Annotated in this window: 116 protein-coding genes and 1 tRNA gene (2 of these 117 running past the window's edge); 68 read left to right on the forward strand and 49 right to left on the reverse strand. The window is 68.5% G+C overall.

The features are described from left to right. On the forward strand, positions 1-1,168 hold the end of the coding sequence (locus AB0H76_RS26740; protein WP_357329288.1) for a BTAD domain-containing putative transcriptional regulator. Its footprint begins 1,979 nt before the window's first position; only the last 1,168 of its 3,147 coding nucleotides appear in the window; its start codon lies off the left edge, out of view; the stop codon is at positions 1,166-1,168. 59 nt (positions 1,169-1,227) lie between these two features. Here the strand turns inward: AB0H76_RS26740 and AB0H76_RS26745 are convergent, their stop codons facing one another. Together AB0H76_RS26745 and AB0H76_RS26750 are read right to left on the reverse strand one after the other, a co-directional pair. Further along, complete coding sequence (locus tag AB0H76_RS26745; protein WP_357329290.1) at positions 1,228-1,608, reverse strand: hypothetical protein; 381 nt, start codon at positions 1,606-1,608, stop codon at positions 1,228-1,230. 133 nt (positions 1,609-1,741) lie between these two features. After that, positions 1,742-1,951, reverse strand: a complete 210-nt coding sequence (locus AB0H76_RS26750) for a hypothetical protein (protein ID WP_357329292.1) — start codon at positions 1,949-1,951, stop codon at positions 1,742-1,744. 208 nt (positions 1,952-2,159) lie between these two features. On the opposite strand from AB0H76_RS26750, the gene AB0H76_RS26755 reads away from it, so the two are divergent. Both AB0H76_RS26755 and infA read left to right on the forward strand, forming a co-directional pair. Further along, the gene (locus AB0H76_RS26755) at positions 2,160-2,879 is read left to right on the forward strand and encodes a GNAT family N-acetyltransferase (RefSeq protein ID WP_357329294.1); all 720 of its coding nucleotides are present in this window, start codon (positions 2,160-2,162) and stop codon (positions 2,877-2,879) included. Continuing rightward, positions 2,876-3,094, forward strand: coding sequence for a translation initiation factor IF-1 (gene infA / locus AB0H76_RS26760; RefSeq protein WP_357329296.1), 219 nt, complete (start codon positions 2,876-2,878; stop codon positions 3,092-3,094). The genes AB0H76_RS26755 and infA overlap by 4 nt, the downstream gene beginning before the upstream one ends. A gap of 42 nt (positions 3,095-3,136) precedes the next feature. On the opposite strand, the gene AB0H76_RS26765 is transcribed toward infA, so the two are convergent. The 5 genes from AB0H76_RS26765 to kstR all read right to left on the reverse strand — a co-directional run bounded on the left by AB0H76_RS26765 (position 3,137) and on the right by kstR (position 9,584). Beyond that, complete coding sequence (locus tag AB0H76_RS26765; RefSeq protein WP_357329297.1) at positions 3,137-4,006, reverse strand: metal ABC transporter permease; 870 nt, start codon at positions 4,004-4,006, stop codon at positions 3,137-3,139. Beyond that, the gene (locus tag AB0H76_RS26770; protein WP_357329299.1) at positions 4,003-4,881 is read right to left on the reverse strand and encodes an ATP-binding cassette domain-containing protein; all 879 of its coding nucleotides are present in this window, start codon (positions 4,879-4,881) and stop codon (positions 4,003-4,005) included. Before AB0H76_RS26770 ends, AB0H76_RS26765 begins: the two co-directional genes overlap by 4 nt. Positions 4,882-4,887: 6 nt before the next feature. Beyond that, positions 4,888-5,772, reverse strand: coding sequence for a zinc ABC transporter substrate-binding protein (locus tag AB0H76_RS26775; protein WP_357329301.1), 885 nt, complete (start codon positions 5,770-5,772; stop codon positions 4,888-4,890). Positions 5,773-5,970: 198 nt separating this feature from the next. After that, positions 5,971-8,541 (reverse strand): trehalose-phosphatase, encoded by a 2,571-nt coding sequence (gene otsB / locus AB0H76_RS26780; protein ID WP_357329303.1) that lies wholly within the window; start codon positions 8,539-8,541, stop codon positions 5,971-5,973. A 392-nt stretch (positions 8,542-8,933) separates the two neighbouring features. Then, the gene (gene kstR, locus AB0H76_RS26785; protein WP_357329305.1) at positions 8,934-9,584 is read right to left on the reverse strand and encodes a cholesterol catabolism transcriptional regulator KstR; all 651 of its coding nucleotides are present in this window, start codon (positions 9,582-9,584) and stop codon (positions 8,934-8,936) included. A 141-nt stretch (positions 9,585-9,725) separates the two neighbouring features. Between kstR and AB0H76_RS26790 the strand changes: the two genes are divergently transcribed. Genes AB0H76_RS26790 through AB0H76_RS26815 form a run of 6 tightly spaced genes read left to right on the forward strand, consistent with a single transcriptional unit; the run spans position 9,726 to position 16,674 of the window. Then, on the forward strand, positions 9,726-11,897 hold the full coding sequence (locus AB0H76_RS26790) for an acyl-CoA dehydrogenase (RefSeq protein ID WP_357329307.1): 2,172 nt from the start codon (positions 9,726-9,728) through the stop codon (positions 11,895-11,897). Positions 11,898-11,913: 16 nt separating this feature from the next. Continuing rightward, the gene (locus AB0H76_RS26795; protein ID WP_357329309.1) at positions 11,914-12,978 is read left to right on the forward strand and encodes an acyl-CoA dehydrogenase family protein; all 1,065 of its coding nucleotides are present in this window, start codon (positions 11,914-11,916) and stop codon (positions 12,976-12,978) included. After that, a complete protein-coding gene (locus AB0H76_RS26800; RefSeq protein ID WP_357329311.1) occupies positions 12,963-14,132 on the forward strand; it encodes an acyl-CoA dehydrogenase family protein in 1,170 nt (389 codons plus the stop codon). Before AB0H76_RS26795 ends, AB0H76_RS26800 begins: the two co-directional genes overlap by 16 nt. Positions 14,133-14,162: 30 nt before the next feature. Next, positions 14,163-15,095 (forward strand): OB-fold domain-containing protein, encoded by a 933-nt coding sequence (locus AB0H76_RS26805; RefSeq protein WP_357329924.1) that lies wholly within the window; start codon positions 14,163-14,165, stop codon positions 15,093-15,095. Continuing rightward, positions 15,092-15,502 (forward strand): MaoC family dehydratase, encoded by a 411-nt coding sequence (locus tag AB0H76_RS26810; RefSeq protein WP_357329313.1) that lies wholly within the window; start codon positions 15,092-15,094, stop codon positions 15,500-15,502. The genes AB0H76_RS26805 and AB0H76_RS26810 overlap by 4 nt, the downstream gene beginning before the upstream one ends. Further along, complete coding sequence (locus AB0H76_RS26815) at positions 15,499-16,674, forward strand: lipid-transfer protein (protein WP_357329315.1); 1,176 nt, start codon at positions 15,499-15,501, stop codon at positions 16,672-16,674. The genes AB0H76_RS26810 and AB0H76_RS26815 overlap by 4 nt, the downstream gene beginning before the upstream one ends. A 100-nt stretch (positions 16,675-16,774) precedes the next feature. Here AB0H76_RS26815 and AB0H76_RS26820 read toward each other — a convergent pair whose 3' ends face one another. Beyond that, the gene (locus AB0H76_RS26820; protein ID WP_357329316.1) at positions 16,775-17,836 is read right to left on the reverse strand and encodes an agmatine deiminase family protein; all 1,062 of its coding nucleotides are present in this window, start codon (positions 17,834-17,836) and stop codon (positions 16,775-16,777) included. 160 nt (positions 17,837-17,996) lie between these two features. Here AB0H76_RS26820 and AB0H76_RS26825 point away from each other — a divergent pair, with 160 nt between their 5' ends. The 7 genes from AB0H76_RS26825 (at position 17,997) to AB0H76_RS26855 (ending at position 23,746) form a co-directional block, all read left to right on the forward strand. Next, positions 17,997-18,434 carry an NUDIX domain-containing protein gene (locus AB0H76_RS26825; protein ID WP_357329318.1) on the forward strand — a complete coding sequence of 146 codons (438 nt, stop codon included), beginning with the start codon at positions 17,997-17,999 and terminating at the stop codon, positions 18,432-18,434. Between the two features lie 74 nt (positions 18,435-18,508). Next, positions 18,509-19,456: a cell division protein ZapE gene (gene zapE, locus AB0H76_RS26830; protein WP_357329320.1), complete on the forward strand. Its 948-nt coding sequence runs from the start codon at positions 18,509-18,511 to the stop codon at positions 19,454-19,456. A 155-nt stretch (positions 19,457-19,611) separates the two neighbouring features. After that, positions 19,612-20,544 carry a DUF4129 domain-containing protein gene (locus AB0H76_RS26835; RefSeq protein ID WP_357329322.1) on the forward strand — a complete coding sequence of 311 codons (933 nt, stop codon included), beginning with the start codon at positions 19,612-19,614 and terminating at the stop codon, positions 20,542-20,544. After that, positions 20,541-21,035, forward strand: coding sequence for a hypothetical protein (locus AB0H76_RS26840; protein ID WP_357329324.1), 495 nt, complete (start codon positions 20,541-20,543; stop codon positions 21,033-21,035). The genes AB0H76_RS26835 and AB0H76_RS26840 overlap by 4 nt, the downstream gene beginning before the upstream one ends. A 13-nt stretch (positions 21,036-21,048) precedes the next feature. Then, positions 21,049-22,032, forward strand: coding sequence for a MoxR family ATPase (locus AB0H76_RS26845; protein WP_357329326.1), 984 nt, complete (start codon positions 21,049-21,051; stop codon positions 22,030-22,032). Then, positions 22,029-23,303, forward strand: a complete 1,275-nt coding sequence (locus tag AB0H76_RS26850) for a DUF58 domain-containing protein (RefSeq protein WP_357329328.1) — start codon at positions 22,029-22,031, stop codon at positions 23,301-23,303. Before AB0H76_RS26845 ends, AB0H76_RS26850 begins: the two co-directional genes overlap by 4 nt. Further along, on the forward strand, positions 23,300-23,746 hold the full coding sequence (locus AB0H76_RS26855; protein WP_357329330.1) for a hypothetical protein: 447 nt from the start codon (positions 23,300-23,302) through the stop codon (positions 23,744-23,746). Before AB0H76_RS26850 ends, AB0H76_RS26855 begins: the two co-directional genes overlap by 4 nt. On the opposite strand, the gene AB0H76_RS26860 is transcribed toward AB0H76_RS26855, so the two are convergent. After that, a complete protein-coding gene (locus AB0H76_RS26860) occupies positions 23,743-24,411 on the reverse strand; it encodes a TetR/AcrR family transcriptional regulator (protein WP_357329332.1) in 669 nt (222 codons plus the stop codon). The two genes, AB0H76_RS26855 and AB0H76_RS26860, sit on opposite strands and share 4 nt — an antisense overlap. Positions 24,412-24,552: 141 nt before the next feature. Between AB0H76_RS26860 and AB0H76_RS26865 the strand changes: the two genes are divergently transcribed. Genes AB0H76_RS26865 through AB0H76_RS26875 form a run of 3 tightly spaced genes read left to right on the forward strand, consistent with a single transcriptional unit; the run spans position 24,553 to position 28,272 of the window. Beyond that, a complete protein-coding gene (locus AB0H76_RS26865) occupies positions 24,553-26,619 on the forward strand; it encodes a CocE/NonD family hydrolase (protein WP_357329334.1) in 2,067 nt (688 codons plus the stop codon). A gap of 47 nt (positions 26,620-26,666) precedes the next feature. Then, the gene (locus AB0H76_RS26870) at positions 26,667-27,455 is read left to right on the forward strand and encodes a hypothetical protein (protein ID WP_357329335.1); all 789 of its coding nucleotides are present in this window, start codon (positions 26,667-26,669) and stop codon (positions 27,453-27,455) included. A gap of 40 nt (positions 27,456-27,495) precedes the next feature. Next, positions 27,496-28,272, forward strand: coding sequence for a hypothetical protein (locus AB0H76_RS26875; RefSeq protein ID WP_357329337.1), 777 nt, complete (start codon positions 27,496-27,498; stop codon positions 28,270-28,272). A 42-nt stretch (positions 28,273-28,314) separates the two neighbouring features. On the opposite strand, the gene AB0H76_RS26880 is transcribed toward AB0H76_RS26875, so the two are convergent. Together AB0H76_RS26880 and kstD are read right to left on the reverse strand one after the other, a co-directional pair. Beyond that, complete coding sequence (locus AB0H76_RS26880) at positions 28,315-29,175, reverse strand: MaoC/PaaZ C-terminal domain-containing protein (RefSeq protein ID WP_357329339.1); 861 nt, start codon at positions 29,173-29,175, stop codon at positions 28,315-28,317. A 30-nt stretch (positions 29,176-29,205) separates the two neighbouring features. Further along, positions 29,206-30,888, reverse strand: coding sequence for a 3-oxosteroid 1-dehydrogenase (kstD, locus tag AB0H76_RS26885; protein WP_357329341.1), 1,683 nt, complete (start codon positions 30,886-30,888; stop codon positions 29,206-29,208). A gap of 104 nt (positions 30,889-30,992) precedes the next feature. Here kstD and AB0H76_RS26890 point away from each other — a divergent pair, with 104 nt between their 5' ends. The 7 genes from AB0H76_RS26890 to AB0H76_RS26920 all read left to right on the forward strand — a co-directional run bounded on the left by AB0H76_RS26890 (position 30,993) and on the right by AB0H76_RS26920 (position 37,468). Further along, positions 30,993-32,597, forward strand: a complete 1,605-nt coding sequence (locus AB0H76_RS26890) for an FAD-binding protein (protein WP_357329343.1) — start codon at positions 30,993-30,995, stop codon at positions 32,595-32,597. Between the two features lies 1 nt (position 32,598). Beyond that, positions 32,599-33,384, forward strand: coding sequence for a 2-keto-4-pentenoate hydratase (locus AB0H76_RS26895; RefSeq protein WP_357329344.1), 786 nt, complete (start codon positions 32,599-32,601; stop codon positions 33,382-33,384). A gap of 23 nt (positions 33,385-33,407) precedes the next feature. Next, positions 33,408-34,316, forward strand: a complete 909-nt coding sequence (locus AB0H76_RS26900) for an acetaldehyde dehydrogenase (acetylating) (RefSeq protein WP_357329346.1) — start codon at positions 33,408-33,410, stop codon at positions 34,314-34,316. A gap of 12 nt (positions 34,317-34,328) precedes the next feature. After that, positions 34,329-35,411 (forward strand): 4-hydroxy-2-oxovalerate aldolase, encoded by a 1,083-nt coding sequence (gene dmpG / locus AB0H76_RS26905; RefSeq protein WP_357329348.1) that lies wholly within the window; start codon positions 34,329-34,331, stop codon positions 35,409-35,411. 108 nt (positions 35,412-35,519) lie between these two features. Then, positions 35,520-36,011, forward strand: coding sequence for a hypothetical protein (locus AB0H76_RS26910; protein WP_357329350.1), 492 nt, complete (start codon positions 35,520-35,522; stop codon positions 36,009-36,011). A 73-nt stretch (positions 36,012-36,084) separates the two neighbouring features. Further along, positions 36,085-36,681, forward strand: coding sequence for a Uma2 family endonuclease (locus AB0H76_RS26915; protein ID WP_357329352.1), 597 nt, complete (start codon positions 36,085-36,087; stop codon positions 36,679-36,681). Positions 36,682-36,730: 49 nt separating this feature from the next. Then, a complete protein-coding gene (locus AB0H76_RS26920; protein WP_357329354.1) occupies positions 36,731-37,468 on the forward strand; it encodes a Sir2 family NAD-dependent protein deacetylase in 738 nt (245 codons plus the stop codon). 1 nt (position 37,469) lies between these two features. Here AB0H76_RS26920 and AB0H76_RS26925 read toward each other — a convergent pair whose 3' ends face one another. Then, on the reverse strand, positions 37,470-37,844 hold the full coding sequence (locus AB0H76_RS26925) for a hypothetical protein (RefSeq protein ID WP_357329356.1): 375 nt from the start codon (positions 37,842-37,844) through the stop codon (positions 37,470-37,472). Positions 37,845-37,961: 117 nt separating this feature from the next. Between AB0H76_RS26925 and AB0H76_RS26930 the strand changes: the two genes are divergently transcribed. Continuing rightward, positions 37,962-38,192 carry an acyl carrier protein gene (locus AB0H76_RS26930; RefSeq protein WP_357329357.1) on the forward strand — a complete coding sequence of 77 codons (231 nt, stop codon included), beginning with the start codon at positions 37,962-37,964 and terminating at the stop codon, positions 38,190-38,192. Positions 38,193-38,244: 52 nt separating this feature from the next. Here AB0H76_RS26930 and hsaB read toward each other — a convergent pair whose 3' ends face one another. From hsaB to hsaA, 4 genes are read right to left on the reverse strand one after another with little or no spacing between them, the layout of a single operon-like run. Continuing rightward, entirely contained in the window at positions 38,245-38,829 is a 585-nt protein-coding gene (gene hsaB / locus AB0H76_RS26935) for a 3-hydroxy-9,10-secoandrosta-1,3,5(10)-triene-9,17-dione monooxygenase reductase subunit (RefSeq protein WP_357329359.1), read from the reverse strand. Continuing rightward, entirely contained in the window at positions 38,826-39,734 is a 909-nt protein-coding gene (gene hsaC / locus AB0H76_RS26940; RefSeq protein WP_357329361.1) for an iron-dependent extradiol dioxygenase HsaC, read from the reverse strand. The genes hsaB and hsaC overlap by 4 nt, the downstream gene beginning before the upstream one ends. Before the next feature lies 1 nt (position 39,735). Beyond that, entirely contained in the window at positions 39,736-40,617 is an 882-nt protein-coding gene (hsaD, locus tag AB0H76_RS26945) for a 4,5:9,10-diseco-3-hydroxy-5,9,17-trioxoandrosta-1(10),2-diene-4-oate hydrolase (RefSeq protein WP_357329363.1), read from the reverse strand. Positions 40,618-40,628: 11 nt separating this feature from the next. Then, a complete protein-coding gene (hsaA, locus tag AB0H76_RS26950) occupies positions 40,629-41,798 on the reverse strand; it encodes a 3-hydroxy-9,10-secoandrosta-1,3,5(10)-triene-9,17-dione monooxygenase oxygenase subunit (RefSeq protein WP_357329365.1) in 1,170 nt (389 codons plus the stop codon). A gap of 198 nt (positions 41,799-41,996) precedes the next feature. On the opposite strand from hsaA, the gene AB0H76_RS26955 reads away from it, so the two are divergent. From AB0H76_RS26955 to AB0H76_RS26965, 3 genes are all read left to right on the forward strand, one after another. Continuing rightward, positions 41,997-43,202 carry a Rieske 2Fe-2S domain-containing protein gene (locus AB0H76_RS26955; protein WP_357329367.1) on the forward strand — a complete coding sequence of 402 codons (1,206 nt, stop codon included), beginning with the start codon at positions 41,997-41,999 and terminating at the stop codon, positions 43,200-43,202. Beyond that, entirely contained in the window at positions 43,202-43,531 is a 330-nt protein-coding gene (locus AB0H76_RS26960; protein ID WP_357329369.1) for a hypothetical protein, read from the forward strand. Before AB0H76_RS26955 ends, AB0H76_RS26960 begins: the two co-directional genes overlap by 1 nt. 133 nt (positions 43,532-43,664) lie before the next feature. Beyond that, a complete protein-coding gene (locus AB0H76_RS26965) occupies positions 43,665-44,816 on the forward strand; it encodes a hypothetical protein (RefSeq protein WP_357329371.1) in 1,152 nt (383 codons plus the stop codon). A 12-nt stretch (positions 44,817-44,828) separates the two neighbouring features. Here the strand turns inward: AB0H76_RS26965 and AB0H76_RS26970 are convergent, their stop codons facing one another. Beyond that, positions 44,829-45,347: a hypothetical protein gene (locus tag AB0H76_RS26970; protein WP_357329373.1), complete on the reverse strand. Its 519-nt coding sequence runs from the start codon at positions 45,345-45,347 to the stop codon at positions 44,829-44,831. Positions 45,348-45,749: 402 nt separating this feature from the next. Between AB0H76_RS26970 and AB0H76_RS26975 the strand changes: the two genes are divergently transcribed. Continuing rightward, positions 45,750-47,039, forward strand: a complete 1,290-nt coding sequence (locus AB0H76_RS26975; RefSeq protein ID WP_357329375.1) for a hypothetical protein — start codon at positions 45,750-45,752, stop codon at positions 47,037-47,039. A 98-nt stretch (positions 47,040-47,137) separates the two neighbouring features. After that, a complete protein-coding gene (locus AB0H76_RS26980; protein ID WP_357329377.1) occupies positions 47,138-47,383 on the forward strand; it encodes a hypothetical protein in 246 nt (81 codons plus the stop codon). Here the strand turns inward: AB0H76_RS26980 and AB0H76_RS26985 are convergent. The 6 genes from AB0H76_RS26985 to AB0H76_RS27010 form a co-directional block, all read right to left on the reverse strand. Then, positions 47,376-48,125, reverse strand: coding sequence for a DUF427 domain-containing protein (locus tag AB0H76_RS26985; RefSeq protein WP_357329379.1), 750 nt, complete (start codon positions 48,123-48,125; stop codon positions 47,376-47,378). The genes AB0H76_RS26980 and AB0H76_RS26985 overlap by 8 nt on opposite strands. 82 nt (positions 48,126-48,207) lie before the next feature. After that, positions 48,208-49,260: an acyl-CoA dehydrogenase family protein gene (locus AB0H76_RS26990; RefSeq protein WP_357329381.1), complete on the reverse strand. Its 1,053-nt coding sequence runs from the start codon at positions 49,258-49,260 to the stop codon at positions 48,208-48,210. Further along, positions 49,257-50,288 carry an acyl-CoA dehydrogenase family protein gene (locus AB0H76_RS26995; protein WP_357329383.1) on the reverse strand — a complete coding sequence of 344 codons (1,032 nt, stop codon included), beginning with the start codon at positions 50,286-50,288 and terminating at the stop codon, positions 49,257-49,259. The genes AB0H76_RS26990 and AB0H76_RS26995 overlap by 4 nt, the downstream gene beginning before the upstream one ends. Beyond that, positions 50,285-51,427: an acyl-CoA dehydrogenase family protein gene (locus tag AB0H76_RS27000; RefSeq protein WP_357329385.1), complete on the reverse strand. Its 1,143-nt coding sequence runs from the start codon at positions 51,425-51,427 to the stop codon at positions 50,285-50,287. The genes AB0H76_RS26995 and AB0H76_RS27000 overlap by 4 nt, the downstream gene beginning before the upstream one ends. Beyond that, the gene (locus AB0H76_RS27005; RefSeq protein WP_357329387.1) at positions 51,428-52,303 is read right to left on the reverse strand and encodes an enoyl-CoA hydratase; all 876 of its coding nucleotides are present in this window, start codon (positions 52,301-52,303) and stop codon (positions 51,428-51,430) included. Then, positions 52,300-53,856: a FadD3 family acyl-CoA ligase gene (locus AB0H76_RS27010; RefSeq protein WP_357329389.1), complete on the reverse strand. Its 1,557-nt coding sequence runs from the start codon at positions 53,854-53,856 to the stop codon at positions 52,300-52,302. The genes AB0H76_RS27005 and AB0H76_RS27010 overlap by 4 nt, the downstream gene beginning before the upstream one ends. Positions 53,857-53,967: 111 nt before the next feature. Here AB0H76_RS27010 and AB0H76_RS27015 point away from each other — a divergent pair, with 111 nt between their 5' ends. The 5 genes from AB0H76_RS27015 (at position 53,968) to AB0H76_RS27035 (ending at position 58,809) form a co-directional block, all read left to right on the forward strand. Further along, positions 53,968-55,158, forward strand: coding sequence for an acyl-CoA dehydrogenase family protein (locus AB0H76_RS27015; RefSeq protein ID WP_357329391.1), 1,191 nt, complete (start codon positions 53,968-53,970; stop codon positions 55,156-55,158). Next, positions 55,158-55,952, forward strand: a complete 795-nt coding sequence (locus tag AB0H76_RS27020; protein ID WP_357329392.1) for an SDR family oxidoreductase — start codon at positions 55,158-55,160, stop codon at positions 55,950-55,952. Before AB0H76_RS27015 ends, AB0H76_RS27020 begins: the two co-directional genes overlap by 1 nt. A gap of 251 nt (positions 55,953-56,203) precedes the next feature. After that, a complete protein-coding gene (locus AB0H76_RS27025) occupies positions 56,204-56,935 on the forward strand; it encodes a hypothetical protein (protein ID WP_357329394.1) in 732 nt (243 codons plus the stop codon). Between the two features lie 51 nt (positions 56,936-56,986). Next, on the forward strand, positions 56,987-57,613 hold the full coding sequence (locus AB0H76_RS27030; RefSeq protein ID WP_357329396.1) for a TetR/AcrR family transcriptional regulator: 627 nt from the start codon (positions 56,987-56,989) through the stop codon (positions 57,611-57,613). Positions 57,614-57,627: 14 nt separating this feature from the next. After that, on the forward strand, positions 57,628-58,809 hold the full coding sequence (locus AB0H76_RS27035) for an acetyl-CoA C-acetyltransferase (RefSeq protein WP_357329397.1): 1,182 nt from the start codon (positions 57,628-57,630) through the stop codon (positions 58,807-58,809). A 24-nt stretch (positions 58,810-58,833) separates the two neighbouring features. Here the strand turns inward: AB0H76_RS27035 and AB0H76_RS27040 are convergent, their stop codons facing one another. Next, positions 58,834-59,808 carry a helix-turn-helix transcriptional regulator gene (locus tag AB0H76_RS27040; RefSeq protein WP_357329399.1) on the reverse strand — a complete coding sequence of 325 codons (975 nt, stop codon included), beginning with the start codon at positions 59,806-59,808 and terminating at the stop codon, positions 58,834-58,836. 102 nt (positions 59,809-59,910) lie between these two features. Here AB0H76_RS27040 and AB0H76_RS27045 point away from each other — a divergent pair, with 102 nt between their 5' ends. Then, positions 59,911-60,666, forward strand: coding sequence for an SDR family oxidoreductase (locus AB0H76_RS27045; protein WP_357329401.1), 756 nt, complete (start codon positions 59,911-59,913; stop codon positions 60,664-60,666). 21 nt (positions 60,667-60,687) lie between these two features. Here AB0H76_RS27045 and AB0H76_RS27050 read toward each other — a convergent pair whose 3' ends face one another. From AB0H76_RS27050 to AB0H76_RS27075, 6 genes are all read right to left on the reverse strand, one after another. After that, on the reverse strand, positions 60,688-60,954 hold the full coding sequence (locus AB0H76_RS27050) for a Txe/YoeB family addiction module toxin (RefSeq protein WP_357329403.1): 267 nt from the start codon (positions 60,952-60,954) through the stop codon (positions 60,688-60,690). After that, positions 60,951-61,232, reverse strand: coding sequence for a type II toxin-antitoxin system prevent-host-death family antitoxin (locus AB0H76_RS27055; RefSeq protein ID WP_357329405.1), 282 nt, complete (start codon positions 61,230-61,232; stop codon positions 60,951-60,953). The genes AB0H76_RS27050 and AB0H76_RS27055 overlap by 4 nt, the downstream gene beginning before the upstream one ends. Positions 61,233-61,368: 136 nt before the next feature. Continuing rightward, positions 61,369-62,460, reverse strand: coding sequence for a nitronate monooxygenase (locus AB0H76_RS27060; protein WP_357329406.1), 1,092 nt, complete (start codon positions 62,458-62,460; stop codon positions 61,369-61,371). Further along, entirely contained in the window at positions 62,457-63,215 is a 759-nt protein-coding gene (locus tag AB0H76_RS27065; RefSeq protein WP_357329408.1) for a CoA-transferase, read from the reverse strand. The genes AB0H76_RS27060 and AB0H76_RS27065 overlap by 4 nt, the downstream gene beginning before the upstream one ends. Beyond that, positions 63,212-64,072, reverse strand: coding sequence for a CoA-transferase (locus AB0H76_RS27070; RefSeq protein WP_357329410.1), 861 nt, complete (start codon positions 64,070-64,072; stop codon positions 63,212-63,214). Before AB0H76_RS27070 ends, AB0H76_RS27065 begins: the two co-directional genes overlap by 4 nt. Before the next feature lie 71 nt (positions 64,073-64,143). Then, positions 64,144-64,908, reverse strand: a complete 765-nt coding sequence (locus AB0H76_RS27075) for an enoyl-CoA hydratase family protein (RefSeq protein WP_357329412.1) — start codon at positions 64,906-64,908, stop codon at positions 64,144-64,146. 71 nt (positions 64,909-64,979) lie between these two features. Between AB0H76_RS27075 and AB0H76_RS27080 the strand changes: the two genes are divergently transcribed. From AB0H76_RS27080 to AB0H76_RS27100, 5 genes are all read left to right on the forward strand, one after another. Then, positions 64,980-65,759, forward strand: a complete 780-nt coding sequence (locus AB0H76_RS27080; RefSeq protein WP_357329414.1) for an SDR family oxidoreductase — start codon at positions 64,980-64,982, stop codon at positions 65,757-65,759. 31 nt (positions 65,760-65,790) lie between these two features. After that, positions 65,791-66,702, forward strand: coding sequence for an SDR family oxidoreductase (locus tag AB0H76_RS27085; protein WP_357329416.1), 912 nt, complete (start codon positions 65,791-65,793; stop codon positions 66,700-66,702). Positions 66,703-66,893: 191 nt separating this feature from the next. Then, on the forward strand, positions 66,894-68,033 hold the full coding sequence (locus tag AB0H76_RS27090; protein ID WP_357329418.1) for a hypothetical protein: 1,140 nt from the start codon (positions 66,894-66,896) through the stop codon (positions 68,031-68,033). An 11-nt stretch (positions 68,034-68,044) separates the two neighbouring features. After that, on the forward strand, positions 68,045-68,569 hold the full coding sequence (locus AB0H76_RS27095; protein WP_357329420.1) for an ImmA/IrrE family metallo-endopeptidase: 525 nt from the start codon (positions 68,045-68,047) through the stop codon (positions 68,567-68,569). Next, on the forward strand, positions 68,566-69,594 hold the full coding sequence (locus AB0H76_RS27100; RefSeq protein WP_357329422.1) for a hypothetical protein: 1,029 nt from the start codon (positions 68,566-68,568) through the stop codon (positions 69,592-69,594). Before AB0H76_RS27095 ends, AB0H76_RS27100 begins: the two co-directional genes overlap by 4 nt. 285 nt (positions 69,595-69,879) lie before the next feature. On the opposite strand, the gene AB0H76_RS27105 is transcribed toward AB0H76_RS27100, so the two are convergent. Then, positions 69,880-70,296 (reverse strand): helix-turn-helix domain-containing protein, encoded by a 417-nt coding sequence (locus AB0H76_RS27105; RefSeq protein WP_011207048.1) that lies wholly within the window; start codon positions 70,294-70,296, stop codon positions 69,880-69,882. A gap of 383 nt (positions 70,297-70,679) precedes the next feature. Next, on the reverse strand, positions 70,680-71,843 hold the full coding sequence (locus tag AB0H76_RS27110) for a steroid 3-ketoacyl-CoA thiolase (protein ID WP_357329424.1): 1,164 nt from the start codon (positions 71,841-71,843) through the stop codon (positions 70,680-70,682). Positions 71,844-71,972: 129 nt separating this feature from the next. Here AB0H76_RS27110 and AB0H76_RS27115 point away from each other — a divergent pair, with 129 nt between their 5' ends. Next, entirely contained in the window at positions 71,973-73,241 is a 1,269-nt protein-coding gene (locus tag AB0H76_RS27115; RefSeq protein WP_357329426.1) for a cytochrome P450, read from the forward strand. A gap of 64 nt (positions 73,242-73,305) precedes the next feature. Here AB0H76_RS27115 and AB0H76_RS27120 read toward each other — a convergent pair whose 3' ends face one another. Genes AB0H76_RS27120 through AB0H76_RS27135 form a run of 4 tightly spaced genes read right to left on the reverse strand, consistent with a single transcriptional unit; the run spans position 73,306 to position 76,849 of the window. Next, positions 73,306-73,719 (reverse strand): nuclear transport factor 2 family protein, encoded by a 414-nt coding sequence (locus tag AB0H76_RS27120; protein ID WP_357329427.1) that lies wholly within the window; start codon positions 73,717-73,719, stop codon positions 73,306-73,308. After that, positions 73,716-74,882 carry a thiolase domain-containing protein gene (locus tag AB0H76_RS27125; RefSeq protein WP_357329429.1) on the reverse strand — a complete coding sequence of 389 codons (1,167 nt, stop codon included), beginning with the start codon at positions 74,880-74,882 and terminating at the stop codon, positions 73,716-73,718. The genes AB0H76_RS27120 and AB0H76_RS27125 overlap by 4 nt, the downstream gene beginning before the upstream one ends. Then, the gene (locus tag AB0H76_RS27130; protein WP_357329431.1) at positions 74,879-75,913 is read right to left on the reverse strand and encodes a thiolase domain-containing protein; all 1,035 of its coding nucleotides are present in this window, start codon (positions 75,911-75,913) and stop codon (positions 74,879-74,881) included. The genes AB0H76_RS27125 and AB0H76_RS27130 overlap by 4 nt, the downstream gene beginning before the upstream one ends. Positions 75,914-75,925: 12 nt before the next feature. Further along, positions 75,926-76,849, reverse strand: a complete 924-nt coding sequence (locus tag AB0H76_RS27135) for an OB-fold domain-containing protein (RefSeq protein ID WP_357329432.1) — start codon at positions 76,847-76,849, stop codon at positions 75,926-75,928. Between the two features lie 186 nt (positions 76,850-77,035). On the opposite strand from AB0H76_RS27135, the gene AB0H76_RS27140 reads away from it, so the two are divergent. Continuing rightward, complete coding sequence (locus tag AB0H76_RS27140) at positions 77,036-78,070, forward strand: LLM class F420-dependent oxidoreductase (RefSeq protein WP_357329434.1); 1,035 nt, start codon at positions 77,036-77,038, stop codon at positions 78,068-78,070. 47 nt (positions 78,071-78,117) lie between these two features. Further along, a complete protein-coding gene (fadD8, locus tag AB0H76_RS27145; RefSeq protein ID WP_357329926.1) occupies positions 78,118-79,725 on the forward strand; it encodes a fatty-acid--CoA ligase FadD8 in 1,608 nt (535 codons plus the stop codon). A gap of 87 nt (positions 79,726-79,812) precedes the next feature. On the opposite strand, the gene AB0H76_RS27150 is transcribed toward fadD8, so the two are convergent. Then, positions 79,813-80,895, reverse strand: coding sequence for a sigma-70 family RNA polymerase sigma factor (locus tag AB0H76_RS27150; RefSeq protein ID WP_357329436.1), 1,083 nt, complete (start codon positions 80,893-80,895; stop codon positions 79,813-79,815). Between the two features lie 113 nt (positions 80,896-81,008). Between AB0H76_RS27150 and AB0H76_RS27155 the strand changes: the two genes are divergently transcribed. Continuing rightward, positions 81,009-81,428 carry a VOC family protein gene (locus AB0H76_RS27155; RefSeq protein WP_357329438.1) on the forward strand — a complete coding sequence of 140 codons (420 nt, stop codon included), beginning with the start codon at positions 81,009-81,011 and terminating at the stop codon, positions 81,426-81,428. Positions 81,429-81,509: 81 nt separating this feature from the next. Here the strand turns inward: AB0H76_RS27155 and AB0H76_RS27160 are convergent, their stop codons facing one another. After that, positions 81,510-82,286 carry a crotonase/enoyl-CoA hydratase family protein gene (locus AB0H76_RS27160; protein WP_357329440.1) on the reverse strand — a complete coding sequence of 259 codons (777 nt, stop codon included), beginning with the start codon at positions 82,284-82,286 and terminating at the stop codon, positions 81,510-81,512. 61 nt (positions 82,287-82,347) lie between these two features. Between AB0H76_RS27160 and AB0H76_RS27165 the strand changes: the two genes are divergently transcribed. Both AB0H76_RS27165 and AB0H76_RS27170 read left to right on the forward strand, forming a co-directional pair. After that, a complete protein-coding gene (locus AB0H76_RS27165) occupies positions 82,348-83,997 on the forward strand; it encodes an acyl-CoA synthetase (RefSeq protein ID WP_357329442.1) in 1,650 nt (549 codons plus the stop codon). Positions 83,998-84,079: 82 nt separating this feature from the next. Continuing rightward, a complete protein-coding gene (locus tag AB0H76_RS27170; protein ID WP_357329444.1) occupies positions 84,080-84,916 on the forward strand; it encodes an acyl-CoA thioesterase domain-containing protein in 837 nt (278 codons plus the stop codon). Positions 84,917-84,969: 53 nt separating this feature from the next. Here AB0H76_RS27170 and AB0H76_RS27175 read toward each other — a convergent pair whose 3' ends face one another. Next, positions 84,970-86,151 (reverse strand): FAD-dependent monooxygenase, encoded by a 1,182-nt coding sequence (locus AB0H76_RS27175; RefSeq protein ID WP_357329445.1) that lies wholly within the window; start codon positions 86,149-86,151, stop codon positions 84,970-84,972. A gap of 101 nt (positions 86,152-86,252) precedes the next feature. On the opposite strand from AB0H76_RS27175, the gene AB0H76_RS27180 reads away from it, so the two are divergent. After that, on the forward strand, positions 86,253-86,837 hold the full coding sequence (locus tag AB0H76_RS27180; protein WP_357329447.1) for a TetR family transcriptional regulator: 585 nt from the start codon (positions 86,253-86,255) through the stop codon (positions 86,835-86,837). Positions 86,838-86,843: 6 nt separating this feature from the next. Here AB0H76_RS27180 and AB0H76_RS27185 read toward each other — a convergent pair whose 3' ends face one another. Beyond that, entirely contained in the window at positions 86,844-87,311 is a 468-nt protein-coding gene (locus tag AB0H76_RS27185; protein ID WP_357329449.1) for a MarR family winged helix-turn-helix transcriptional regulator, read from the reverse strand. Positions 87,312-87,340: 29 nt separating this feature from the next. On the opposite strand from AB0H76_RS27185, the gene AB0H76_RS27190 reads away from it, so the two are divergent. Continuing rightward, positions 87,341-87,883: a cupin domain-containing protein gene (locus AB0H76_RS27190; RefSeq protein ID WP_357329451.1), complete on the forward strand. Its 543-nt coding sequence runs from the start codon at positions 87,341-87,343 to the stop codon at positions 87,881-87,883. 51 nt (positions 87,884-87,934) lie between these two features. On the opposite strand, the gene AB0H76_RS27195 is transcribed toward AB0H76_RS27190, so the two are convergent. Then, entirely contained in the window at positions 87,935-89,038 is a 1,104-nt protein-coding gene (locus tag AB0H76_RS27195; protein ID WP_357329452.1) for an acyl-CoA dehydrogenase family protein, read from the reverse strand. 16 nt (positions 89,039-89,054) lie between these two features. Continuing rightward, positions 89,055-90,248, reverse strand: coding sequence for an acyl-CoA dehydrogenase family protein (locus tag AB0H76_RS27200; protein WP_357329454.1), 1,194 nt, complete (start codon positions 90,246-90,248; stop codon positions 89,055-89,057). A gap of 154 nt (positions 90,249-90,402) precedes the next feature. Between AB0H76_RS27200 and AB0H76_RS27205 the strand changes: the two genes are divergently transcribed. From AB0H76_RS27205 to AB0H76_RS27260, 12 genes are all read left to right on the forward strand, one after another. Further along, positions 90,403-90,591: a ferredoxin gene (locus AB0H76_RS27205; protein ID WP_357329456.1), complete on the forward strand. Its 189-nt coding sequence runs from the start codon at positions 90,403-90,405 to the stop codon at positions 90,589-90,591. Positions 90,592-90,635: 44 nt separating this feature from the next. Further along, complete coding sequence (locus AB0H76_RS27210; RefSeq protein ID WP_357329457.1) at positions 90,636-91,541, forward strand: 3-oxoacyl-ACP reductase; 906 nt, start codon at positions 90,636-90,638, stop codon at positions 91,539-91,541. Between the two features lie 354 nt (positions 91,542-91,895). Beyond that, positions 91,896-92,660: an ABC transporter permease gene (locus AB0H76_RS27215; protein WP_357329459.1), complete on the forward strand. Its 765-nt coding sequence runs from the start codon at positions 91,896-91,898 to the stop codon at positions 92,658-92,660. Positions 92,661-92,664: 4 nt separating this feature from the next. After that, positions 92,665-93,516: an ABC transporter permease gene (locus tag AB0H76_RS27220; protein WP_357329461.1), complete on the forward strand. Its 852-nt coding sequence runs from the start codon at positions 92,665-92,667 to the stop codon at positions 93,514-93,516. Positions 93,517-93,530: 14 nt separating this feature from the next. Next, complete coding sequence (locus tag AB0H76_RS27225) at positions 93,531-94,703, forward strand: MCE family protein (RefSeq protein ID WP_357329463.1); 1,173 nt, start codon at positions 93,531-93,533, stop codon at positions 94,701-94,703. After that, positions 94,700-95,728, forward strand: a complete 1,029-nt coding sequence (locus AB0H76_RS27230) for an MCE family protein (protein ID WP_357329465.1) — start codon at positions 94,700-94,702, stop codon at positions 95,726-95,728. Before AB0H76_RS27225 ends, AB0H76_RS27230 begins: the two co-directional genes overlap by 4 nt. Continuing rightward, the gene (locus tag AB0H76_RS27235; RefSeq protein WP_357329467.1) at positions 95,721-96,794 is read left to right on the forward strand and encodes an MCE family protein; all 1,074 of its coding nucleotides are present in this window, start codon (positions 95,721-95,723) and stop codon (positions 96,792-96,794) included. Before AB0H76_RS27230 ends, AB0H76_RS27235 begins: the two co-directional genes overlap by 8 nt. Next, positions 96,791-98,053: an MCE family protein gene (locus AB0H76_RS27240; protein WP_357329469.1), complete on the forward strand. Its 1,263-nt coding sequence runs from the start codon at positions 96,791-96,793 to the stop codon at positions 98,051-98,053. Before AB0H76_RS27235 ends, AB0H76_RS27240 begins: the two co-directional genes overlap by 4 nt. Next, positions 98,050-99,279 (forward strand): MCE family protein, encoded by a 1,230-nt coding sequence (locus tag AB0H76_RS27245; RefSeq protein ID WP_357329470.1) that lies wholly within the window; start codon positions 98,050-98,052, stop codon positions 99,277-99,279. Before AB0H76_RS27240 ends, AB0H76_RS27245 begins: the two co-directional genes overlap by 4 nt. After that, positions 99,276-100,703, forward strand: a complete 1,428-nt coding sequence (locus AB0H76_RS27250; protein ID WP_357329472.1) for an MlaD family protein — start codon at positions 99,276-99,278, stop codon at positions 100,701-100,703. The genes AB0H76_RS27245 and AB0H76_RS27250 overlap by 4 nt, the downstream gene beginning before the upstream one ends. Then, complete coding sequence (locus AB0H76_RS27255) at positions 100,700-101,494, forward strand: hypothetical protein (protein WP_357329474.1); 795 nt, start codon at positions 100,700-100,702, stop codon at positions 101,492-101,494. Before AB0H76_RS27250 ends, AB0H76_RS27255 begins: the two co-directional genes overlap by 4 nt. After that, positions 101,491-101,982 (forward strand): h domain protein, encoded by a 492-nt coding sequence (locus AB0H76_RS27260; protein ID WP_357329476.1) that lies wholly within the window; start codon positions 101,491-101,493, stop codon positions 101,980-101,982. Before AB0H76_RS27255 ends, AB0H76_RS27260 begins: the two co-directional genes overlap by 4 nt. On the opposite strand, the gene AB0H76_RS27265 is transcribed toward AB0H76_RS27260, so the two are convergent. From AB0H76_RS27265 to AB0H76_RS27280, 4 genes are all read right to left on the reverse strand, one after another. Next, positions 101,979-103,505 carry a HAMP domain-containing sensor histidine kinase gene (locus AB0H76_RS27265; protein WP_357329478.1) on the reverse strand — a complete coding sequence of 509 codons (1,527 nt, stop codon included), beginning with the start codon at positions 103,503-103,505 and terminating at the stop codon, positions 101,979-101,981. The genes AB0H76_RS27260 and AB0H76_RS27265 overlap by 4 nt on opposite strands. Next, entirely contained in the window at positions 103,502-104,245 is a 744-nt protein-coding gene (locus AB0H76_RS27270; RefSeq protein ID WP_357329928.1) for a response regulator transcription factor, read from the reverse strand. The genes AB0H76_RS27265 and AB0H76_RS27270 overlap by 4 nt, the downstream gene beginning before the upstream one ends. Positions 104,246-104,336: 91 nt before the next feature. Beyond that, positions 104,337-105,887, reverse strand: coding sequence for a trehalose-6-phosphate synthase (locus tag AB0H76_RS27275; RefSeq protein WP_357329480.1), 1,551 nt, complete (start codon positions 105,885-105,887; stop codon positions 104,337-104,339). 111 nt (positions 105,888-105,998) lie between these two features. Continuing rightward, positions 105,999-106,169 carry a hypothetical protein gene (locus AB0H76_RS27280; protein ID WP_357329482.1) on the reverse strand — a complete coding sequence of 57 codons (171 nt, stop codon included), beginning with the start codon at positions 106,167-106,169 and terminating at the stop codon, positions 105,999-106,001. A gap of 121 nt (positions 106,170-106,290) precedes the next feature. Here AB0H76_RS27280 and AB0H76_RS27285 point away from each other — a divergent pair, with 121 nt between their 5' ends. The 3 genes from AB0H76_RS27285 to AB0H76_RS27295 all read left to right on the forward strand — a co-directional run bounded on the left by AB0H76_RS27285 (position 106,291) and on the right by AB0H76_RS27295 (position 107,705). Beyond that, a complete protein-coding gene (locus AB0H76_RS27285) occupies positions 106,291-107,124 on the forward strand; it encodes an alpha/beta hydrolase (RefSeq protein ID WP_357329484.1) in 834 nt (277 codons plus the stop codon). Positions 107,125-107,275: 151 nt separating this feature from the next. Continuing rightward, a complete protein-coding gene (locus AB0H76_RS27290) occupies positions 107,276-107,518 on the forward strand; it encodes an MbtH family protein (protein WP_011207082.1) in 243 nt (80 codons plus the stop codon). Between the two features lie 115 nt (positions 107,519-107,633). Next, positions 107,634-107,705, forward strand: a tRNA-Thr gene (locus tag AB0H76_RS27295). Between the two features lie 54 nt (positions 107,706-107,759). Here the strand turns inward: AB0H76_RS27295 and AB0H76_RS27300 are convergent. After that, entirely contained in the window at positions 107,760-108,185 is a 426-nt protein-coding gene (locus AB0H76_RS27300) for an HIT family protein (protein WP_357329486.1), read from the reverse strand. Positions 108,186-108,205: 20 nt separating this feature from the next. Then, on the reverse strand, positions 108,206-108,583 hold the full coding sequence (locus tag AB0H76_RS27305) for a PH domain-containing protein (RefSeq protein WP_357329488.1): 378 nt from the start codon (positions 108,581-108,583) through the stop codon (positions 108,206-108,208). Positions 108,584-108,694: 111 nt separating this feature from the next. Here AB0H76_RS27305 and purD point away from each other — a divergent pair, with 111 nt between their 5' ends. Beyond that, positions 108,695-109,966 (forward strand): phosphoribosylamine--glycine ligase, encoded by a 1,272-nt coding sequence (purD, locus tag AB0H76_RS27310; protein ID WP_357329490.1) that lies wholly within the window; start codon positions 108,695-108,697, stop codon positions 109,964-109,966. On the opposite strand, the gene AB0H76_RS27315 is transcribed toward purD, so the two are convergent. Continuing rightward, positions 109,963-110,961, reverse strand: coding sequence for a M23 family metallopeptidase (locus AB0H76_RS27315; protein ID WP_357329492.1), 999 nt, complete (start codon positions 110,959-110,961; stop codon positions 109,963-109,965). The genes purD and AB0H76_RS27315 overlap by 4 nt on opposite strands. A gap of 87 nt (positions 110,962-111,048) precedes the next feature. On the opposite strand from AB0H76_RS27315, the gene AB0H76_RS27320 reads away from it, so the two are divergent. After that, positions 111,049-111,869, forward strand: partial view of a pyridoxal phosphate-dependent aminotransferase gene (locus AB0H76_RS27320; RefSeq protein ID WP_357329494.1) — the 5' portion only. The gene runs 337 nt beyond the window's last position; 821 of the gene's 1,158 nt are visible here — the first part of the coding sequence; it begins with the start codon at positions 111,049-111,051; the stop codon falls past the right edge of the window.

The raw sequence follows: 111,869 nt of genomic DNA on the forward strand, positions 1-111,869 counted from the left end.
CCGATTCGTCACCGCGCTGTTCTGGTACTGGGGAATCCGGGGTATGAACACCCCGTTCGAAACCGCTCTCGGGCAACTGCTCGCCGATGCGGACCGGCTGCCCGAACGCACCCGCGCCGCTCTGCGATTGATCCACCTGATGGCCGGTGCGCCACTGACCGACGTGGAGCAGATCCTGGACGTGGTCACCGCCGGTGACGCCGCCGGTGCGCTGGACGTACATCCCGCCCTGCTGATGTTCGGCGCGCAGCTCGCCTATCCCGCGGGCGACACCGAACTGGGGGACCGGCTGCTCGAACGGGCCCGCTCCGCCCCGGATCCGTGGGTGCGGGCCAGCGCGCAGTGGATGCGCGACTACGTCCACACCGAACAGGGCGATCTGACCACCGGCGCACCGGCCCGGGCGGCCGCACTCCGCGATTTCGAGGCCGTCGGTGACCGCTGGGGGCTGGGTATGACCCTGCTCGCAGTCGGCCGCGCGCACTCGCTGCGCGGCGAATACGCCGAAGCCATAGCGCTTTTCGAGCGCGGTGTCGCGCTCAGCGCCGAATTGGGCGGCGAGGCCGACCTTTTTCAGAATCGCACCCAGCTGATCGCCGAACGCATGCGCAGCGGCGACCTCGCCGGTGCGCGCCGCGATATCGAGGCCGTCCAGCGGCACGCCAAGGAACGCGGTTACCGCCGCCTGGCCACCGAAATCCTGTTCAGCGTGGCCGAACTACACCGCCGCGCGGGCGATCTCGACGCCGCGGGTCAGGCCGTCGATCTCCTGGAGCGGCAAGCCGATCGCCTGCGGCTTCCCGGTGACCTGGCCGCCGAGCTGATCGCCGGCGCCCGCATGGCCAACCACCTCGCCGCCGGCGACGCCCCGGCGGCGCGCCGCCTCCTGCCCGCGACGCTGGCGGGCCTGTCCGGCTGGGGCATGTCCGCCGGTATCGCCCACGGTGCCGAATTACTCGCTGAATTGCTGTTGCTGGAAGGCGATCCGGAAGCCGCCGCCGCCGCCCTCGGCCGCAGCTCGGCGATCCGCGGCGCATTCGACCACGGGGAACCGCACCTGGCCGTCCTGATCATCGAACTGACCTACCGGCTCGGCGCGGACGCCTACCGAAAGGCCTACGACGCCGGGGCGAATCTGCCCCGGGAACAGGCGCTAGTTCTGGAATAGGCGGGTCCTGCCCCCGCGCACAGACGCTGACGCGGGAGGCAGGCCGAGGCCCGGCCGGTCTAGATGACCAGGCAGGAACTCCCACCGTTGATTCCGGTGCCCACCGTCAGCACGATGGTCTTGCTGTCCCCGTCCTGGGTGACCAGCAAGGTGTGGGTACCGGTCGTGGCCGGGGTCCAGCGGGCGGTGTGCGTCTTCGGCGTCGGGCTGCCCGGCGAGGTGCTGAACAGGACGCCGTTGTCGTAGAAATCGATATTCCCGGGGGCGCCACTGTTCGCGACCACGTTGTAGGTGCAGCCGGTGCCGAACCCATTGCTGAGCCCGCCGCCCGCGATGATCACCGACGTCCCGATCTCGGCGGACGCCGAGGGCGCGCCGAAGGCCAGCGCGGCAGCGGCCAGCGCCGCGGCGATCGAAGCCGTATTCCGTAGTCTTCCCATCAAGTACCAACTCCTCGTAGTGCCGGCGAACATCCGCCGACGGGTGACACTTTCAGCGCAGCTCGGTAAAGCCCCACTCCGCCACCGTAATTCAAGATCGAAATTGGCGACACCAACGCAGTACAGCGGGCTGCTAGCCGAGCTCGACCTCGTCGAAATCGACGATCATGCTGTGCCGCCGCTCCCGCAGCACACCCCCTTCGCGATGCGCCAAACCTTCGCCGAAATCGATCCGCAGCCGGGCCCGGCGCGCGTCGACCTCCCGCACCACCGCGCAGACCCCGCTGAACGGCCCCTCCGGAAAATGGACGACATCACCTGGCGCGTATTCGGTAAACCCCACGCCGCCAAGGTAATCCAAGTGGGACGGATAAATGGGTTGGCGCAGTCCGGCCCGGCTGCTAGCGTCAGTTCCAGTCCGACCTACGGCACGAGGAGGTGAGTCCCATCAACACGACATTCTGTGGGCGCTCCCCGTTTTCCCGCTCGGACGGTTGACGTAGTTGTCATCGGGAGTGCGCGTACGCGCCCTTCCGAAAGGCAACATTCTGATGCATTCCACGATTACGCGCGTCGACGAGCGCGAATGGCACGCGCTCGACGGTGACCGGGTCGCCGGTCACGGTGACGTCGCACAGCGGCCCGACGGCCGCCTCTTCCTCGGTATCGACGCCTGGCACGACGAGGTCTTCGAGCAACTGGCCGCCGCGATGCTGGCCGAGTTGCCAGGCCCGGTGTACACGATGGTCGACGAGGCCGACCGAGACCTGATCGCCAGGTGGGAGCGGGTGGGATTCACCACCCGCAGACGGGAGTGGGAGTACCTCGTACCCACCGGGCCGGTCGACGGGGGGCCGCCCGGCGGCGTGCGCATCCTGGATCGCGGTGCGGCCCAACCGGATCCATTGCGCGACCTGGATCGCGCGCTCCGCGACGAGGTCGAACTCGGCATCGGATGGCCGGTCGCGGCACTGGGCCGTCCGCTGGATCCCGCGCACCACCTGGTGGCCGTCCACGGCACCGAGTACGTGGCGCTGGCCCGGGTGCAGGAGGTCCGGGTACCCCGCATCGGCCTGATCGCGGTTCGTCCCGAGCTGCGCCGCCGCGGCATCGGTCGCGCCCTGCTGGCCCGGGCCCTGGACACCCTGCGCGACGGCGGTTTCGCCACCGCCTACGCCGAGGTGAGCGAAGCCGACCTCGCGGCCACCGCACTGTTCGAGGGCTTCGGCGCCCGCCGCATCGCCGGCAGCCTGGAACTGGTGCGCCGATGAGCAAGGGCGCGATCGAAATCGAGGGCCACGTCGTGGAATGCCTGCGCAATGCCACCTTCCGGGTGGAACTGCGCAACGGGCACCAGGTGCTCGCGCATCTCAGCGGCAAGGTCCGGATGAACTACATCAAGATCGTGCCGGGGGACCGGGTGCTGGTGGAGCTCAGCCCGTACGACCTGACCCGGGGCCGCATCAGATACCGGTACCGGAACTGAGGCGCGCGCGCCGGTCGCCCGTGCGGGCGACCGGCGCGGCCGTCAGCGGACCAGCGCGAGCTTGCGCTGCCGGCTGCCGACCACGCGGCAGATCAGGTAGATCACGAACGAGATCGTGGTGACGAAGGTCGACACCGGCACGCCGGGCGCCAGCGACAGCAGCATGCCGCCGACCGCGGCCAGCTCCGCGAAGACGATGGTGAGCACGGTGGCGCGCATCGGATTCGCGGTGAGCTGCGCGGCGGCCGCGGCGGGGGTGATGAGCAGCGAGAGCACCAGCAGCGCGCCCACGAGTTGCACGCCGAAGGCCGCCGTGATGCCGAGCATCACCGCGAACACCACCGACAGCGCGCGCACCGGAACACCGCGCGCCACCGCCACTTCCGGGTCGGTGGAGGCGAACAGCAGCGGCCGGTACACCGCCGCCAGCACGGCCAGTACCGCGACGGTGCAGGTGATCAGCAGCGCGAGCCCGCTGTAGCCGACGCTGACGACCTGCCCGGTGAGCAGCGAGAACTTGGAGCCGGCGCGTTCGGGCCCGAGCCACAGGAACAGCACCGAGAGCCCGAGACCGAACGACATGATGACCGCGATCACCGAATCCCGTTCGCGCGCCTTGGTTCCCAGCAGCCCGAACAGCACGGCCGCGATGACCGAGCCGAAGATCGCCCCGACCCCGACTCCGATGCCGGCCAGCAGCGCCGCGGCCGCACCGGTGAGCGACAGCTCGCTGGTGCCGTGCACGGCGAACGACATCTGCCGGCTGACGATCAGCGGTCCGATGGCGCCGGAGAGCAGGCCGAGCAGCGCCGCGGCCAGCAGGGCCTGCCAGACGAAGGGATAGGTGAGCAGGTGCGCGGTGGTGGAGAAGTCGAGCATCTTGGACAGGACGCCGGAAAGTTTGTCCATCACGCCCGCACCTCGTTCGGCGCACAATGCTGAGCGCCTGCCGCGCCGAGCGCGTCCATGGTGTCGCCCGTACCCACCACGACCAGCCGCCCGCGTACGCGCAGCACGTCGACCTGGGTCCGGTACAGCTCGGAGAGCACCTCGGAGGTCATCACCTCGTCGGGCGAGCCGATCCGGAACTTCCCGTCGAACAGGTACAGCACCCGATCCACCAGCGGCAGAATCGGATTGATCTCGTGGGTCACGAAAAGCACGGCGGTGTCGTGGGTTCGGCGGCGCCGGTCGATCAGCTCGGCGACCAGTCGCTGGTTGGCCAGGTCGAGCGAGAGCAGGGGTTCGTCGCAGAGCAGCACCTTGGGGTCGCCGACCAGGGCCTGGGCCACCCGCAGCCGCTGCTGTTCGCCGCCGGACATGGTTTCCAGCGCCGCGCCGGCGAACCGTTCCGCTCCGACGTCGGCGATGGCCGCGGCCACCTTGCGCTTGCGCTCGGCCCGGCCGCGCCAGCCCAGGCCCCAGCGATGCCCGTCGACGCCGAGGCCGACCAGGTCGACGCCGCGCAACTGCACGCCCGCGTCGATCGTCTTCTGCTGCGGGATGTAGCCGATCGCCGGATTGCCCAGGCGCGCGGGCGAACCCGCGATCGCGGCGGTACCGGAACTGAGCCCGAGCTGCCCGAGCAGGATGCGCATCAGCGAGGTCTTGCCGGAGCCGTTGGGCCCGAGCACCGCGATGAACTCGCCGGGCGCGACCTCCAGGTCCAGGTCGTCCCACAGAGTGCGCTCGCCGAAGGACAGCGTGGCGCCTTCGAGGCGGACAGCGGCCGGGCCGGCGATTCCGATCGGATCCGCGGTCTCGGACAGCGTGACTCCCTGGGTCATGGCGGGCTACTTCAGCGCGGAGGCGAGCGCCTCGGCGTTGCGGGTCTGCCACTGAATGTAATCGGCGCCGTCGGGCAGGGTCTCGGTCACCTGGACCACCGGGGTGCCGGTGGTACCGGCCAGGCCGCGCAGATCCTTGGTGACCTTGTCCTCGGTCTGGGTGTTGTAGACCAGGGCGCGCACGCGCTTCTCGGTGAGCAGGTCGCGGGTCTGGGCGACGGCGGCGGGCGAGGGATCGGTCTCCTGCTCGACGGCCTCCTGGAAGTCGTGCGGGGTCAGGTCGACGGCGCCGGCGTCGAGCAGCAGGTAGTGCGCCAGCGGCTCGGATTGCAGCACCGGGGACGCGGGGTGCTGGGCGGCGATCTGGCCGGTGACCGCGGAGATCGCCCCCAGCTTCGCCTTGAAGGCGGCGGCGCGGTCGGTGTAGGCCTGCTGGTGCGCGGCGTCGATCTCGCCGAGGGCGGCGGCGATCCGGTCGGCGACGGCGCTCACGGTCTCCACGTCGTACCAGACGTGCTCGTTCTCGTCGCTCTTGTCGACGCGCGAGGCGAAGGCCTCGACGGTCTTCTTGTCGCGGCCCGCCACGGCCTTCTCCATGAACTCGTCGTAGCCGCCGCCGTTGTAGAGGACCAGGTCGGCGTCGCTGATCTCGGCGGATTCGACGGCGGAGGTCTCGTGCGAGTGCGGGTCGGCGGCCGGGTCGGTGATGATCGAGGTCACCTCGGCGTCGGAGCCCGCGATGGTGGCGGCGATCGAGCCCCACACATTGGTGGAGGCGACAACGCTCGGCTTGTCCGAAGAGTCCTTGGAGCTACCGCAGGCCGTCAGGGTCAGCGCGGTCGCGACCCCCACGGCGATGCCGGTCAGCTGCAGGGCGAGACGGGTGTTCACGCGGGGGTTCTCCTGGACATCCGGGATCTCTGACTAGCTCAGATCAAAATGGAAACCGTTACCATTTAACTTTACCAGGGCACCGCAAATCGATAACCGCCATGTCGCCGCCCTAGCACTGCCCCAGCAATGCCGAACGCCACGCCCGGCCGCTGGTGGCAGCGGCCGGACGTGGCGTTTCGCGCGCAGGCGCCGGCGTCAGACCAGGACGTCGGCGGGCTGGCCCAGCAACTGGGCGCAGCGCAGCAGGCCGAGGTGGCTGTAGGCCTGCGGATGGTTGCCCAGGGACCGTTCGGCAACCGGGTCGTACTCCTCGCTGAGCAGGCCCGTCGGACCGGCCACGTCCACCAGCTGCGCGAACAGCGCCTCGGCGTCGGAGCGCTTGCCGATCAGCAGGTAGGCCTCGACCAGCCAGGCCGCACACAGGTGGAAGCCACCCTCGCCGCCCGGCAGGCCGTCGTCGTGGTGGTACCGGTAAACGGTCGAACCGCTGCGCAGTTCGGCCTCGGTGGCCACGACGGTCGCGGCGAACCGCGGGTCGGACGGATCGATCAATCCGCTCAGGCCGATGTGCAGGGTGGCCGCGTCCAGGTCGGTGCCGTCGTAGGCCGCCGTGTAGGACTGCACCTCCTCGTTCCAGCCCTTGGTCTTGACCTCGTCGGCGATGGTGTCGCGCAACTCCACCCAGGCCGGGTCGACGGCGCGGTCGAACTTCTGCGCCAGGGTGATCGCCCGGTCGACGGTGAGCCAGCCCATGACCTTGGAGTACACGTGGTGGCGCGGGTTACCGCGGATCTCCCAGATGCCGTGGTCGGGTTCGGTCCAGCGGCGCTGCACCGCCGAGCACATGGCGTGCACGAGTTCCCAGTCCGCGTCCGGCAGCGCCTTGGCCGCCGCGGTGATGCCCTTCAGTTCGCGGGCGTGCGCCAGCGAGGCGATGAGATCCACGATGGGGCCGAAGACGTCGAGCTGGACCTGCATGTTCGCCGCGTTGCCGACCCGGACCGGCCGCGAGCCGGCGTAGCCGGGCAACTGGTCGATGACGGCCTCGGGCGGCAGGGTCTCGCCGTAGATCGTGTACAGCGGGTGCAGTCGCTCGGGGCCCGGCAGCGTCTCCAGGACCCGGTGCACCCAGTCCAGGAACTCCTCCGCCTCGGCCAGCGAGCCGAGCGAGACGAGCGCCTGCGCGGTCAGCGAGGCGTCGCGCAGCCAGCAGTAGCGGTAGTCCCAGTTGCGCACGCCGCCGAGGTCTTCGGGCAGCGAGGTGGTGGCCGCGGCCAGGATGGAGCCGGACGGCGCGTGCACCAGGCCGCGCAGGGTCAGCGCGGAGCGCTTCATCAGATCCGGCTTGAGCGAGGGCAATTCGAGCCCGGTCGCCCACTGCGACCAGTAGTGCTCGGCCTGCTCCCGGCGCTGTGCCTCCGGTGTCATCGCGGGGGCGAGATCCTGGGTGCCGCAGCGCAGTTCCAGCACGATCGGGCCGCGCGAGGGATCCACGATCGCGGTGGCGATATCGTGCGAGCCGTCGCTGTCGATGCGCCATTCCACGCCGGGGGAGCGCAGCACCATCGGGTCGTTGGTGCCGAGCACGCGCAGGCCGGTCGGCTCGCATTCGATGCTCACCGGCACCTGGCCGAATTCCGGCCGCGGCGCGAAGGTGATGATCGCCTTGGCGTCGCCGGTGATGACCCGGGTCAGGTCGGTCCGGTCCTGGCTCACGTCGTGCGGCAGGTAGTCGATGACTCCCAAACTCGCCCAGCGGGTTTCGACGGTCATGGTGCCGTCGACATAGCGCTGGGACAGCGGCAGGCCCGGCCGTTCCGGCGCGATGCTGAACTGACCGGCCTGCGGGCCGCCGAGCAGGTGCGCGAACACCGCCGCCGAATCCGGTTCCGGGTGACAGAACCAGGTGACGTTGGCGTCCGGGGTGAGCAGCGCGACCGACCGGGGGCTGGCCAGCATGGTCAGCCGCTCGATCCGGGGGGCGCTGGCGCCCGCCAGCCAGGTGCGGCGTTCCTCGAGCAGGAAAGCCAGTGCCTTGGAGACCATTTCGGTGCTGTCGACCCGGTACCGGGCCAGACTCTCGCCCTCGCCGACCTTGATGCCGAGGTCGGGCCCGGACAGCACGCGGAACGCCTTCTCGTCGGTGACGTCGTCACCGAAGAACACCGCCGCGGTCGCACCCTCCTGATGGCGGATGGTGTCCAGCGCGGTGCCCTTGTCGGTCGGGATCACGGCCAGTTCGATGACCTGCTTGCCCTCGGTGGTCTGCACGCCGACCCAGCAGGCCGGGCCCTGGCGCACGGAATTCAGTGCGCGACGGCCGATTTCGGGACCGGCATTGCGCACGTGCAGGGCGATGCTGGCCGGTTTCACCTCGACCGAGGCGCCGGGGTTGTCCTCGGCGATCTGGGTCAGCGAGGTCTGTACCTCTTGCAGAAGCTGTTTCGCGTCGTTGTCGATCGCGTGCACGAAGCCGACATCGAATTCCGAACCGTGACTACCGATCAGCTGCACCTCGACCGGAAGCCGGGACAGTGCGGCCAGATCGCGCAGCGCGCGACCGGAGATGACGGCAGCGGTGGTCCCGGTCAGGCCGGCGAGGGCGCGTAAGGCGCTCACCGATTCCCGGTGGGGATACGCTTTCGTCGGGTCGGAGACGATCGGCGCGATGGTCCCGTCGTAGTCCGACGCGACCAAGAGCCGAGGCTCGCGCGCGACCGTGGACAAGGCACGGCGAAGTTCTTGTGGCAGATCCTGTGCGCTCACGCATCCAACCTAGTAATCGGAGGAGTTAATACGGGGGCGGGCAGAACAATACTGTGTTGAATTTGCCGCACGGCAGCGCGCCGGTGTGCGTGCGCAGGATTGCGTGTGCGGAAACGGATTTCCCCAGTTAACGAGCAGGTAACCCGTGGGTAACCAGCGACCTGGGCGTGTCGGATCGGCGTACCAGTTGAAGCGACAACCCCGGTGGTGGAAGAACTTCGGCGGTTCGGTGGTTTTGCCGGAATTGAGTCGCTTTGCCGGACATTGTTGTTCGCGGTCTGGTTGCCGTTGTCTGGTTCATTCGGCATAAAACCACGGTAGCCCCGCTCCCGCACAGTTGTGCGGTCACAGGGCTACCGAGGGCGTTCCGGCTGGTCGGCCAGAGGCTCCAGCTATTTCCCGGCTTGGTCGCCGAGCAGCAGATCGACGGTCAGTTCCAGCCGGTCTGTGACATCGGTCGCAGAGGCCCGGCGAGTGAGCCAGGCCACCAGGTTGGACAACCACACGTCGCTGATGACCCGCGCGATGGCGAGCTGGCGGTCGGTGGGTTCGCCGTCGTTCATGGCGCGGGCGAAGACCCGATCCATCACCTTGCCGACCCGGTCCACCTCCGCGGCCGCCGACGCGTCGGCGAACATGAAGGCGCGGGTCATCGCCTCGGTGAGCAGCGGGTCGCGCTGCATCATCCGGGTGATCGAGGTGAGCAGCAGGTGCATGCGCTCGCGCGGGGTTTCACCCGCGAGCTGGCGGCGTTTGCCTTCGATCTGCTCGAACTCGCGCGAGAGCGCCGAGACCAGCAGGTGCACCTTGGACGGGAAGTACCGGTAGAGCGTGCCGACGGCGACGTCCGCGCGTTCGGCGACAGCGCGCATCTGCACCGCGTCGTAGCCGCCCTTGGAGGCCAGTGCCAGCGTCGCGTCCAAGATCCGCTTGCGCCGTTCGCGCTGTGCCGCCGAGCTCAGTTCGTCCTCGCTGAGAGTGGTCACCGTCGCGGGCCGCGCTGAGTTCGTGTCGGCGGCTTGCGATCGGGAAGGGCTGGCCATAGGTGAAAGTCCTTTCCTGAAACGTCGTTTCGTCAACTGCGCGGGGGTCCGGTGGCAGGGTACGCGTCTTGACTTCCGCCGGGCTAGGATATTAGAACATGTTCTAGGTGTGGGAGTCACGCCGGAAAGGCGGTACGGAGTGTGACCATCGCCACCACTGACGAGCATAAAGCCGTTCAGGAGTCGATACGTGGATGGGCCGGAACGGTACGTCCAATTGCAACAATGCGAGACGGGGACGCGGGCTTCTGGCATGCCTACTGGCCCGCGCTGGCCGACCTCGGGATCTTCCGGGTCGCGGTCGCCGAGGACGCGGGCGGTGCTGGTGGAACGGTGACCGATCTGGCCGTGCTGGTGGAGCAGGCGGCCCACGACCTGGTGGGTGGACCGGTGCTGGCAACAGCTTTGGCGAACCTGATCACCGCGGGCGCGCTGGCGGAGGATATGCCGTGCGGTGTCGCACTCGATTCGCCCTCCGGGATGGTAGCCGACGGGGTCGGCGCGGCGGGCGAGAACGAGCCTGCGACCGCTGCGAATTCGGTGTTGCTCTCCGGTTCCTGGGATTCGGTACTCGGCGCTGCCGCAGGCACTTCGGTGCTGCTGGGCGTGCGGACGCCGGACGGGCCGCGCTGGTGCCTGGTACCGCCGGATACCGAGGGCCTGCGGGTGGAACCGCTGCCCGCGCTCGACTCGAGCACGCCACTGGCGCGGGTGCACTGCGCCGGGATCGCGGTGCCCCCGGAGCGGGTGTTCACCTCGCCGCACGCCGTCGAGGATCTCGTGGTCGTGCTTGCCACCGCCGAGTTGGCGGGCCTGGCCGGCTGGTGCCTGGAGACCGCTGTCGAATACGCCAAGGTGCGTGAGCAATTCGGCCGCAAAATCGGTTCCTTCCAAGCACTCAAACATATTTGCGCATGGATGCTGTGCCGGACCGAGTTGATTCGCGCGGTCGCCGCCGATGCCGCCGCCGCGGTGGACGACGGGGGCGCGGAGTTGCCGATCGCCGCCGCCATCGCGGCCGCGATCTCGTTGGACGCCGCCGTGGAAACCGCCAAGGATTGCATTCAGGTGCTCGGCGGAATCGGATTCACCTGGGAGCACGACGCGCACTTCTATTTGCGCCGGGCAACCGCCCTGCGCGCACTGCTCGGCGGCGCCGCGCACTGGCGGGCGCGGGTCACCGAATTGACCCGGGCCGGGCAGCGCCGGACCACCGGCGCGGATCAGGTTTTCGCCGCGGCCGAGGTCGATACCGATCGCGCGCCGGATCTGTCGGCCGAAGTGGCGGCGATCGCGGCACTGCCGGTCGAGCAGCAGGGCCCGGCCATCGTGGCGGCCGGCCTGGCCATGCCGCACTGGCCCAAGCCCTACGGGCGCAGCGCCAATCCGATGACCGGACTGGTGATTTCGGAGGAACTGCGCAAGCACGGGCTGCAGGCGCCGGATCTGGCCGTCGCGGGCTGGGCCATTCCGACGCTGCTGCAGCACGGGACACCCGAGCAGGTCGAGCGCTTCGCGTGGCCGACGCTGCGCGAGGAGGTCATCTGGTGCCAGCTCTTCTCCGAGCCCGGCGCGGGATCGGACCTGGCCGCGCTGCGGACCACCGCCAAGCGGGCCGAGGGCGGCTGGGTGCTCAACGGGCAGAAGGTGTGGACCTCGCTCGGCGACACCGCGAACTGGGGCATCTGCCTGGCGCGCACCGATGCCGAGGCGCCCAAGCACCGGGGCATCAGCTATTTCCTCGTCGACATGCGCGCCAAGGGCGTGCAGGTGCGGCCGCTGGTGCAGATCACCGGTGAGGCGCGTTTCAGCGAGGTCTTCCTCGACGACGTGTTCGTCCCGGACGACTGCCTGGTCGGCGCGCTGAACAACGGCTGGAAGATTGCCCGCTCCACGCTGTCCGCGGAGCGGATCGCGATGGGCGGCAACGGCATCGGGTCGGTGCTCGAGGAACTCGTGGCGAAGTTGCCGGCCTCGGGCCCGGGTGCGGAATTGCACAACGACCGGCTCGGCGGTTTCGTGGCCGAGGCCATCGCGGGTTTGTTGCTGGAGCAGCGCGCACTGGTCCGGACCCTGGCCGGCGGCGACGCGGGCGCACAGAGCAGCGTACGCAAGCTGGTCGGCGTCCGGCACCGCCAGGCGGTGGCCGAATTCGCCGTGGAGGCGGCCGGCGGCGTCAGTGCCCAGGACACGGATGTCGTCAAGGAATTCCTGCTCACACGCTGTTTGTCGATCGCCGGCGGTACCGAGCAGATTTTGCTTACCGTAGCCGGTGAGCGGATTCTCGGCCTGCCGCGCGAAGCGGGCAGTTAGGCAACTGGAGAACACTATGGATTTCACCAGGGACGAGGGCCCCGACGCGGTGGCCGAAGTCGTCGTGAGTTTGCTGGAGCGGGAATCGGCGCGTGACTACACGTTGTGGCCGAGCATCGTGGACAGCGGGCTGCTGGTCGTCGCGCTGCCGGAACGCTTCGGCGGCGACGCCATGGGCCTGCCGGAGATCTCGGTCATGCTCACCGAACTCGCCACCGACGCCGTCGCGGTACCCGCGCTGCCGTCGCTGGGGTTCGCGCTGCTGCCCCTGATCGCGGCGCTGCCCGACAAGGTCGCCGACCGGGTGTTCCCGGCGGTGGCCGAGGGCGCGGTGCTGACCGCCGCGCTGAACGAACCCGGCGCGCCCTTCGTGGTCAAGCCGGAGACCAGCGCGGTGATCGAGGGCGGTACCGCGCGGATCACCGGTCACAAGGTGGCGGTGCCGTACGCGGAAGAGGCGCGCTGGCTGCTGATTCCGACCAATTCCGGCCTGGCGCTGGTCGAATCGGACGCGGCGGGCCTGACCCGGGTGCCCTCGCCGGTGTCGGGCGGTATGCCGGAGTGCTCGGTGCATCTGGACGAGGTGGTGATCCCGGTCGAGCAGTTGCTCTCCGGCGGCCTCGCCGATCTGCACCGCGTCGCGGTGGCCTCGATCGGCTCGGTCGCGGACGGCCTGCTCAAAGGCGCGCTGGTGCTCACCGCCGAGCACCTGCGCACCCGGCACCAGTTCAATCGGCCGCTGGCCGAATTCCAGGCGGTGGCCCAGCAGATCGCCGATCTCTATGTCGTCTCGCGCACCCTGCACGTGGCCGCGGTCTCGGCGAACTGGGCGCTGGCACAGCAGGATCCGAGTCCGGCGCACCAGGAGCGGATCGACGACGACCTGGACGTGCTGGCCTACACCGTGGCCTCGGAATTGCCCGCGGCCATGCAGAAGTGTCATCACCTGCACGGCGGCATCGGCGTCGACATCACCCATCCGATGCACCGCTACTACTCACAGGCCAAGGACATCGCCCGCTGGCTCGGCGGCGCGTCGTTCCGACTCGACCGATTGGGGGCCAGATGTTCATCGACCTGACCACCGAGCAGCGCCGTCTGCGCAACGAACTGCGTTCCTACTTCGCCGGTCTCGTGACTCCTGAGGAGGAGGCCGAGATGCGCGACAACCGCCACGGCGATGCCTATCGCGCGGTGGTGCGCCGGATGGGCGCCGACGGCTGGCTCGGTGTCGGCTGGCCCAAGGAGTACGGCGGCCAGGGTTTCGGCGCGCTGGAGCAGCAGATCTTCTACAACGAGGCGGTGCGCGCCGATGTGCCGCTGCCACTGGTGACGCTGCTGACCGTGGGGCCGACGTTGCAGACCTTCGGCAACGACGAGCAGAAGCGCAAGTTCCTGCCCGGAATCCTTTCCGGCGACATCCATTTCGCGATCGGCTACTCCGAGCCCGACGCCGGCACCGACCTGGCCGCGCTGCGCACCGCCGCGGTGCGCGACGCGAACGGTGACTGGATCATCAACGGGCAGAAGACCTTCACCACGGGCGCGCACGAGGCCGACTACATCTGGCTGGCCTGTCGCACCGGAACGGTGGAGTCGCGGCACCGCGGCATCACCATCTTGATCGTGGACACCAAGGACCCGGGCTACTCCTGGACGCCGATCATCACCTGCGACGGCGCCCACCACACCAACGCCACCTACTTCGACAACGTTCGCGTCCCCGCGAACATGCTTGTCGGAGAAGAGAACCGGGGTTGGAAGCTGATCACCACCCAGCTCAATCACGAGCGGGTGGGGCTGGGCCCGTCCGGCAAGATCGAACAGCTCTACGACCGCGTGCGGGACTGGGCGCAGCCGCGCGGGCTGCTCGGCAAGCCCGACGTGCAGCGCGCGCTCGGGCGCATCCACGCCATGACCCGGCTCAACGAACTGCTGAACTGGCAGGTCGCGGCCAAGGCCGAGAGCGCCGAGGCGGATCCGATGGGCGTGATCGCGGACGCGTCGGCGACCAAGGTCTACTCCACCGAGGCGGTGCAGGAGGCCGGCCGGCTGGCCGAGGAGGTCGTCGGCAGTTACGGCGATCCGGCCGATCCGGAGACTGCTGAGCTGTTCACCTGGCTGGACCGGCGCACCAAGCAGAATCTGGTGATCACCTTCGGCGGCGGCGTCAACGAGATCATGCGTGAACTCGTCGCGACCGCCGGCCTGCAGCTGCCCAAGGTACCCCGCTAACTACCCGAGGAGACCGGCGTGCCGGAAAGTATTGCACCGGAGGCGATTCAGGCCGCCGGTGAGCAGATCATCGCGGCGGGCGAGTGCGCACCGCGGCTGGCCCGCGACCCGGTGAACCAGCCGATGATCAACAACTGGGTCGAGGCCATCGGCGATACCAACCCGATCTACGTCGACGAGGCGGCGGCGCGGGCCGCCGGTTTCCCGGGCATCGTGGCCCCGCCGGCCATGGCCCAGGTCTGGACCATGCTGGGGCTGAGCGGGGAGCGGCCGGACGACGATCCGATGGTGGCGACCAATCAGATGCTCGACGACGCCGGGTTCACCTCGGTGGTCGGCACCAACTGCGAGCAGATCTACCACCGCTACCTGGTGCCCGGCGAGCAGGTGCACGTCACCAGCAAGCTGGACGAGATCTTCGGCCCCAAGCGCACCGGACTCGGCGAAGGCTGGTTCGTCACCTACCGCACCAAGTGGTACGTCGGGGACGAGCTGGTCACCGAAATGCTGTTCCGGATCCTGAAGTTCGCGCCCGGCACCGGGCGGCCGCCCGCCCCGGCCGACGATCCGGCGGCGCGCGTGCGGCCGACCATCTCCAAGGACACCGAGTTCTTCTGGGCCGGAACCAAGCTCGGCGAACTGCGGATCCAGCAGCGGCCCGACGGCACGCTGCAGCACCCGCCGGTGCCCGCGCTGTGGCAGGACAAGGCGGAGCAGACCGACTACGTCGTGGCCTCCGGGCGCGGCACCGTCTTCAGCTTCGTCGTGCACCACGCGCCCAAGGTCCCCGGCCGCAAGCTGCCCTACGTGGTGGCGCTGGTCGAACTCGAGGAGGGCGTGCGCATGCTCGGTGAGCTGCGTGGCATCGAGCCCGCCGAGGTCGCGATCGGGCAGGCCGTCGAGGCCGGGTTCGACGCGCTCGACGACGACAACACCGTGCCCTATTGGAAGGCCGTCCGATGACCGCGACCACCGATATCCAGGTCGGAACCGTCCTGCCCGAGTTGGTGATTCACGCCGACCCGACCTTCGTGATCAGTAGCGCCCTGGCCACCCGTGACTTCCAGGACGTGCACCACGACCGTGACAAGGCGGTCGCGCGGGGCTCGAAGGACATCTTCGTCAATATCCTCACCGACACCGGCCTGGTGCAGCGCTTCGTCACCGACTGGGCCGGCCCCCGCGCGGTCGTGAAGTCGATCGCGCTGCGCCTGGGCGTGCCGCTGTACGCCGACGACACCCTCACCCTGTCCGGCACCGTCACCGCCGTCACGGCGGGTGACATCACCATCGAGGTGATCGGCAAGGACAGCCTCGGCGACCACATCACGGCCCAGGCCGTCATCCGCGTACAGGAGGCCAACTCGTGACGGGTCTGAGCCGCAAGGCCGCCATCGCCGGCATCGGCGCCACCGATTTCTCCAAGGACTCCGGCCGCAGCGAGCTGCGCCTGGCGGCCGAGGCCGTCACCGCGGCGCTGGCCGACGCGGGCCTGACGCCCGCCGACGTGGACGGCCTGACCACCTTCACCATGGACACCAACACCCAGGCGGCCGTGGCGCGGGCGGCGGGCATTCCGAGCCTGAAGTTCTTCTCCAACATCCCCTTCGGCGGCGGCGCGGCCGCGGCCACCGTGCAGCAGGCGGCGATGGCGGTCGCGACCGGTGTCGCGGATGTCGTTGTCGCGTACCGTGCTTTCAACGAGCGGTCGGGAAATCGGTTCGGCCAGTTCGCGACTCATCTGGCGACCAGTAACCCCACCTCCTCGGGTGTGGACAACGCCTTCTCCTACACCCACGGCTTGGGCACCCCCGCGGCTCAGGTCGCCATGGTGGCGCGCCGCTACATGCACGTATCCGGCGCCACCAGTGCGGATTTCGGCCGCGTCGCGGTCGCCGACCGCAAGCACGCCGCGGTCAACCCGGCCGCGCACTTCTACGGCAAGCCGATCACGCTCGAGGAACACCAGGCCTCGCGCTGGATCGCCGAGCCGCTGCACCTGCTGGACTGCTGCCAGGAAACCGACGGCGGTGTCGCGATCGTCGTCACCAGCGCCGAGCGGGCCCGGGACCTGCCGCAGCGCCCGGCCCTGATCGCGGGCGCCGCCCAGGGTTCCGGGGCGGATCAGTACGTGATGACCTCCTACTATCGCGACGCCATGACCGGTCTGCCGGAAATGGGCCTGGTCGGCGACCAGCTCTGGGCCCAGAGCGGTTTGCGCCCGGGCGATATGCAGGCCGCGATCCTCTACGACCACTTCACCCCGTTCGTCCTCATGCAGCTCGAGGAACTCGGGTTCTGCGGCCGCGGCGAGGCCAAGGACTTCATCGCCGACGGCGCCATCGAGCTCGGCGGCAAGCTGCCGCTGAACACGCACGGTGGCCAGCTCGGCGAGGCCTATATCCACGGCATGAACGGCATCGCCGAGGCGGTCCGCCAGATTCGCGGCAGCTCGGTGAACCAGGTCGGCGACCTGACCAACATCGTGGTCACGGCCGGCACCGGCGTCCCGACCTCGGGCCTGGTGCTGACCGCGAACTGAGCCGCAACCCAGCACTTCTCGTCATCCCGGAGAATGCCGGGCCCCAGCACAAGGCGTGGCGTCTGTGTCCCTGGCCCCGGCGTTCGCCGGGGTGACGAGGCTATTCGGGCTGGTCGTGGGTGGCGCAGTGGATACCGCCGCCACCCGCGGCGATCTCGTCGATGGAAACCGGCACGATATCGCGGCCGGGGAAGTGCTCGGCCAGGATCGCGCGGGCGTGATCGTCGGCCCGGCGGTCGCCGAAGCGCGGGAGGAAGACCGCGCCGTTGGCGATATAGAAGTTCGCGTAGCTGGCAACGAAATCATCGCCGGCGCCGGTGATCACGGCCGGCTCCGGCCGGGGCAGGTCGATGACCTCGAAGGCGCGGCCGTGCGCGTCGGTGGCGGCCGCCAGGGTCGCGCGCGCCTGGTCGGCCGAGCGCGACCAGGAGTCCGCCGGCGTGCCGGGAAAGGCGGTGTCCAGCAGCACGACTCCGGGCGCGACGAAGCGCACCAGGCAGTCCACGTGCGCGTCGGTGACGTCCTCGCCGCGCACGCCGTCGAACCAGACGACCTGCTCGACACCCAGGGTGCCGCGCAGCTCGGCCGTCAGCGCCTCCCGGCTCTTGCCGGGGTTGCGGTTCTCGTTGACCATCGAGCTGGCGGTGACCAGCAGCGTGCCCGCGCCGTCGCTCTCCAGGGCGCCGCCCTCGGCCACGAACGGCGCGCGGGCCCGGGGAATCCGGCAGCGGGACAGCAGTTCCCGGCCGATCCGGGTGTCGGACTCGTGAGGCTGCTTGGCGCCCCAGCCGTTGAAGTTCAGGTCCACGCCGACCACGCCGCCGGTTTCGTGCACGAACACCGGGACGGTGTCGCGGGCCCACAGATCGTCGACCGCGAGCGGGACGACCTGGACGCCGCTGCCGCACGCGCGCTGGGCCGCGTCGGCCTGCTCCGGGCGGGCCAGCATGACCACGGCCTCGTAATAGGCGATGGCGCGGGCGAGTTCGGCGATATTCCACCGCACGTCGTCGAGGTAGCCGTCCCAGACGTCCTCGCGCGCGGGCCAGCACATGAAAGTGCGGGTGTGCGGCTCCCATTCGGCGCCGAAGCGGCGGCCGGCGCCGGTGGGCTCGGGAAGCGCGGTGCGGGTTTCGCCTTCGGCCACTGTGGCGGCGAGCAATTGGGACCCGGCTAAGGTAGGTGAGAACGAACCGCGGGACATGAGCTTCTCCATCTCGATGGCTCCGACGATCTGCTGTGCCGGTGACTCTAGCCCGGCGGCCGCCTCGCTCCGCGCTTCCGCTGGCAGGCCCGCGCGTTCCCGCCGTGAGAGGAGTCCGATGACCGACCGGCACCTGGTGGATGTGCACGTCCTGCTGATCCGCGACGGGCAACTGCTGCTGAGCAAGCGCCGCGGCGACGACGAGTTCGACGGGCTCTGGCACCTGCCCGCGGGGAAGCTGGAGGCGGGCGAATCGGCCACCACGGCGGCCGCGCGGGAGGCGCTCGAGGAGATCGGGGTCGTCATCGATCCGGTGGATCTGCATCACATCCACACCGCCCACGTGGTCGGCTCCGGCCGGGAGGCGCGGGTCGGGCTGTTCTTCGAGGTGCGGCGCTGGTCCGGTGAGCCGGTCAACCGGGAGCCCGACAAAAGCCATGGGCTGCAATGGTTTCCGCTGGGGCAGCTGCCGGAATCGGAGATCATCGGATACCCGCTGGCGGGTATCCGGGCCCGCGACACCGGCGCGACCTACAGCGAGCGCGGCTGGCACTGAGCCGCCTGTGCACAGCTGTGCGCATCCTCACCTTCGCTGGTTCCGGCACCGGGTGGTCGGCTAGAGCTGAAGGGGTGAACCTCGAGTTGGACGCCGACCAGTCGCGGGCGCTGGGTCGGCTGTCGGAACTGCTCGACCCGCGCGGCAGGCCGGTGCGGCGCCGCCGCGGCGTCTACCTGTACGGGCGGCCGGGGCGGGGCAAGACGATGGTGATGGACCGGTTCTACGCCACGGTCGTCTCGGACCGTAAGCAGCGCTTCCATTTCCACGACTTCTTCGCCCGGTTGCACGCCCTGACCCATGAATCCGGCTCGATCGACCAGGGCATCGACCGGCTGCTCGGCACCGCGCGGCTGGTGTGCTTCGACGAGTTCCACGCGCACGACATCGGCGACGCCATGTTCATCGCGCGCCTGCTCGACGCCCTGTTCGCCCGGAAGATCATCCTGGTGGTCACCTCGAACTATCCGCCGCAGGGCCTGCTGCCGAATCCGCTGTTCCACGACCGGTTCGAGCCGACCATCGCGCGGATCGTCGAGCAGCTGGACGTGGTGGCCGTGGACGGCGCCATCGACTACCGCACCCGCGCACCGCGCGACCGGACCGCGGGCTTCGCCGCCGGGCGATATGTGGTGGGAGAGTGCGCGGCCACCGGCGCGGTCGAGGTCCGGTACGGCGCCCGCACCGTGCGGGCCCGCGTCGCCGACGGGCCGGTCGTCGTCTTCGATTTCGCGGCCCTGTGCGGCACCGCGACCGCGGCCGCCGATTATGTGGAATTGGCCCGGCGTTTCCGGGACTGGACATTGTGTTCGGTGCCGCCGCTGCGCGCGGTGCACGCGGATTGGGCAATGCGTCTGGTCAACCTGGTGGACGTGCTCTACGACGCCGATCTGACGCTGAATGTGTTTGCGCGCGGGCCGCTCTCGGACCTGGTGGCACAGGTGCACGCCGTGCCGGATTTGATGCGCACGCACAGCCGCCTTGGTGAGCTGTCACAAATTCCAGCTGTCCCAGTCGGGTAATTGTTGTAACCCGGAAGTAGCAAACCCCAATATCGATCCGGCGGTTCGCAATTCGAACTCGCCGATTCGCCTCCGAGCGGACCATCCGGCATGTAACTATGTGCCTGTTTCAGGCTGTTCGAAGAACTGGTGGTAACGGGGTGGTCCGTGCGCGCATGCCGATAGCACGCGTGATCGTTTCGATCGCGCTGCTCGTGCTCGCCGCTATCGCGTTGCGTGGTTATATTCCCGGGGCCGGCCCGCTCGGTGGCGCCGTTCCGGTGCAGTCCGCGATCGCCGTCGCGCTGATGCCGGTGCTGCTGACCGTGTCGGTGGTGATCCTGCTGGCCGGGGTGATCGCCAGCCAGCACCGGCTGCCGCTGGCCATGCCGGAGCAGGAGCGCGCGAACGACCGCGCGCCGGGGCGGCTGGGCCGGGCCGGATTGCTGATCCTGGGCCTGCTGGCCGCTTTCGGGGTGCTGGTCGCGGTGTCGACCGCGGTGTTCTACCTCGCGGTCGGGCTCCGGACCGAGGCCGGTGAGTCCGCGGAGCCGCCCCCGGTGAGCTCCGGAACACCCGACCAGGCGCCCAGCCCGCTGCCCGACCCCGGGTCGACGCCGGAGGCGCTCACCGGTACGGCCCTGCTGCTGACCACCGTCGCGGCGGTAGTCCTGGTCGGCGTGGCACTGGCCGGGCTGGTGACCGTCGCGGTGACCACGCGGCGCAAACCTCCGGAGGCCGCGCCGCCCCTCGCCGCGGGCGCGGCCACCCCCGCGGACTCGCTGGCCCGGGCCGCCGAAATGGGCCTGGCCGCGATGAACGTGCCGGGCCAGGACCCGCGCACCGCGATCATCGCCTGCTACCTCGCGATGGAACGCGGACTCGCCTTCGACCGCGCCGCCGCGCCGCTGGTCTCGGATACGCCGATGGAAGTGCTGGCGCGCGCGTTCGAGCACGGCGCCCTGCACGACGCGTCCGCGCGGGAACTGGTCGCGCTCTTCGAGGAAGCCCGGTTCAGCCCGCACGACATGCTGGAGTGGCAGCGCCTGCGCGCCGAACAGCTGCTGCGCATCGTGCTGGCCGACCTGCAAGGGGAGGTCGTCGGATGAACCGCACCGCCATCGTGGTGAGCGCGATCCTGGCCGTGCTCGTCTTCGAGGCGATCACCTTCGGCAAAGCGCGCGGCGCGCTGCTCGCCCTCGCCGGAATTCCGGTGCTGGTGGTGATGGTCACCCTGCTCTGGCGGCTGCGCGAGCGCACGACCACCCTCGGTGAGTTGCCCGGGGAGATCGACAACGGGCCCGTGGAGATGCTGCAACGCTGGCGCGCGCGGGCCGAGATGCTGGCCGACCGGGCCGACGGCAGCCGCGCGGACTGGGATCGGCACCTGCGCCCGCTGCTGGCCAAGGAATTCGAACTGTCGGCCGGCCAGCGGGTTGCCAAGAACCGCAAGGCCATCGAGGCCGCCGGGAAACACCAGTTCGGCGCCGACCTGTGGCGCTGGGTGGATCCGGCGAACTCGGCACTGCGCGATCAGACGACGCGCGCACCTGGACGGGCGGCGCTGGACGAGATCCTGCGCCGGCTGCAGCGAATGTGAGATTGGGTTCTATATGACGATGCCGATGGACGTGACCGTCCAGCGCAGCGAGGCGATACTGCGGGAACTGTCCCGCGTCATCGTCGGCAAGCGCGACGAGATGCAGCTCATTCTGATCGCCGTGCTGTCCGGCGGGCATGTCCTGATCGAGGACCTGCCGGGGCTCGGTAAGACACTGATCGCGCGCTCCTTCAGCGCGGCACTGGGTTTGGAGTTCACCCGGGTGCAGTTCACGCCCGACCTGCTCCCCGCGGACCTGCTCGGCTCCACCATCTACGACATGAACTCGGGCCGGTTCAACTTCCGCCGCGGGCCGGTGTTCACCAACGTGCTGCTCGCCGACGAGATCAACCGGACCCCGCCCAAGACCCAGGCCGCGCTGCTGGAGGCGATGGGGGAGGGGCAGGTCAGCATCGACGGGGAAACCTTCCTGCTGCCGACGCCGTTCATCGTGCTGGCCACCGACAACCCGATCGAATACGAGGGCACCTATCCGCTGCCCGAGGCGCAGCTGGACCGGTTCGCCATGCAGCTGCGGCTCGGATATCTGTCCGAGGCGGACGAGACACAGATGATCCGGCGCCGGCTCGAACGCGGTTCGGTGCCGCCGCAGGTCGGTCAGGTGGTCGACGCCACCGGGCTGATGGAGATGCGGCAGACAGTCGAGTTCGTCACGGTGCATCCGGATGTGGTGAGTTACGTGGTCGCGCTGGCCGCGGCGACCCGCGGTCATCCGCAGGTCGAGGTGGGCGCCAGTCCGCGCGCGGAACTGGATCTCGTGCAGATGTCGCGGGCGCGGGCGCTGCTGCTCGGCCGCGACTACGTGATCCCGGAAGACGTGAAGGCGCTGGCCGTGCCCGCGATGGCGCACCGGATCACGCTGCGCCCGGAGATGTGGGTGCGGCGGATCCGCGGCGAGGACGTCATCTCCGAACTCCTGCGGCGACTTCCGGTCCCGCGCGCCGCCACGGCCGCCCACCAGTCGCCGGGGACATGAGGCACCGCGAGGCCACCGCCACCATCGACGCCGAATTACGGTGGCGCCCGGCACCGCTGGTGTACATGCTGGCCATCTGCGCCGCGGCGGCACTGTGCGGGGCGGTGGTGCTCGGGCGCTGGCAGCTGGTGGTATTCGCGGCGCCGCTGCTCGGCGTACTGGCGACCGTGCCCTGGCAGCAGTCGCGCACCATGATCCAGATCGATGGCGGCGGCACGCTGCGCTGCTTCGAGACCGAAGAGGTGGTGCTCACCGTCGCCGCGTTCGTCGACTCCGGGCACGCGCTGCTGCGCCTGAAGCCGGTGGACGCGCCCGGGCTGGGAATCGCGATCGAGGAGGCGAGCGATTCCGGGGCGGCGCCCGCCGGGCTGCGGCTGGCCCTCACCGCCGACCGGTGGGGACGCTATCCGGCGACGGTGCGGGTCTCCGCGCTGAGCCCGGCGGGTCTCGCCATCGCCACCGCGGTGCTGCCCGTCGGACAGCTCTACGTCTACCCGATCACCGATCCGCAACTGATGAACCTGCCGCGCACCGAGTTTCCCGAACGGCTCGGCACCCACCTGACCCGTAAGCACGGGCCCGGCGTGGAGTACGCCGACATCCGCGCCTACGCGCCCGGCGACCAGCTGCGCACCGTGAACTGGCCGGTGAGCGCGCGGCGCGGGCGGCTCTACGTCACCGAGCGCCTGACCAATCGGTCCGCGGACGTCGTCGTCCTGGTGGACACCTCGGAGCAGGCGCCCGGGCCGGCCACCGACTCGCTGGAACTGTCGGTGCGCGGGGCGGCGCAGGTGGTGCAGTCGACGCTGCAGGCGGGCGACCGTACCGCGGTGGTCTGCCTCGGGCAGGCGCCGCGCTGGCTGCGCCCCGATATCGGCCGCCGCCAGTTCTACCGGATCGTGGACGCGGTGCTCGGCGTCGGCGACGAGCACATTCCCACCACCGGCACGCTGGCGCCGCACGCGGCGGTGCCGCTGGGCGCCATCGTCATCGCCTTCTCCACCCTGCTCGACACCCAGTTCGCGCTGGCGCTGATCGATCTGCGCAAGCGCGGCCATGTCGTCGTGGTGGTGGACGTCCTGCGCGGCACGCCGTTCCGCGACGGACTCGACGAAACACTGTCCCGCATGTGGCAATTGGAGCGGTCCTCGATGTACCGCGACATGGGCACCGTCGGCGTCGACATCGTCGCCTGGCCCGAGGACACCCGCCTCGACCAGGTCATGCGCCTGATCCCCGAGCACCGCCGCGCCGGCCGGAAGCGCCGATGACCAGATTCCTGGCCGTCCTGTCCGGTCTGCTCCTGATCCTGTCCGTGGCCCTGATGAACCCGTGGCCCGCGCTCCCCGCCGTCGCGCTGGTCGTCGCCGGGTGGTGGTTCCGCCCCGCCGCCGTGGCCGCCGTCCTGCTCGCCGCCGGCGTCCTGGCCTGCACCGACCCGGCCGTACTCACCGCCGCCGCAACAGGTCTGGTGGCCACCACCTACCTGCTCAACACCGCCACCGTCACCGCACCCGTCGGCGTCGTCCCCACCACCGTCCCCTCGGTGGCCGGCGCCGTCCTCTTCACCGCCTGCGCCACCGCCGCCGCCTTCACCCCCGTCCACCTCGCCTGGGCCCCCATCGCCGCCCCCATCCTGATAATCCTGCTCTACACCTTGGCGATCCAGGGCCTGACCGCCCGCCGCCGCACCGCCGACCCCGTCCAGCCCTAGCTCGGGTCGTCCCACTCCGGGACGCCGAAGAGGGCCAGGGTGATCTGGTAGAGGTGGGGGGCGCGGGCGGGGAGGGCCTGGGGGCCGGGGCCCTGGAGGCAGTCGCGGATGCGGTCGTCGATGGCGCCGATGAGGGCGTCGAAGATCTCGGCGGGGATCTCGGTGGGGATGTCGCCGGTGTCGCGGCCGATCCGGAAGGCGGCGCGCATGCGCTGGGCCAGAATGGCTTTCATGCGGCGGCGCTGCTCGGCGACGGCGGGGCCGGCGGCGAGGCATTCGACGTGCAGGGCGTTGGCGCAGAAGGCGTTGTCGGCCAGCGTTCTCAGGTATTCGGTGAGGGTGGTGCGGATCAGCGCGCGCCAGTCCGTCATCGGGGTGCTGGCGATGCTGGCGTCCAGCGCGGCGACGACGAGTTCGACGGCCTGGCCGAAGGCGGCGAGGAAGCAATCGTCGCGGTCGCGGAACTGCTGGTAGAAGGTGCGCCGGGAGACTCCGGCGCGGGCCACGATGTCGGCGACGGTGGTGGTGTTGTAGCCGCGCTCGGAGACCGCCTCGAGCACCGCGAAGTACATGCGCATCCGCTGGGAGTGGATGACATCGCCGGGCGCGATGCCGTGCGTGCCGCGCGGCAGGCGGGCCCGGTCGATCGCGGATTCCAATCCCATGGGCCGAGCATAGAGCGCCGCATCGATGTGAGCTGGGCCACAGAATTGGCAAAGCCCGGAGTGGCGGCTGTCTCAGATGGATCATGGGTACGCAAATGTTTATAACCCCGGCGACACCGCCGGGGGAAGAAGGGGTGTTGCATGATCGGGAGAGTGCGCCGCGGCCTGGCCCGCGCCGGCATCGCCACCATGGCGGTAGCGCTGACGACGCTGTGGACGACACCGGCCCAGGTGTCCGCCGAGACGCCACCGGACGGCGGCCGACTGGCCCAGACATGGCTGGCCCAGCACGACGGCCCGGCGAAATACCCCGGCCGGTACCCGGGCGAGGTGTTCATCGATTTCGATGTCCCGATCACCATGAGCGACGGAACGGTGTTGAAAGCCAACATCTACCGGCCCGTCGACGCCGCCGGCCAACCGGTGCGCGAGCCGCTGCCGACGGTCCTCAATCTCACGCCCTACACGAAATTCGCCTCCTGGCTGGCCGACGTCGCCCTGTCGGTGCCCTGGCTCTCGGACGCGCTGGTCCAGCTGATCGGCAACGCCGACCTCACCGGCACACCGCTCGAGTCGATCACCGACATCACCAAGGCGCTCGGCGGCGGCGCGGCCCGCTCCTTCGGCGTCGACCGGAAACTGATCCAGCAGGGCTACACCCAGGTCGTGGTCGACGTGCGCGGCACCGGGTACTCGCAGGGCGCGTGGCAGTTCTTCCAGCAGCGCGAGACCCAGGACAGCGTCGAGATGATCGACTGGGCGTCCAAGCAGCCGTGGTCGGACGGCAACGTCGGCATGACCGGCATCTCGTACTCCGGCATCAACCAGTACATGGTCGCCGCGCAGAACCCGCCGGCGCTCAAGGCGATCTTCCCGGTCGAGGGCAGCACCGACAAGATCGACGACGTGGCGGCGCCCGGCGGCGGCCTCGGCCTGTTCGCGCCGATCTACATCGCCTTGGTCGACATCATCCAGAACTTCCCGGACCCGGTCGGCGTGCTGCTCGGCCATCACGACCTGAAGTGGCTGATCGACCGGGTGCAGACGCCGTTCGAGTTCTTCGACTACATCCTGATGGCATTGTCGCCCTCGGTGGAACAACTGCCGGAACCGCTGCGCAAGGCCTTGGAACCGGACAGTGAGCTGCGCGCCGGGTTCGGTGACAGCCACCCGGAGAACATCCAGGTCCCGACCTTCGCCTACGGCGGCTGGCAGGACATCTTCTCCTCCTCCAGCGCCATGACCTTCGACCGGATTCCGCTGCCCCCGACGCAGAAGAAGCTGATCATGGGCGACACCTACCACTTGAATCCGAGCTCGGGCCTGGGCCGCCCGTCCGCGCCGCCGCGGCTGGACGTGCTGCAACTGGCCTGGTTCGACAAGTGGCTCAAGGGCATCGACAACGGCATCGATCAGTACGGCCCGGTGGTGCTGTGGCAGCAGGGCGGCGGCTGGATCACCGCCGACCGGTATCCGCACAGCAGCCCCGCCATCGACTACCGCCGCATGTATCTGTCACCGCAGCGCAGCGGAACGGCCAACAGCGTGTACGACGGCTCCCTGGCCACCGATCCCGCGGATGCCCTTGCCCAGCTGACGGTTTCGCCCCTGAACGGCATCACCTCGCTGTGTTCGCGGGACGCGGCCGTCGAATCCGCCGGCGCCCTGTCGGTGCTGCCGTTCTGCGCCAAGGACGACCGCATCCACGAACTCGGCGGCCTGACCTTCACCAGCGCGCCGGTGGCCGAGCCGACCACCCTGTCCGGCCCGATCAACGTGCACCTGAACACCGCGCACGACACCAGCGAAGGCTATTGGGCGGTCACCGTGAACGATGTCGCCCCGGACGGCCGCTCGACGGTCCTGTCCAGCGGCCAGCTCACCGCGTCCCTGCGTGCGGTCGACGAGGCCAAGAGCAAGCGCGACGCCGATGGCGACTACACCGAGATCGCCTACCTGCTGACCCTGGACACCAGGCAACCCCTGGTCCCCGGCGCGCCGACCGTCATCGACATCGGCGTCAACCCCGTCGAAGCCGTCCTGCAACCGGGCCACCGCCTGCGCGTCGACGTCTACGCAAGCAACTTCCCGCGCGGTGTCCTGCTGCCCCCGCTGTGGCTGGAGAACAGCCTGTCCAACCAGCATGTGCTGCTGGACCCCGCGGCGCCGAGCTTCGTCAACCTGCCGCTGAGCCGCCCACTGTCCTGACCGCTCGCGTAGCCTCTAACCTGCTGTTGCAGGAGGGGAGACGCCGGATGGAAACCACGAGCGGTGCACACGATCTGGTGATCGCGCGCCACGAGGAATCGCTCGACTGGGTACTGGATGTGCCCGAGGTCTATCGGGTACACATCTACGACAAGGGTGCTTCGCCGGTCGCGCCGGCGGTGCGCGACCGCGCGGAAAGCTATGTGGCACTGCGTAACGCGGGTCGCGAAGCGGATACCTACCTGACGCACCTGCTCGAATACGGCCCGGGCACCGGTGAGTTCACCGTTTTCACCCAGGCCGATCCCTTCGAGCACAGCCCGGACTTCCTCGAATTGCTGGCGCTGCACGCGGACTGGACCGAGGTGCAGTCGCTGTCGTGGTGCTGGAAGGCGCCGATCGGGTTCCCGCCGGCCGCCCTGCTCACCCCGGAACGATCCCTCGTTCCGGGGGTGCGGGTGCGGCCGGAACTCTTTTCGCTCAACACCTTTCATCCACTGGAATGGGTCGGAGCCGGGCCCGATTGGATCGGCGGGGGCTATCGGGAGTTGCACCGGCTGCCCGCGGGGATCAATATCTCCGCCCACTTCCTGGATATGTGCGAGCTGCCGGACATCGCCGAGCTCGCCCAGCAGCACCTGGTCGGGCGTTCCAGCATCGGGGCCATCTTCGGGGTGCGGAACCATCTGATCGAGAAGGTCCCGGAGCGCGCCCTGGTGCGGCTGCGCCAGGCGGCCATCGGCGCTCCCGTGCACGGCTATTTCTGTGAACGCCTGTGGATGCATATCTTCGGCGAGAGTTTCCTGTTCCCGCTGCGGCTGCCCGGAGCGAGCTGAGTGCGTAGTCTCGGATCCGGTGTTGGACGAAGGGGGCAGGGTGGGATCCACTAGCGCTGTGCACGATCTGGTGATCGCGCACTACCTCGAGCCGCTCGACTGGGTGCTAGAGGTGCCGGAGAGCTATCGGGTGCACATCTACGACAAAGGCGCGGGCCCGGTGTCCGCCGCGGTGCGGGCACGCGCGGACACCTTCGTCTCGCTGCGCAATGTCGGGCGCGAATCGGATACCTATCTGACGCACCTGCTCGAATACGGCCCGGGCACCGGCGAGTTCACGGTCTTCGCGCAGGGTGACCCGTTCGAGCACAGCCCGGACTTCCTGCGACTGCTGGCGACGCACGCGGACTGGGCCGACGTGCAGGCCCTGTCGTGGTGCTGGAAGGAGTCGATCGGCTATCCGCCGCCGCTGCTGCTCACCCCGGAACGCTCGACTGTGCCGGGCCTGCGGGTGCGCACGGAACTGTTCTCACTCAATACTTTTCAGCCGCTGGAATGGGTCGACACGGGCGCGGAAGGCATCGGCCGGGGCTACCGGGACCTGCATCGCCTGCCCGAGGGCGTCAATATGTGCGCCCATTTCCTGGACATGTGCGAGCTGCCGGACATCGCCGAACTCGCCGAGCAGCACATGGTGGGAACACACAGCTACGGAGCGATTTTCGCGGCACGCAACCACGTCATCGAGAAGATCCCCGAACGCGCGCTGGTGCGGTTGCGGCAGGCCGCTTTCGGGTCGGACGTGCACGGCTATTTCTGTGAGCGGCTCTGGCTGCACATCTTCGGCGAGAGCTTCCAGCTGCCGCTGACCGCCTAGGCGGATGCGGAGCGCGTGACGCACGCCCCGCATCCTGCCGAGCTACTGGAACCGAAGGACGACATCGCCCAGCACGGGGGCATCGTCACGCTCTACCACCGAAGCGGTGAGTGTGAGTTCGCCGTCCCCACGCCAGATCCGGGTGCGGATCGTCTCACCCGGGTACAGCACACCGGCGAACCGCGCCCGGAAACTCTGTACACGTGCGGCATCCGACTCGAGCACCGTATCGGTGGCCGTCTTCAGCACCAGTCCGTAGGTGCACAGCCCGTGCAGGATCGGGTTGGGAAACCCTGCCGCGCGGGCGAATTCGGGATCGGAGTGCAGCGGGTTGCGGTCGCCGCACATGCGGTACAGCAGCGCCTGCTGCGGCAGCGTCGGGGTCAGCACGTCGAAATCCGGTGCGCGGTCCGGGAGCTCGGACTTGGTGCTGGGCCCGCGGTCGCCGCCGAATCCGCCTTCACCCTTGGCGAAGATCGAGGAGCGGGCGGTCCACAGCGGCTCGCCGTCCGAACCGGTGACGGTGTCCTCGCGCCACACCACCGCGGCCGAACCCTTGTCCCAGATATCGGTGACCCGGCCGACGGTGGTGGCCTTCCCGGCGGCCGGGATCGGGCGGTGCACCGTGATCTCCTGGCTGCCGTGCACCACCTTCGCCAGGTCGATATCGATTCCGGTGAACTTCACCTTGGGCGGATCGGTCTCGTGGAAGCTGGGCGCGACCGTCGCGAAGGAGGGCAGCACCTGCGGTTCCCGGTCGTGCAGGTAGCGCAGTTCGGCGGGGTTGGTCCAGCGGTTGCCGGCGCCGAGCGCCAGGTTGTAGTGCTGGACATCGCCGGCCGACCAGGCGAATTCGCGGCCGGGGATCTCCGCGCCGAGCGCGGCGTTCGGATCGATGGGCATCAAGTCTCCTCGGGATGCTCGGGGATGGGGTCAGGCCTGCTTGCGCTCGACGATGTCCTTGACGGCAAGGTAGCCGAAGGTGATCGCGGGTCCGATGGTGGCGCCGGGGCCGGCGTAGGTGTGGCCCATCACCGGCGAGGAGCAGTTGCCGGAGGCGTACAGGCCCTCGATGGGCGACTTGTCCTCGCGCAGCACCCGGCCCGCGGTGTCGGTGACCAGGCCGCCCTTGGTGCCGAGGTCGCCGGGCACGATCTTGGCCGCGTAGAACGGCCCCTGCTGCAGCGCCGCCAGGCACGGGTTCGGCTTCACGGTCGGATCGCCGTAGTACCGGTCGTAGTGGCTGTTGCCGCGCCCGTAGTCCTCGTCCTTGCCGGTCACGGCGAAACCGTTGAACCGCTCGACGGTCGCGGCGAGGTTCTCGACCGGCACGCCGATCTTCCCGGCCAGCTCCTCGAGCGTGTCCGCCTTGACGATGTAGTCGTTTTCCATCCACCGGGACGGAATCCGCTGGCCCGGCTGCAGCCCGGCGAATATGTAGCGGTTGCGGTAGCGCTGGTCGAACACCAGCCAGGCGGGGATGTTCTCGCCCGGCCCCGGGCCCTGCCCGTATTCGCCGCCGTACATGGTGTGCACGGCCTCGACGTAAGGAGCGGACTCATTACCGAATCGCTTGCCGTCGGCGTTGACCATGATGGTGCCGGGCAGGTTGCGCTCGGCCAGGGCGAACCACGGCTTGCCGCCTTTGAAGATGGTCGGCCCCCACCACGCGTCCTCCATGAAGTCGACCGAACCGCCGGCCTCCATGCCCGCGACGATCCCGTCGCCGGTGTTGGCGGCCGCGCCGGTGGTCCACTCGCTGGTGATCGGCTGGCGCTGGTACTTGGTGCGCATTTCGGCGTTGTGCTCGAAGCCGCCGCTGCCGAGGACCACGCCCAGGCGGGCGGTGAAGGTGACGGTTTCGCCGTTCTGGGTGGCCTCGACGCCGGTGACGACGCCGTTCTCCACGATGAGCTTGGTCAGCGGAGTGTTCAGCAGCACCGGGACATTCGCGTCCAGGAGCCCCTTGCGCATGGCGGCGATGATGGCCTGGCCCATGCCGAGGATGTGCTTGCCGGTCCACTTGGCGAGGTAGGTGCGCGCGCCGACCCGGAGGGCCCGGGCGATGCCCTTGGGATGCCGCTTGATCAGGTTCAGGCGCACGAAATCCGCTTGCATGACAACAACATTCAGCGGTGCCTTGGCGTACGGCGGTTCCAGGTTGGCCAGTTCGGCGCCGAGTACCTTGGCGTTGAACGGCTTCGGCTCGCTGGAGCGGCCTTCGCCGAGCCCGCCCGGCGCCTCCGGGTAGTAGTCGGAGTAGCCCGGTACCCACTTCATCTGCAGCGGCGTGTGGTCGAGAACGAAGTCGAAAGCCTCTGCGCCACGGTCGATGTAGGTGTCGATGCGCTCCTTGGGCACCACATCACCGATGATGCTGTGCAGGTAGGTGCGCGCCGCTTCCCGATCGTCCGGACGGCCCGAGGCCTTGAGCGCCTTGTTCCCGGGAATCCAGACGCCACCGCCGGAGCGAGCCGTGGACCCGCCGTAGTGCGCGGCCTTCTCGATGATCACCACTTTGAGCCCGTGGTGCGCGGCGGTGAGCGCGGCGGTCATGCCGGCAGCCCCGCTGCCGACCACCACGACGTCGTATTCCCGATCAGTCATGTAGAACACGTTATAGAATGAACGCGCCTTTGGTCTATGTTGAGTGGCAGAAGACCTACTTGGCGTACCACTTGCCGAGAAACTCGTTTCAGTTTCAGATCCGGAGCTAGTACATGGTCGAATGGGACCTCACCGCCGACGTCGTCGTCGTCGGATATGGAGCCGCCGGCGCCGCGGCCGCGTTGGAAGCCACGGCCGCGGGAGCGCAGGTGCTCGTGCTCGAGCGCTTCGCCGGAGGCGGCGCCTCCTCGATCTCCGGCGGCATCATCTACGCCGGTGGCGGCACCTCGGTGCAGCACGCGGGCGAGGTCAGCGATACCCCGGAGCAGATGCTCGCGTACCTGGAACGCGAGGTCGGCGACGCGGTGAAGCCGGATACGCTGCGCCGCTTCGTGGACGAGAGCCCGGCGATGATCGAGTGGCTGAAGGGCCACGGCGTGCCGTTCGAGGCGTCGCTGTGCCCCTACAAGACCTCGTACCCGAACGACAGCTACTACCTGTACTACTCGGGCAGCGAGGTGTCCGGCTTCGGGCGCGAGGTCGCCGAACCCGCGCAGCGCGGGCACCGGGTCAAGGGCAAAGGCATCTCGGGCCGCATGCTCACCGGCCCGCTCGCGGCCTCGGCGTCCCGGCACGGGGTGCGCGTGGAGACGCTGACCCAGGTCACCAAGCTGCTCACCGACGACACCGGCGCGGTCATCGGCGCCGAATGCCGCACCCTGCGCGACGCACCCGGCGCGATCCGCGAGCGCTACACCCGGCTGGCGAAGATGGCGGCCAACCCCGGCATCTACTACCCGCCGCTGCGCAAGATGCTGGAACGGCGGCTGGCCCGCCTGGACAGCCGCTACAGCACCACGATCCGGGTGCGGTCGCGCCGCGGCATCGTGGTCAGCGCGGGCGGTTTCATCGCCAATCGCGCGATGGTGGCCGAGCACGGCCCGCAGTTCCGCAACGGCCTGGCGCTGGGCACCTCGGGTGACGACGGCAGCGGCATCCAGCTGGCCCGGCAGGCCGGCGCCGCCACCGACCGGATGGGCAACATCTCGGCCTGGCGCTTCATCCTGCCGCCCAGCGCGTTCACCGGCTCGATCCTGGTCGACGCCCAGGGCCGCCGCGTCATCGACGAGACCCGCTACGGCGCCGCCGTCGGCGCCAAACTGATCGCCGAGCACGACGGGCGCGGCTGGCTGCTGGTCGACGACATCCTGATGCGCACCGCGATCGCGCAGATCGGCGCGCAAGGCACCTGGTTCCAGCGCGCCCAGTTCCAGGCCATGCGCCGGGCCGCGGTGCGGGAGAACAGCATCGAGGCCGCCGCGGCGAAGGCCGGTATCGACCCGGCCGGACTGCGCGCGACGGTGACCGAGCACAACGACGCCATCGCCGCGGGCCGCCCGGACCCGGTCGGCAAGCCCGCCGAATTCACCAAATCCCTACGCAGCGGCCCCTTCTGGCTGTTGGATGTGGGCATCAAGCCCAGCCTGATGAACCCGTGCCCGATGCTCACCCTCGGCGGCGTCGTCGTCGACGAGGACACCGGCGCGGTGCGATCCGAGGCCGGACACGATATTCCGGGGCTGTACGCGGCGGGACGCACCGCCGTCGGCATCTGCTCGGACTCCTATGTCAGCGGCCTGTCCCTGGCCGACTGCATCTTCTCCGGCCGGCGCGCGGGCGCGCACGCGGCCGCTCTCACCGAAGCGGAAGGAAACTAGCGTGCTGTCCGATGCGGTACGAATCCAGCTGGCCGACGAGCTCGAAGTCGCCGAACGCGATCGGGTCGCCATCGATCCGCTCGTCTCCCGGTACGCCGAGATCGACGTGGTCGACTCCTACGAGATCCAGCTGATCAACATCCGGCGCCAGCTGGCCGGCGGCGCGAAGGTGGTGGGCCACAAGGTCGGCCTGTCCTCGCTGGCCATGCAGCAGATGATGGGTGTGGACGAACCCGACTACGGACACCTCCTGGATTCCATGGAGGTCTATGAGGACAAGCCGGTCGAGGCGAGCCGCTACCTGTTCCCGCGGGTCGAGGTGGAGGTCGGCTTCGTGCTCGGCGCGGACCTGCCCGGCGAAGACTGCACCGAGGCCGACGTGCTGGCGGCCACCGTCGCCTACGCGCCCGCCATCGAACTGATCGACTCCCGGATCAAGGACTGGAAGATCGGTCTCTGCGACACGATCTCGGACAACGCGTCCTCGGCCGGCTGGGTGCTCGGCCCGGAACGGGTGGCGCCCGCGGACATCGACATCAAGGCGATCGATGCCGTGCTCACCAAGAACGGTTCCGTCGTCGCCGAGGGCCGCAGCGACGCGGTGCTCGGCGATCCGGTGATCGCGGTGGCCTGGCTGGCCCGCAAGGTCGCCTCCTTCGGGGTGCGTCTCAAGGCCGGGGACATCGTGCTCCCGGGCTCCTGCACCCGCGCCATCGACGCCCACCCGGGCGACAGCTTCCATGCCGAGTTCGCCGGACTCGGTTCCGTCCGTCTGCGTTTCAGCTGACCCCGATCCACTAGGAGAAAGTCGTGACCGCCAACAAAGTCACCGCGGCCATCGTCGGCTCCGGCAACATCAGCACCGACCTGCTGTACAAGCTGCTGCGTTCGGAGAACATCGATCCGCGCTGGATGATCGGCATCGACCCCGATTCCGAGGGTCTGAAGCGGGCCCGCGGCCTGGGCCTGGAAACCTCCGCCGAGGGCGCGGACTGGCTGCTGGCGCTGCCGGACAAGCCGGACCTGCTGTTCGAGGCCACCTCCGCCTACGTGCACCGCGCCTACGCGCCCAAGTACGAGGCCGCGGGCATTCGGGCCGTCGACCTGACCCCCGCCGCCGTCGGCCCGGCGGTCATCCCGCCGGTCAACCTGGCGACGCTGACCGACGCGCCGAACGTCAACATGATCACCTGCGGTGGGCAGGCGACGATTCCGATGGTCGCGGCCGTCTCCCGGGTCGTGCCCGTGGAATACGCCGAGATCGTGGCGTCGGTGGCCTCGGTGTCGGCCGGGCCCGGCACCCGCGCCAATATCGACGAGTTCACCAAGACCACCTCCAAGGGCGTGGAGACGATCGGCGGCGCCAAGCGCGGCAAGGCCATCATCATCATGAACCCGGCCGAACCGCCGATGATCATGCGCGACACCATCTTCTGCGCCATCCCCGAGGACGCCGACCGCGACGCCATCGCCGCCTCCATCCACGACATGGAGAAGGCGATCCAGGAGTACGTGCCCGGCTACCGGCTGCTGAACGAGCCGCAGTTCGACGACCCGTCCCTGGTTTCCGGTGGCATGGCGAAGGTGTCGATCTTCGTCGAGGTCGAAGGCGCGGGCGACTTCCTGCCGCCCTACGCGGGCAACCTCGACATCATGACCGCCGCCGCCACGCGCGTCGGCGAGGTCCTGGCCAACCAGATCATTTCCGCTCGGGTGTAAGGAGTTTCACTAATGACTGACCATTTCGAGCGACCTGCAAGCAATCGCTACGGAGGCGTGCTGAAGCCCTACTCGGGCGAACTCGACGTCCGCGTCACCGACACCTCGCTGCGCGACGGTTCACACCACAAGCGCCACCAGTTCACCGTGCGGGAGGTGCGCGACATCGTCACCGCGCTCGACGCCTCCGGTGTGCCGGTCATCGAGGTCACCCACGGTGACGGTCTCGGCGGTTCCTCGTTCAACTACGGGTTCTCCAAAACCCCGGAGCAGGAACTGATCAAGGCGGCCGCGGAATCGGCCAAGCAGGCCAAGATCGCCTTCCTGATGCTGCCCGGCGTGGGCGTCAAGGAAGACATCAAGATCTCCCAGGACAACGGCGGCTCGATCTGCCGCATCGCCACGCACTGCACCGAGGCCGACGTCTCCATCCAGCACTTCGGCCTGGCCCGGGAACTGGGCCTGGAAACCGTCGGGTTCCTGATGATGGCGCACAGCACCACCCCGGAGAAGCTGGCCAAGCAGGCCCGCATCATGGCCGACGCGGGTTGCCAGTGTGTCTACGTCGTCGACTCCGCCGGCGCCCTGGTCCTCGAGCAGGTCACCGACCGCGTCGCCGCCCTGGTCGCCGAGCTCGGCGACGACGCCCAGGTCGGTTTCCACGGCCACGAGAACCTCGGCCTCGCCGTCGCCAACTCGGTGTACGCCGTGCGCGCGGGTGCCACCCAGATCGACGGCAGCGCACGGCGTTTCGGCGCCGGCGCGGGCAACCTCCCGGTCGAGGCCTTCATCGGCGTCTGCGACAAGCTCGGCGTCAAGACCGGCGTCGACTTCTTCGCCGTCACCGACGCCGCCGAAGACGTCGTCCGCCCCGCCATGCCCTCGGAGTGCCTGCTCGACCGCCAAGCCCTGATGATGGGCTACGCGGGCGTCTACTCCTCGTTCCTGCGGCACGCCGAACGCCAGGCCGAGCGCTACGGCGTCTCCGCCGCGGAAATGCTCGTGCGCGCCGGACAGCGCAAGCTGGTCGGCGGGCAGGAGGATCAGCTCATCGATATCGCGCTGGAGTTGCAGCGCGAAAAGGCCACCGCCTGAGTCTATTTCGCACTCGAAAGGGCCGCAGCCGGCTACCGAACCGGCTGCGGCCCTTCGTCTTTGCCGTCACGGGTTAGTGTCGAACAAACCCGGCCGGAGGAGGACCCGATGAGAACCGCGATCAAACTGCTCGTCGCCGCGACCTTGCTCACGAGCTGTCAAACCCCGGACGACACCCACCTGGAGCCGCCCGCCGTCCCCTGCACCAGCGAGTCGGGCACCGGCCCGCAGATGATCGCCGACGGCCCCTTCTACGCCTTCATGTCCGGCTACCGCCTCCCACCCGGCACCCACATCGCGTCCGGCGGCTCGGCCATCGCCACCAACCCGGACCTCGTCACCCTGTACCTGGACCTGTGCCCGCCCGGCCAGGCCGAACTCCCCGCCCTGCGCACCGTTGCCACCGACATCGCCATCGCCCTGAAACCGCACGATCTCGGCCGCCGCACCGCCACCCTCTCGATCGCCTACGTCGGCCCGAATACGCCCACCCGCCTGGAAGTTCGCGACCCCGATTTCCAGCACCACGACTGGAACGCCACCCCGGATCCAGCAGCCGGATCCGAGCTCTGGGAGCTGGTGCCGACCAGCGTGAACTAACAGCATGATCTGCGGCAATGTCCGCGTAGCATGGCCGGTGGACCGACAAGCCCTACTCGGAATGGGGGAGCAAGTGACTGTGCTGCCGGTGTGGGCCGATGACCCGGGCGCTCTGGAACTCACAGAAGCCGAGTACGACCAGTTGCCCGACAGTATTCGCAAACTCATCGAGGTCATCGATGGCAATGTGATCCGCTGTCAGAGCGGCACCCCGGAGCACAGTGATGTGGCTCGGCGGCTGGCCAACAAGCTGGAGGCAGCCAAACCGGCTGATCCTTGCACCCGCGTGACAACCGATGTCGATGTCTATTTCACTCGACGCCGCCGCGGCGACGGCGCCTTCTCGTTTCGCAAACCCGATGTGACGGTGTATCGCTGCATCGAACGCGGCAGCAAGCTGACCACCAACGATGCGCTTCTCGTCGTCGAGGTGGTCTCGCCCGGGTCCGTTTACAGCGACACGGTCGACAAGCTCGCCGAATACGCCTACGAGGGTATTCCGGTGTATTTGATCGTCCACCTGGATGCCAATCTGTACGTGAAAATGGTGCAGGAGTTCCGCCTCGACTGGGCCAGCCGGGTGTACAAGCTCGTCGACACCCATCAGGACGTCATCGTGTTGGACAGCCCTTTCCCGGCGACGATTTCGTTCGGCGAACTCGACGGATAGGCCCGAAACTCGGGTGACCGGGGTGGGGGAGGTGCGTAGCCTCGCGGGTATGAACGGTGGTCAGGCGGGTGGGCGTCCGCTGGTGGCGATTCTCAGCGGCGCCGGCATTTCGACGGATTCGGGGATCCCGGATTATCGCGGGCCGCAGGGGTTGTGGCGGCGGGATCCGGACGCCGAGAAGCTGGTGACGTACCAGTTCTATATGGGGGACAGCGAGATTCGCCGGAAGTCGTGGCGGATGCGGCAGGAGAGCGCGGCGTGGCGGGCGCGGCCGAACGGGGCGCATCAGGCGGTGGCGGAGTTGGCGCGGCGCGGGACGCCGGTGCGGGTGATCACCCAGAATGTGGATGGTCTGCATCAGCTGGCCGGGCTGCCGGACCGGAAGGTGCTGGAATTGCACGGGACCGCCCGGGCCGTGGTGTGTACCGACTGCGGCGCACGGACCACGTTGGCGGCGGCGCTCGAGCGGGTGGACGCGGGGGAACCGGATCCGGCCTGCCGGGACTGCGGCGGAATTCTCAAGACCGCGACAGTCATGTTCGGGGAGGCGCTGGACTCCGAGGTGCTGACACAGGCCATCGCCATCACCCAGGCCGCCCAGGTCTTCATCGCGGTCGGCACCACCCTGCAGGTGCAGCCCGCCGCGTCCCTGGCGGGCGTCGCGGCACAGCACGGCGCCCGGCTGATCATCGTCAACGCCGAGCCGACACCCTACGACGACCTGGCCGAGGAGGTCATCCGCGAACCGATCGGCACCGCACTGCCGGAGTTGCTGGCGCGGTGGTGACTCAGGCGGCGCGCGCCCAGCGGCCGTCTGACTTCGCCGCCGCGATCGCGGCGAAACCCGCGGGTCGCATACGACCGTCCGCGATGAGCGCTTCGGCCTTGGCGACATTGATGGCCGACCAGGGGCTTTTGGGTCGGCGCGGAGAGTAGCGCTGCAGGTAGAAGTCGGCGGAATGAGAACGCCGGACACTGTCGATCCAGCCGTAGCAGAGGGCGCCGTCGAGAGTTTCGGTGATGGTTGGGGACGGCTGGGGAGAGTTCTTCTTGGCGATGAGAATCCACACGGCGGAAGCCGTGGCGTGGTTGGCAGCGAGCCAGGTGTGCCACGCGCCGGCGTCGGTGCAGGTGATCACGGGGGTGCCGTCGAGAAGTTCCATGCATTCAGCATGAGGGTCAAAGTGCGCACCGAATGAGCACTTTTCCAGCCAGGCGGTAGGTTCGGGAAGACGCGGAGCTTGTCCGCGAGAACCGTTGGGAGGGCGGGGCGTATGTCCATGCGGACCGTAGAACAGATCAGGACGATTGTGGCCGAGCGGAGTCGGCGTCCGGTGAGCGATATCGAGCCCTATAGCCGTTTCAAGGACGATCTCGGGCTGAATTCGCTCGACGTCATCGAGATCGTCATCGACGTACAGCGGCAGACCGGCGTGGCGATCCCGGAAAAGGAATCCGGCTTCGAATCGGTCGGCGAACTCGTCGACTACGTCGTGCCACGCGTGCGTTGAGGTGAACAGCAGAACGGCCGGGAGCGCGTGCTCCCGGCCGTTCGCGTTGCTCTCAGAGCCAGGTGTCGAGCGTGGTCGTGGTGAGGAAGTGGTCCAGGTCCGCGCGCCAGGGCGCGGGCGTGGTCTTCTCCGGCTCGATGGCCGTGTACTGACCCCGGTAGAAGAGCAGGGGCCTGCCGGAGTCGGTGGACTCCGACAGGGCCTGCACACGGCCGATCACGATGTAGTGATCGCCGCCGTCGACGACGCTGTCCACAGTGCACTGGATCGTGGCCAGCGAGTCGTCGAGGACCGGAACATCCAGTTCGGATGTGTGCCACGGTGTTCCGGCGAACTTGTCGGGTTCGCGGGAGCCGAAGCGGGCGCAGACGGCCTGCTGTTCCTCGGCGAGGACGTTGACGCAGAACTTGCCGGCCTGCTCGATCGCCGCCCAGGACCGCGAGGTCTTGGTGGGGCAGAACAGGATCAGCGGCGGGTCCAGCGACAACGCGGCGAAGGACTGGCAGGCGAAGCCGACCGGCGCCTTCGCCTCGTCGAAGGTGGTGATGACGGTGATGCCGGTGCAGAACTGCCCCAGCACATTCCGGAAGGCGCGCGGATCGATCTCCGGCACCTGTTCCGGCGTCGCGGTGCTCATTGCGGGCGGGCCTGGATCGAGAAGTCGTGACCCCACAGGCTCACCGCCGTGGACTCGCGGGCGATCCAGGACAGATCGTCCTCGACTTCCAAACCCTCGGTACCGAATTCGATATCGAACCCGCCCGGCGTCTTCATGTAGAAGGAGAGCATCTTGTCGTTGATGTGGCGGCCCAGGGTCGCCGACATCTTCACCTTCTTGCGCAGCGCGCGATCCAGGGCGAGGCCGACATCGTCGGAGCTCTCCACCTCGACCATCAGGTGCACGATGCCCGTCGGGTTCGGCAGCGGCAGGAACGCCAGCGAGTGGTGGCGCGGGTTGCAGCCGTAGAACCGCAGCCAGGCCGGGTCGCCGTCGGCGGGCCGGCCGACCATCTGCGGGGGCAGCCGCATCGAGTCACGCAGCCGGAAGCCGAGCACGCCCTGGTAGAACTCCTGCGCCGCGCCGTCGTCGGTGCAGGTCAGCACCACGTGACCGAGGCCCTGCTCGGCGGTGACGAACTTGTGGCCGTAGGGGCTGACGAACCGCCGGGCCAGGTACTGCGCGCCGTAGAAGGCCTCGAGCACGTTGCCGGAGGGATCGTCGAACCGGATCATGCCCTCGACGCGCCGATCGGCGAGTTCCTCCTTGGTGGCCTCCTTGAAGGCCACCCCGGCCTCGGACAGCCGCTCCCGGAGCTGTTGCAGCCCACCGGAGTTGGTGACCTCCCAGCCCGAGACCAGCAGCCGGTCCCGCTCGCCCGGCACGATGACCAGCCGCGCCGGGAAATCGTCCATCCGCAGGTAGAGGGCGTTCGGATCGGGACCCGTTCCCTCCATCATGCCGAGCACTTTGAGGCCGTACTCGCGCCAGGCCGCCATGTCGGTGGCCTCGATGCGCATGTACCCGAGTGCGCGAATACTCATGTCACTTCTCCTTGCGGGACCCGGCGAGGAAATCCGCTGCGAGGCGGTTGAATTCGTCGAACTTTTCCAGCTGGGCCCAGTGGCCGCAACCACCGAAGACGTGCAGCTGCACCCGCGGGATCAGCTTGGTCGCCACGATCGCGCCGTCCAGGGGATTCACCCGATCCTCGCGGCCCCAGATCAGCAGGACCGGCTGGCGCAGCTTGTAGGCGTCACGCCAGAGCATGCCGAGCTCGAAGTCCGGTCCGGAGAACGACTTACCCATGGCCCGGGCCGCCGCCAGCGACTCGGGGGTGCTCGCCGAGGCGAACCGCTCGTCGATGAGTTCCTCGGTGATCAGCGACTGGTCGAAGACCATGATCCGCAGGAACGCTTCCAGATTCGCCCGCGTCGGTTCGTAGCTGAACTTCGCGAGGTTCTTCACGCCTTCGGTCGGGTCCGGCCCGAACACGTTGACGCTGAGCCCGCCCGGGCCCATCAGCACCAGCTTGCCGGCCCGCTGCGGGTAGTCCAGGGCGAACCGCACCGCCGCGCCACCGCCGAGCGAATTGCCCAGCAGGTGTACGCGTTCGGTGATCTGCAGGTGATCCAGCAGGTCCTTCAGCGCGGAGGCGCTGTGCGCGAAGTACTGCGGATGATCGACCGGCTTGTCGGACTTGCCGTAGCCGGGCTGATCCACGGCGATGACGTGAAAGTTCTGCGCCAGCACCGGGATGTTGCGGGCGAAGTTCGACCAGGACGAGGCGCCCGGGCCGCCGCCGTGCAGCAGCACGATCGTCGGGCCGTTGCCGACGCCGGCCTCGTGGTAGTGCAGTTGCAGATCCGGCCGGACCTGCGCGAAACGCGAAGTCGATTCGTAGGTGAGTTCCACCGTCGAAGTCACGAAATCCCCTCCTAGACCATGGTGTCGGTGATCGGGAGACCGAATTCACCGGAGCCGAAGACCGTGTACGCCCGCTCGGGATCGTTGGCGGCGTGCACCCGCCCGGCGTGCGCGTCGCGCCAGAAGCGCTGTAGCGGAGTGCCGTTGGCGAGCGCGGTGGCGCCGGAGCTCTCGAACAGCTTGTCGATCGAGGCGATCGCCCGGCCGGTCGCGCGGACCTGGTCGCGGCGCGCCCGCAGCCGCAGCTCGAACGGGATGTCCTCGCCGCGCAGCAGATAGGCGTACTCGTCGACGATGTTGCCCGAGACCTGGCGCCAGGCGGCGTCGATATCGCTGGAGGCCTCCGCGATCCGGACCTTGGCGAACGGATCGTCCTTGGCCTTCTCGCCGGCGTAGGCAGCGCGCACGCGCTTGCCCTGGTGCTCGACGTGCGCGGCGTAGGCGCCGTTGGCCATGCCGATGATCGGCGTGGTGATGGTGCTGGGATGGATTGTGCCCCAGGGCATCTTGTACAGCGGATCGGTGTTCTGTTCCAGACCGGGCGAGGTCAGGTCGTTCATCGTCTTGTAGCTGAGGAACCGGTGCCGGGGCACGAAGACATCCTCGACGATCAGGGTGTTGGAGCCGGTGCCCTTGAGGCCCACCACATTCCACACGTCGTCGACGCGGTAGTCGGGCCGGGGGATGAGGAAGCTGCCGAAGTCGACCGGGCGGCCGTCCTTGATGACCGGTCCGCCGACGAAGGTCCAGTCGGCGTGATCGGAGCCGGAAGACCACGCCCAGCTGCCGCTGACGCGATAGCCGGTGCCGTCCTCGGTGACGGTGCCCGCGCCCATGGGCGCGTAGGAGGAGGAGATCCGGACCTCGGTGTCGTTGCCCCACACCTCTTCCTGGGTCTGCTGGCCGAACAGCGCCAGGTGCCAGTTGTGGATGCCGAGGATGCCGGCCACCCAGCCGGTGGAACCGCAGGCGCTGGCGATCTTGCGGACGGTGTCGTAGAAGATCACCGGGTCGGCCGCGTACCCGCCCCACTGCTTGGGCTGGACGAGTTTGAAGAACCCGGTGCCCTGTAGCGCCTTCATGGTTTCTTCGGGGATGCGGCGCAGGTCCTCGGCCGCTTGTGCCTGCTCACGCAGGAAGGGCAACAGTGCTTCGACCTTGTCGGTCACTTCTTGCGTCATCTTGGGACCTGCTCCTGCCTGGTCGGGTTGGTTACCGGTAGTCATTTGCCTCTGAGACTAGAACAGGTTCTTATTTCTGTCGAGAACAGGTGCCCGCATCCAGTATGTCTCGAGGATGCCCAGCAAGTGGACGCAATCGCTGGCGTGAAGGGCTCCAGTTTTGTAACGTGTTCTAGTACAGAAGGAGGAGGAATCGCGATGGCAGTTACCCCCAAGGGGAGCGGTGGCAAGGTTCGGGAGCTCGATGTGGGCTCCGTGCCTACCCGTTATGCGCGGGGATGGCATTGCGTCGGCCTGGCCGAATCGTTCCGCGACGGTAAGCCACATTCGGTGCAGGCCTTCGGCACCAAGCTCGTGATCTGGGCCGACAGCAAGAACCAACTGAACGTACTGGACGGCTACTGCCGGCACATGGGCGGCGATCTGAGCATGGGCTCGATCAAGGGCGACGACATCGCCTGCCCGTTCCACGACTGGCGCTGGGGCGCCAACGGCAAATGCTCGGCGATCCCCTATGGCAAGCGGGTTCCACCGCTGGCGCGCACCAGGTCCTGGGCCACGCTGGAGCGCAACGGTCAGCTGTTCGTGTGGAACGACCACGAAGGCAACCCGCCGCAGGAGGGGATCACCATCCCCTACATCGAGGGCGCCTACACCGACGCGGAGGGCAACCCGAGCGAGGAACTCGGCGAGCGCTGGACGCCGTGGGTGTGGAACACCATGCTCATCGAGGGCGCCAACTGCCGCGAGATCATCGACAACGTGGTCGATATGGCGCACTTCTTCTACATCCACTACGCCTATCCGACGTTCTTCAAGAACGTCTTCGAGGGCCACATCGCCACCCAGTTCCTGGAGTCGAAGAACCGGCAGGACTACGGGACCCAGAAGTACGGCGAGGTGCTGCTCGAGTCCGAGGCGGCCTACTACGGCCCGTCCTGGATGCTCAACTCGCTGATCAACAGCTACGGCGGGTTCGAAGTCAAGACGATGCTGATCAACTGCCACTACCCGGTCTCGCAGGATTCCTTCATGCTGCAGTGGGGCCTCACCGCGGAGCGGCCCGCCGGGCTCGACGACGCGGGCGGCGCCAAACTGGCCGAGAAGATGATGGAAGGGATCAACGTCGGCTTCCTCGGCGACGTGGAGATCTGGAAGCACAAGTCCAAGGTCGAGAACCCGCTGCTCTGCGAGGAAGACGGTCCCGTCTACCAGCTGCGCCGCTGGTACGACCAGTTCTACGTGGACCTCGCCGACGTCAATCCGAAGTCCACCGACCGCTTCGAGTTCGAGGTGGACACCACCAAGGCGAATATCGCCTGGGAGGCCGAGGTCGCGGAGAATCTGCGGCGCAAGGCCGAAGAGGAAGCGGCACAGTCCGATCAAGCGGAGGCGGGTGTCTGATGATCCGTTGGGCCAAAGCACCCGATTTTGCCGATCAGCCGCAGCGGCGGGCCGAGGTGCAGGCCCAAACTGTGGTCGACAAGCAGCGCTACCTGGAAGACGGCATGACGCCGCTGCAATGCCAGGCCTGCGCCAGCGAGGTCCTGGTGCGTAAATACTCCGCGCACCAGACCTCGGTGCAGTGGACCGGCGACCCCGCCGCCCGCTGCCCGGTCTTCGCGAAACTGCAAGCGGCGGGCCGCTCCCCGGGCCGCCCGGACTCCTGCGCCGACCTGGAACGCACCATCCAGTGGGCGGTCGACGAGGGCGTCATCGACGTCCCCAAGTAGCCGGCCCCATGCCACGAAAGGCTCCACACGCCCAGGCGTGCGGAGCCTTTCGCGTTCGAGCGGTCGGCACGGCCGGTGGTCTGTTAGCGTCGCCCGGTAGGTGATCTACCCGGGGGGAAAATTGATCGGTCGAATGACGTTCGTCGCCATGTCCGCGGCGGCGCTGCTGGCGGGCGGCACGATGACCGCCGGTGCGGCCCCGGACGCGTCCTCGGTGCTGCCCCGCCCGAGCGGCGAGTACGACGTCGGTACAACGACTTTGCACCTGATCGATGACACCCGGCCGGATCCGTTCGTGCCCGAGCGGTCGCGCGAGTTGATGGTGTCGGTGTTCTATCCGGCCGCCGACGTCGCCCGGTATCCGCGGGCGCACTACGTCTCCACCGCGCTGCTTCCCGAACTCGAGAAGCAGGCCGGCGTCCAGCTTCCGGGCCTGCTGACCAACGCGTACACCGACGCGCCCGCGCGCCCGGGGGAGACCTATCCGGTGGTCTTCTATTCACCAGGCGCCGGCGTCTCGCGGATCTGGGCCGCCGGTTTGGCCGAGGACCTGGCGAGTCGCGGCTATGTGGTGGTCACCATGGACCACAGCTATGAAACCGACCCCGGGGTGGAATTTCCCGGCGGCAGAGTGCTGCCGCCCGTGCGGTTTCCGGCATTCGACCGGGAGGTCCGCCGCGAGTACCTGGCCGCACGGCTGGCCGATACCCGGTTCGTCCTGGACGCGGTGACCGAGTTGGCCCGCGGTGTGAACCCGGACGCCGGGCGGCGCGCGCTGCCTCCGGGGCTCGATCGCGCACCGGATCTGGAACGCGTCGGCATGGTGGGACATTCGCTCGGCGGCTTCGTCGCGGTCGAGGCGATGCACGAGGACCGGCGCATCGATGCCGCCGTCGACCTCGACGGGCAACTCGGGATCGACGAGGAGTTCGGGCGCTCGGTCACCGCGGGCGTCGATCGGCCGGTCCTGGTGCTGACCAGTGCGCAGATCGAGGAGGTCGGCGACGCGAATCCGTCGCTGGCGGCTTTCTGGCAGCGCGGTACCGGCTGGAAACGGCAACTGACGATGCGGGATTCGGCGCACTACGACTACACCGATATGCCGCTGTTCATCCCCGAGCCGGCCCGGCGCGCGGCCGCGACCTATGCCGGACCGATTTCCGCCGCACGCTCCTCGGCCCTGACGCGCACTTACGTCGCCGCGATGTTCGACAGGTTCCTCCGCGACCGTCCGAGCGCCCTGCTCGATCAACCCACCGACCAGGAGATGGCCGTAGTGCGCTGACCGTTCCGGCGGCTAGGCGGAGCCGGCGCGCAGGGCGAACCAGCCGGTGGTCGGGTCGGCGTGACCGTGGTAGAGCACGGGGATGCGCTGGTCGACGGCGAAGTGGCGGTAGACGGCGAGCATGGCCGTGCGGACGGCGTGATCCTGGAAGTCGTCGACGCGGCGCGGGCCGATGGGGTGTTCGGGGAGGGTGGCCAGGCGGGTCAGTTCGTCGGGGTCGGCCGAGTCCAGGCCGAGCGGCTCCGGGTCGTTGATGAGGTGGTCGTGCAGGACCGTGCGGGTGCGGGCGGTGTCCGGCGGGCCGGTGCCGAAGGCGTGGAATTCGGCGCGGACCGAGCTGGCCGGGTCGACCTGGGATTGCATCAGCCGGCGGAGTTCGGCGGCGCCCGCGGCACCGGCGGGGACCTGCTCCACCAGGTGCAGGATGCAGCCGCCGCGAACCAGGGGTTCCGGGGCGAGGAAGAGCGCGAGGGCGGGGCCGGGATACTCCCGGCAGGTCAGACAGACCTTGGTGTGCGTCGGATCAGCCATGATGCCCTCCTTCGAGGGGAGGCTTTCGGTCGCTGGTGGTTGTCTTCGCAGTATAGGCCGCGGAGTTACTGCGTGAAACTCCGAGTTCTGCTGTGCGGCCGAATTCGCATTCACCAAAGCATTCGAACGTGAATATGTCCCGGCGTCAGGACAATACCGACGCGCCGAAGACGAACTGCCGCTGCTCGGCCGTCGACGGCGCATCCTGCGGTAGCGTCCATGCAGGTCTTCGCCTGGTAGCAGCGGCGATCGAGGTACCGGGCGCCAATTACCCGGGCCCTGAGCGCAATTCCCGAACGGGAGCTGACGACCTGACGCGAATTCTTTCTCCGGTGCTTTCTCCCACTGCGTAATGAATGCGAGGTTCCGTTGAGAATTGCCCCAGCCATTGGTATCGCGGCCATGACCGCCGCGGCCATCACCGTTGCCGCGGCGCCCGCGTACGCGGGGCCGCCGATCACCGGGCCCACCGATATCGACTGCCCGGCACTGGGAGATTGGGGTAACCCCAACGACCCCATCCCGCCGCGCCCCCCGGAGTGCGGGGAGAACGACTGGGAGCTGCTGCCCGGAATCCGTATGCGCAGCAGCGCTTACAACCGGGTCTCCACCATCTACGGCCCGGACGGGTCGATCACCTTCGTCGGCAGCGAGCACTATCAGGTGCGCGATCGCACTGGCGAGGTGCTGCTCGGCCAGCAAGGCGAAGACCTGCACCACCTTCCGTTCGGGCAGGAGGTGCCGCCGCCGCTGCCGCAGGTGCTGCCGCAGGAGTCGCGGCACGAGCAGGCGGTGCGCGACGGCCTGTCGCGCGTGCAGGTTTCGCCGCTGCCGGGCTGGGATTACACCGGTGATCTCAGCGACAGTTCGGCGTTCCTGAACACCCCGATGGGCAGCGTCACCGTGCAGGCGCCGGGCACCGGGCCGGACCCCGAGCACGTCATGCCGGGACCCGACGGGGAACGACGGTGGCAGCCGATCAACAACTTCCAGGTGCTCGACGCCCAGGGCCGCTACATGCTGGGCAACACCCTGACCTTCGGTTCGCCGATGGCGATCTGGCCGAACGCGGCGGTGCCGTGCCCGGCCGGCACGGTGCCGGTGTCACAGCTGACCGAGGAGAACGTCGAGGCCGCGCTGACGGCCGACGAGCTGCCGCCGCCGATCTGCCAGGTGCCGGATACCGTTCCGCTGAGCGGCAATCGGGCGATCGACGACAGCCCCGAGGTGCAGAAGCAGAAGGACATCAACGACGCCTACAGCGCCGTGGCCACGCAGTTCGGGCTGGCCGTCAGCATCGGCGGACTGGTCGGCGGCGCCGTCGGCCTGTCGGCGGGCTGCCTGATCGGTCTCTTCGGCGGCGCGGGCGCGGGCTCGTTGTCCTCGATCCCGGGCATCGCGGCCGGCACGCTCGGCGGCTGCCTGGCCGGCGCCGCGCTGCTCGGCGTGATCGGCACCACCGCGGGCAGCTTGCTGCTCGGTATTCCGGTGGGTATCGCCTCGGGCATCAACGCTTACAACACCCTGAAGTTGCAGGGTGCGGTGGCCAAGGAGCTCGCCGAGGACGAGGTGTCGAAGGTGGTCGCGATCAGCGGCCTCTCCGAGCAGCTGACCCCGGTGTTCCCGTGGCTGGCCGACAAGCCCGACCCGGCGCAGACCTTGGAGCTGGCGGCGCCGCTGCCCGAGATCTGATGTTCTGACGCAGTTGCGAAGGCCCTGCCGTGCGACGGCGGGGCCTTCCGCTGTCGCACGGTCTTGACGGCGTGCGCGGTCCGGTCGACAGTGGAGGGGTGCGCGGGATTGCCGAAGAACTCGACCGGGCCCCGGCCCTGGGATTCGACCGGGTGGGCGCGGTCGAGATGACCCTGACCCCGATCGGCGCCGGTGATTTCCACGGCTCGATCGAGGAGATCGCCCGCGCGGCCACCGAGATCGGCGGCGAGTACTTCCACGTGACCAATTCGCTGGGCGCGCGCATCACCGCGGAGGTCTACCGGCGCGAACCGCGCCCGCGCCGCCGGCGCTGGTTCAGCTGAACGGGCTGTGCGGGCGATCCTGCAGCTCGCCGTCGAGATAGATGTCGACCTTCTCGTTGTAGAAGCAGGCCAGGCCCTGGATCTTCTGGCTCTCCGGCACCGGTGTGCGATAGATCCACACGTAATCGGCGTACTCGTTGTCGCCGACCCGCACATTCCAGTAGTCCGCGTTGCCCTTGTAGGGGCAGCTGCTGTGGGTATCGGAATCCACCAGCAGGTCCATCCGCACATCGGTCAGCGGCAGGTAATACCGTGGCGGCAGCCCGGTTTCGAACAGGATCCGCGGCGATCGGGAGTCGGCGACGGTGACGCCGTCGATCTCCACCCGCACCTGGCGGGTGGAGGCCAGGATGTCGACCCGTGAGTACGGATCCCGCGGATGCACATAGACGGGTTCGTCTTCCTCGAACCATTCGTCCATCGCGTTCCAGGCCAGCCGGACCAGCTCGTTCAGGCCCGGCACCGGCGAATCATGGTAGCGCAGTGCGGCATTCTCCGCGGTGATGCCGTTGATGACGACGTCGTACCCGGTGCCGGTGCCGAGCCCGGGGGAGTGGTCGGCGCCGCCGCTGGGTTCGAGTTTCGCGCGCAGATCCACCGCGGGCAGATAGTAGGTGGGGTAATACGGGTGCTCCCAGACCAGCGCCGGCCTGGTGCTGTCGGCCACCAGATGCCCGCCGAGGTAGACCCGGACTCGCTTGTGCGAGGTCTCGATCTTCACCGCGCCTATCGGATCGCCCATACTTCTCGACCGTACCCGCATCACCCCGCCGCCCCCAGGGCGTGGCCGTCCCGGCATGTCATCGCCGCCGGGACGGCCACGGCTAGGCCGAATGTGCCAGCGGCCTGCGGGGATTGCCGAACAGCTGCGCGGTGCCGTGCGCGCGCTTGAAGAACAATTGCGCGTCGTGTTCCCAGGTGATGGCGATACCGCCGTGCAGTTGCACGGTTTCGGCGGCGATCCGGGTGAACGCCGCCGAGCAGTGCAGCCGGGCGGCCCACACCTCCTCGGCCGCCGACGGGCTGTCCTCGGCGACCGCGACAGCGGCCGCGAGCGCGGCCGAGCGCGCGGATTCCAGCAGCACGTACATATCGGCCATCCGATGCTTGAGCGCCTGGAAGCTGCCGATCGCCCGGCCGAACTGGACTCGGGACTTGCTGTATTCGACCGTGGTGTCCAGGCACCACTGCATCGCGCCGACCTGTTCGGCGGCGACCGCGGCCCAGGCGATTTCGCGCAGGCGCGCGACGATCGGCCCGACGTCGGCGGTACCGAGGCGACGCCCGGTCACGTCCGCGAAGGTGAGCTCGGACAGCTTGCGGGTGGGGTCCATGGTCGCGACCGCGCGGCGGGTGACACCCGCGGCCTCGCCATCGACCTCGAACACGCCTGCCGCGGTGAGCACGATCAAGGTGTCGGCGTGCGTGCCGAGCACATAGTGCGCTGTCCCGCTGAGCGTCTCGCCCTCGGCGCGCACGCCGAAGTCGTCCCAGCCGGTCGCGGCGGCCCAGCACACCGCAAGGGTCCGGGTACCCGCGGCCAGGTCCGGCAGCAGCCGGGCACAGGCCTCGGTGTCACCGGAGAGCAGCACGGCCTGGGCGCCGAGCACCGCCGAGCCCAGCATCGGCACGTCGGCCAGGGTCCGGCCCAACTCGCCGACCACCAGCAGGGATTCGAGCAGCGACGCGCCGATGCCGTCGTAGTCCTCCGGGATCGCCAGCGCCGCGACACCGATCTGCTCGCACAGCCGCTGCCACAGCGCGGTGCCGTAGCCGGCCTCGGTCTCGCTCCCCGCGCGCACGGCGGCGCTGCCCGCGTGCTTGGTGAGCAGGGCGCGCAGGGAGGCGGTGAACTCCTGATGCTCCGCGCTGGTCATGCCTCACCCCGCAACATCCGGGCCTGAACGGACTCGTCGCGCAGGGCGCGGGCGATCCGGGACCGATGCAGATCCGGGGTACCCCAGGCGGATCGGAGCGCGGTCACCTTGGTCAGCCACAGCGACAGGTCGTATTCGGCGGTGTAGCCGATCGCGCCGTGCACCTGCAACGCCGCCCGCGCGGCGCCGTACGCGGCATCACCGCAGGCGACCACGGCGGCCGAGACATCGCGGGCGCGGGTCGGCTCACCCAGGGTCAGCGCCGCGCGGAACAGCAGCGGCTCGGCCAGATCCAGCGCGATCAGCACATCGGCGAGCTTCTGCTTCACGGCCTGGAATTCGCCGATCGGCTTGCCGAACTGCTTGCGTTGCTTGGCGTACTCGGTGGCCTGGTGCAGCAGCGCGCGGCCCGCGCCGAGCAGCTGCGCCGCGCAGGCCAGCGCGCCGGTGTCGAACGCGGCGGCGGCGGCCTCGACCACCGCGTCACCCTCGACGACCGCCGCGTCCGGGCTGACGGTGAACAACCGGCGGGCCGGGTCCACCGAGCGCACCAGCGTGCGGTGCTCGGCCTGGCACAGCTCGGCGCCGGCCACCACCAGCACCACCTCGGCCGTGTCGGCGTCCAGGACCACCGGATCCGAATCCGGCGCGGCGAAGGCGATGGTGCCCAGCGCGGTGCCCTCGGCGAAGCCGGGGAGCCAGCGCTGCGCCAGCTCCGGATCCGGGAGTGCTTGCAGCAGGGCGGGAATCGCGGCGGCGGTCTCCACCAGCGGTCCGGGCACCCCGGCGCGGCCGATCTCCAGGAACGCCACGACCAGGTCGATCGGCTCCGCGCCGACTCCGCCGTTGTCCTCGGTGATCGCCAGGCCGAGCACGCCGGAATTGGCGAGCTGACGGATCAACCCCCGCCCGGCGCGGGCGTCACCGGCGGCCCAGGCGCGCACCGCGGCGGGCGTCTGCCCGGCGTCGAGCAGCTTGCGGACGCTGGTGCCGAAGTCGAGTTGTTCCGGGCTGAGCGCGAACCTCACCGGCTGCTCCCTCTAGGTAGTCCGAGCAGCCGCTCGGCGATGATATTGCGCTGGATCTCGTTGGTGCCTGCGTAGATCGGGCCGGACAGCGAGAACAGGTAGCCGTCGGTCCAGGGCCCGGCCAGCTCGCCCGCCGAACCCAGCACATCCAGCGCGGTCTCGTGCATGGCGATGTCGAGTTCGGACCAGAAGACCTTGGTGATCGAGGATTCCGCGCCGAGCTTGCCGCCCTCGTTGAGCCGGGTGACAGTGCCGAAGGTGTGCAGCCGGTAGGCCTCACTGCCCAGCCAGGCGTCCACCACGGCATCGCGCTGCGCGGTGTTGGTGCGGTCGCCGGTTTCCAGCCACAGCTCGACCAGCCGCTCCGCGGTGGCGCTGAACCGGCCGGGGCTGCGCAGCGAGAGGCCGCGCTCGTTGCTGGAGGTGCTCATGGCCACCCGCCAGCCCTCGTTCGGCGCGCCGATCACGTCGCGGTCCGGCACGAACACGTCGTCGAGGAAGATCTCGGCGAAGCCGGGCTCACCGTCGAGCTGCGGAATCGGGCGCACCGAGACGCCGTCGCCGTTCAGCGGGAACATCACATAGGTGAGCCCGCGGTGCCGTTCGGCCTCCGGGTCGCTGCGGAAGAGCCCGAAGGCCCAGTCCGCGAACGCCGCCCGCGAGCTCCAGGTCTTCTGGCCGCTCAGCAGCCAGCCGCCGTCGGTGCGGCGCGCGGTGGAGCGGATGCCGGCCAGATCGCTGCCCGCCTCGGGCTCGGACCAGGCCTGCGCCCAGATGTCGTCGCCGCGCGCCATCCGCGGCATGATCCGTTCCAGCTGCTCGGGGGTGCCGTGCTCGAACAGCGTCGGCGCGAGCAGGAAGATGCCGTTCTGGCTGACCCGCCCGGGTGCGCCCGCGGCGTAGTACTCCTGCTCGAAGAGCACCCATTCCAGCAGCGAGGCATCGCGCCCGCCGAATTCCGCGGGCCAGGACACCACCGAGAGCCGCGCCTCGGCGAGCGTGCGCTCCCAGTCGCGGTGCGCCTCGAATCCGGCTTTGGTGTCCATCGAGGCCAACGGCGTGGCGGGTTTGGTGGCGGCGAGGAATTCGCGGACTTCGCGCTGGAATTCCTGGGTCGCCTGGTCGAAATCCAGATCCACTTACCTTGTCCCGTTCTGCTGAGTCGCGGTGGCCTTCATCGACTTGGCGTTCATGCCGCCCAGCGAATCGGCGCCGACCTCGGCGTTGTGCGCGTGCGCGAAATGATGCAGCCCGAACACCGAATCCATGCCGCTGCGCAGGCCCATCAGGTCCTCGGCCTGGTTGACGGCCTTCTTGGTCAGGGCGAGCCCGAATTGCGGCATGGCGGCGATCTTCTCGGCCAGCGCCAGGGTCTGCGCCTCGAGTTCGGCGCGCGGCACGACCCGGTTGACCATGCCCCACTCCTTGGCCTGCGCCGCGTCGAAGCGATCGCCGGTGAACAGGAATTCCTTGGCCGCGCGCGGGCCCATCACCCAGGGGTGCGCGAAATACTCGACACCCGGAATGCCCATTCGCACCACGGGATCGGAGAAGAACGCGTCGTCGGCGGCGATGATCATGTCGCAGACCCAGGCCAGCATCAGCCCGCCCGCGATGCAGGCGCCCTGCACCATCGCGATGGTCGGCTTCGGGATCTCGCGCCAGCGCCGGCACATGCCGAGATACACCTCGGTCTCGCGGGCGAAACGCTGATCGCCGCCGGCCCGGTCGACGTGGTCCCACCACAGCGCGGCCTTGTTCTCGTAGCGCACATGGTGATCGCGGCCGGGCGTGCCGATGTCGTGGCCGGCGCTGAAGTGTTTCCCGTTGCCCGCCAGCACGATCACGCCGACCTCGGGGTCCTCGACCGCGCGCACGAACGCGGCGTCCAGGGCGTAGGTCATCACCGAGTTCTGGGCATTGCGGTAGTCCGGCCGATTCAGCGTGATGATCGCGACCCGGCCCCGGACCTCATAGGTGACGACTTCACCCTCGTCGGGAACACCCTCACTCATTTGATCTCCTCACGTAGTTCGCGCTTGAGCACTTTCCCCGCGGCGCTGTAGGGCAGCTGATCGCGGAATTCGACGAAGCGCGGCACCTTGAAGTTGGCCAGCACCGTCGAGGCGTGCGCGCGCACGTCTTCCTCGGTCACCGCCGCGCCCTGCTTGCGCACCACGTACGCCTTACCGACCTCGCCCATCCGGGTGTCGGGCACCCCGATGACCGCGGACTCGGCGACGCCGTCGAGCCGGGCCAGCGCCTGCTCGACCTCGGCCGGGTAGACGTTGAATCCGCCCGAGATGTACATGTCCTTGAGCCGGTCGGTGATCTTCAGATAGCCGCGCTCGTCGATGGTGCCGATGTCGCCGGTGTGCAACCAGCCCTCGGCATCGATGGTTTCGGCGGTGCTCTTCGGATCGTCGAGATAACCCAGCATCACGTTCGGGCCGCGCAGCAGCACCTCACCCGCGGGGCTGAGCCGCAGTTCGAAATCGGCGACCGGCCGGCCACAGGTGTTGGCGATGGTCTCGGCGTCGTCGTCGACCCGGCACATGGTGCCGAAACCGGCGGCCTCGGCCAGCCCGTAACCCGTGATGACGACATCGAATCGGAGCTCGGAACGCATCCGCTCGACCAGCACCACCGGCACCGTCGCGGCGCCGGTGACCGCCACCCGCAGACTGCTCAGATCGAACTGCTCGCGCTCCGGGAAATCCAGGATCGTCTGGTAGATCGTCGGCGGCCCGGGCAGCACGGTGATCTGCTCCTCGGCGATCAGCCGCATGGTCTGCGGCACGTCGAAGGTGGCCTGCGGCACGATCGTCGCCCCGCTCACCAGGCAGGCCAAGATGCCGGCCTTGTAGCCGAAGTTGTGGAAGAACGGGCTCACCACCAGGTAGCGATCCTCGGCCCGCAGGGTGGTGCACGCGGCCCAGGCCCGCACCACCGACAGCGCCTGCCGGTGCACGACCAGCGTTCCCTTGCTGCGCCCGGTGGTGCCGGAGGTGAAGAGGATGTCGGACAGGTCCTCGGGGGCGACGGCCTCGGCGCGCTTGCGGGCCTCGGCCACCGAGACCGTGGCGGCGACGCCGGCCAGGTCCGAGAAATTCAGTGTGTGCGTATCGGCAGGCACCGCGGAATCGGGCTCGATCGGGATCACCACGGCCGTCGGGATCGCCAGCCCCGGTGCCGCGGCGCGCAATTCGGCCAGCCGATCGCGTCCGAGGAAGGTGCCGGCGATGAACAGCGCCTTGGCGTCGACCCGCTCCAGCACGTCGGCGGCCTCGTCGGCCACGTACCGGGTGTTCAGCGGCACCAGCGCCGCGCCCGCGTAGTGCGCGCCGAGCGCGGCCAGCACCCAGTGATGGGTGTTCGGCGCCCACATGGCGACGCGGTCGCCGGGTTGCACGCCGCGCGCGATCAACGCTCGCGCCACCTCCTGGACCGCGTCGAGCAGCTGATTCCAGCTCAGCCGGACCGCGCCATCGGCGAGGGCCGGTGCGTCGCCGTAGGTGCGCGCGGCGTCGTGCAGTGCCATCGGTGTCGTCTGTGCAGGGTTTGTCACGGTTGTCCTCACCGTCCGCTGGGCCGCTCCGCTGACCTTTTCGAGCGACCTGCAGCAGTCGCTAGATCTAGAGGCTAACAAAGCAAGTGCTTGGTAGGTTATCCTACCGTCGTGGTTGCGATCCAGACCTCAGATTCCAGTACCGCCGCACAGGATGCGGCCTTTTCCGCGGAAGTGCGCGAGTGGCTGGAGCAGAACCTCAATGGCGAATTCCGCGCGCTGCGCGGACTCGGCGGTCCCGGCCGCGAGCACGAGGCGTTCGACGAACGGCTCGCCTGGGACCGGCATCTCGCCGCGGCCGGGTGGACCTGCCTCGGGTGGCCCGCGGAGTACGGGGGCCGCGACGCCACCGTGCGCCAGCAGGTGATCTTCCACGAGGAGTACGCCAAGGCGAACGCGCCCGCGCGGGTCTCCCACGTCGGTGAGGAACTGCTCGGCCCGACCGTGCTGGCCTTCGGCACCCAGGCCCAGAAGGACCGGTTCCTGCCCGGGGTCCGCAATGTCACCGAGCTGTGGTGCCAGGGCTACTCCGAGCCCGGCGCGGGCTCGGACCTGGCCGCGGTCAGCACCTCGGCCCACCTGGACGGCGACGAGTGGTCGGTGAACGGCCAGAAGATCTGGACCTCGCTGGCGCACGTGGCCGACTGGTGCTTCGTCATCGCGCGCACCGAGAAGGGATCGGCGCGTCACAAGGGCCTGTCCTACCTGCTGGTGCCGATGAACCAGCCGGGCATCGAGGTGCGCCCGATCATCCAGCTCACCGGGACCTCGGAATTCAACGAGGTCTTCTTCGACAACGCCCGCACCGCCGCCGATCTCGTCATCGGCGAACCGGGGGCGGGCTGGCGCATCGCGATGGGCACGCTGGCCTTCGAGCGCGGCGTCTCCACCCTCGGCCAGCAGATCCGCTTCGCCCAGGAACTCGCCGACGTCGAGGCGCTGGCCCGGCGCACCGGCGCGGCCGAGGACCCGCTGATCGCGGACCGGATCGATCGGGCCTGGGTCGGCCTTCGCGTGATGCGCGCCCACGCCATCCGCACCATGGCCAGCGCGGAGGTCGACGACAGCGGGCAGGCCTCGGTGTCGAAACTGCTGTGGGCCAACTGGCATCGCGGCCTCGGCGAACTCGCCATGGCGGTGCTCGGTCCGCAGGGCCTGCTGGCCGACGACAACGACGATCTCAACGAATGGCAGCGGATGTATCTGTTCACCCGCGCCGACACGATCTACGGAGGTTCGAACGAAGTGCAGCGCAACATCATCTCCGAGCGGGTGCTCGGTCTGCCGCGAGAGGCCCGCTGATGCCTGATCTTTCTGTTGCGCCGCAACCCGTCGCCGGCCACGGGCTGCTCACCGGACGCACCGCTGTCATCACCGCCGCCGCCGGCACCGGTATCGGTTCCGCGACCGCCCGCCGGCTGCTGGCCGAGGGCGCGGACGTGGTGGTCTCGGACTGGCACGAAAGGCGGCTCGCCGAAACCGAAGTCGAACTCAAGGGCGAATTCCCGGATCGCCGGGTCGCGGCCATCGCGTGCGACGTGCAGAGCACCGAGCAGGTGAACGCACTGGTGCGCGGCGCGGCCGCGGCGCTGGGCCGGGTCGACATCATGGTCAACAACGCCGGGCTCGGCGGTGAGACGCCGGTGGTCGACATGACCGACGAGCAGTGGGACCGGGTCCTGGACATCACCCTCAACGGCACCTTCCGCTGCACCCGGGCCGCGCTGGGCTACTTCCGCGACGCCGGGCACGGCGGCGTGATCGTGAACAACGCGAGTGTGCTCGGCTGGCGGGCGCAATACGGTCAAGCCCACTATGCAGCCGCCAAGGCCGGCGTCATGGCGCTGACCCGCTGCAGTGCGGTCGAAGCCGCCGAATTGGGTGTCCGGATCAACGCGGTTTCACCGAGCATCGCTCGGCACGCATTCCTCGACAAGGTGTCCTCGTCCGAACTGCTGGACACCCTGTCCGAACGCGAGGCCTTCGGGCGCGCCGCGGAACCGTGGGAGGTGGCCGCCACCATCGCCATGCTCGCCAGCGATTACACGACTTATCTGACGGGCGAAGTGGTTTCGATCAGCAGCCAGCGCGCCTGATCTCGCGGCGGTTGCTCACCGGTCCGGCCGCGCACGGCGAGTGCGCTGTCCGCGGTCGCCCGGTGCGCCTTCTGTCCGTCATCCGGCAACCGCGAAACGACTCCGCGCAAGAGTGCGAACGCCGTCCTACATCCGCTATTTGCGCAGCATATGGGCATCTGCTCAGCTGAAAAACCATTGCGTGCCGATGCCTTTCGTGTGCCATGCTGGATGAGGTCGGATCCCGCAAACTCCCGTGAGGGGCGATGGCTATGGGCCTGGATCGCCCACATGCCCGCGAACAACTGGAACTCGATTTGGTGCGCGAAGTCGTGCTGGCCAGACGCAGACTGGACAGCTTGGTACTGGCCGCGCTGACCCTCGGTGCCGAACTCATGGACCATCGTTCCGAGCGCACCACGGCTACCCGCGCCGTACAGATACTCGAGCAGTACGCGATCGACGAGGTCGAGGTGGCGCGCGATCCGCGCGGTGCGCTACGCGAGGACATGCAGCGAGATCACGAGCGGGCCAAGCGGATCGGGCTGGATCACGCGCCCGGTCCCGGCACCGAACAGGAGCGGCGCAGACAGCGGCAGGCTTCGCTGATGCGTGAGGTGCGCGCCGATCTGCTCGAGGTGGTCCGGCGCTGTCGTCAGTTCCGCTTCGACCGGGTCACCTTCGCCGACGAGATCGCGCAGGGATTGTGCGCCGCCACCGATAAATTGGTGATCGGCGCCGATATGGACACCTATCACGCGTGGCAGCGCGGCATGGTCCTCAAGCTCATCGAGGAACCGATGCCCGACGGGCCGCCGCGGGTCATGGCAACGGTGGACGCCGGCCCCGGACGCGGGCCGCTGACCGTCGAATGGGACAGCCCCGAGCGCCGATTGGCGCTGGTCGCCCGGCTGGCGCGAGCGGGGATATCGCCGGTCGTCATCTGTGATCGACTGCTAGCCGACCTGTCCGTCTCCTCGCCCCTACGCTACTCGTTCCGCTGAGTCATAGGTCTGTTCGAAGCGGGTTGATCCGTACCGCTCTAGACCAAGCAAATGCTTGGTTGTACGATCGCCTATGTGACCGCACCTGACGTCTCGAAATCGGCAAGGCGTAATGAACTGCTCTTGCTGGCGGCCGATCTGTTCGCCCAGCGCGGGCTGCGCGCCACCACGGTCCGCGATATCGCGGACGCGGCCGGAATCCTATCCGGCAGCCTCTACCACCACTTCGATTCCAAGGAATCCATGGTGGACGAGATCCTGCGTGGCTTCCTCGATGACCTGTTCGGCCGGTACCGCGAGATCGTCACGGCGGGGCTGAGTTCGCGCGACACCTTGGAAGCGCTGGTCCTGGCCTCCTACGAATCCTTCGATCACTTCCACGCCGCGGTCGCGATCTATCAGGCCGAGGCCAAGCGCCTGCGCGGCGCCGACCGCTTCGCCTACATCGACGAATACAACAACGAATTCCGCGAACTCTGGCACAAAGTGCTCACCAACGGCGTCGCGGACGGCAGCTTCCGGGCCGAACTCGACGTCGAACTGGCCTACCGGTTCCTGCGGGACACGGTGTGGGTCGCGGTCCGCTGGTACCAGCCGGGCGGCCCCATCACCGTCGAAAACCTCGCCAAGCAGTACCTGACCATCGTGCTCGACGGACTCACCGTCCAGCACAGCTAGTTTGGAGCTCTCTCATGTCTGCACCCACCCGCCGCCCGTACGCCCCGGTCCAGGACGCCTTCGTGATCGACGCGGTGCGTACTCCGGTCGGCAAGAAGAACGGCGCGCTGGCCGCCACGCACCCGGCCGATCTCGGCGCGGCCGTGCTCAAGGGCCTGCTGGACCGCAGCCCGATCGATCCGAGCGCCGTCGACGACGTGATCGTCGGCTGCGTCGACAACATCGGACCGCAGGCGGGCAATATCGGCCGCACCGCCTGGCTGGCCGCGGGCTTCCCCGAGGAAGTTCCGGGCGTCACGGTGGACCGGCAGTGCGGATCCTCCCAGCAGGCCATCAATTTCGGCGCCCAGGCCATCATGAGCGGCACCGCCGAGGTGATCGTCGCGGGTGGCGTGCAGAACATGAGCGCGATCCCGATCTCCGCGGCGATGCTCGCGGGCAAGGAATACGGTTTCGAATCCCCGTTCGTCGGCTCGCAGGGCTGGGATCACCGCTACGGCACCGGTGAGGTGTCGCAGTTCAACGGCGCGCAGATGATCGCCGACAAGTGGGGCATCAGCCGGCTGGAGATGGAGCAGTGGGCGCTGCGCAGCCACGACCGGGCCCGCGACGCGATCAAGAACGGCCGCTTCGACAACGAGATCGTCCCCGTCGGCGAGTTCGGCATCGACCAGTGCCCGCGCGAGACCAGCCTGGAGAAGATGGCCGGGCTCAAGGTGCTCGCCGAGGGCGGCTCGCTGACCGCCGCGGTGGCCAGCCAGATTTCGGACGGCGCCAGCGCCACGCTGCTGGCCTCGGAGTGGGCGGTGCAGGAGTACGGACTGAAGCCGCGCGCTCGCATCCACCATGTCAGCGCCCGCGGCGCCGATCCGATCATGATGCTCACCGGGCCGATCCCGGCCACCAAGTGGGCGCTGGAGAAGACCGGCCTGTCCATCGAGGACATCGACGTCGCCGAGATCAACGAGGCCTTCGCTCCCGTGGTGCTGGCCTGGATCAAGGAAACCGGCATCAACCCCGACAAGGTGAACGTCAACGGCGGCGCGATCGCCCTCGGGCACCCGCTGGGCGCCACGGGCGCGAAGCTCTTCGCGACGCTGCTCAACGAGCTGGAGCGGGTGAACGGCCGCTACGGCCTGCTCACCATCTGTGAGGGTGGCGGCACCGCGAACGTCACCATCATCGAGCGCGTCTGACGGTAAGGCGGCGGCCCGCTCCGTTCAGCGCGGGCCGGCGGTGTCCGCCGGAGGATTCGGGACGGGCGGACTGATCGCCGTGAGTACCGGCCGTCCGGGAACGGCGGCGCCGCGCGCCGGGTCGGCCGCGTGGTCCAGCCCGCACATCGCTCCCGGAGCAACCGCCGCCGTCCGCGCGCGCAGCGCGGCGGCGACCGAGGCGAAGGTCGCCGCGGTGGGGGAGCCGGGTTCCGGGCAGTACACGATGATGCGCTGATCCGAGTCCGAGATGTAGAGGACCTGGCAGTCGAATTCGAGTTCGCCCAGCTCGGGATGCCGGATCTTCTTGTTGTGCCCGCGCCGCACCTCGACATCGTGCTCGGCCCACATCCGCGCGAAACGTCCCGAGGTGCCGAGCAACTCGGTGACCAGGCTCGCCAGCGCCGGATTGCCCGGGTAGCGGGCGTAGACGGCGCGCAGGTCGGCGACGGTGGAGCGGGCGAAGTTCACCGAGGCCGGCTCCGACCACGGCTCGGCGTCGTCGGGCAGGCGGAACATCCAGCGCACCATGTTCCGGTCGTCCTCGGGCACGTTCGCGAGATCGCCGATGAACGGCACCGCCATCGCATTCCACGCCAGGATGTCGTAGCAGGCGTCCACCACGTAGGCGGGGACGGCGGTGCTGTCGAGCAGCACCCGGGTCGACGGGGCGATCGTGCGATTCGGCCCCGCGGTCGTCGGCGGGTTCTCCCCGGCGATCCGGAACAGGTACTCGCGTTCGTCCGTGCTGAGCATCAGCGCCCGCCCGACCGCGGCCAGCACCTGACGTGACGGCTTCGCGCCGCGCGCCTGCTCCATCCGGATGTAATAGTCGACCGAGATCCCGGCCAGTTGCGCCACCTCTTGGCGGCGCAGCCCCGGGGTCCGCCGCCGCCCGTTCTCGGGCAGGCCCACGTCGGCCGGGTGCAGCCGCCCGCGCCGCGCGGTCAGGAATTTCGCCAGCTCGGCCCGATCGGTCATGAGTCCAGTATCGCCGCGGTGTGGCGGACCCAGCGTGGTACAGCCTGTACCAGGCTGAAGTGGTCCTCCCGCGCGGCCGCGCGCGGTGCCAGGCTCGGTCCCATGACAAACAAGCAGATCGCCCTCATCACCGGTGCCAACAGGGGCATCGGCTACGAAACCGCCCGGCAGCTCGGGGCTCGCGGCCTGACCGTGCTGGTGGGCGCCCGGTCCGCGGAACGCGGCGCCGAGGCCGCCGAGAAACTGCGTGCCGAGGGGATCGATGCCCGCGCGCTCGAAATCGATGCCACCGACGCCGCGTCCATCACCCGGGCCGCCGCCTGGATCGACGCCGAATTCGGCCGCCTCGACGTGCTGGTGAACAACGCCGGGATCTCGGGCGGCACGTTCGACAAGCCATCGGAGACCGACGTGGACCGGATGCGCGAGGTCTTCGAAACCAACGTCTTCGGCATCGTCACCGTCACCAACGCCATGCTCCCGCTGCTGCGCAACGCCCCGGCCGCGCGCATCGTGCAGGTCTCCAGCGAGGTCGGCTCCATCGGCTTCCTGATGGACCAGACCAGCCCGATGTGGTCGGCCGCCGCCATCTCCTATCCGGCGTCCAAGGCCGCGCTGAACATGGTCACCGCCATGTACGCCAAGGAACTCTGGGACACCCCGATCAAGGTCAACGCCGCCAACCCCGGCTACTGCGCCACCGACTTCAACGGCAACAGCGGCTTCCGCACCGCCACCCAGGGCGCCGAGGTCAGCGTCGCCCTGGCGACGCTGGCCGAGGACGGCCCGACCGGCCAGCTCTGGGGCTACCGCTGGGGCTCGGAGGACGACACGGTTCTCGGCCAGTTGCCCTGGTAGAGAGACAAACGGTGGGCGCAGTCATTCATAGTGGCCACGACAGGCGATGATCGATACATCGTCGTCGTTGGCCACATACACCAGTCGGTGTTCCTGGTCGATTCGCCGGGACCAGAATCCGGACAGATTCGCGCGCAGCGGCTCGGGCTTGCCGATCCCCTCGGCATTGCCGTTACGCACGATGTCGTCGATCAGGCGATTGATCTTTCCCACCATGCGTCGGTCGTCGGCGAGCCAGGACTTATAGTCGGCCCATCCGGTACTTATGAAGACCACTTTCCGAGTCACTGGCCGGAGTCCTCGGGCATCTCGACGTCGACCAGCTCGCGCGCCTCGCCCTCACCTGCCCGGTATTGTGCGATGCCCTTGGCCAGCCAGGCGGCGTTCGCGGGATTACTGAGCAGGTGGGCGGTTTCCTTCATCGAGTTGTACTCGGCCAGCGAGATCACGACGGCGGAGCCTTTGCCCCCGGATCGAGTGATGATGACTTCGTCGTTGTCCTCGGTCGCGGCGTCGAGTACCGCCGTAAAGTTCTCCCGAGCAGCGCTCTGGTGCATGGCTTGCATGAGTGATCCCTCTCCGGCTTCGTCTACGGCCTCTCAATCGTAGCAATCTAGTACTTGATCGCGTACGTGAATAATGAGGTCATGCACGCGAAAGGGCGCCGCTGGTCATTGGACCGGCGGCGCCCTTTCGTCCGAGTCAGGAGTGGGTCACGGGTACCGGTGCCTCGGCGGGCAGCGCCGCGAGCGCACCGATGCGGGCCAGTGCGTCGGTGATGATGCTGTCGATGAGGTCCTGCACGGTGGGCAGGTCCTCGATGATGCCGGTGACCTGGCCCGCGGCCAGCACGCCGGCCTGCGTATTGCCCTCGACCAGACCGGCTTTCAGCAGCATCGGGGTGTTGGCGGCCATGATCACCTGGGACCAGGTGAGGTCCTTGTGTTTGCGCATGGCCAGACCGTCCTTGACGATGGTCGACCACTTCATGCCCGTCATGCCCTTGAACTTCAGCGCGTTCGAGGCCGCGGCCGCGAGGCCACGGGTCCGGCCCGAATGCTCGAGCTTCTGCACGAGTTCGGTGTTGAGCACCCGGTGCGGCATACCGTCGACCTTGGTGGAGACCACCGTGTCCTGCAGGCCGCGGGCCAGGTACTCCTGCTTGACGGCCTCGGGCACGCTGCTCTCCTGGGTGAGCAGGAAGCGGGTGCCCATCGCGACGCCCGCCGCGCCGTAGGCGAGCGCGGCGGCCAGGCCGCGTCCGTCGAAGAAGCCGCCGCCGGCCACGACCGGGATGTCCACCGCGTCCAGCACCGAGGGCAGCAGCAGCGTCGTCGCGACCGGGCCGGTGTGACCGCCGCCTTCACCGCCCTGCACGATCACCGCGTCGGCGCCCCAGGACGCCACCTTCACCGCGTGTTTGGCCGCGCCGATCGACGGAACGACCACCACGCCCGCGTCTTTCAGGCGGGCGATCAGTTCCTTCTTCGGTGCCAGCGCGAAGGAGGCGACCTTCACCTTCTCCCGGATGAGCAACTCGATGCGCTCGGGTGCGTCGGTGGCGTCGGCGCGGATGTTCACCCCGAAGGGCTTGCCGGTTTGCGCCTTGGTCTTGGCGATCGCCGCTTCGAGTTCGGCGAAGGTCATGGTGGCCGAGGCCAGGATGCCCAGCCCGCCCGCGTTGGCCGTGGCCGAGACCAGGCCGGGCCCGGCGACCCAGCCCATGCCGGTCTGCACGATCGGGTGCTCGATGCCGACGAGTTCGGTCAGCGGGGTCCGCAGCCGTCCGGTCATGCCTGCACTTCCTTTTCCCGGAAGCCCTTGGGATCGAGCACGGTGCGGATGATCCGCAGCTCTTCCTCGGTGGGCAAACGGGTTTCGCCCGCTTCGCCGAGGCCCGCGATCTCGAAGGAGGTGTTCTCGGCGACCTCGTCGGCGCTCACCCCCGGGTGCAGCGACAACGCGCGCAGGGTGTGATCGGGGCCGTTGAAGTCGAAGACGCCCAGGTTGGAAACCACCCGGTGCAGGTGATGGAACCGGTAGGCCGGATTCTCGGGATCGACCTTGTCGTAGCCGATGCCGGAGACGATATCGACGGTTTCCACGAACACGCGCTTGCTGTGCTTGGGCACGAAGTAGCTGGTGGCGTGGTTGATGGTGTTGCCGGGCGCACCGCGCACACCGAACATCTGCCGGGTGGGCTGTTGCAGCGCGCCGAAGGCCGACAGGTTCTGGTTGCCGTGCCGGTCGATCTGGTTGGCGCCCATCACCACGTGCCGGCGACCGGAGGCGACGACGTCGAAGACCTTGGAGAACGGAATCCAGCCTTCGATCGGGGCCTTGCCGCCGATCGCGGGTACCTCGGCGAAGAACAGCGCCTCGCCGTCGGAGAGCAGCAGGTCCGGCTCGAAGGTGAGCCGGGCCAGTCGCGCGCCGATGGTGGTGACGGTGGACATCGGGCTGGCCATGATTTCGCCTGCGCCACGGAAGATTTCGGCCGCGGCGACGACGCAGACCTCGGCCCGGGTGCTCGTTTCGGTGCTGCTCACTTCTGCTCCTCGGCGAAAGCGCGGACGGCGGCCTGGTATTCGTCCTCGGACACGTCCAGGTACCGCGCCTTGAACTCGGCCCACGATTCGGGCGTCTTGGCGGCCTCTACATAGTGGCGCTGGAACTTCTCGTCGCGGCCGTAGCTGCCGGAGAAGGTGAAGTGCGCGCCGCCCGGCGCCTCGACCACCCCGTCGACCATCATCCGGTTGAGGATGATCGACTGCTGCGGAACGGCTTTCACCAGCTCCTCGGTCTCCACCAGCCGGTCCGCCGACACGTAGCGGCGCTCGGCGGCCAGGCAGTACAGGTCGTCGAAGTACGGGTCGACGCCGGTGTAGGCGGCGTTGCCGTGCTTGTCGGCCAGATCCAGGTGGACGAAGGCGGCGTCGAGGGTCAAAGCCGGCATGGCGACCAGGGTTTCGGTCTTGCCGTCGGTCGGGTACGGCGACTCGACGGTCTTCAGTTCGCCCTCCCAGAAATCCAGGACGGCCGAGCCGAGCCCGGCGCGGATCGGCAGGAACGGCAGCCGGGCGGCGGCGGCCTGCAGGCCGCACTTGATCATGCCCTCGTCCATTTCCCGCACGGTGATCTCGCCGCCGGTGCGGGCCTTGGCGAACCAGGGATCGTAGAACGGCGCGGAATCCAGGGATACGAAGCCGTAGTAGGCCTTTCGCACCTTGCCCGCCGAGCACAGCAGGCCCAGGTCCGGGCCGCCGTAGGTGACGACGGTCAAATCCGTGACATCCGAACGCAAGAGCGCGCGGACCAAGGCGAGCGGCTTGCGCCGCGAACCCCAGCCGCCGATGCCGATGGTCATCCCGCTGCGTAGCTCGCCGACCACTTCGTCGAGCGACATTCGCTTGTCGCGCCTTTGGGGTTGGTAGCCGCCGGTGCTTTTTCCGGCGGCGGGGTGGGTAGACACAGCTTTTACTTCCCCTTCTTCTGTGCGGCGAGATCGTCGTCGAAGCGGGCGCGGATCTCGTCGGCCACGCCGGCCAGGTTGAGCTCCATGGTGAAACCCTGCTCGTAGCGGTAGGAGCGGTGCACGTCCTGCACGTCGATCCCGTTCAGCGCGCGCTTGGCGGCTCGGATGACCCGGCCGTCCTTGTCGGCGATGTTCTTCGCGACTTCCAGTGCGGCGGCGTCGAGTTCGGCGCGCGGCACCACCTTGTAGACCGAGCCGAAGTGGTGCAGCTGCTGCGCGGTGAGCTTGCCCGCGGTGTAGAACATGGTCCGCATCAGGTGCTGGGGGACCAGCCGGGCCAGGTGGGTGGCCGCGCCGAGCGCGCCGCGCTCGACCTCGGGCAGGCCGAAGGTCGCGTCGTCGGAGGCGACGATGACATCGGAGTTGCCGACCAGGCCGATGCCGCCGCCGAGGCAGAAGCCGTTGACGGCGGTGACGACGGGCACCTGGCAGTCGTAGACGGCGGCGAAGGCTTCGAAGCAGCCGTGGTTGGCGGCGATCAGTTTGGTGTGCCCGACGTCCGCGTTCATTTCCTTGATATCGACACCGGCGTTGAAGCCGCGACCCTCGGCGCGCAGCACCACGACCCGGGTGCCGGGATCGCGCCCGGCCTCGCGCACCGCGTCGGCGAGTGCGAACCAGCCGTCCGAAGGCAGGGCGTTGACCGGCGGATAGTCGACCGTGACGACTTCCACGCCGTCGGTTTCGGTGTGACGGTTGATCCCCATCGAATGTCCCATCGTTCTTTGACAGCCGTAGCGCATTGCCGAAGCAAGCAGTTGCTTGGTAGGTTAGCACGGTGCCTCTCGAAATCGACCTGTCCGGCCGCGTCGTTCTCGTCACCGGCGGTGTGCGCGGCGTCGGCGCCGGAGTGAGCAAGGCCTTCCTCGCGGCGGGCGCGACCGTCATCGCGTGCGCGCGCCGTCCCGCCGAGGCGCCGGTGGCGCACGCGGGCCGGGAAATCGAATATCTGCCCTGCGACGTGCGCGACGCCGACTCGGTCAACGGCCTGGTCGAGACCATCGTGCGCAAGCACGGCCGCCTCGATCACGTGGTCAACAACGCCGGCGGCGCGCCGTTCGCGCTCGCCGCGCAGGCCAGCAAGAACTTCCACTCGAAGATTGTCGAGCTGAACCTGCTCGCCCCGCTGCTGGTTTCGCAGATCGCCAACGCGGTGATGCAGGAGCAGGCGGACGGCGGCTCGATCGTCATGGTCTCCAGCGTCAGCGGGCATCGCCCCTCGCCGGGCACCGCCGCCTACGGCGCGGCCAAGGCGGGCATCGACAGCCTGACCCAGTCGCTCTCGGTGGAGTGGGCGCCGAAGGTCCGGGTCAATTCGCTGATCGTCGGGCTGGTCGAAACCGAGCAGAGCGAACTGCATTACGGCGACCAGAACGGCATCGCCGCGGTCGCCGAGACCATCCCGCTGGGCCGGCTGGCCCGGCCCGAGGACATCGGGCACTGCGCCACCTTCCTGGCCTCCCCGCTGGCCGCCTACGTCAGCGGCGCGACCCTGCTGGTGCACGGCGGCGGCGAGCGCCCCGCCTTCCTCACCGCCGCGACCGCGAAACATCGCTGAAACTTCCGAATACGAAAGAGGGACAACAGGTATGGGCACTCAGATCTGCGCCGGGCGCGTGGTCATCGTCACCGGTGCGGGCCGCGGCATCGGCCGCGCGCACGCGCTGGCCTTCGCCGCCGAAGGGGCGAAGGTGGTCGTCAACGATCTGGGCTCCGCGCTGAACGGCGACGCCACCGCGGAAACGCCGGCCCAGCAGGTTGTTTCGGAGATCGTGGCGCTCGGCGGCGAAGCCGTGGCCAACGGTGACGACGTCGCGGACTGGGACGGCGCGCGCAGCCTGATCCGCACCGCCGTCGACACCTTCGGCCGGCTGGACGTGCTGGTCAACAACGCCGGCTTCGTGCGCGACCGGATGCTGGCGAACCTGTCCGAGGACGAGTGGGACGCGGTCATCCGCGTGCACCTCAAGGGCCACTTCGCCACCATGCGGCACGCGATCGAGTACTGGCGCGCGGAAAGCAAGGCGGGCAACGCGGTCGACGCCCGCATCATCAACACCAGCTCCGGCGCGGGCCTGCAGGGCAGCGTCGGCCAGAGCAACTACGGCGCCGCCAAGGCCGGCATCGCGGGCCTGACCCTCACCGCCAGCGCCGAATTCGGGCGCTACGGCGTCACCGTGAACGCCATCGCCCCGGCCGCCCGCACCCGGATGACCGAGACCGTGTTCGCCGAGACCATGTCCGCGCCCGAGGACGGCGGCTTCGACGCGATGGCGCCGGAAAATGTGTCGCCGCTGGTGGTTTGGCTGGGCAGCGCGGAATCCGCCGGGATCACCGGGCGGATGTTCGAGGTCGAGGCCGGCAAGGTCGCCGTGGCCGACGGCTGGCGGCACGGCGCGGCCGCCGACAAGGGCGCGCGCTGGGAGCCCGCCGAGCTCGGCGCGGTCGTCAACGACCTGCTCGCCAAGGCGGTGACCCCGGAGCCGGTATACGGCGCCTGACACCCGTTCGCCCTGGCCCGAGCCCCGCACACGCTCTCGTGTGCGGGGCTGGTCGGCGTGGGTAGATACCCGGTCTCTCTGCGCAAGATCGCGTGGGCCATTATTCTTATATCTCGTCCGTATAAGTCCCGGAGAGTGTTGCGACCGGGCAAGTGAACTGCGCTGTATGTGATGAAGGGGAAGGCTGGCGCATGGCCATTGGTCGCACGATGCGGGTTGTCGCGGTCGCCGGGCTCGTTTCCGGTTTCGCGCTACTCGGGCCCGTGGCTGCCTTGGCGCAGCCCGGTTGTTCACTCAGCGCGGGCTGCCCGCAACCGTCCGCTCCCGAGATCGCCGAGCAGTGGACTCCGATGACCATTCCCGGTCAGCGCACGCCCGTCACCCCTGATCCCGCCGAGGTCGCCCAGTCGCCGATCGCGCCGACCGAGGTGGTGGGCCCGGGCTCGGCCGCCGGGCTCGGCGCGCTGCTCGGCACCGGCTCCGCGGGCATCGGCGTCATCCTTGGCACCGGTTCGGCCACGGGTTCCGCTGTGCTCGGCACGGGTTCGGCCGCCCTCGCGACCGGTTCGGCCGGTGGGGCCGCGGTCCTGGGTACCGGCTCGGCCGGGCTCGGTCTGGCACTCGGCACGGGTTCCGCGGGCTTGGGCGCGGTCCTGGGTACCGGTTCCGCCGGTTTGGGCGTCGTGCTCGGTACCGGTTCGGCCGGTCTGGGTGTGGCGCTCGGTACCGGTTCGGCCGGGCTCGGCGTGGTGCTTGGTACCGGATCCGCCGGTTTGGGCGTGATTCTCGGTACGGGCTCGGCCGCTCTGGCCGGAACCGGTTCCGCCGCAGTGGGTTCCGCGGCCGTCGGTTCGGCTGGTGTGGGTTCCGCGGCCGTTGGTTCGGCCGCGGTCGGCTCGGCCGCGGTCGGTTCCGCGACTCCGCTGCTGCTGCTGCTGATTCCGATCCCGCCGGTCCCCGTCCCGGCGCCGCCCAGCGTGCCCCTGGTCATTCCGCCCGCACCCGCGGTGCCGGTGCCCGCGCCGCCGCAGCTCCCGCTGCCGGTGGTGGCCGCCCCTGCGCCGCAACAGGTTCCGCCCCCGGCGCCAGCGCCTCCACCGCCGCCACCCGCACCGGCCCCACCCGCCGCCCCGGCGAAGCCGAATCCCGATGTGCGCCCGACCTCGTCGAACGACGGGCTGCCCGAGCCGGACGTGCTCACCGTCGTCGGCGGCCTGATCGCCCTGGCCCTCGCCGGCGCCGGTTCCGGCGCGGTGAGTTTCCAGAGCGCGTCGGCGGCGCAGGCGCGCGTCGACGCCGCCCGTGCCGAGTTCTTCGGACCCAGGTCGTGAGGAGCCCAGGCATGAGCGAGCGGAGCGACAGCAAGACGCAGAACAGTGCGCGGTCCTACCGCCGGGTGGCGGCCGCGGTGGACGCGGTGTGCGCCGTCGCCGCGGATTTCGACGCCACCACGCTGGACCAGGTGGTCGAGGCGATCGCCCGGGAACGGCGCCGCGAGATCGAAATCGCCAGCGCCCATTTGGGTCCCGGCGTGTGCGGGCAGCGCCGGCTCTATCCGGATCGGGACGTGATCGTGCTGGCCGCCCTGCTGCCCAGCCGTGAGCACACCCTCGCGCACGAGCTCGGCCACATCATTTTCGACCACGAGGGCGCACCGGCCCCCGAGGTCACCCTGGAGGCCAGCGACGACCTGATCGCCTACATGCTCAGCCAGCGGGCGCATCAGGAGATCCTCGACGACGGCGCCGACGAACAGGCCGAATGGGAGGCGGAGACGTTCGCGGCCATGCTCATGACCCGTCTGCGCGTGTTCAACACCCGGGGCGCAGGCGTCTCGGTCCTTCGATTCGACGAGGCACTCGGATGATGACCCTGTGGTTGACAGCGATGCTGGTGTGGATGGCCGCCGGTGCGCGGGTGGGCCGGGTAATGGTCAAGCCGGCGACCACCGCGCGGGTGGCGATCGTGGTCGCGGTCGCGGCCGTCGCGCTCGGCGCCACCGTCGCCGTGCCCGAAATCGCGGTGGCCATCGATAATTTGTGGCCACGCGGCCTGCGCGCCGGGCTGCTCTCCGACGGCGTCGTGGTGTCGGCGTGGATCCTGTTCGTGACCGCCACGTCGGTGGTCGCGGCGGCGGCCTGGCCGGTGGTGTCGCGCCGCAATCTCGGGCGCATCGCGTCCTACATCTACGCGGGCGGGATCGGCACGGTGCTCGTCGCGCTCGCCTGGTCCTATACCTTCGGCTGGGCCTATGTGGTGGCGGCCGGCCTGTTCATCGTCACCACCGGTGTGCGCAATCTGGACTGGACCACGCTGGGCCGCGGCATCGCCATCTACACCGCCGGCACCGCCGTCGTTGCGACCTTGTCCGCCTTGAACATTCGGCGCGCGCTCATCGAAGCGCCGCGGGCCGCACCGGGTCTGCCGACCTGGGGCTGGCCGATGTGGGAAATCGCCGCGCTGCTAATAGCTTTCGGCGCGATCTGGATCGTGGTCGAGCTGTGGATGCGAGCCCGCCTGCTGCTGCGTCAGATCCGGGAACTGCACGGGGTGATGATCGGCCGCTTCCCCGAGGTGCTCGCGCACGAGCAGACCGGAACCTCCACCCAGCTCAAGGCTTCCGATCAGGTCGCCCAGATCATGGACGCGCTGTATCTGCAGTCCGGCGGCGGCGTCGAGCTGATGGCGGCGGGTAAGCCGCCCGCCTCGATTCCCGAGCGGGCCGACCTGGTGGCGGAGTGGGCGCGAAACCCCCTGGGGGACATCGTCTGTGACTCACGCTGGATCGCGCCGCCGCAGGGTATCAGCCCGCGCGGCTGGGTGCAGGCCATCGCCCGGTCCTTCGACGCCTACAGCGGCGTGGAAGTGCCGGCGCGAAACACCGCGCGCTAGTGTCGATTTCATTTGCAAGTACATCTCGGATGAGTTTGCCGGAAAACAACCCATTTGGTCTGATTCATCGGCAGTGGTGAATGTTGAAAACTGCGCCAAATTCGACGCGGGCAGCAGAAAATCCGGCACGGCCTAAGGCCGAGCCGGACTCAGCTGCTACGACGCATACCCCCCTGGCCAACTGAGTTCGCACATGGGTAACACGCCGGGCACCCCCTGAGGAGTCCCGCTTACACATCCACCGCCGACGCCCCCGACAGCCGTCGGAGCGGTGACCTTACAGTCCTATTCCGTTCCGTCCGGCGGGATTTCGGGCAAGCCTTCACTGGCCCGAAGCTTCTCCGCCATCGAGGTGAGGAGGTTCTGCGATTCTTCGGACAGGTCGAACGCTCTACTCGACAGCCGCCGCAGTCCATAGCCCTGCAGCTGGGACAGCAGCTCTAGATCATGATCGATCTTGGCGGCATAGATGTCGTTGAAGAAGTAGTCCGGCTTGACCTTGAAGAACTTGGCCAGTGCAGCCACCGTTTCGTCGGACGGATTCGTCCGTTGCCCCGACCGCAGCTGCGAGAGATACGGTTTCGAGATCGGATGCCCGGAGGCTGTCAGCGCAGCCGCAACCTCCGCGTTGGTGTGCGGCTTGCGCCCCGGGGGATGCACGGTTTCGAACAGCTTGTTCAGCCGCGCCGCGAAATCAGCCATTGTGAGCCGCCCAATTCCCTTCGCTGTACTAACAGTCGTTATCTCGGATACGTATCATTGATATTAGCGGCTCAGTAACTGAAAACCTACGCCTGATTCCGGATTTCCTTGAAGCTTCTAGGTGTGCCTCGAGCGAAGTCACTGGGACCGTAGCGTTTGCGGGTCGCCCCAAGGTCTCTGATGGAGACGTGACAAGCACCGGTTCTGGCCCGTCGCAGAGGTCTTCCGCGACGGACCAATGATAGCCGCAAGATAGCTGACGTCTCATCTACTTCTCTGTACCGCCGATTGTGTGGCGTACGACACGTTTTGGACCTTCTGGGATGAACGTTCAACTAACCAGATCGAAAACGACTGGGGGAAGGCGGGGTAGGCGCAGCCGCCTAGAGGCGCTCGATGATGGTGCCGGTGGCCAGTGCGCCGCCGGCACACATCAAGATCATCGCGGTGCTCTTGCCGGTCCGCTCGAGCTCGTGCAAAGCCGTTGTGATCAGCCGGGATCCGGTGGACCCGACCGGATGGCCGATCGCGATGGCGCCGCCGTTGACGTTCACCCGGTCCAGGTCGGGCTGGTGCACGGAGGCCCAGGACAGCGCGACCGACGCGAACGCCTCGTTGATCTCGAACAGGTCGATGTCACCGATGCTCATGCCCGAGCGCTCCAGCAGGCGGCTGCAGGCCTGCACGGGGCCGTCGAGGTGGAACTCCGGCTCCGCGCCGACCAGGGCCTGCGTGACGATCCGGGCCCGCGGGCGCAATCCCGCGCGCTGCGCGGCCTTTTCGTCCATCAGCAGCACCGCGGCCGCGCCGTCGGAGATCTGTGAGGACGAGCCGGCGGTGTGGATGCCGCCCTCCAGTACCGGCTTCAGCTTGGCCAGCCCCTCGACCGTGGTCTCGCGCAGGCCCTGATCCCGGGTGACCTCCAGCTTCTCGCCGGTGAGATTGCCTTCCTTGTCGGCCGCGGGCGCGGTGACATGCAGCACCTCGCGATCGAAGCGGCCCTCGGCCCAGGCCTGCGCGGCCAGGCGCTGCGACCGCGCGCCGAACGCGTCGACGTCCGCGCGGGTGATGCCGCGCCGCTTGGCGATGCGCTCGGCCGCGCCGAACTGATCGGGCAGGTCGATGGTCCACGAGGCGGGGCGGCGCGGTCCGGCGTTCTCGCCGACGTTGGCGCCGAGCGGCACCCGCGACATCGCCTCGACGCCGCAGGCCATGCCCACGTCGATGGCGCCGGTGGCGATCAGGCCGGCGATCAGGTGATTGGCCTGCTGCGCGGAACCGCACTGCGCGTCGATGGTGGTCGCGCCGACCTGCCAGGGCAGTCCGGCGTGCAGCCACGCGACGCGGGTGATGTTGTTGGACTGCTCACCGGCCTGGGTGACGCAGCCGCCGATGACCTGCTCGACCACGGCTGGATCCAGGTGTGCCTTGTCGAGAATTCCGCGCTGCGCGGCACCGAGGAGTTCGGCGGCGTGCAGGCCGGACAGCCAGCCCTTGCGCTTGCCGATGGGGGTGCGAGCTGCCTCGACGATTACGGGATTGCCCATGTCGAACCTTCCGTTCGGGACAGAAAACTGGAACGCGTGTTAGACGGTCCCCGGGAACTTCTTTACTAGTAATACCGCCTGTGCTGCAATGAGTGTAGAACGTGTTTCAGTTCTCAAAGGAGACAACTGGTGGTTCATACTCGCCCTGATCTGCCCGAAGGGTTCGACGTCACCGACCCGGATATCTACGCGCAGCGCGTACCGGTCGAGGAGTACGCCGAGCTTCGTAAATCCGCGCCGATCTGGTGGAACCCGCAGTCGCCGGAGGTCGGCGGCTTCGCCGACGACGGCTTCTGGGTCGTCAGCCGGCACGCGGAGGTGAAAGAGGTCTCGCGGCGCAGCGAGGTCTTCTCCACCTTCGAGAACACCGCGCTGCCGCGGTTCAACGACGACATCCCGCGCGAGAACGTCGAGATGCAGCGGTTCGTTCTGCTGAACATGGACGCGCCCGAGCACACCAAGCTGCGCAAGATCATCTCGCGCGGCTTCACCCCGCGCGTGATCAACAGCCTGCGTGCCGAACTGTCCGCGCGCGCCGAGGGAATCGTCAAGCGCGCCGCCACCGAGGGCGCCGGTGACTTCGTCACCCAGGTGTCCAGTGAGCTGCCGCTGCAGGCCATCGCCGAGCTGATCGGCGTCCCGCAGGACGACCGGATGAAGCTCTTCCAGTGGTCCAACGAGATGACCGGCTACGACGACCCCGAGTTCGCCGACGTCGATCCGCTCGCCTCCACCACCCAGATCCTCACCTACGCCTACGAAATGGCCACCGCGCGCAAGGAGTGCCCGGCCGACGACCTGGTCACCAAGCTGATCGAGGCCGATATCGACGGCGAGGGGCTCAAGCCGGAGGAGTTCGGCTTCTTCGTGATCCTGCTGGCGGTCGCGGGCAACGAGACCACACGCAATGCCATCACGCACGGCATGATGGCGTTCCTCGATCATCCCGAGCAGTGGGAGCTGTTCAAGAAGGAGCGCCCGGCCACCACTTACGACGAGATCATCCGGTGGGCCACCCCGGTCACCTCGTTCCAGCGGACCGCCCTCGAGGACACCGAACTCGGGGGAGTGCAGATCAAGAAGGGGCAGCGGGTGGTCATGCTCTACCGCTCGGCCAACTTCGACGAGGACGTCTTCGAGAACCCCGAGCAGTTCGACATCCTGCGCAAGAACAACGACCACCTGTCCTTCGGCGGCACCGGTGCCCACTTCTGCATCGGGGCCAACTTGGCACGGCTGGAAGTCGAACTGATCTTCAACGCCATCGCCGACCACCTGCCCGATATCGCCAAGCTCGGTGACCCGAAGCGGCTGCGCTCGGGCTGGCTGAACGGGATCAAGGAGTTCCAGGTGGACTACAAGACCCAGGGCGGCGGTGGCTGCCCGGTCGTGCACTGACCGCTCCACAGCACGCGAAAAGGCCCCGAACCGCTCAGCGGTTCGGGGCCTTACGCGTCGGAACCTAGTCGGCGGGCTTCATCGTCGCCATGGCGCGCTCGGTCTCCCAGAACGCGCGCAGGGCCAGAATCTTCCCGTCCGCGTCGACCTTGTAGGTGAACACGCCCTCGGAGTCGATCTGCTGACCGGCGATCCGGGTGCGGATCCGGCCGACGAAGGCGACCTCGTGACCGCAGGCGAACGAGTCGTCGAACAGGAACTCGATCGAATCGGTCTTGGCGATCGCCTTGTCCCAGAACGCCGCGATGGCCTCGTGGCCGCGGTGCCCCTTGCCCTCGGGGTCGAATCCCGAAGGGCCGATGGGGTCCTCCACGATCCCGTCCGCGGCGAACAGCGCGACCCAGGCGTCCTTGTCGCGGGCCCGGACCGCACCCTGCGATTTTCCGCCGGCGACCCGCGCCGGATGCACGTCACTCATCGCTTTTCCGATCCCACGACCCACATCGAGAAGTACTGCGAGCCACCGCCGTAGGCGTGGCCCAGCGCCTTGCGCGCGTCCTTGACCTGATAGTCGCCCGCCCGGCCCATGACCTGCTTGGCAGCCTCGGCGAACCGGATCAGGCCGGAGGCGCCGATCGGGTTGGAGGACAGCACGCCGCCCGAGGGGTTGACCGGGATCTTGCCGCCGATCTCGGTCTCACCCTTGTCGGTCAGCTTCCAGCCGTCGCCCGGCGCCGCGAAGCCCAGGTTCTCCAGCCACATCGGCTCGAACCAGGAGAACGGCACGTAGATCTCGGCGGCGTCGATCTCCTCGAGCGGATCGGTGATGCCGGCCGCCTTCCAGAGTGCGGCGGCCGCGTCCCGGCCGGCCTGCGGACTCACCTGGTCGCGTCCGGCGAAGGTGGTCGGCTCGGTGCGCATCGCGGTGCCGTGCACCCAGGCCACCTTCTTGCCGGCCGACTCCACGACCGCCGCCGCTTCCTCGTCACCGATGACGAGCGCGCAGGCGCCGTCCGAGGACGGGCAGGTCTCGTCGAAACGGATCGGGTCCCACAGCATCTGCGAGGCCAGCACCTGCTCGACGGTGATGTCGGGCTGATGTAGGTGCGCCAGCGGGTTCTTGGCGCCGTTGCGCCGATCCTTCACCGCGACCAGCGCGCCGATGTGACCGGGCGCGTTCGACCTGCGGATATAGGAGCGCACGTGCGGCGCGAAGTAGCCGCCCGCGCCCGCGCCGACCGGCATGGTGAACGGCACCGGAATCGACAGCGCCCACATGGCATTGGATTCCGACTGCTTCTCCCAGGCCACGGCGAGCACGCGCTTGTGCACGCCGGCCTGCACCAGGTTGGCCGCCACGACACCGGTGGAGCCGCCGACGGAACCGGCGGTGTGCACGCGGAGCAGGGGCTTTCCGGTGGCGCCCAGGGCGTCGGCCATCATGAGCTCGGGCATCATGACGCCCTCGAACATGTCCGGCGCCTTGCCGACCACGACCGCGTCGATATCGGCCATGGTGAGGCCGGAATCCTCGAGGGCGCGATCGATTGCTTCCCGACACAGCCCCGACATGGAGACATCGGTTCGTTTCGTCACGTGATGCGTTTGGCCGGTGCCGAGCACCGCCGCGGGGAAGCTCATCGGGTGCCCTCCAGGACAGTAACCAGATTCTGTTGCAGCGCCGGCCCGCTGGTGGCGTGCGCGAGTGTGCGGTTTGCCGAGCCGTCGAAAATGGCGCCCGCGGCGAAACCGATGCGCTCCAAACCGGCGGCGAACATCGGGTTTGCTGCCAGTGCGCCACCGGACGGGTTTACCCGAGTTTCCGGCTTCAAGCCGATGGCCTCGGCGAGGATCAACTGCTGATGGCTGAACGGTGCGTGCAGCTCGGCGATATCGAATCCGGTGGTGTCACCGCCGGTGACCGCGTGCGCCGCCGCGGCGGTGGAGGGGGAGAGGGTGAGGTCGCGCGCACCGAGCATCGGGGTGTCGATGCGGTGCGCCATCCCGGTGATCCAGGCCGGACGCTCGCGCAGTTCCTTGGCACGATCGCCCACTGCCAGCACAATCGCGGCCGCGCCGTCGGTGACCGGCGCGATATCGTGCGCGCGCAGGGGATCGGCGACAAACGCTGTGGCGAGCAGAGATTCGATATCGCCGTCGGCGCCGGCGGCGACCGCGGCCATATCCCGCTCGGTCCAGCGGCCGTTCGCCAGCCCGGCCCGGGCCTGCAAGCCCGCGATGGCATAGGAATCCGGCCACAGCGGCGTGACCGTGTACGGGTCCAGCTGCATGGTCAGCACCTGGCGCAGGGTGCCCGCCGAGGATTTGCCGAAGCCGTACACCAGCGCGGTCTGCGCCTGGCCGGACTTCAGCTTCACGTAGGCCTCGTACAGCGCCCAGGCGGCGTCCATCTCGACGTGCGACTCGTTGATCGGCGGCACCGCGCCGATCGCGTCGACCGCCGAGATGAACGAAAACGCGCGCCCGGCAAGGTAATCCGAGGAGCCCGAGCACCAGAAGTCGATGTCGGACTTGGTGATGCCGAGTTCGGTGTAGAGCTGCTGGAAGCAGGGCACCAGCATTTCCACACCGTTGGTGGTGCCGAAGGTTTCCGGCACATGCGGCGCGTGGGCGAAACCCACCACCGCGATATCGGTGGAGTTGTCAGTCAACGTCCGCGCCTCTCAGAGGTGATGCTTGTAGGTGTCGTATTCGGCGTCGGGTTCGCCGGAGGGCTCGAAGTGATCCACGTTGGCGAGGGTGAAGTCCCACTCCTCGCGCGGCTTCCACACGGCCTTTACTCGCATGCCCATGCGCACTTCGCTTGCCTCGCAACCGAGTACGAGGTGCAGCACCGGGATGTCGGCGCCGTCGAGCAGGACGTAGGCGGCCACATAGGGCGGCTTGATGCGCTGACCGAGGAACGGCACGTTGACGATGCAGAAGGTGGTGACGGTGCCCTGATCGGACAGCTCGACGTAGTCGTTCGTCGGCAGGCCGTTGGTCGGATTCGCGCCGCGCGGCGGGAAGTACACCTTGTCGCCGTCGCCGGAGCGGGCGCCCAGCAGCTTGCCCTCGGCCAGGCCGCGCAGGTAGACGGTCTCCTGTGGGGAGGCGTTGTGGCTGTAGTGTAGGTCGACCGGCGTGACGATCTGCGTGATCGGTTCCCGGTCGTCGCTGGAACTCGGTGCGGCCGTGGAGGTTTCGCCGGGTTCGAAGGCGACGATGTCCTTGATGCTGCCGGTGGTCTCGCCGGCCCAGCGCGCGCGTACCCGCTGACCGACCGAAATGTCTTGCGGCGACGCGACATCCACGGCGTGCAGCAGCGCGGTGTCCGCGCCGTCGAGCCGGATCAGCGCGTAGGCGAAGGGCCGGTCGAACGGCTGGCCGGGCAGCACCTCCGACACCCAGCTCCAGGATTCGACGGTGCCGACGTCGGCGACGTTCACGAACTCGGTCAGCGGCGCGGCGGTCACCGGATCGTATTCCGGCGGCGGCACCAGCACGCGTCCGTCCGAGCCGCGCACACCGATCACCTGCTGCCCGCGCAGGCCCGTCAGGAACTTGCCGATGGTCGGTCCGACGGATCGCGTGTAGTCGAACTGCATCCGAAGTGGTGCACTCAATACATCCGGGGCGGTGTTCAATTCCAACCCTCTCTCATCCGCAACAGTGCCGGATGGACTATTCCCTCGACTGACGTCATCGAGTAGAACAGGTTCTTATTCTGCTGGCAAGATGTGGTGTAGACAACAGCCCTCGGACGTAGGGGGCCGGAGAAATGAGGTCGACCCGTGAAGTTCGGTTTGCAGCTCGGATATTGGATGGCGCAGCCGCCGGCGAACGCCGGTGCGTTGGTGGCCGCGGCGGAGGCGGCCGGTTTCGATGGCGTCTTCGCGGCCGAATCCTGGGGCTCGGATGCCTTCGGGCCGCTGACGTGGTGGGGCTCGCAGACCGAGCGGGTGCGCCTGGGCACCTCGGTGGTGCAGCTGTCGGCGCGCACCCCGGCCGCGACCGCCATGCACGCGCTCACCCTGGATCACCTCAGCGGTGGCCGTGCGGTGCTCGGGCTCGGCGTCTCCGGCCCGCAGGTGGTCGAGGGCTGGTACGGCCAGCCCTTCGCCAAGCCGCTGGCCCGCACGCGCGAGTACGTCGACATCATCCGCAAGGTGCTGGCGCGGGAAGCGCCGGTCACCAATGCCGGGCCGCACTACCCGCTGCCCTACACCGGCCCCGGTTCGGTCGGGCTCGGTAAGCCGCTGAAGCCGATCGTGCATCCACTACGTGCGGACTTGCCGATCTGGCTGGGCGCGGAGGGGCCGAAGAACGTCGCGCTCACCGCCGAGATCGCGGACGGCTGGCTCGCGATCTACTACGCGCCGCGGCTGGCGCACATGTACAACGAATGGCTCGACGAGGGCTTCGCCCGGGCCGGCGCGCGCCGCACCCGCGAGACCTTCGAGATCGCCGCGAGCTGCCAGGTGGTGATCACCGACGACCCGAAGAGCGAACTAGAGCGGATGCGCTGGATCATGGCGCTCTACATCGGCGGCATGGGCGCGCCGGAGCAGAACTTCCATGCCCAGGTCTACAAGCGCATGGGCTACGACCGCGAGGTCGACGAGATCAGCCGGCTCTTCCTGTCCGGCAAGAAGGCCGAGGCCGCGGCCGTCGTCCCGGACGAGCTCATCCTCGACACCGCGATCATCGGCAATCTCGAGCACGTCCGCGAGCAGATCAAGGTCTGGGAGGCCGCGGGCGTCACCATGATGCTGGTTTCGGCCGACAGTCCCGAGCAGGTTCGGCAGTTGGCGGCACTCGGTTCGTGATAACCCTTGTTCTTGAATAGAACGCGTTCTAGATTCGTGAGGTGACGATGACCACAATCGACCCCGATACCCTGCTGCGGATGCCCGTGCACAACGGGTTCAGCCTGCTCGCCGGACTCCGGCGGCACAAGAAGAGTCCGGTGGTCACGCTCGGCGACACGGTGCTCACCGGCGCGGACGTGCTGGACGCGATCAGCAAGTACGTGTCCGCCTTCGAAGCCAACGGCATCGAAACCGGTTCGCCCGTGGGCGTTCTCGCGCTCAACCGCCCCGAGGTGCTGTTCACCATCGCGGCCGGCCAGGCGCGCGGGCACCGGCGCACCGCGCTGCACCCGATCGGCGGACTCGACGATCACGCGTATGTGCTTGCGGACGCGGGCATTACGACGCTGATCCTGGACCCGGTACCGATGTTCGTGCAGCGCGCCCGGGACCTGGTGGACCGGGTCGAGGGCCTGACCAAGGTGCTCGTGCTCGGGCCCGTGCCGGACGAATTGTCCGATGTCGGTGTGGATTTCCTCGCCGAGGTGGACAAGTACGAGCCCCGGCCGGTCGAGGCCGTGGAACTGCGCCCCGACGACGTGATCTCGGTGAGCTACACCGGCGGCACCACCGGCAAGCCCAAGGGCGTGGTCGGCACCGCCCAGGCCATGGCCACCATGACCCAGATCCAGCTCTCGGAGTGGGAATGGCCCAAGCGGCCGAAATTCCTGATCTGCACCCCGCTCTCGCACGCGGGCGCGGCCTTCTTCCTGCCGGTGGTCCTGCTCGGCGGCGAGTGCATCGTGGTGCCGCGCTTCGACGCGGGCGAGGTGCTGAAGGCGATCGAGGAGTACAAGATCAGCGCCACCATGCTGGTGCCGTCGATGATCTACGCGCTGCTCGACCACCCCGACGTGGACAAGCGCGACCTGTCGTCGCTGGAGACGGTGTACTACGGCGCCTCCGCCATCGACCCGACCCGGTTGACCCAGGCCATCGAGAAGTTCGGGCCGATCTTCGCCCAGTACTTCGGGCAGTCCGAGGCGCCGATGGCGATCAGCTACCTGGGCAAGGACGAGCACGACAAGGAACGGCTCACCTCCTGTGGGCGGCCCTCCGCCGCGCTGCGGGTGTCGTTGATCGACGCCGAGGACAAGGTGGTCGCACCCGGTGAGGTCGGCGAGATCTGCGTCTCCGGACCGCTGCTGGCGGCCGGCTACCTGAATCTGCCCGAGGTCACCGCCGAGACGTTCAAGAACGGCTGGCTGCGCACCGGCGACCTGGCGCGCCAGGACGAGGACGGCTTCCTGCACATCGTCGGCCGCAGCAAGGACATGGTCGTCACCGGCGGGTTCAATGTCTTCCCGCGCGAGGTGGAAGACGTTGTCGCCGAACACGAGAGCGTGCTGGGCGTGGCCGTGGTCGGCGTGGCGGACCCGCAGTGGGGTGAGGCCGTGACCGCCGTCGTGGTGCTGGACCCGGCCGTGGCCGCGGATCCCGCCGCGGTCGAGCAGGCGACCGGCGAGATCTCACAGACCGTCAAGCAGCGCAAGGGGTCGGTGCAGGTGCCCAAGCACTACATCGTCGTCGAGCAGCTGCCGCTGACCGGCCTCGGCAAGCCCGACAAGAAGGCCATCCGGGTGCTCGCGAACGAGCGCCTGGGCCTGACGTAACCACCCACGGACTGCGGGCGGCTTGGTGGTCGAGTCGTCCGTAAGAATCCGCCCCGTCTCGAGCCATGGCGGGGCGGATTCTGGTTTTCAGGCGTTCTCGCGGAGCTCCATCGGGAGATCGAAGAGCGGGAACAGCTTCTCGGTGTCGAGGAAGAAATTGAGCCCGGCGATGTTCTCGCCGTCGAGTTCCAGCACCGTGATCGACCACGGCACGTAGACGCCCGGCTCGTCGCTCGGCTTGTAGTGACCGAAGGCGGCGTGGCCGTTCGCGCCCTCCAGCCGGATGAGTTTGGAACCGGCGCAGGCGCTTCCGGTGGTGAGCATGAACTGGGCGACGTTCTCCGGGCCCGAGATCCAGAGGTCGAACGGCGGCATGGACAGGGCGACGTCGGCCTTCAGCAGGGTGGTGAGCGTGTCCATGTCGTAGGCCTCGAAGGCGGAGACGAAATCGTTGACCAGCTTGCGCTGATTCTCATCGGACTCGTCGAAATCGTCGAAATCGCTGGGCTGCACCTTGGACATGGTGGCGCGGGCACGCTGCAGCGCGGAATTCACCGACGCGGGCGACATGGTGAGCGCCTCGGCCGTCTCGTTGGCCGAGAAGCGCAGCACCTCGCGCATGATCAGGATGGCGCGCTGGGTGGCCGGCAGATGCTGACAGGCCGCGACGAAAGCCAGGCGCAGCGTGTCTTTGGTGGAGGCGTGCTCGGCCGGATCGGCGCCGAAGGCCAGGGCGTTCGGGATCGGCTCGATCCAGACGTAATCGGGCTGCGGCGGCGGGAGCGGGGAATTGGGGCTGCCGGGGCCGTTGAGATCCATGGGACGGGCCCGGCGCTGCGGGCCGTCGAGCATGTCCAGGCAGACGTTGGTGGCGATGCGGTAGAGCCAGGAGCGCAGGCTGGCCCGGCCCTCGAAGGAATCGTAGGACTTCCAGGCGCGGGTGAAAGTCTCCTGGACGGCATCCTCGGCCTCGAAGGAGGAACCGAGCATGCGGTACGCGTAGGCGCATAGCTCGCGCCTGTGGCCCTCGAATGACGCGAGCACGTCCGGGGTGAGGGTGGCGGGGCTGGCCGAGTCGTTCATGGCTGTGACGATGCCACAGCCCACCGACAAGTTGTAGAGGGCAATTTGCCCGACGCGCACCGCCTCGACCAGCGGTTTCAAGATCATTCCGCGCGCGATTGTCTTTCGCTTTGCGAATGATTTCGGGCACTGCGATGAGTTTCCGCGCTGCCGCCCGTCCTTACTCGTGAACCGACACGAGTGCTCGAGAGGACGAAACCATGAGCAGCAAGATGATTTTCATCAACCTTCCGGTCGCGGAACTGAACCGCTCCAAGAGCTTCTACGAGGCGCTGGGCTGGAAGGTGAACGCCGATTTCACCGATGAGAACGCCGCCTGCATCGTGGTCGACGACAACATCTGCCTGATGCTGCTGACCAAGGAATTCTTCACCACCTTCACCAAGCGGCCGATCGCCGACACGGTGTCGGCCACCGCGGCGGCCTACGCGCTCTCGCTGGGCAGTGCGCGGGAGGTGGACGCGCTCACCGACGCCGCCGTCGCGGCCGGGGCCACCGAAGAGGTGAACACCGACAAGCGGGCGGAGGAGGCCCAGGTCGGCATGCACGGCCGCACCTTCATCGACCCGGACGGGCACCAGTGGGAGCCGTTCTTCATGGACTACCAGCCCACGGCCTGATCGGCGCGCGTCGTCTTCCCGGCGCAGGCCCGGATCCGGACTGCGGTGGATCCCGGCGTTCGCCGGGAAGACGATCAGCGACTACTGGCCCGTGAAGTTGGGCTTGCGCTTCTGCGCGAAGGCCTTCGGGCCCTCCTTGGCGTCGGCCGAGCGGAACACCGACATGCCGATCTTCGCCTCGATCTGGAAGGCGTCCAGCTCGTGCATGGCCTCGGTCTCGCGCAGCGTGCGCAGGATCGCCTGCACCGCCAGCGGGCCGTTGTTCGAGATCTGCTCGGCCAGCTCCAGCGCCTTGTCCAGGGCGGTGCCGTCCGGCACCACGTGCCCGACCAGCCCGTACTCTTTGGCCTCGGCGGCGGTGATGTGCCGTCCGGTCAGCAGGATCTCCGCGGCGACGGTGTAGGGAATCTGGCGGACCAGCCGCACCGCCGACCCGCCGAGCGGGAACAGGCCCCAACGTGCCTCGGACACACCGAATTTCGCGCTCTGCGCCGCGACACGGATGTCGGTGCCCTGTAGGATTTCGGTACCGCCGGCAATCGCCGGGCCCTCCACGGCCGCGATCAGTGGCTTGGTCAGGCGGCGCCCTTTGAGCAGCGCGGGGAGGTTGGCGGGGTCGAATTTCGACTCGTTGTCACCGGGATGATTGGCGCTCATCGCCTTCAGGTCCATGCCCGCGCAGAACGCGCCGCCCGCGCCGGTCAGGATCGCCACCCGGATCTCGGGATCATCGTCGACCTGATCCCAGGCGTCGCGCATGATCGCCATCATCTCGGCCGAAAGGGCGTTGCGAGCCTCGGGGCGATTCATCGTGACGACGAGGACGTGATCGCGCTTCTCGACGAGGCAGTGCGGCATTGAGGATCTCCTGACTTTTTTGAAGCTTGCCAGGGACAGTAACACGTTCTATTTTAGGCCTGTGAGCTACAACATAGCGGACCTTGTCGAACACGCCATCGACCTCATGCCGGATCGCGTCGCGCTGGTCGACGACGCCCGCGAGGTGACTTACGCACAGCTCGAGGAGCAGGCCAATAAATTGGCCCACTACCTGCTGGAACATGGTGTCCAGCAGGGTGACAAGGTGGGCCTCTACTCGCGCAACACCATCGAGGCCGTCATCGCCATGGTCGCGGTCTTCAAGGCCCGTGCGGTGTTGATCAACGTGAACTTCCGGTACGTCGAGAACGAGTTGCAATACATCTTCGACAATTCGGATATGGTCGCCCTGATTCACGAGCGTCGCTACACCGACAAAGTGGCCGCCGTGCGGCCGAACACCCCCAAGCTGGGAACCGTCATCGTCGTCGACGACGATACGACCGGCACCGTCGCGACCGCAGCGGATTCGGTGGATTTCAGCACCGTGCTCGCCGAGTCCTCCGGTGCGCGTGACTTCGGCGAACGCTCCGGCGACGACGTCTTCATGCTCTACACCGGCGGCACCACCGGCCTGCCCAAGGGCGTGATGTGGCGCCAGGAGGACTGGTGGCGCGTGCTCGGCGGCGGCATCAACTTCGTCACCGGCGATCGCATCGAGGACGAGTGGCAGCAGGCCAAGACCGGCGCCGGCAACGCGCAGATGGTGCGCTACCCGATCCCGCCGCTGATCCACGGCGGGTCGCAGTGCGCGGTGCTGCACGCCATGTTCGACGGCGGCAAGGCGATCATGCTGCCGGAGTTCAGCGGCCACGGCGTGTGGCAGGCCATCGATCAGCACACCGTGAACCTGATCTTCATCACCGGTGACGCCATGGCCCGCCCGATGCTGGACGCGCTGAAGGAGGGCAACCCGAAAACCGGTGAGCCCTACAAGCATTCGACCCTGTGGGCGATGGCCTCCAGCGCGGCGCTGTTCTCGCCGACGCTCAAGGACCAGTTCATGGAAGAGCTGCCCAACACCATGATCACCGACTCGATCGGCTCCTCGGAGACCGGTTTCGGCGGTCTGTCGGTGGTCACCAAGGGGCAGACCCACACCGGCGGCCCGCGGGTGAAGATCGACGCCTCCACCGAGGTGCTCGACGACGACGGCAACCCGGTGCAGCCCGGCTCCGGCCAGATCGGCTTCATCGCGCGCAAGGGCCACATCCCGCTCGGCTACTACGGCGACGAGGCCAAGACCAAGGCGACGTTCAAGGAGTTCAACGGGATTCGCTACTCCATCCCCGGCGACTACGCCCGGGTGGAGGACGACGGCAGCGTCACCATGCTGGGCCGCGGCTCGGTCAGCATCAACAGCGGCGGCGAGAAGATCTACCCCGAGGAGGTCGAGGGCGCGCTGAAGATGCACCCCGAGGTCTTCGATGCCCTGGTCGTCGGCGTGCCGGATGAGCGCTGGGGCCAGCGGGTCACGGCGGTGGTGCAGTGCCGCGGCGACAAGCGCCCGACGCTCGAGGATCTGCGCCCGATCCTGAACAAGGAGATCTCGGCCTACAAGCTGCCGCGCAGCCTGTGGTTCGTCGACGAGATCAAGCGCTCGCCCGCGGGCAAGCCGGACTACCGCTGGGCCAAGGAGCAGACCGAGCTCCGCCCGGCCGACGAACACGCCGAAGCCAGCAGCAAGTAAGTTCGGCTAAAGGATCACCGGACGAGGGCCGTCGCGTGAGCGGCGGCCCTCGCCCGTTTCGCCGCCGGAACGGAGAACGAACATGGCAGAGTTGCCGCCCCTGGCCTTCTTCGAGGCCACGGCCGACGGTTTCGAACCGTTGCCGTTCGCGCAGAGCGCCTGGTCGCCCACCATGATCAACGGGCCGGCCGTCTGCGGTCTGCTGGCCCGGGAGCTGGAGAACGCGCACTGTCCCGCGGGCTTCCTGCCGTCCCGGCTGACCGTCGACATGTTCCGGCCGGCCCAGAAGGTGACCACGACCGTGACGACCGAGGTCGTCCGCACGGGCAACCGGATCGTGGTGGCCGATGCCGTCCTGCATCAGAACGGCAAGGCGGTGGCCCGGGCGTCGGCGGTCTTCCTGAAGCTCTCGGAGCAGCCGCCGGGTGAGCGGTGGACCCGGGCCGAGGCGCCGCAGCCGCCGGACGTGCCGCCCGCCGAGGGCCCGACCGTGCCGTGGTGGAACAGCAGCGACCGGCCCGACGGCTGGACCAATCGGATCAGCGACCACCAGAACGACGGCCACAAGAAGATGTGGCAGACCCCGATTTCCGCGGTTCTCGGTGAGGCGCCGTCGGCGTTCGTGGGCGCGGCCGTCATCGGTGAGTCGACCAGCCTGCTGACCAACTGGGGCACCGAGGGCGTCGGCTTCATCAACGCCGACCTCACCATCGTGCTGGCGCGGGCCTCGGAGGGCTTGGAAATCGGCCTGGAGGCCGAGAACCACCTCACTGCCGACGGCGTGGCCGTCGGCAGCGCGACCCTGTTCGATCGCCGCGGCTCCTTCGGCACCTGTGTGGTGACGGCGCTGTCGAACGCCGAGCGCGCGGTCAACTTCGGCAAGGGATATCGCCACCCGGCGGAAATCGCCGCGCAGTAGGCACTTCGACCGCGAAAAGGCCCGCCGGACTCGATCCGGCGGGCCTTTCGTGCTCAGCGGGTCTGTAGCTCCGCGATGCGGAACGCCAGCTTGGTGCGGACCGCGGGAATGCGGGTGACCAGCGACATCACGGTGTTGCGCAGCAGCCGGGCCGGGCGCGGGCGAAGCGTCGCCATCCGGGTCATCCGGTCGGTGAAGGCGACGACACCCAGCGCGACCGGGCGGCGGGTGGTTTCGTAGTCGTCCAGGATGGTCTGCGGCTCACCGTTGATGACGCGGGCTACGAGCGGGCCAAGGAACGCGGCGTCCTGGATGCCGGTGTTCATGCCCTGGCCGCCCGCCGGGCTGTGCACGTGGGCGGCGTCGCCCGCGAGCAGGACGCGGCCCGCACGGTACTTGTCGGCCACCCGGTGATGCACCCGGAAGCGCGAGCTCCACAGCACCTCGGTGACTTTCACGTCGCCGCCGGGGCCGCGCTTGTCGAGGATCGCCTGGATATCGGTGACGGTCGGATGTTCGGGAGCCTCGTCCAGGGTGGCGACCACGCGGTAGCGATCGGGCTGATCGGCATCGGGGAGCGGCGCGACGACCGTGACGCCCTCCGGCGAAAGATGCAGCGCCACTTCGTTCCTGGCGATCGGCCAGGTCATCCGGACGTCGGCGAGCACGAACGACTCCGGGTAGGTGGCGCCGGTGAAACCGATGCCCGCCTGCTCGCGGACCACGCTGTGCATGCCGTCGGTCCCGATCACGTAGTCGGCCCGGATGGTTCCGGTGGCACCGCTATCGTCGGTGTATTCGACTGTCACACCGGCATTTTCGTCGGCGACCCGGGTGACCTGGTAGGGCCGCCGCACCTGCCCGCCCAGCTTGTGCAGCCGGTCCAGCAGCACCTGCTCGGTGGTGTCCTGCGGCACCATCAGGGTGTACGGGTAGGCGGTGGGGAGCCCGCCGAACTCGATCCGCGCCAGCGACCGCGCCCCGTCGTGCACGCGGAAGGTCGGCACCACGATGCCGCGGCCGATCAGGTCTTCGGCGAGGCCGAGCTCTTCGAGCACCTCGAGGGTGCGGGCGTGCACCACGGCGGCTCGGGAAGTGTTGGCGCCCTCGGCGAGCCGATCCAGCAGCAGGAAGTCCACACCGGCGCCGGCGAGGGTGATCGCCGCCGTGAGGCCGGCGGGCCCGGCGCCCACGATGACGACGGCGGTGGTCTGGGGGAGCGGGCTGGTGTTCATGGTGGAACTCCTAAGTCAACATCTGTTTGCCAACGCTTGTTGACTTAAAGGTAAATCGGGCGCCTTGGATTGTCAACAGTTGTTGGCCTACAATCGTTGGCATGAACGTGGAGCCTGATCAGACGCCTGCCCGCCGGTCCGACGGCACCCGTGCGGCCATCCTCGAAGCGGCCCGGGCACGCTTCGCCGCCGAAGGCTTCCGCAAGGCGACCATCCGCGCCATCGCCGCCGACGCGACCATCGACCCGTCCATGGTCATGCGCTACTTCGGCAACAAGGACGGCCTGTTCGCCGCCGCGGTCGACATCGATCTGGACCTGCCCGACCTGTCGGCCGCCGATCCGGACACCCTGGGCGAGTTGCTGATTCGCCGCTTCCTGGCGATCTGGGAGGAGCCGCCGGGCAACGAGGTCATGCTCACGCTGCTCCGCACCGCCATCACCGACGACGCCCTGGCCGACCGCGCCCGCGCCGTCTTCGCCGAACAGGTCCTGCCCGCCGTCCTGCGCTACGGCGACCCCGCCGACGCTCCGCGCCGCAGCGGTCTCATCGCCAGCCAGCTCCTCGGCCTGGCCCTCTGCCGGCACGTACTGCGGCTGCCCCCGGTCGTCGCCATGACGTCCGAGCAGCTCGTCATCGATATCGCCCCCACACTCCAGCGCTACCTGACCTCGAAACACGGCTGAGCGCGCTCAGGATGGCGGGATTCGGCGTTTCCCGGAAGGTGTGCTGGCGGAGAACATGTCGCCGGATCGGGTGAGCAGCGATCGTAGGTCGCCGAGACCGTCCGGGCCGAGGACGTGGCCGAGCTGGGTTTCGATGGCTCGGATGTGCCCGGCAGCGGCGTCCAAGGCGGCCCGGCCGCGGTCGGTGAGGATGACCAACCGGCCGCGGCGGTCGGCCGGATCCACCTGACGTTCGACGTAGCCGCGGCGTTCCAGGTGGGTGATCAGCTCGCCCATCGACTGCTGGGTCATGCCCGCCGCCTCCGCGAGGGTGCTGATGCGGGAGCCGGCGGGATCGAGGTAGCGGAACACCGCGTAGTGCGCGGGCCGCAGATCGTCGTACCGGTCCGCGCGTAAGCGGCTGTTCAGCTCCTGCTCGAAGGCCTGCGTCGTCTGTACCAGCAGCTTCAGCAAGGTGGGGTCGCCTATTGACACAATACGAAGGTTACCTTCATATTTGAGCCATGGATAGTCTCACCTTCCGCAGTGGTCACCGCGTCACCTTCGTCGAAGCGGGCACGGACGAGCGGGGGCGCTATCTCCGGCTTGCGCATGTGCTTCCGGAGGGCAGGCAGGCCGGGCCGCACTGGCATCCGGTGCTGGCCGAATCGTGGACGGTCCGGCGCGGTCGGCTGCGCTTCCGCATCGACGGCGCGGAAGTAGTGGCGGGGCCGGGTGATTCGGCCGCCGCCCCGGCCGGGGTGGTGCACGAGTTCTGGTCCGAGGAGCCGGGCTCGATCATCGATCACGAGATCCGCCCGCCGCTGCGGCACTGGGAGATGTTCCGGCTGTGGCAGGCGCTGGACGCGGCCGGCAAGACCACGAAAGGCGGTGTGCCGCGCGACCCGCTGGCCCTCGCGCTGCTGTGGGACTACCAGGACGGCTATCTCGGCGGCATCCCCGCCGGTCTGCAACGCGCCGTTCTCGGCGGCCTGGCCCGGCTGGCCCGCAGGCTCGGCTACGAGCGCCGCTGGCTCCCGGCGGAAGCGCCGAACCACGCTGTGTGACAGACGAAAACGGCCCGGCGGTGGATACCGCCGGGCCGCTCGTGTGCGAGATCAGGCCGGGTTGGCCAAGGCCGCGCCGAGGGCGCGCAGGTGGTCGGTGCCGGCGCCGAGCGCGAATTCGTTGTGCTTGGCGGCGGTGAAGTAGTTGTGCACGATGTGATCGCGGTCGATGCCGACGCCGCCGTGCACGTGCACGAGGGTGTGCGCCACCCGGTGACCGGCATCGGCGGCCCAGAACTTGGCGGTGTGCACCGCCTCTGTGCTCGGCAGGCCTTCCGACAGCCGCCAGGCGGCCTGGGTGACCGCCAGGCGCAGGCCCTGGATGTCGATGTAGGCGTCGGCCAGGCGCTGGGCGACGGCCTGGAAGGCGCCGATGGGCTTGCCGAACTGCTCGCGTTCGCGGGCGTAGTCGGCGACCAGCTCCAGGGACCGCTCCAGGGTGCCGAGCTGCTGGGCGGCCAGGCCGATCCAGGAGCGGGTCAGGATCCAATCCAGGATTTCCGCGCCGGATTCCACGGTGCCGACCAATTCGGCCGGGGTGTCGTGCAATTCGAGCTCGAACTCGGCGCTGAAGTCCACGACCTGCTGCGCGGTCGCGGTGACCGAGTCGTCGGCCGGGTCGACCAGGAACAGGGCCGGCACGCCGGAGACGGTGGCGGGCACCAGGACTCGGGCGGCCCGGTCGGCGAAGGGGACGGTGGTCTTGGCGCCGGTCAGCCGCCAGCCGCCGTCCGCCTCGTGCGCCACGGTGGTGGGCTTGGCGGGCTCCCAGTTGTGTACCTCGGAGAGCGCGGCGGTGAGGATGACCTCGCCGGCCGCGGCCTTGCGGGCCCAATCCTGCTGCGCCGCCGAACCGTACGCGGCCAGCGCGCCCGCGCCGACCACGATCGAGGACAGGTAGGGCACGGCCGCGACGGCCTTACCGAGTTCGCGCAGCACCGAGGTCTGCTCCAGGATGCCGAAATCGCCGCCGCCCAGCGTCTCCGGCAGCGCCGCCGCCAGTACTCCGGTGTCGGCGAGCGAGGTCCACAGCGCCGCGTCGAAGCGGCCCGCGGCGTCGAGTTCGCGCAGCCGATCGGCGGTGACCAGCTTGCCGACCACCTCCGCGGTCAGGCCGGCCAGATCGTTCTGGGCTTCGGTGGGAGTGAAATCCATTGGTATTCCCCTGTTCTCAGCGCGCCGAGGCCGGCTGGCGCAGCGCGGTCATGGCGATGATGTCGCGCTGGACTTCGTTGGTGCCGCCGCCGAAGGTCAGGATCAGCGCGGCCCGGTGCATGCGCTCGAGGCGACCGCGCAGCTCGGAGCCGGGGGAGTCCTGGCGCAGGTAGGCCTGCGGTCCGAGGACCTCCATCAGCAGGCGATAGGCCTCGGTGGACAGCTCGGTGCCGTAGACCTTGCAGGTGGAGGCGTCCCACATCTTCGGTGCGGCGTCGCCGCCGTGGTCGGCGCCGCTGGCGACCTGCCAGTTGAGCAGCTTGAGGTACTCCACCTTGGCGTAGACCTTGGCCAGGTTGATCTGCACCCATTCCTGGTCGATCACGCGATTGCCGTTGGCGGCCTTGGTTTCCCGCGCCCACTCGACGGCCTGGTTCAGCGCCAGTTGCAGCGGGCCCGCCGAGGTGAGCGCGACGCGCTCGTGGTTGAGCTGGTTGGTGACCAGCGACCAGCCGCCGTTCTCCGGGCCGACCAGCGAGCTCACCGGGACGCGCACGTCCTGGTAGTAGGTGGCGCTGGTATCCGGGCCGGCCATGGTGTGCACCGGGGTCCAGGAGAAGCCCTCGGCGCTGGTCGGCACGATGAGCATGCTGATGCCCTTGTGCTTCTTGGCCGTCGGGTCGGTGCGCACGGCCAGCCAGACGTAGTCGGCGTAGGCGATGAGGCTGGTCCACATCTTCTGGCCGTTGATGATGTAGTCGTCGCCGTCGCGCACCGCGGAGGTGCGCAGGCTGGCCAGGTCGGTGCCCGAGCCGGGCTCGGAATAGCCGATGGCGAAATGCAATTCGCCCGCGGCGATCTTCGGCAGGAAGAACTTCTTCTGCTCTTCGCTGCCGTAGTGCATGATGGTCGGCGCGACGGAGTTGATGGTCAGGAACGGTACCGGGGCGCCGGCGACGGCTGCCTCGTCGGTGAAGATGAGCTGATCCATTGTGGTGCGATCCTGGCCGCCGTACTCTTTTGGCCAGGCCATGGTGAGCCAGCCGTCCTTGCCCATCTGCTGGACGACTTCGCGATAGACATTGCCCTCCCCGTACTCACCGGTGGTAGAGCTCAGCGCCGCCCGGCGCTCCGGTGTGATGAGCCGCGCGAAGTAGTCGCGCAGTTCGGCGCGAAGCTCCTCCTGCTGCGGCGTGTACGCAATGCGCATGGCAGTACCTCAGCCTTCAGTTGAATCAAGTAAACCTGATGATTGCATATCGACTGAAACATGTTCCAGTATTGACGGTGGATCCGATTGATGGCGGCACAGCCCGCCGCCATCGCCTATAGGCTCCGAGCGAGGCTCGAGCAAAGGAGTAACCATGAAGGTCGCAGTCGATTTCGACCAGTGCGAAGCGAACGGAATCTGTGTCGGATTCGCCCCCGACGTGTTCGAACTCGATGACGAGGATCAGCTGCACGTCCTGGTCGACGATATTCCGGCCGACCAGCTCGAGGACGTCAAGGACGCGGTCGCCCAGTGCCCGAAGGCCGCGCTGAAGCTGATCTGATCGATGCTTGCCAGCTAACAGGAACACGTTCTAGAGTCGGCCCGGTGAGCACTGAAACTAACTTGGCGGGCAAAGTCGCGATCGTCACCGGCTCCGGTGCCGGCCTGGGTAAGGCGGAAGCACTCGCCTTGGCCGCGGCGGGCGCCTCGGTGGTGGTCAACGATCTCGCCGAGAGCGACGCGGTCGCCGAAACCCTCGCCGAGATCAGGGCTTTGGGCGCGAAGGCGGAGTTCGTGGCGGGCAGTATCGCCGAGCGGAGCACCGCCGACGCGCTGCTCCGCACCGCCGAGGAGTCCTTCGGCAGTGTCGACATCGTGGTGAACAACGCGGGCATCACCCGCGACAAGATGTTGTTCAACATGTCCGACGAGGACTTCGACGCGGTGATCGCGGTGCATCTGCGCGGCCACTTCCTGCTCACCCGCAACGCGGCCGCCTACTGGCGCGGCAAGTCCAAGGCGGCGGGCGCGCCGGTCTACGGCCGCCTGATCAACACCTCGTCCGAGGCCGGGCTGCTGGGTCCGGCGGGCCAGGGCAACTACGGCGCCGCGAAGGCGGGCATCACCGCTTTGACCCTGACCGCGGCGCGGGCGCTCGCGCAGTACGGCGTGCGCGCCAACGCGATCGCCCCGCGCGCTCGCACCGCCATGACCGAGGCGGTCTTCTCCGACGCGCCCGAAGGCGCGGTCGACCCGCTGTCCCCGGAGCACGTGGCCCGTCTGGTCGCCTACCTGGCCGCGCCGGCCGCCGAGGCGGTCAGCGGGCAGTTGTTCGTGGTCTACGGGCCGATGGTGGCACTGATGGCGGCCCCGGTGGTGGAGCAGCGCTTCGACGCCGCGGGCGCGGAATGGGGCGCGGGCGACCTCGCGGCGACCCTGAGCGGCTACTTCGCCGACCGTCCCGCCGACCGGACATTCTCGGCGGGCCCCGCCCTGAGCGAGTTGGGCTAACGCACAACGCGGTTGGGCTTCCTGCCAAGTTTGCGGTGGTCAGCGGCTCGCGGCGAGTTGCTGATCGTTGGCGAGACGGCTGATCGCAACCTGATCATCTGTCCAACTGTTGATCACCGCACCCGACTTTGTTAGACATGGGTGTCAACGTGTGTGACGGCTCACAAAGGTCGAAGCAGGCAAAACTGACACACGTTTCAAATACATAGGCTGATTATGGGGAAAAGTGCACTTCGAAAGTGACAAAAACCTCGCGGCCACTAAGTGAACATGTTCTAATCATTCCGGCGATGCGGCCCTCGGGTGGGGCCGTGCCGTCAGCAATACGTGCACGTTGAGCAAGGAGGATCGCGAATGAACGAGGTCCTTGCCGTGCCGTTGCGGGCAGTCGGAGGGTTCTTCGAACTTGTTGCCGACGTCGCCCGGGCGAGCATCCGCAGGCCCTTCCAAGCGCGTGAGTTCATCGATCAGTCCTGGTTCATCGCGCGCGTTTCCATCGTGCCGACCCTGCTGGTCGCGATTCCGTTCACCGTTCTGGTGAGCTTCACGCTGAACATCCTGTTGCGCGAGATCGGCGCCGCCGACCTCAGTGGCGCGGGCGCGGCCTTCGGCGCCGTCACACAGATCGGCCCCATGGTTACCGTGCTGATCGTCGCCGGCGCCGGCGCCACCGCGGTCTGCGCGGACCTCGGCGCCCGCACGATCCGCGAAGAGATCGACGCCATGCGCGTACTCGGTATCGACCCGATCCATCGTCTGGTGGTGCCGCGCGTGCTGGCCTCGATGTTCGTGGCGCTGCTGCTGAACAGCCTGGTGTGCACCATCGGCATCGTCGGCGGGTTCCTGTTCTCGGTGTACCTGCAGGACGTCAACCCCGGTTCGTTCGTCAACGGCATCACGCTGCTGACCCACCTGCCCGAGCTGATCATCTCCGAGGTGAAGGCCGGGCTGTTCGGGCTGATCGCCGGGCTGGTGGCCTGTTACCTCGGCCTGAACGTCAAAGGCGGACCCAAGAGTGTCGGTGATGCGGTGAACCAGACCGTTGTCTTCGCGTTCATGGCCTTGTTCGTGGTCAACGTCGTGGCCACCGCGGTCGGCATCAAGTTCGCGGCGCGGTGATTCGATGGCTTTCGTAATCTCCTCGCGCTTCCCGAAGGCGGTCCGCCGGGCCCGGCGGATGTCGGACTCGCTGGACTCGATCGGCAAGCAGGCGATGTTCTACGGCGAGACCGTGGCCTCGCTGCCGCGCGCCCTGCTGCACTACCGCACCGAGACCGTCCGCCTGATCGCCGAGATCGCCATGGGCTCGGGCGCTTTGGCGGTGATCGGCGGCACCGTGGTGATCGTCGGGTTCCTCACGCTGTTCGCCGGCGGCACCATCGCGGTGCAGGGCTACAGCTCGCTCGGCAATATCGGCGTCGAGGCCCTGACCGGCTTCTTCTCCGCGTTCATCAACGTACGCATCGCGGCGCCGGTGATCTCCGGGATCGGCCTGGCGGCCACCATCGGCGCGGGTTCGACCGCGCAGCTGGGCGCCATGCGGGTCTCGGAGGAGATCGACGCGCTCGAGACCATGGCCATCCGGCCGGTGCCGTATCTGGTCGGCACCCGGGTGCTGGCCGGGATGATCGCGATCATCCCGCTCTACGCGCTCGCAGTGATCGCCTCGTTCCTGGCCGCGCGGTTCGCCACCGTGGTCATCTACGGGCAGTCGGCCGGCGTCTACGACCACTACTTCTCGACCTTCCTGATCCCGAGCGACATTCTCTGGTCGTTCGCGCAGGCGATCCTGATGGCGTTGGCCGTCATGATGATTCACACCTACTACGGCTTTACGGCCGCGGGCGGCCCGGTGGGCGTCGGCATCGCGGTCGGCAATGCGGTGCGTGCCTCGCTGGTCGCGGTGGTCACGGTGACCCTGCTGGTGTCGCTGGCCATCTACGGCACCTCCGGCAACTTCCACCTCTCCGGATAAGCGGTATGGGAACCATGAAGCTCAAATTGGCCGGCGCCGCAATGGTGCTCACGCTGGCCGCCCTCGTCGCGTTGGCGATGGTCATGTTCGCGGGTGGGTTCACCTCGACCGAGACCGTCACCATCACCGCGCCGCGCAGCGGCCTGGTGCTCGACACCGATGCCAAGGTGAAGGTGCGCGGCGTCGAGATCGGCCGGGTCGCCTCGGTCGAGCACTCGAACGAGTCCGCGCGACTACGCCTGGAGATCGACCCCGATCAGCTCAAATTGGTGCCCGACAACGCGACGGTGGATATTCGTTCCACCACCGTGTTCGGCGCCAAGTACGTGAATTTCATTGTTCCGGAACAGCCTTCGAAATCCGCGCTGCGGCCGGGCGCGATCATCGCCGCCTCGAAGGTGACCGTCGAATTCAACACCCTGTTCCAGCATCTGACCGACCTGCTGGCCAAGGTGGAGCCGGACAAGCTGAACGCGACCATGGCCGCGCTGGGCACCGCGCTGGAGGGCCGGGGCCAGAAGCTGGGCGAGCTGATGTCGACCAGCAACTCCTACCTGCGCGACACCCTGAACCCGTATCTGCCCACCCTGCAACAGGATCTGGGCAAGACCGCCGAGGTCACCGGCATCTACGGCGACACCGCCCAGGACTTCCTGGCCGTGATGAACAACGCCACCACCACCAGCCGCACCTTCGCCGAGGAGGCCGGCAACGTCGACGAGCTGCTGACCAACGTGATCGGCCTGGCCGACACCACCGGTTCGGTGCTGCGCGACAACGAGACCCGGCTGATCACGGCGCTGGATCTGATGACGCCGACCGTTCAGCTGCTCTACGACTACAACCCCGCCACCGAATGCCTGATCAACGGCATCGGCGAGCTGATGCCGCTGGCCGAGGAGATCTTCGGCGGGATGTACGACGGCGTCGGCATGAACACCAACTTCCAGCTGGGCTCCAAGCCCTACACCTATCCGAACGACCTGCCGAAGGTGAACGCCACCGGCGGCCCGCACTGCGCGGGCGTGACCAATCGGACGCCGGAGAGTCATTCCGACTACGTCGTCACCGACACCAGCGAGGGCGGCCCGTACGTGCCGAACGCGACACCGCCGCGCTTCCACGAGAACCAGCCCAAGGTCTTCCAAATTCTGTTCGCTGGCCTGCCGGGGGTGCCGAAGCCGTGAAAAACACCGCGACGACAGTAAAATTGGCGATCTTCACGCTGGTGATGACGCTGATCTTCGCCGGCCTGGTGGTCGTGTTCAGTCAGATGCGTTTCTCCCGGGAGCACGGCTATCAGGCGGTGTTCACCAGTTCCTCGGGCATGCTGCCCGGCTCGAAGGTCCGCATCGCGGGCGTGCCCGTCGGCTCGGTCACCTCGGTGAAGGTCGGCAAGGACAATCTCGCGCACGTCGAATTCGATGTGGACCGCCGGTACCGGCTGCTCACCAGCACCCGCGCCACGATCAAGTACGAGAACCTGGTCGGCGACCGCTATATGGAACTGCTGGAGGGGCCGGGCACCGCGGACACCCTGCGCTCGGGCGGCACCATCGGCAAGGACAAGACCGCGCCCGCCTTGGATCTGGACATGCTGCTCGGCGGTTTCAAACCACTGCTGCGCGGACTGGATCCGGGGCAGGTCAACGACCTGACCAGCGCGCTGCTGCAGATCTTCCAGGGCCAGGGCGGCACCCTGGTGTCGCTGCTGAACAGCGGCGGCTCCTTCGCCAAGACGCTGTCCGAGCGGGACCAGCTGATCGGCAACGTGATCAACAACCTGAACACGGTGCTGGCCACGATCGATCAGCGCGGGGACCAATTCGCCACCACGCTGGACGAATTGCAGCGCCTGATCACCGGTCTGTCGGAGAACAAGGATCCGATCGGCGACGCGATCCCGCGCATCGCGGGCGCCACCGGCGACCTGACCGACCTGCTGGCCCAGGCCCGGCCGGATCTGGCGGGCACCATCGGCAATCTCGGGCGCCTGTCCACCAACCTCGACAACGGCAGCGACACCCTGGACTGGGTGCTCGAGCGACTGCCCGACACCTACAAGAAGCTGATCCGGATCGGCTCCTACGGCTCGTTCCTGCAGCTCTACATCTGCGGCACCTGGTTGCTCGTGGACGGACCGGACGGCAAGCCGATCGAGATGACCCTGCCGGGCGGGCAGACGACCGGAAGGTGTGCCAGCGATGGCTGAATCCAAGAGATCTCCGGCCATCACCATCGGAGTCGTCGGCATCGTGGTCGCGGTGTGTATCTCGCTGACGGCGTTGCAGTTCACACAGCTGCCCTTCATCCGCGGCGGCGCGAACTTCACCGCGTACTTCGCCGACGCCGGCGGGCTGGTGCCCGGCGACGCGGTGCAGGTCGCGGGCGTGCGCACCGGCGAGGTCGACAAGGTCGAGCTGGACGGCGCGAAAGTGCTGGTGAAGTTCAGCCTGGACGAGGCGATCGTGCTGGGGGACAAGTCCTCGGCCGCGATCAAGACGAACACGGTGCTCGGGCGCAAGTCGCTCGAGGTCACCCCGGCCGGGCACGGAGCGTTGCGCGCCAAGGACACCATCCCCCTGGACCGCACCACCTCGCCGTACTCGCTCAACGACGCGCTCAGCGAATTGGGCGCGACGGTGCAGGGCCTGGACATGCAGCAGGTCGACAAGACCCTGGACGCGCTCTCGGAAACCTTCGCCGACACCCCGGCGCCGCTGCGTTCGGCGCTGGACGGGGTTACCGCGTTGTCGCGCAGCATCAATGCCCGCGACGAGGCACTCACCCAGCTGCTCACCCGGGCCCAGAGCGTCACCAAGATCCTGGCCGACCGCAGCAATCAGCTCAACGCGCTGCTGCTCGACGGCAACAACCTGCTCGGTGAGCTGGACCGCCGGCGCGCCGCCATCGGCCAGCTGATCGTGAACGTGAACGGGATCGCCCAGCAGCTGACCGGGCTGGTCAACGACAACGAGCCCCAGCTGAAGAACACGCTGGACCGGTTGAATTCGGTGCTGGCGGTGCTCGAGCGCAACAAGCAGAACATCCATGACGCGCTCGACGGCCTCGGGCCCTACGCGGCCGCGCTCGGTGAGCAGGTCGGCAGCGGCCCGTGGTTCAACGCCTACGTGGTCAACGCGACCTCGCCGGCGCTGCAGGTGCTGGCCGACGCCATGGCGTGGCCGCAGCATCTGCCCGAGAGCCTGCGCACGATGTTCCTCGAGCCGAATCCCCTCACCACCATCAGACCGTCAGAAGAGGATCCGCCGCGATGACGTTGCAGAACAAGGTCGCCAAGCTGCCGCGCTGGGTGCTGGTGGTAGCCGGTGTGCTGGTCGCCGCTCTGGTGGTGGTGGGGGTGTACAACGGCGTGGCGCGGATCGGCAAGACCACCATCACGGCGTACTTCCCGTCCACCAACGGGCTCTACGTCGGGGACGACGTGCGGGTGCTCGGGGTGAAGGTCGGCCAGATCGACGCGATCGAGCCGGGCCGGGAACGGGTCAAGGTGGACGTGACGCTGGATCGCGGCGTCGACCTGCCGGCCGACGCCAAGGCCGTGATCATCTCGCCGTCCCTGGTCTCGGCGCGATTCATCCAGCTGGCGCCGGCCTACACCGGCGGCCCGAAAATGGCCGACGATGCCGAGATCCCGATCGAGCGCACCGCGGTGCCGGTCGAATGGGACGACATCAAGGCCGAACTGTCCAAGCTGGCAACAACTCTGGGGCCGGTCGGCGACGACACGCAGGGCTCGTTCGGGCGCTTCCTCAACACCGCGGCCGACAATATCGACGGCAACGGCCAGAAGTTCCGCGACACCCTGCGCGAGCTCTCGGCGACGCTGGGCACGCTCTCCGACGGCCGCACCGACCTCTTCGGCACCGTTCGCAACCTGCAGAAGTTCGTCGAGGTGCTCTCGGCCAGCAACGAGCAGATCGTGCAGTTCGGCGGGCGCCTGGCCTCGGTCACCGACGTACTCGCCGACACCTCCTCCGATCTCGGGGCGGGGCTGGACAACCTGGATATCGCGCTGGCGGATGTAAAGCGCTTCATCGAGGGCAGCGGCGGTGAACTCACCGAGGGCATGTCGCGCCTGGCCTCGGTCACCCAGATCCTGCTGGACAAGCGGCCCGAGATCGAGCGGGTGCTGCACTCCGGCCCGACGGCGCTGGTGAACTTCTATCAGATCTACAGTCCGGCCCAGGGCACCCTCGGCGGCGCTGTCGCGCTGAACAATCCGGCCGACCCGCTCAGCTTCCTGTGCGGCTCGATCGAGGCCATCGAGAACAACGACTCCGCCCGCAGCGCCCAGCTGTGCGCGGAAATGATCGCCCCGGTGATCAGCTCGGTCGCGATGAACTACGCGCCGATCATGACCAACCCCGCGACCGGCGTGCACGCCTTCCCGAACCAGCTGGTCTACAGCCCGCCGGGGCTGGCCGGTCAGGCCGACCAGTCGGGTCAGTCCGCCCCCGAGGTGTCCGTACCCAACGGCGTTGCCGGGCTTGCCATTCCAGGAGGAACCCGATGATCGGCAATTCGCGCAGGCGCGTCGTGGCGCTCGCGCTGGGCGCCGCGGTGACGCTGTCGGTCTCCGGCTGTGAATGGGACGGGCTGAACTCGATGCCGCTGCCCGGCGCCGAAGTCGCCGACGGCGCTTACGAAGTGCGCATCCAGATGCCGAATGTCACCACCCTGACCCGGAATTCGCCGGTCCGGGTGTCGGACGTGACGGTCGGGACCGTGACCGGCATCGAGGTCGAGGGCTGGCACGCGCTGGTCACCGTCGCGCTGCACCCCGATGTGCGCCTGCCCGCCAACGCGGTGGCCAAGATCGGGCAGACCAGTCTGCTGGGCAGCAATCACGTCGAACTGGCCGAGCCGACCGACATCGCGCCGGTGGGGCAGCTCAAAGGCGGCGACATCATCCCGCTGGAGCGGGCCGGGGCCTACCCGACCACCGAGCAGGTGCTGTCCTCGCTGTCGGTGGTGCTCAACGGCGGCGGCATCTCGCAGCTGGAAACCATTACGCGCGAGCTGAATACGGCCCTGCACGGCCGCGAGAACGACATCCGCGACCTGCTGCCGCAGCTGAACACGCTGACCACCGGCCTGAACCAGCAGACCGGCGACATCATCCGGGCCATGGAGGGCCTGGACTACCTGGGCGGTCAACTGGCCGAGCAGCGCGATGTCATCGGCAAGGCCATCGACGAGATCCACCCGGCGCTCACCGTTCTGGCCGACCGCACCAAGAGCATCACCGACGCGGTCAACGCGCTCGGCGATCTCAGCGATGTCGCCGACCGGATCATCGACGCCAGCGGCGAGGACCTCAAGACCAACCTGGCCAACCTCTCGCCGATCCTGGACACGCTGTCCAACACCGGCAACAACCTCATCGAAGCGCTGAAGATCCTGCCGACCTTCCCCTTCCCGATGAAGAACATCACCAAGGCGATCAAGGGTGACTACATGAACCTGTGGATCACCGTCGACCTGACCGGAAAGCGGCTGGACGCCAACTGGCTGTCCGGCACGCCGCTCGGCGGCCGCTTCGGTGGCCCGGAAGGCGTCGTCGGCAGCTTCGCGCCCACCACCGCCACCGACGGCGGCAACCCGGCCACGGCGCCGCTGGCGCCCAGCGCCACCCCGACGCCGACCATTCCCGGTCTGCCCGCGATCCCCGGTCTGCCCGCCATTCCCGGGCTGACGGTCCCGCTGGAGAACCCCGCCCCCGCAGGAGGTCCGCGATGACGCTGACACGCTTCGTCCGGACCCAGCTCGTCATCTTCGCCGTGCTCACCGTGATCGGCCTGGTGGTCATGGGCGGGGTCTACGTGCAGGTGCCCGCGATGCTCGGCATCGGCCGCTACGACGTGACGGTGCGCCTGGCCGCCACCGGCGGGCTCTACGAGACCGCCAATGTGGCCTACCGCGGCACCAACATCGGCAAGGTGGAGGCGGTCGTGCTCACCCCGGACGGGGTCGAGGCGAAACTCTCCATCGACAGTGACCAGAAGATCCCGGTCGATGTCTTCGCCTGGGTGCGCAGCGTATCCGCGATCGGCGAGCAGTATGTCGACCTGGTGCCGGCCGAGAATCCCCAGGGCGGCAACCTCGCCGACGGCGCGGTGATCGCGCAGGATCGCACCCGGCTGCCCCAGGATGTCGGCAGCCTGCTCGACCAGAGCGACCGGCTGCTGTCCACCGTCGCCGACACCCGGCTGCGGCTGGTCATCGACGAGGCCTTCCAGGCCTTCAACGGCGCAGGCCCGGATCTGCAGCGCTTCATCGACTCGGCCGCGCTGCTGATCCAGGAGGCGAACAACAGCGCCGAGCCGACCAAGAAGCTGCTCGATCAGATCGGTCCGCTGCTGGACACCCAGATCGAATCCGACGCCGCCATCCGGTCCTGGACCCAGGACCTCGCGACGGTGACCGATCAACTGCGCCAGCATGATCCGTCGCTGCGCGGCATCCTGCGCGACGGCCCCTCGGCCATGCAGACGGTGAGCGCGCAGTTCGAGTCGCTGCGGCCCACGCTGCCGCTGCTGCTGAACAATCTGGTCAGCCTCGGGCAGGTCGGCGTCACGTATCACGCTGGGCTGGAACAGATCATGGTGGTCTTCCCGCCGCTGATCGCGGCGCTCAAGACCATCATCCGCGGCCCGTCCAAGTACGGCGCGATGGTGAATTTCCAAGCGATAGTGAATGATCCGCCCGCCTGCACCACTGGCTTCCTGACCGCGGAGGAGCGCCGCTCGCCCGCGGACCTCAGCTTCACCGACAGCCCGCCCGGGCTGTACTGCAAGGTGCCGCAGGATTCGCCGATCAGCGTGCGCGGCATCCGCAACACCCCGTGCGCGGAGTTCCCCGGCCGGCGTGCGCCGACCCCGGAGCTGTGCCGGACCGGGTACGTCCCCGAAGGCGACAACCCGCTCTACGGGCCGGTCACCCCGACCCAGCCCGCAACCGATCCGCAAACCCCGGATGTGACGCCGGTCGCACCGGCGGCCTATGGTGGCCAGACACCCGCGGCGGCTCGGAGCTACGACCCGGAAACCGGGGTGTACATCGGTACCGACGGTAGAACCTACCGGCAAGGCGATGTCGGGCCCGGCGGATCGGGCGCGATTCCGGCGAGCTGGCAGGCCATGTTCGAGGAGCAACAACGATGACCCAGAACAACGGTGAGACACCCCGCACCCGACGTCGTGCGGGCCGGGCGGCCGGGCCACCGGTCGAGGAGACCGGGTCCGCGAAGGCCACGGAAACCAGTCCCGCCGTTGCCGAGGGGCAGCCCGCTCCGCAGCAGCGGGCGTCCGAACCGACTCCGGAACCGCCCGCCGCCGACACCGCGAAGGTCGCGCTGACCAAGGACGCCGAGGCAGCGCCGACGGCCGAGACGGCAACGGTCCCCGCCGCCGCCGACTTCCTCGCATTCCCGAAGTCCGGCGACTCTCCGAAGCCCGCCCGCAAGAAGCCGGGCGCGCGCCGGATCGTGGCGGTGGCCGCGAGTGTCGTGCTGGTGCTGGCCCTCATGGTCGGCGCGGGCGTCTCGTTCTACCTGATCCACGACAACAGCGTCCGCGAGGACCGCCGGACCGAATACCTGCAGGCCGCCCGCCAGGCGGTGCTGAATCTGACCACCATCCGCGCCGACTCGGCCAAGGAAGACGTGGACCGGATCCTGGCCACCGCCTCCGGCAAGTTCAAGACCGAATTCGACGGCCGCGTCGATCCGTTCCTGCAGATCGTGCAGCAGGCCAAGGTCGTGTCCAACGGCGAGATCATCGAGGCCGCGCTGGTGCGCGACGACGAGAACCAGGCCGTGGTGCTGGTGGCCGCCAAGCAGACCCTGACCAACGCGGGCTCCAACGACCCGCAGACCCGGTTCTACCGGTTCCGGATCACCGTGAATCGCACCGATTCCGGGATGTCCGCGTCGAATGTGGAGTTCGTGGCATGAAACTCGGAACCCGCGGCCTGATCACCGCCGCCATCGCCGGGGTGCTGGTCGCCGCCGCACTGGTCATCATGGGCATCAACGGTTACCGCTATTGGGACGGCGAGCGCGTCGAACAGGCGCGCGGCGAGGTCGTCGAGGTGGCCAGCCGCTCGGTGGCCGCCATGTTCACCTACGACTTCAACACCGTCGACAAGGAACTGCCGAAGGCCGCCGACGCGCTCTCGCCGAAATTCCGCGAGGACTACCTCAAGCTGATCAACCAGGCCATCGCGCCCGGCGCCAAGGACAAGCAGCTCACCGTGCGCGCTACCGCGCAGGCCGGCGGCGTCGTCTCCGCCGAGGCCGATCACGCCGTGGTGCTGCTGTTCCTCAATCAGGTGACCACCAGCAAGGACACCCCGCAGGGCACCACCACCGGCAGTCGGGTCCGGGTCACCCTGGACAAGTCCGACAGCGGCTGGCTGGTCGACGCGGTCACGCCGGTCTAGTCCTGCTCCCGGGGCAGCCGGACGGTGAAGGTGGTGCCTTCGCCCTCCGCGCTGTCGACCGTGACCTTGCCGCGGTGCGCGGTGACCAGGGCCTGGACGATGGACAGACCCAGTCCGGTACCGCCGCTGGTGCGGGTGCGCGAGCCGTCGGTGCGATAGAAGCGTTCGAAGATGCGGGCCGCCTGATCGGCGGGGAGACCGGGGCCTGTGTCGGCGACCCGGAGCAGCACCTCGTTCGATTCCGGGGTGAGATGGACGGTGACCGCGGCCGCCGGCGGGGTGTGGGTCAGGGCGTTGTCGACGAGGTTGGCCAGGACCTGGCGCAACCGCGTCTCGTCACCGGTGATCTCCAATGTGCCCTCGCCCGAATGGACTTCGAGTTCGATCGGGCGGCGCGGGGCGTCCGGGCGGGCCGCGGCGGCGCGGGCGCGGGCGTTGTGCACGGCGTCGCTGGCCAGGGCCAGCAGGTCCACCGGGCCGAGTTCGAGGGGGCGCTGGGCGTCCAGGCGGGCCAGCATCAAGAGATCTTCCACGAGCAGGCCCATCCGCTGTGCCTCGTGCTCGATCCGGTCCATGAACCGGGCCGGATCATCATTGGCGCCTTGGCGATACAGCTCCGCGAAGCCGCGAATCGTGGTCAGCGGCGTGCGCAGTTCGTGGCTGGCGTCGGCGACGAAACGGCGCATGGTGGCCTCGGATTCGCGGGCCGAGGCCTCCGAGGCCTCGGTGGCGGCGAAGGCCGACTGGATCTGGGCGAGCATGCCGTTCAGCGATTGCGAGAGACGATCGACCTCGGTGTTGGTGCCGCGCACCGGAACCCGGCGGAACAGGTCACCGCGGGCGATGGCGGCGGCGATGTTCTCCACCCGGCCCAGCGGGCGCAGGCTGCGCTGGATGACGAAATAGGCGAGCACCGCGAGCACGGCCAGGATGGCCGCGCCGATCATCAACTGCAACATGACAAGCCGGTGCACGGTGTTGTCGTTCTGAGTGAGCGGCACCGCCACGGTGGTGGTGGTCTCGCCGGCCCGCAGCTCGAGGGCGCGCCACTGCACCGTGGCGTCGTCGAGCGAGCCGACGGTCATCGCCCGCGGCCCGTGGATCTGGGTCAGGTCCGGACGGGCATCGACGCCGAACGGCTTGAGAACGAGATCGCCGGTGCCACTGCGATTCTCGGTGACGATATAGAAGGGGCTCGGCGGGGTGCGCAGATCGACCGTCTGGCTCGGCGATGCCGGGCGCGCGATCGTCACGCGCGACATCCCGGCCTCGCGCAACTGCTGATCGGTCTGATCGAGCAGCGACTTCTCGAACGCCGAGGTGACCGCCATGCCCGAGGCAAGCAGGCCCAGCGCCGCCAGCGCGACCAGGGCCAGGACCAAGGTGATGCGCAAGGGGATCGCGCCGAACCCGCGGCCGATCGCCTGCCGCGCGCGCTGGATCCGGCCCGGCCGCGGCCGAGATGCCCTGGGCACGTAAGTCTTCCGGAAGGGCTTCGGAGCGAGCACGCGCTCGGTGCTCATCCGCGCGGCTTCCGCATCACATATCCCACGCCGCGCAGGGTGTGGATCAACCGCTGCTCACCGGTGTCGATCTTCTTGCGCAGATACGACACGTAGGTCTCCACCACGCCGACCTCGCCGCCGAAGTCGTAGCGCCACACGTGATCCAGGATCCGCGGCTTGCTCAGCACCGTGCCCGCGTTGACCATGAAGTAGCGCAGCAGCGTGAACTCGGTGGGGGACAGAGCAACCGGCTCGCCCGCCTTCCACACCTCGTGCGTGTCATCGTCCAATTCGATGTCCTCGAAGCGCAGGCGTGTGTGCACCGGTTCCGGCGAACCGTGCCCGGCGCGGCGCAGCACCACCCGCAGCCGGGCCACCACCTCTTCCAGGCTGAACGGTTTGGTGATGTAGTCGTCCGCGCCCAGGGTCAGTCCGGCCACCTTGTCCTGGACCTCGTCGCGCGCGGTCAGGAACAGCACGGGGGCGTCGACACCGTCGGCGCGCAGCCGGGGGAGCAGGCCGAAGCCGTCCATCCCCGGCATCATCACGTCGACGATCAGCGCGTCCGGCCGGAAGACGCGCGCCCGGTCCAGGGCCTGCGCGCCGTCGGCCGCCGTCTCCACCTCGAAGCCCTGATAGCGCAGGCTGACGGCGAGCAGCTCGACGATCATCGGCTCGTCATCGACGACCAGCACCCGGGCCTCGGGCGACTCGGCAGACGCAGCTCGCCCACCCGTCGCCCGACCGCCACCCCTCACTGGATCGCTTCGCGATGCTGTCACGACCTACATCCTGCGCCAACCCACTGCGAAGTAGCTGGACCCAGGCTGGGAGGTTCCTGTGAACGCCCTACCGCCGCGGCGACCGCTCCTCCGGGTACACGTCGTCGTCGGTGAGCAGCGCGCTACCCGCCACCTGATCCTGGGCCAGCGCCTCCAGGAACGAGCGGGCCCAGCGATCCACGTCGTGGGCCAGCACCTGGCGGCGCAGCGAGCGCATGCGGCGGCGCTTGGTGTCGCGCTCGTCCTCGATGGCCGAGACGATGGCGTCCTTCACGCTGTCCAGATCGTGCGGGTTGCACAGGTAGGACTGGCGTAATTCCGCTGCGGCGCCGGTGAATTCGCTCAGCACCAGGGTGCCGTTGAGGCCGCTGTGGCAGGCCACGTACTCCTTGGCGACCAGGTTCATGCCGTCGCGCAGCGGAGTCACCAGCATGACGTCGGCCGCCACGAAGAAGGCGATCAGCTCCTCGCGCGCGATCGGCCGGTGCAGATAGTGCACGACCGGGTGCCCGACCTCGGCGAACTCGCCGTTGATCCGGCCCACCTGGCGTTCGATATCGCCGCGCATCTGGATGTAGGACTCGACGCGCTCGCGGCTCGGGGTGGCCAGCTGGACCATCACCGTGTCGGCCGGGTCGATCCGGCCCTCGACGAGCAATTCCTCCAGCGCGTTGAGCCGGATGTCGATGCCCTTGGTGTAGTCGAGCCGGTCGACGCCGAGCAGGATGTGCTTCGGATTGCCCAGCTCCGCCCGGATCTTCGCGGCCCGGTCGCGCACCGATTTGCGCCGGGACAGCTCGTCCATCTCGGCCGAGGCGATCGAGATCGGGAACGCGCCGACCCGGACCGTGCGGAAACCGACCTGCACCACGCCCAGCTTGGAGCGCACACCGACGGTGCCGCGCGAGGTGGGCTGGCCGGCCAGCCGGCGCGCCAGATAGAGGAAGTTCTGGGCGCCGCCGGGTAGGTGGAAACCGATCAGATCCGCGCCGAGCAGGCCCTCGATGATCTCGGTCCGCCACGGCATCTGCATGAACAGCTCGACCGGCGGGAACGGGATGTGCAGGAAGAAGCCGATGGTCAGATCCGGACGCAGCATGCGCAGCATCTTCGGGACCAGCTGCAACTGGTAGTCCTGCACCCAGACGGTGGCGCCCTCGGCGGCCACCTTGGCGGTGGCCTCGGCGAAGCGGCGGTTCACGTTGACGTAGGCGGCCCACCAGACGCGGTCATAGGTGGGGCGCACGATCACGTCGTGGTAGAGCGGCCACAGGGTGCCGTTGGAGAAGCCCTCGTAGTAGTCGGCGACCTCCTGGGAGGTCAGCGGCACCGGATGCAGTTCCAGGCCGTCCTCGATGATCGGGTCGACATCGACATCGGGCACGCCGGCCCAGCCGACCCAGGCGCCCTTGTTCATCCGCAGGACTGGTTCCAGCGCGGTGACCAGGCCACCCGGGCTGCGTTTCCAGCGGGAGGTGCCGTCGGGTAGTCGCTCGAGGTCGACCGGGAGGCGGTTGGCGACGACGACGAAGCCGGAGCCCGCCCCGCCCGCCGCCGGTCCCGCATCGGACCGGGGGTGCTCGGAGTCGTCGGACGGCTGGTCGGTCATCTGGTCCATTCACGCATCCTTCGCGCGTCGCGGTGCCCGGTGAGGGTGACGCAAGGGGTTGAGATCGACGGCGCCGTTGTCGTCGAACGGTGGTCGGGTATTACCCGGCCGCCCAGTCCGTTATTCGCCGCGACCGACCGGAGTGATGCCCAGCATCGACAGCAACATCCGGCACTCGTCGGCGTCCTCAGCGTAGGCCGCGACAACGCGCTGGGCCTGACGTGCGGTTTCGTCGGCGAGTGGTTCCAGTTCGTCGTCCGCGATGTCGTTCGCGCTGCCCTTCGCGGCCATCTCTTTTCCTCCCGGCTCATTACGCTCGTACGTGCGAATAGTCAATGGTATATGGCTTCGGCGGCCTCTCGCGGCTCCCTATACCGTGGGGGCCAGCATCAACTCCACGAAAGGGTCGACAATGCCGCTGGCCACGGTAAACGGAATTCCCCTCAACTACCAGGTCAAGGGTGACCGGGCCAAGGGCACCGACGTCAAGGGCGGGGGCCCGCTGGTCGTGATGATCATGGGCACGGGCAGCCCCGGACGGGTCTGGGAATTACATCAGGTACCCGCGTTGCTCGCCGCCGGATACCGCGTGTGCACCTTCGACAACCGCGGCATCGCGCCCACCTTCGAAGGCGCCGGCGGCATCCACATCGATGAGCTGGTCGCCGACACCGCGGCCCTGATCGAGCTGCTCGGCGAGGGTCCGGCGCTGGTCGTCGGGACCTCGATGGGCGCGCGGGTGGCGCAGGAACTGGCGCTGGCCCGGCCCGATCTGGTGCGCAAGGCGGTGTTCATGGCCGGGCACGGGCGGCTGGATCAGTTCCAGAAGACGCTCTCGCTCGGCGAGCACGCCCTCGACGCCAGCGGGGCGCAGCTGCCCGCGAAATACGAGGCGGCGATGACCGCCGTGATGAACCTCTCCCCGGCCACGATGGCCAACGCCAACGCGGCCCGGGATTGGCTGGATCTGTTCGAGTTCACGGGTGGGCCGGTGACGCCGGGTATCCGCGCTCAGCGCCGCATGGACCACGATTTCGACCGGGTCCAGGCATACCGTGGCATCACCGTGCCGTGCCTTTCGGTCGGTTTCGCCGACGACCGGATGATCCCGCCCTACCTGTCCAGGGAGGTTGCCGACGCCATCCCGGGCGCGCGCTACCAGGAGATTCCCGATGCGGGGCACTTCGGATACCTGGAACGGCCGGAGGCGGTCAACAAGATCCTGCTCGATTTTTTCGCGGCATGAGGTAACCCCCTACAGGTAACGTCGGCCTTGCTAGGGTCGACACACGCTCGGGGAGTCATCCGGCGCTCCACTTGTGCTGTGGCACAAGCTTGGCGCCGGACGGGCCCAGGAGCCGGTCCAATACACAGCGCCAGTATCCAGTGAGGTGAAATTGAGCACCAACCCCTTCGACGACGAAGACGGCCGCTTCTTCGTTCTGGTCAACGACGAAGAACAGCATTCCCTGTGGCCGGCTTTCGCCGAGGTCCCGGCCGGGTGGCGAGTCGTGTTCGGCGAGGACAGCCGTGCCGCCTGCGTCGAATATGTCGAGAAGAACTGGACGGATATGCGTCCGAAGAGCCTGCGTGATGCCATGGCCGCCGATGACGCGGCACGTCAGGGCGCCCAGTCCTGACCCGCGGTAGCTGAATACTGCGCCGGGGACCGCAAGCTGAGCCGCCGCCGTGCGCGGCACCGTTACTCGGTGTCGCGCGGGCGGCGCGCCCGGTTATGATGTCCTCCGCTCACCCGCCTCCTTAGCTCAGTGGTAGAGCACCGCTCTTGTAAAGCGAAGGTCGTCAGTTCAATCCTGACAGGGGGCTCACGCAGAAAAGGGTGGTCACCACACCGGTGACCACCCTTTTTCGTGCTTCGGTTCAGTCCGGGACGTGGGCGGAGTGGCCGAGGTCGTGCAGGGCCTGTTTGATCTTGGCTTGGGCTTCGTCGAGGGAGTCGGGGGTGGGGTCGGGGTTGGCGCCGGAGATGTCGAAGTCGCCCATGGAGTAGGCGGGGAAGACGTGCAGGTGCAGGTGGGGGACTTCCAGGCCGGCGATGAGCAGGCCGGCGCGGGGGGCGTCGAAGGCCTTGCGGACGGCCTGGCCGATGGTCTGGGCGAGGGCGTTGAGGCGGGCGAAGGTGCTCCCGTCGACGTCCTGCCACTGGTCGATTTCCTTGCGCGGGACGATCAGGGTGTGCCCCTGGGTGACCGGGGCGATGGTCAGGAAGGCGACGAATTCGTCGTCCGCCCAGACGAACCGGCCGGGGAGCTGACCTTCGATGATCGCGCTGAAGACAGAAGCCATGCCTCGCAGCGTATCCCGCGCTACGCCGCAGCGAAGTGCGACAGGATGCCCTGCACCTCGTAGATGTCGACCTGCCGGTTGAACCGTTTCTGCAGGGGTTCGGCGGTGCCCGCGATCCAGATGACGAGCTCGGCATCCAGATCGAAGGTGCCCGCCGTCTCGACCGAGAAATGCGTGATGGCCCGGTAGGGCACGCTGTGATAGCTGACCTTGCGCCCGGTCACGCCCTGCTTGTCCACCAGGATCAACCGGCGGTTGGTGAACAAGATCGCGTCGCGAACGAGCAGATACGCCGCGTAGACGCTTTCCTCGGCGCCGAGCAGCTTGGCGTACTCCTGCTGGGCCTTCGCCGGATCGAGCCGCCCGGCATTGCCCATGATTCCGTCGATCAGACCCACGGTCGACCACAACCTTCAGATGTGTTGGGGATCAGTGTGAATCGCTCCACACCCGTCCCCAACCATCATCCTCTTGGTGCGCCGCCGACGTGCCCACTTAAGCTGTTGGCCGTGCGCGTACTCGTGATCGGCTCCGGAGCCCGTGAACATGCTCTCGTTCTTGCCCTGCGCAAGGACCCCGCGGTGACCGCGCTGTTCGCGGCGCCCGGCAACCCGGGTACCGCGCAGCACGCGCAGAACCATCCGATCGACCCGTCCTCCGGGGAAGCCGTCGCGGCGCTGGCCACCGAGCTGGACGCCGACCTGGTCGTGGTCGGCCCCGAGGTCCCGCTGGTGCTCGGCGTCGCCGACGCGGTCCGCGCCGCGGGCATCGCCTGTTTCGGCCCGTCGGCCGCGGCCGCGCGCATCGAGGGCTCCAAGGCCTTCGCCAAGGACGTGATGACGGCGGCGGGTGTCCGCACCGCGCACAGCGAGATCGTGGACACCCCGGCCGAACTGGACGACGCCCTGGACCGTTTCGGCCCCACCTGGGTGGTGAAGGACGACGGCCTGGCCGCGGGCAAGGGCGTGGTCGTCACCACCGACCGGCTGGCCGCCCGCGATCACGGCGCGGAACTGCTGGAGCAGGGCCACCCGGTGCTGCTGGAATCGTTCCTGGACGGCCCCGAGGTCTCGCTGTTCTGCTTCGTCGACGGCGAGACCGTGGTCCCGCTGCTGCCCGCGCAGGACCACAAGCGCGTCGGCGACGGCGACACCGGCCCGAACACCGGCGGCATGGGCGCCTACACCCCGCTGCCGTGGCTGCCCGCCGAAACCGTCACCGCCATCGTGACCGACGTGGTCGAGCCGGTCGCCGCCGAGATGGTGCGCCGCGGCTGCCCGTTCTCCGGCCTGCTCTACGCCGGTCTGGCGATCGGCGCGGGCGGTCCCGCGGTGGTCGAATTCAATTGCCGCTTCGGTGATCCGGAGACCCAGGCCGTGCTCGCGCTGCTCGACAGCCCGCTCGGCGAACTGCTGAACGCCACCGCCACCGGCACGCTCGCCGAGGTCGCCGCGCCGCGCTGGCGGGACGGCTCGGCCATCACCGTGGTCATCGCCGCCGAGAACTACCCGGGCCGTCCGCGGCTGGGCGATGTCATCACCGGCGCCGCTGACAGCGCCTCGGACGAGAACACCTCGGTCATGCACGCCGGGACCGCGCTGCGCGAGGACGGCGCCCTGGTGTCCGCGGGCGGGCGCGTCCTCAATGTCGTCGGCGTCGGCGCCGATCTGTCCGAGGCGCGCGCGAACGCCTACGCCCGGATCCCCGCGATCAAGCTCCCGGGCAGCCACTTCCGCACCGACATCGGCCTGGCCGCGGTCGAGAACCGCATCACCGTCTAGAAGCCGAGGCCGTTCGCGGCCAGCCAGGCCTGCGGGTCGATGTGCTGGCCCCGGGCGATGACCTCGAAGTGCAGGTGCGGCCCGGAGGAGTCGCCGCGGTTGCCCATGCGCGCGATCTGCAGCCCGGCCGGGACGCGTTCGCCGACCGAGACGAAGAAGTCGTACATGTGCCCGTAGACGGTGATGGTGCCGTCGTCGTGGCGGATGCGGACCCACAGGCCGAAGCCCTGGGCCGGGCCGGCGTCGATGACGGTGCCGCTCGCGACGGCGTAGATCGGGGTGCCGATCGGCCCGGCGATGTCGATGCCGTTGTGGAAAGTGCCCCAGCGGGAACCGAATCCCGAGGTGAAGGTGCCGCGAGTGGGGAGAACCATGCCGGCGATACCGGGCAGGATCGAGCCGGGCGGCAGGGGAGTGGTGGCCGACATCCAGGGCTGGACTTCGCCCGCGGTGGCCGCGGCGGCTTCGGCTTTGGCGCGTTCGAGGGTGGCGCGGGCGGCGGCGGCGACTACAGCCTGCTCGCGGATGCGCTCACCGTTGGCGATGGCGGTGAGATAGCGCTTCACCGAGGGCACGGTGGGCTGGATCAGTTGTTCGTGCGCGAAGGCGACGCGTTGTGCTTGGTTCGGGCCGGGTGTGCGGTCGGTGACGCCCCAGTCGAAGGAGGAGTCGGCCGAGGCGAACAGCGCCACCGCCAGGAAAACCGTCAGTTTTCCGCGGTGCTGCCAGAGCAGCGCTCTGTAGTCCCGATTTCTCTGCCGCGCCCAGAGCTGTCTCAGGTCCGGGCGTGGTCTGCTCGATAGCTCGTCGATCCATTGTCTGACGCGTAGCGACCGGGCTCGGGAATTCGGCGGCCGGTCGGCGAATCTGGCGCGCCAGTCGGGCCGGACCACGCCGATGCCGCCCACTCCGCGCACCCCGTCCAGCCCCGCGCGGCGCGCGCTGGGCGACGGCGGGCGGCGAAGCCGACGGAGTGGTCTGGCACTGTCAAGCATTAGGCCGACCCTAGCCTTTGTCGCGCCTGCGACAAAGGTTGTGCGGGCCCGTGGTGTCGCGCGTCCGCAGCGGTTACGGTCTCTCGGGTGTCCCGAGAATCTCGCCGGTCGATCATTCCCACTTTCTACGTGATGGATGTCTGGAAAGCCGCCGCCGAACGTGCCCGCACCCATGGTGACGTGGTCGTTCTCGCTGCCGGGCAGCCCTCGACACCGGCCCCGGCGCCGGTGCTACGCGCCACCAAGCAGGCCATCGACGCGGAATTGCTGGGTTACACCGAGACTTTCGGGATCTTGCCGCTGCGTGCGGCGATCGCCGAGCATCATCGCCGGACCTACGGCTACCAGGTGGACGCCGACGACGTGGTGGTGACCACCGGTTCCTCGGGCGCGTTCACGCTGATCTTCCTGGCCGCCTTCGACGCCGGCGATACCGTGGTGGTGGCCCGCCCGGGCTATCCCGCCTACCGGAACACCCTGAACGCCCTGGGCTGCCGGGTGGTGGAGCTGGATTGCCGCGCCGACACCAGGTTCCAGCCGACGGTGGCGATGCTGGCGGCGCTGCCGGAGCCGCCGAAGGGCCTGATCATCGCCAGCCCGGCCAATCCGACCGGGACGATGATCGAACCGGACGAGCTGGCCGCCATCGCCCGCTGGTGCGACGAGCACGGCACCCTGCTGATCTCCGACGAGATCTATCACGGCATCACCTACGGCGCGGAGGACACGCGCTCGTCCTGGGCGACCTCGCGCAACTCGGTGGTGATCGGCTCGGTCTCGAAGTACTTCTCGATGACCGGCTGGCGGCTGGGCTGGATGCTGGCCCCGGCCGACCTGCGTCCCGCTTTGCAGCGGCTGGCCTCGAACATGACGGTCTGCCCGCCGGCCATCTCGCAGTACGCGGCGCT

Source organism: Nocardia sp. NPDC050712, from assembly GCF_040654295.1.
Lineage (GTDB): Bacteria > Actinomycetota > Actinomycetes > Mycobacteriales > Mycobacteriaceae > Nocardia.

Bases quoted from the DNA above. Each gene is read 5' to 3' on its own strand.
- AB0H76_RS26745 (WP_357329290.1), bottom strand. From the start codon at position 1,608: ATGGGAAGACTACGGAATACGGCTTCGATCGCCGCGGCGCTGGCCGCT.
- AB0H76_RS26755 (WP_357329294.1), top strand. From the start codon at position 2,160: ATGCATTCCACGATTACGCGCGTCGACGAGCGCGAATGGCACGCGCTC.
- infA (WP_357329296.1), top strand. From the start codon at position 2,876: ATGAGCAAGGGCGCGATCGAAATCGAGGGCCACGTCGTGGAATGCCTG.
- AB0H76_RS26770 (WP_357329299.1), bottom strand. From the start codon at position 4,881: ATGACCCAGGGAGTCACGCTGTCCGAGACCGCGGATCCGATCGGAATC.
- kstR (WP_357329305.1), bottom strand. From the start codon at position 9,584: ATGGCCAGCCCTTCCCGATCGCAAGCCGCCGACACGAACTCAGCGCGG.
- AB0H76_RS26795 (WP_357329309.1), top strand. From the start codon at position 11,914: ATGGATTTCACCAGGGACGAGGGCCCCGACGCGGTGGCCGAAGTCGTC.
- AB0H76_RS26800 (WP_357329311.1), top strand. From the start codon at position 12,963: ATGTTCATCGACCTGACCACCGAGCAGCGCCGTCTGCGCAACGAACTG.
- AB0H76_RS26810 (WP_357329313.1), top strand. From the start codon at position 15,092: ATGACCGCGACCACCGATATCCAGGTCGGAACCGTCCTGCCCGAGTTG.
- AB0H76_RS26825 (WP_357329318.1), top strand. From the start codon at position 17,997: ATGACCGACCGGCACCTGGTGGATGTGCACGTCCTGCTGATCCGCGAC.
- AB0H76_RS26835 (WP_357329322.1), top strand. From the start codon at position 19,612: ATGCCGATAGCACGCGTGATCGTTTCGATCGCGCTGCTCGTGCTCGCC.
- AB0H76_RS26840 (WP_357329324.1), top strand. From the start codon at position 20,541: ATGAACCGCACCGCCATCGTGGTGAGCGCGATCCTGGCCGTGCTCGTC.
- AB0H76_RS26845 (WP_357329326.1), top strand. From the start codon at position 21,049: ATGACGATGCCGATGGACGTGACCGTCCAGCGCAGCGAGGCGATACTG.
- AB0H76_RS26850 (WP_357329328.1), top strand. From the start codon at position 22,029: ATGAGGCACCGCGAGGCCACCGCCACCATCGACGCCGAATTACGGTGG.
- AB0H76_RS26855 (WP_357329330.1), top strand. From the start codon at position 23,300: ATGACCAGATTCCTGGCCGTCCTGTCCGGTCTGCTCCTGATCCTGTCC.
- AB0H76_RS26860 (WP_357329332.1), bottom strand. From the start codon at position 24,411: ATGGGATTGGAATCCGCGATCGACCGGGCCCGCCTGCCGCGCGGCACG.
- AB0H76_RS26865 (WP_357329334.1), top strand. From the start codon at position 24,553: ATGATCGGGAGAGTGCGCCGCGGCCTGGCCCGCGCCGGCATCGCCACC.
- AB0H76_RS26870 (WP_357329335.1), top strand. From the start codon at position 26,667: ATGGAAACCACGAGCGGTGCACACGATCTGGTGATCGCGCGCCACGAG.
- AB0H76_RS26880 (WP_357329339.1), bottom strand. From the start codon at position 29,175: ATGCCCATCGATCCGAACGCCGCGCTCGGCGCGGAGATCCCCGGCCGC.
- AB0H76_RS26890 (WP_357329343.1), top strand. From the start codon at position 30,993: ATGGTCGAATGGGACCTCACCGCCGACGTCGTCGTCGTCGGATATGGA.
- dmpG (WP_357329348.1), top strand. From the start codon at position 34,329: ATGACTGACCATTTCGAGCGACCTGCAAGCAATCGCTACGGAGGCGTG.
- AB0H76_RS26910 (WP_357329350.1), top strand. From the start codon at position 35,520: ATGAGAACCGCGATCAAACTGCTCGTCGCCGCGACCTTGCTCACGAGC.
- AB0H76_RS26920 (WP_357329354.1), top strand. From the start codon at position 36,731: ATGAACGGTGGTCAGGCGGGTGGGCGTCCGCTGGTGGCGATTCTCAGC.
- AB0H76_RS26925 (WP_357329356.1), bottom strand. From the start codon at position 37,844: ATGGAACTTCTCGACGGCACCCCCGTGATCACCTGCACCGACGCCGGC.
- AB0H76_RS26930 (WP_357329357.1), top strand. From the start codon at position 37,962: ATGCGGACCGTAGAACAGATCAGGACGATTGTGGCCGAGCGGAGTCGG.
- hsaB (WP_357329359.1), bottom strand. From the start codon at position 38,829: ATGAGCACCGCGACGCCGGAACAGGTGCCGGAGATCGATCCGCGCGCC.
- hsaC (WP_357329361.1), bottom strand. From the start codon at position 39,734: ATGAGTATTCGCGCACTCGGGTACATGCGCATCGAGGCCACCGACATG.
- hsaA (WP_357329365.1), bottom strand. From the start codon at position 41,798: ATGACGCAAGAAGTGACCGACAAGGTCGAAGCACTGTTGCCCTTCCTG.
- AB0H76_RS26955 (WP_357329367.1), top strand. From the start codon at position 41,997: ATGGCAGTTACCCCCAAGGGGAGCGGTGGCAAGGTTCGGGAGCTCGAT.
- AB0H76_RS26960 (WP_357329369.1), top strand. From the start codon at position 43,202: ATGATCCGTTGGGCCAAAGCACCCGATTTTGCCGATCAGCCGCAGCGG.
- AB0H76_RS26965 (WP_357329371.1), top strand. From the start codon at position 43,665: ATGACGTTCGTCGCCATGTCCGCGGCGGCGCTGCTGGCGGGCGGCACG.
- AB0H76_RS26970 (WP_357329373.1), bottom strand. From the start codon at position 45,347: ATGGCTGATCCGACGCACACCAAGGTCTGTCTGACCTGCCGGGAGTAT.
- AB0H76_RS26975 (WP_357329375.1), top strand. From the start codon at position 45,750: ATGACCGCCGCGGCCATCACCGTTGCCGCGGCGCCCGCGTACGCGGGG.
- AB0H76_RS26985 (WP_357329379.1), bottom strand. From the start codon at position 48,125: ATGGGCGATCCGATAGGCGCGGTGAAGATCGAGACCTCGCACAAGCGA.
- AB0H76_RS26990 (WP_357329381.1), bottom strand. From the start codon at position 49,260: ATGACCAGCGCGGAGCATCAGGAGTTCACCGCCTCCCTGCGCGCCCTG.
- AB0H76_RS27005 (WP_357329387.1), bottom strand. From the start codon at position 52,303: ATGAGTGAGGGTGTTCCCGACGAGGGTGAAGTCGTCACCTATGAGGTC.
- AB0H76_RS27020 (WP_357329392.1), top strand. From the start codon at position 55,158: ATGCCTGATCTTTCTGTTGCGCCGCAACCCGTCGCCGGCCACGGGCTG.
- AB0H76_RS27025 (WP_357329394.1), top strand. From the start codon at position 56,204: ATGGGCCTGGATCGCCCACATGCCCGCGAACAACTGGAACTCGATTTG.
- AB0H76_RS27030 (WP_357329396.1), top strand. From the start codon at position 56,987: ATGCTTGGTTGTACGATCGCCTATGTGACCGCACCTGACGTCTCGAAA.
- AB0H76_RS27035 (WP_357329397.1), top strand. From the start codon at position 57,628: ATGTCTGCACCCACCCGCCGCCCGTACGCCCCGGTCCAGGACGCCTTC.
- AB0H76_RS27040 (WP_357329399.1), bottom strand. From the start codon at position 59,808: ATGACCGATCGGGCCGAGCTGGCGAAATTCCTGACCGCGCGGCGCGGG.
- AB0H76_RS27045 (WP_357329401.1), top strand. From the start codon at position 59,911: ATGACAAACAAGCAGATCGCCCTCATCACCGGTGCCAACAGGGGCATC.
- AB0H76_RS27055 (WP_357329405.1), bottom strand. From the start codon at position 61,232: ATGCAAGCCATGCACCAGAGCGCTGCTCGGGAGAACTTTACGGCGGTA.
- AB0H76_RS27060 (WP_357329406.1), bottom strand. From the start codon at position 62,460: ATGACCGGACGGCTGCGGACCCCGCTGACCGAACTCGTCGGCATCGAG.
- AB0H76_RS27070 (WP_357329410.1), bottom strand. From the start codon at position 64,072: ATGTCGCTCGACGAAGTGGTCGGCGAGCTACGCAGCGGGATGACCATC.
- AB0H76_RS27075 (WP_357329412.1), bottom strand. From the start codon at position 64,908: ATGGGGATCAACCGTCACACCGAAACCGACGGCGTGGAAGTCGTCACG.
- AB0H76_RS27085 (WP_357329416.1), top strand. From the start codon at position 65,791: ATGGGCACTCAGATCTGCGCCGGGCGCGTGGTCATCGTCACCGGTGCG.
- AB0H76_RS27090 (WP_357329418.1), top strand. From the start codon at position 66,894: ATGGCCATTGGTCGCACGATGCGGGTTGTCGCGGTCGCCGGGCTCGTT.
- AB0H76_RS27095 (WP_357329420.1), top strand. From the start codon at position 68,045: ATGAGCGAGCGGAGCGACAGCAAGACGCAGAACAGTGCGCGGTCCTAC.
- AB0H76_RS27100 (WP_357329422.1), top strand. From the start codon at position 68,566: ATGATGACCCTGTGGTTGACAGCGATGCTGGTGTGGATGGCCGCCGGT.
- AB0H76_RS27105 (WP_011207048.1), bottom strand. From the start codon at position 70,296: ATGGCTGATTTCGCGGCGCGGCTGAACAAGCTGTTCGAAACCGTGCAT.
- AB0H76_RS27110 (WP_357329424.1), bottom strand. From the start codon at position 71,843: ATGGGCAATCCCGTAATCGTCGAGGCAGCTCGCACCCCCATCGGCAAG.
- AB0H76_RS27120 (WP_357329427.1), bottom strand. From the start codon at position 73,719: ATGAGTGACGTGCATCCGGCGCGGGTCGCCGGCGGAAAATCGCAGGGT.
- AB0H76_RS27125 (WP_357329429.1), bottom strand. From the start codon at position 74,882: ATGAGCTTCCCCGCGGCGGTGCTCGGCACCGGCCAAACGCATCACGTG.
- AB0H76_RS27135 (WP_357329432.1), bottom strand. From the start codon at position 76,849: ATGCAGTTCGACTACACGCGATCCGTCGGACCGACCATCGGCAAGTTC.
- fadD8 (WP_357329926.1), top strand. From the start codon at position 78,118: ATGACCACAATCGACCCCGATACCCTGCTGCGGATGCCCGTGCACAAC.
- AB0H76_RS27150 (WP_357329436.1), bottom strand. From the start codon at position 80,895: ATGATCTTGAAACCGCTGGTCGAGGCGGTGCGCGTCGGGCAAATTGCC.
- AB0H76_RS27155 (WP_357329438.1), top strand. From the start codon at position 81,009: ATGAGCAGCAAGATGATTTTCATCAACCTTCCGGTCGCGGAACTGAAC.
- AB0H76_RS27160 (WP_357329440.1), bottom strand. From the start codon at position 82,286: ATGCCGCACTGCCTCGTCGAGAAGCGCGATCACGTCCTCGTCGTCACG.
- AB0H76_RS27170 (WP_357329444.1), top strand. From the start codon at position 84,080: ATGGCAGAGTTGCCGCCCCTGGCCTTCTTCGAGGCCACGGCCGACGGT.
- AB0H76_RS27175 (WP_357329445.1), bottom strand. From the start codon at position 86,151: ATGAACACCAGCCCGCTCCCCCAGACCACCGCCGTCGTCATCGTGGGC.
- AB0H76_RS27180 (WP_357329447.1), top strand. From the start codon at position 86,253: ATGAACGTGGAGCCTGATCAGACGCCTGCCCGCCGGTCCGACGGCACC.
- AB0H76_RS27190 (WP_357329451.1), top strand. From the start codon at position 87,341: ATGGATAGTCTCACCTTCCGCAGTGGTCACCGCGTCACCTTCGTCGAA.
- AB0H76_RS27195 (WP_357329452.1), bottom strand. From the start codon at position 89,038: ATGGATTTCACTCCCACCGAAGCCCAGAACGATCTGGCCGGCCTGACC.
- AB0H76_RS27200 (WP_357329454.1), bottom strand. From the start codon at position 90,248: ATGCGCATTGCGTACACGCCGCAGCAGGAGGAGCTTCGCGCCGAACTG.
- AB0H76_RS27205 (WP_357329456.1), top strand. From the start codon at position 90,403: ATGAAGGTCGCAGTCGATTTCGACCAGTGCGAAGCGAACGGAATCTGT.
- AB0H76_RS27215 (WP_357329459.1), top strand. From the start codon at position 91,896: ATGAACGAGGTCCTTGCCGTGCCGTTGCGGGCAGTCGGAGGGTTCTTC.
- AB0H76_RS27220 (WP_357329461.1), top strand. From the start codon at position 92,665: ATGGCTTTCGTAATCTCCTCGCGCTTCCCGAAGGCGGTCCGCCGGGCC.
- AB0H76_RS27225 (WP_357329463.1), top strand. From the start codon at position 93,531: ATGAAGCTCAAATTGGCCGGCGCCGCAATGGTGCTCACGCTGGCCGCC.
- AB0H76_RS27235 (WP_357329467.1), top strand. From the start codon at position 95,721: ATGGCTGAATCCAAGAGATCTCCGGCCATCACCATCGGAGTCGTCGGC.
- AB0H76_RS27240 (WP_357329469.1), top strand. From the start codon at position 96,791: ATGACGTTGCAGAACAAGGTCGCCAAGCTGCCGCGCTGGGTGCTGGTG.
- AB0H76_RS27245 (WP_357329470.1), top strand. From the start codon at position 98,050: ATGATCGGCAATTCGCGCAGGCGCGTCGTGGCGCTCGCGCTGGGCGCC.
- AB0H76_RS27250 (WP_357329472.1), top strand. From the start codon at position 99,276: ATGACGCTGACACGCTTCGTCCGGACCCAGCTCGTCATCTTCGCCGTG.
- AB0H76_RS27255 (WP_357329474.1), top strand. From the start codon at position 100,700: ATGACCCAGAACAACGGTGAGACACCCCGCACCCGACGTCGTGCGGGC.
- AB0H76_RS27260 (WP_357329476.1), top strand. From the start codon at position 101,491: ATGAAACTCGGAACCCGCGGCCTGATCACCGCCGCCATCGCCGGGGTG.
- AB0H76_RS27265 (WP_357329478.1), bottom strand. From the start codon at position 103,505: ATGAGCACCGAGCGCGTGCTCGCTCCGAAGCCCTTCCGGAAGACTTAC.
- AB0H76_RS27275 (WP_357329480.1), bottom strand. From the start codon at position 105,887: ATGGACCAGATGACCGACCAGCCGTCCGACGACTCCGAGCACCCCCGG.
- AB0H76_RS27280 (WP_357329482.1), bottom strand. From the start codon at position 106,169: ATGGCCGCGAAGGGCAGCGCGAACGACATCGCGGACGACGAACTGGAA.
- AB0H76_RS27285 (WP_357329484.1), top strand. From the start codon at position 106,291: ATGCCGCTGGCCACGGTAAACGGAATTCCCCTCAACTACCAGGTCAAG.
- AB0H76_RS27300 (WP_357329486.1), bottom strand. From the start codon at position 108,185: ATGGCTTCTGTCTTCAGCGCGATCATCGAAGGTCAGCTCCCCGGCCGG.
- AB0H76_RS27315 (WP_357329492.1), bottom strand. From the start codon at position 110,961: ATGCTTGACAGTGCCAGACCACTCCGTCGGCTTCGCCGCCCGCCGTCG.